This window comes from Streptomyces sp. NBC_00876 (assembly GCF_045207435.1).
In the GTDB taxonomy this organism is placed as follows: Bacteria; Actinomycetota; Actinomycetes; order Streptomycetales; family Streptomycetaceae; genus Streptomyces.
The window spans coordinates 6,309,286-6,424,628 of sequence record NZ_CP108800.1 but is presented as its reverse complement, the minus strand read 5'-3'; the positions used below and the strand labels follow the sequence as shown (position 1 = coordinate 6,424,628).

Annotated in this window: 81 protein-coding genes, 1 tRNA gene, 3 rRNA genes and 1 pseudogene (1 of these 86 running past the window's edge); 28 read left to right on the top strand and 58 right to left on the bottom strand. The window is 69.9% G+C overall.

Features of this window, described 5'->3' with window-relative positions; genetic code table 11:
* Positions 1–84: 84 nt before the first annotated feature.
* The 6 genes from OG782_RS28290 to OG782_RS28265 form a co-directional block, all read right to left on the bottom strand.
* Positions 85–915 carry a S1 family peptidase gene (locus OG782_RS28290; RefSeq protein WP_406455631.1) on the bottom strand — a complete coding sequence of 277 codons (831 nt, stop codon included), beginning with the start codon at positions 913–915 and terminating at the stop codon, positions 85–87.
* A 147-nt stretch (positions 916–1,062) separates the two neighbouring features.
* Complete coding sequence (locus tag OG782_RS28285; protein WP_406455630.1) at positions 1,063–2,604, bottom strand: RNA polymerase sigma factor; 1,542 nt, start codon at positions 2,602–2,604, stop codon at positions 1,063–1,065.
* 322 nt (positions 2,605–2,926) lie between these two features.
* Complete coding sequence (locus tag OG782_RS28280; protein ID WP_406455628.1) at positions 2,927–3,814, bottom strand: FadR/GntR family transcriptional regulator; 888 nt, start codon at positions 3,812–3,814, stop codon at positions 2,927–2,929.
* Positions 3,815–3,974: 160 nt separating this feature from the next.
* Positions 3,975–5,759 carry an ATP-binding cassette domain-containing protein gene (locus tag OG782_RS28275; protein WP_406455626.1) on the bottom strand — a complete coding sequence of 595 codons (1,785 nt, stop codon included), beginning with the start codon at positions 5,757–5,759 and terminating at the stop codon, positions 3,975–3,977.
* 351 nt (positions 5,760–6,110) lie between these two features.
* A complete protein-coding gene (locus OG782_RS28270) occupies positions 6,111–6,875 on the bottom strand; it encodes an NUDIX hydrolase (protein ID WP_406455624.1) in 765 nt (254 codons plus the stop codon).
* A gap of 348 nt (positions 6,876–7,223) precedes the next feature.
* Complete coding sequence (locus tag OG782_RS28265; protein WP_406455622.1) at positions 7,224–8,525, bottom strand: DUF4192 domain-containing protein; 1,302 nt, start codon at positions 8,523–8,525, stop codon at positions 7,224–7,226.
* Positions 8,526–8,636: 111 nt separating this feature from the next.
* Here OG782_RS28265 and OG782_RS28260 point away from each other — a divergent pair, with 111 nt between their 5' ends.
* Together OG782_RS28260 and OG782_RS28255 are read left to right on the top strand one after the other, a co-directional pair.
* Positions 8,637–10,808, top strand: a complete 2,172-nt coding sequence (locus tag OG782_RS28260; RefSeq protein WP_406455620.1) for a RecQ family ATP-dependent DNA helicase — start codon at positions 8,637–8,639, stop codon at positions 10,806–10,808.
* A 218-nt stretch (positions 10,809–11,026) separates the two neighbouring features.
* Positions 11,027–11,656, top strand: a complete 630-nt coding sequence (locus OG782_RS28255; protein ID WP_406455618.1) for a hypothetical protein — start codon at positions 11,027–11,029, stop codon at positions 11,654–11,656.
* 69 nt (positions 11,657–11,725) lie between these two features.
* Here the strand turns inward: OG782_RS28255 and OG782_RS28250 are convergent, their stop codons facing one another.
* The 3 genes from OG782_RS28250 to OG782_RS28240 all read right to left on the bottom strand — a co-directional run bounded on the left by OG782_RS28250 (position 11,726) and on the right by OG782_RS28240 (position 13,941).
* Positions 11,726–12,346, bottom strand: a complete 621-nt coding sequence (locus tag OG782_RS28250; protein WP_406455616.1) for a hypothetical protein — start codon at positions 12,344–12,346, stop codon at positions 11,726–11,728.
* 60 nt (positions 12,347–12,406) lie between these two features.
* Entirely contained in the window at positions 12,407–13,117 is a 711-nt protein-coding gene (locus OG782_RS28245; RefSeq protein WP_406455614.1) for a ribonuclease HII, read from the bottom strand.
* Positions 13,118–13,314: 197 nt separating this feature from the next.
* A complete protein-coding gene (locus tag OG782_RS28240; protein WP_406455612.1) occupies positions 13,315–13,941 on the bottom strand; it encodes a TetR/AcrR family transcriptional regulator in 627 nt (208 codons plus the stop codon).
* 246 nt (positions 13,942–14,187) lie between these two features.
* Here OG782_RS28240 and OG782_RS28235 point away from each other — a divergent pair, with 246 nt between their 5' ends.
* The gene (locus tag OG782_RS28235) at positions 14,188–15,741 is read left to right on the top strand and encodes an MFS transporter (RefSeq protein ID WP_406455610.1); all 1,554 of its coding nucleotides are present in this window, start codon (positions 14,188–14,190) and stop codon (positions 15,739–15,741) included.
* 120 nt (positions 15,742–15,861) lie between these two features.
* Here the strand turns inward: OG782_RS28235 and OG782_RS28230 are convergent, their stop codons facing one another.
* The 4 genes from OG782_RS28230 to OG782_RS28215 all read right to left on the bottom strand — a co-directional run bounded on the left by OG782_RS28230 (position 15,862) and on the right by OG782_RS28215 (position 20,173).
* Positions 15,862–17,376 carry a DUF4153 domain-containing protein gene (locus tag OG782_RS28230; protein ID WP_406459323.1) on the bottom strand — a complete coding sequence of 505 codons (1,515 nt, stop codon included), beginning with the start codon at positions 17,374–17,376 and terminating at the stop codon, positions 15,862–15,864.
* Between the two features lie 532 nt (positions 17,377–17,908).
* On the bottom strand, positions 17,909–18,805 hold the full coding sequence (locus OG782_RS28225; protein WP_406455608.1) for an ADP-ribosylglycohydrolase family protein: 897 nt from the start codon (positions 18,803–18,805) through the stop codon (positions 17,909–17,911).
* A 10-nt stretch (positions 18,806–18,815) separates the two neighbouring features.
* Positions 18,816–19,475 (bottom strand): histidine phosphatase family protein, encoded by a 660-nt coding sequence (locus OG782_RS28220; RefSeq protein WP_406455607.1) that lies wholly within the window; start codon positions 19,473–19,475, stop codon positions 18,816–18,818.
* 92 nt (positions 19,476–19,567) lie between these two features.
* Positions 19,568–20,173 (bottom strand): YdbC family protein, encoded by a 606-nt coding sequence (locus OG782_RS28215; RefSeq protein ID WP_406455605.1) that lies wholly within the window; start codon positions 20,171–20,173, stop codon positions 19,568–19,570.
* A gap of 230 nt (positions 20,174–20,403) precedes the next feature.
* Here OG782_RS28215 and OG782_RS28210 point away from each other — a divergent pair, with 230 nt between their 5' ends.
* Positions 20,404–20,940 (top strand): TerD family protein, encoded by a 537-nt coding sequence (locus OG782_RS28210; protein WP_406455603.1) that lies wholly within the window; start codon positions 20,404–20,406, stop codon positions 20,938–20,940.
* A 93-nt stretch (positions 20,941–21,033) separates the two neighbouring features.
* On the opposite strand, the gene OG782_RS28205 is transcribed toward OG782_RS28210, so the two are convergent.
* Positions 21,034–23,940: a vitamin B12-dependent ribonucleotide reductase gene (locus tag OG782_RS28205; RefSeq protein WP_406455601.1), complete on the bottom strand. Its 2,907-nt coding sequence runs from the start codon at positions 23,938–23,940 to the stop codon at positions 21,034–21,036.
* Between the two features lie 159 nt (positions 23,941–24,099).
* The gene (gene nrdR / locus OG782_RS28200) at positions 24,100–24,612 is read right to left on the bottom strand and encodes a transcriptional regulator NrdR (protein ID WP_406455599.1); all 513 of its coding nucleotides are present in this window, start codon (positions 24,610–24,612) and stop codon (positions 24,100–24,102) included.
* A gap of 554 nt (positions 24,613–25,166) precedes the next feature.
* On the opposite strand from nrdR, the gene lexA reads away from it, so the two are divergent.
* Positions 25,167–25,961 carry a transcriptional repressor LexA gene (lexA, locus tag OG782_RS28195; RefSeq protein WP_219573501.1) on the top strand — a complete coding sequence of 265 codons (795 nt, stop codon included), beginning with the start codon at positions 25,167–25,169 and terminating at the stop codon, positions 25,959–25,961.
* 80 nt (positions 25,962–26,041) lie between these two features.
* On the opposite strand, the gene OG782_RS28190 is transcribed toward lexA, so the two are convergent.
* From OG782_RS28190 to OG782_RS28170, 5 genes are read right to left on the bottom strand one after another with little or no spacing between them, the layout of a single operon-like run.
* Complete coding sequence (locus tag OG782_RS28190) at positions 26,042–28,012, bottom strand: ATP-dependent DNA helicase (protein WP_406455597.1); 1,971 nt, start codon at positions 28,010–28,012, stop codon at positions 26,042–26,044.
* 50 nt (positions 28,013–28,062) lie between these two features.
* The gene (locus tag OG782_RS28185) at positions 28,063–29,946 is read right to left on the bottom strand and encodes an IucA/IucC family protein (protein WP_406455595.1); all 1,884 of its coding nucleotides are present in this window, start codon (positions 29,944–29,946) and stop codon (positions 28,063–28,065) included.
* A gap of 60 nt (positions 29,947–30,006) precedes the next feature.
* Positions 30,007–30,732: a GNAT family N-acetyltransferase gene (locus OG782_RS28180; protein WP_406455593.1), complete on the bottom strand. Its 726-nt coding sequence runs from the start codon at positions 30,730–30,732 to the stop codon at positions 30,007–30,009.
* 44 nt (positions 30,733–30,776) lie between these two features.
* Positions 30,777–32,669 (bottom strand): IucA/IucC family protein, encoded by a 1,893-nt coding sequence (locus OG782_RS28175; RefSeq protein ID WP_406455591.1) that lies wholly within the window; start codon positions 32,667–32,669, stop codon positions 30,777–30,779.
* A gap of 28 nt (positions 32,670–32,697) precedes the next feature.
* Positions 32,698–34,077: a diaminobutyrate--2-oxoglutarate transaminase family protein gene (locus OG782_RS28170; RefSeq protein WP_406455589.1), complete on the bottom strand. Its 1,380-nt coding sequence runs from the start codon at positions 34,075–34,077 to the stop codon at positions 32,698–32,700.
* A gap of 327 nt (positions 34,078–34,404) precedes the next feature.
* On the opposite strand from OG782_RS28170, the gene OG782_RS28165 reads away from it, so the two are divergent.
* A complete protein-coding gene (locus OG782_RS28165; RefSeq protein ID WP_406455587.1) occupies positions 34,405–35,634 on the top strand; it encodes a trypsin-like serine peptidase in 1,230 nt (409 codons plus the stop codon).
* 277 nt (positions 35,635–35,911) lie between these two features.
* Entirely contained in the window at positions 35,912–37,081 is a 1,170-nt protein-coding gene (locus OG782_RS28160) for a trypsin-like serine peptidase (RefSeq protein WP_406455585.1), read from the top strand.
* Between the two features lie 87 nt (positions 37,082–37,168).
* Here the strand turns inward: OG782_RS28160 and hflX are convergent, their stop codons facing one another.
* The 7 genes from hflX to miaA form a co-directional block, all read right to left on the bottom strand.
* Positions 37,169–38,689, bottom strand: coding sequence for a GTPase HflX (gene hflX / locus OG782_RS28155; RefSeq protein WP_406455583.1), 1,521 nt, complete (start codon positions 38,687–38,689; stop codon positions 37,169–37,171).
* Between the two features lie 142 nt (positions 38,690–38,831).
* Positions 38,832–40,286 carry a M1 family metallopeptidase gene (locus OG782_RS28150; RefSeq protein WP_406455581.1) on the bottom strand — a complete coding sequence of 485 codons (1,455 nt, stop codon included), beginning with the start codon at positions 40,284–40,286 and terminating at the stop codon, positions 38,832–38,834.
* 112 nt (positions 40,287–40,398) lie between these two features.
* Positions 40,399–42,531 (bottom strand): RelA/SpoT family protein, encoded by a 2,133-nt coding sequence (locus OG782_RS28145; protein WP_406455579.1) that lies wholly within the window; start codon positions 42,529–42,531, stop codon positions 40,399–40,401.
* Positions 42,532–42,671: 140 nt separating this feature from the next.
* Entirely contained in the window at positions 42,672–43,544 is an 873-nt protein-coding gene (gene dapF, locus OG782_RS28140) for a diaminopimelate epimerase (RefSeq protein WP_406455577.1), read from the bottom strand.
* Positions 43,545–43,650: 106 nt separating this feature from the next.
* Entirely contained in the window at positions 43,651–44,091 is a 441-nt protein-coding gene (locus tag OG782_RS28135) for a hypothetical protein (RefSeq protein WP_406459321.1), read from the bottom strand.
* Positions 44,092–44,686: 595 nt separating this feature from the next.
* Positions 44,687–49,054, bottom strand: a complete 4,368-nt coding sequence (locus tag OG782_RS28130; protein WP_406455575.1) for a S8 family serine peptidase — start codon at positions 49,052–49,054, stop codon at positions 44,687–44,689.
* Positions 49,055–49,301: 247 nt separating this feature from the next.
* On the bottom strand, positions 49,302–50,240 hold the full coding sequence (gene miaA / locus OG782_RS28125) for a tRNA (adenosine(37)-N6)-dimethylallyltransferase MiaA (RefSeq protein WP_406455573.1): 939 nt from the start codon (positions 50,238–50,240) through the stop codon (positions 49,302–49,304).
* A 236-nt stretch (positions 50,241–50,476) separates the two neighbouring features.
* Here miaA and OG782_RS28120 point away from each other — a divergent pair, with 236 nt between their 5' ends.
* Positions 50,477–50,734 (top strand): antitoxin, encoded by a 258-nt coding sequence (locus OG782_RS28120; protein ID WP_406455571.1) that lies wholly within the window; start codon positions 50,477–50,479, stop codon positions 50,732–50,734.
* Between the two features lie 127 nt (positions 50,735–50,861).
* Here the strand turns inward: OG782_RS28120 and OG782_RS28115 are convergent, their stop codons facing one another.
* Both OG782_RS28115 and miaB read right to left on the bottom strand, forming a co-directional pair.
* Positions 50,862–51,575: a class III extradiol dioxygenase subunit B-like domain-containing protein gene (locus OG782_RS28115; protein ID WP_406455569.1), complete on the bottom strand. Its 714-nt coding sequence runs from the start codon at positions 51,573–51,575 to the stop codon at positions 50,862–50,864.
* Between the two features lie 94 nt (positions 51,576–51,669).
* Positions 51,670–53,190 carry a tRNA (N6-isopentenyl adenosine(37)-C2)-methylthiotransferase MiaB gene (gene miaB, locus OG782_RS28110; protein WP_406455567.1) on the bottom strand — a complete coding sequence of 507 codons (1,521 nt, stop codon included), beginning with the start codon at positions 53,188–53,190 and terminating at the stop codon, positions 51,670–51,672.
* Between the two features lie 135 nt (positions 53,191–53,325).
* Here miaB and OG782_RS28105 point away from each other — a divergent pair, with 135 nt between their 5' ends.
* Complete coding sequence (locus tag OG782_RS28105; RefSeq protein ID WP_406455565.1) at positions 53,326–54,327, top strand: TAXI family TRAP transporter solute-binding subunit; 1,002 nt, start codon at positions 53,326–53,328, stop codon at positions 54,325–54,327.
* Positions 54,328–54,453: 126 nt separating this feature from the next.
* On the opposite strand, the gene OG782_RS28100 is transcribed toward OG782_RS28105, so the two are convergent.
* The gene (locus tag OG782_RS28100) at positions 54,454–55,848 is read right to left on the bottom strand and encodes a sensor histidine kinase (protein WP_406455563.1); all 1,395 of its coding nucleotides are present in this window, start codon (positions 55,846–55,848) and stop codon (positions 54,454–54,456) included.
* Positions 55,849–55,863: 15 nt separating this feature from the next.
* The gene (locus OG782_RS28095) at positions 55,864–56,556 is read right to left on the bottom strand and encodes a response regulator transcription factor (protein WP_406455561.1); all 693 of its coding nucleotides are present in this window, start codon (positions 56,554–56,556) and stop codon (positions 55,864–55,866) included.
* Between the two features lie 317 nt (positions 56,557–56,873).
* Between OG782_RS28095 and OG782_RS28090 the strand changes: the two genes are divergently transcribed.
* The 8 genes from OG782_RS28090 (at position 56,874) to OG782_RS28055 (ending at position 63,238) form a co-directional block, all read left to right on the top strand.
* Positions 56,874–57,659 carry an amino acid ABC transporter ATP-binding protein gene (locus tag OG782_RS28090; protein ID WP_406455559.1) on the top strand — a complete coding sequence of 262 codons (786 nt, stop codon included), beginning with the start codon at positions 56,874–56,876 and terminating at the stop codon, positions 57,657–57,659.
* Between the two features lie 69 nt (positions 57,660–57,728).
* Positions 57,729–58,571, top strand: a complete 843-nt coding sequence (locus OG782_RS28085) for a glutamate ABC transporter substrate-binding protein (RefSeq protein WP_406455557.1) — start codon at positions 57,729–57,731, stop codon at positions 58,569–58,571.
* Between the two features lie 74 nt (positions 58,572–58,645).
* A complete protein-coding gene (locus OG782_RS28080) occupies positions 58,646–59,311 on the top strand; it encodes an amino acid ABC transporter permease (RefSeq protein ID WP_406455555.1) in 666 nt (221 codons plus the stop codon).
* Positions 59,308–60,219, top strand: coding sequence for an amino acid ABC transporter permease (locus tag OG782_RS28075; protein ID WP_406455553.1), 912 nt, complete (start codon positions 59,308–59,310; stop codon positions 60,217–60,219). Before OG782_RS28080 ends, OG782_RS28075 begins: the two co-directional genes overlap by 4 nt.
* A 239-nt stretch (positions 60,220–60,458) precedes the next feature.
* Entirely contained in the window at positions 60,459–62,072 is a 1,614-nt protein-coding gene (locus OG782_RS28070; protein ID WP_406455551.1) for an FAD-dependent monooxygenase, read from the top strand.
* Between the two features lie 32 nt (positions 62,073–62,104).
* Positions 62,105–62,191: a putative leader peptide gene (locus OG782_RS28065; protein ID WP_311307652.1), complete on the top strand. Its 87-nt coding sequence runs from the start codon at positions 62,105–62,107 to the stop codon at positions 62,189–62,191.
* A gap of 73 nt (positions 62,192–62,264) precedes the next feature.
* Complete coding sequence (locus OG782_RS28060) at positions 62,265–62,825, top strand: cysteine dioxygenase (protein ID WP_406455549.1); 561 nt, start codon at positions 62,265–62,267, stop codon at positions 62,823–62,825.
* On the top strand, positions 62,822–63,238 hold the full coding sequence (locus OG782_RS28055) for a rhodanese-like domain-containing protein (RefSeq protein ID WP_406455548.1): 417 nt from the start codon (positions 62,822–62,824) through the stop codon (positions 63,236–63,238). Before OG782_RS28060 ends, OG782_RS28055 begins: the two co-directional genes overlap by 4 nt.
* Positions 63,239–63,270: 32 nt before the next feature.
* Here OG782_RS28055 and OG782_RS28050 read toward each other — a convergent pair whose 3' ends face one another.
* Positions 63,271–65,826, bottom strand: a complete 2,556-nt coding sequence (locus OG782_RS28050; RefSeq protein WP_406455546.1) for an FtsX-like permease family protein — start codon at positions 65,824–65,826, stop codon at positions 63,271–63,273.
* On the bottom strand, positions 65,823–66,554 hold the full coding sequence (locus OG782_RS28045) for an ArsR/SmtB family transcription factor (protein ID WP_406455544.1): 732 nt from the start codon (positions 66,552–66,554) through the stop codon (positions 65,823–65,825). Before OG782_RS28045 ends, OG782_RS28050 begins: the two co-directional genes overlap by 4 nt.
* Positions 66,555–66,792: 238 nt before the next feature.
* Between OG782_RS28045 and OG782_RS28040 the strand changes: the two genes are divergently transcribed.
* The gene (locus tag OG782_RS28040) at positions 66,793–67,431 is read left to right on the top strand and encodes a hypothetical protein (protein ID WP_406455542.1); all 639 of its coding nucleotides are present in this window, start codon (positions 66,793–66,795) and stop codon (positions 67,429–67,431) included.
* A 101-nt stretch (positions 67,432–67,532) separates the two neighbouring features.
* Here the strand turns inward: OG782_RS28040 and recX are convergent, their stop codons facing one another.
* Both recX and recA read right to left on the bottom strand, forming a co-directional pair.
* Entirely contained in the window at positions 67,533–68,282 is a 750-nt protein-coding gene (gene recX, locus OG782_RS28035) for a recombination regulator RecX (protein WP_406455540.1), read from the bottom strand.
* 3 nt (positions 68,283–68,285) lie between these two features.
* Positions 68,286–69,413 (bottom strand): recombinase RecA, encoded by a 1,128-nt coding sequence (recA, locus tag OG782_RS28030; protein ID WP_406455538.1) that lies wholly within the window; start codon positions 69,411–69,413, stop codon positions 68,286–68,288.
* Positions 69,414–69,680: 267 nt separating this feature from the next.
* Between recA and OG782_RS28025 the strand changes: the two genes are divergently transcribed.
* Positions 69,681–70,589 (top strand): SDR family oxidoreductase, encoded by a 909-nt coding sequence (locus OG782_RS28025; RefSeq protein ID WP_406455536.1) that lies wholly within the window; start codon positions 69,681–69,683, stop codon positions 70,587–70,589.
* A gap of 54 nt (positions 70,590–70,643) precedes the next feature.
* Here the strand turns inward: OG782_RS28025 and OG782_RS28020 are convergent, their stop codons facing one another.
* Positions 70,644–71,813, bottom strand: coding sequence for an AI-2E family transporter (locus OG782_RS28020; RefSeq protein WP_406459319.1), 1,170 nt, complete (start codon positions 71,811–71,813; stop codon positions 70,644–70,646).
* Positions 71,814–72,222: 409 nt separating this feature from the next.
* The gene (locus tag OG782_RS28015; protein ID WP_406455534.1) at positions 72,223–72,417 is read right to left on the bottom strand and encodes a DUF3046 domain-containing protein; all 195 of its coding nucleotides are present in this window, start codon (positions 72,415–72,417) and stop codon (positions 72,223–72,225) included.
* 79 nt (positions 72,418–72,496) lie between these two features.
* Between OG782_RS28015 and OG782_RS28010 the strand changes: the two genes are divergently transcribed.
* Positions 72,497–73,411, top strand: coding sequence for a hypothetical protein (locus OG782_RS28010; RefSeq protein WP_406455532.1), 915 nt, complete (start codon positions 72,497–72,499; stop codon positions 73,409–73,411).
* 43 nt (positions 73,412–73,454) lie between these two features.
* Here the strand turns inward: OG782_RS28010 and OG782_RS28005 are convergent, their stop codons facing one another.
* Positions 73,455–74,675 carry a PucR family transcriptional regulator gene (locus OG782_RS28005; protein ID WP_406455530.1) on the bottom strand — a complete coding sequence of 407 codons (1,221 nt, stop codon included), beginning with the start codon at positions 74,673–74,675 and terminating at the stop codon, positions 73,455–73,457.
* A gap of 174 nt (positions 74,676–74,849) precedes the next feature.
* Here OG782_RS28005 and OG782_RS28000 point away from each other — a divergent pair, with 174 nt between their 5' ends.
* Both OG782_RS28000 and OG782_RS27995 read left to right on the top strand, forming a co-directional pair.
* A complete protein-coding gene (locus OG782_RS28000) occupies positions 74,850–76,250 on the top strand; it encodes an alkyl sulfatase dimerization domain-containing protein (protein ID WP_406455528.1) in 1,401 nt (466 codons plus the stop codon).
* Positions 76,247–77,617, top strand: coding sequence for an MFS transporter (locus tag OG782_RS27995; protein WP_406455526.1), 1,371 nt, complete (start codon positions 76,247–76,249; stop codon positions 77,615–77,617). The genes OG782_RS28000 and OG782_RS27995 overlap by 4 nt, the downstream gene beginning before the upstream one ends.
* 82 nt (positions 77,618–77,699) lie before the next feature.
* Here OG782_RS27995 and OG782_RS27990 read toward each other — a convergent pair whose 3' ends face one another.
* The 3 genes from OG782_RS27990 to OG782_RS27980 are packed head-to-tail and all read right to left on the bottom strand — an operon-like array spanning position 77,700 to position 79,703.
* A complete protein-coding gene (locus tag OG782_RS27990; RefSeq protein WP_406455524.1) occupies positions 77,700–78,005 on the bottom strand; it encodes an AzlD domain-containing protein in 306 nt (101 codons plus the stop codon).
* Complete coding sequence (locus OG782_RS27985) at positions 78,002–78,829, bottom strand: AzlC family ABC transporter permease (protein WP_406455522.1); 828 nt, start codon at positions 78,827–78,829, stop codon at positions 78,002–78,004. The genes OG782_RS27990 and OG782_RS27985 overlap by 4 nt, the downstream gene beginning before the upstream one ends.
* Positions 78,830–78,839: 10 nt before the next feature.
* Positions 78,840–79,703 (bottom strand): AraC family transcriptional regulator, encoded by an 864-nt coding sequence (locus OG782_RS27980; RefSeq protein WP_406455520.1) that lies wholly within the window; start codon positions 79,701–79,703, stop codon positions 78,840–78,842.
* Positions 79,704–79,814: 111 nt separating this feature from the next.
* On the opposite strand from OG782_RS27980, the gene OG782_RS27975 reads away from it, so the two are divergent.
* The 3 genes from OG782_RS27975 (at position 79,815) to OG782_RS27965 (ending at position 86,318) form a co-directional block, all read left to right on the top strand.
* On the top strand, positions 79,815–84,503 hold the full coding sequence (locus tag OG782_RS27975; protein ID WP_406455518.1) for a DEAD/DEAH box helicase: 4,689 nt from the start codon (positions 79,815–79,817) through the stop codon (positions 84,501–84,503).
* A gap of 186 nt (positions 84,504–84,689) precedes the next feature.
* Positions 84,690–85,517 carry a DNA-formamidopyrimidine glycosylase family protein gene (locus OG782_RS27970; RefSeq protein WP_406455516.1) on the top strand — a complete coding sequence of 276 codons (828 nt, stop codon included), beginning with the start codon at positions 84,690–84,692 and terminating at the stop codon, positions 85,515–85,517.
* A 36-nt stretch (positions 85,518–85,553) separates the two neighbouring features.
* Positions 85,554–86,318 (top strand): SDR family NAD(P)-dependent oxidoreductase, encoded by a 765-nt coding sequence (locus OG782_RS27965; protein ID WP_406455514.1) that lies wholly within the window; start codon positions 85,554–85,556, stop codon positions 86,316–86,318.
* Positions 86,319–86,475: 157 nt separating this feature from the next.
* Here OG782_RS27965 and OG782_RS27960 read toward each other — a convergent pair.
* From OG782_RS27960 to OG782_RS27920, 9 genes and pseudogenes are all read right to left on the bottom strand, one after another.
* Positions 86,476–86,730 (bottom strand): annotated as a pseudogene (locus tag OG782_RS27960) (hypothetical protein); the annotation flags it as partial.
* 420 nt (positions 86,731–87,150) lie between these two features.
* Positions 87,151–87,534, bottom strand: coding sequence for a helix-turn-helix domain-containing protein (locus tag OG782_RS27955; protein ID WP_069169097.1), 384 nt, complete (start codon positions 87,532–87,534; stop codon positions 87,151–87,153).
* A 109-nt stretch (positions 87,535–87,643) separates the two neighbouring features.
* Positions 87,644–88,153, bottom strand: a complete 510-nt coding sequence (locus tag OG782_RS27950; RefSeq protein ID WP_406455512.1) for a CinA family protein — start codon at positions 88,151–88,153, stop codon at positions 87,644–87,646.
* Complete coding sequence (gene pgsA / locus OG782_RS27945; RefSeq protein WP_406455510.1) at positions 88,150–88,971, bottom strand: CDP-diacylglycerol--glycerol-3-phosphate 3-phosphatidyltransferase; 822 nt, start codon at positions 88,969–88,971, stop codon at positions 88,150–88,152. The genes OG782_RS27950 and pgsA overlap by 4 nt, the downstream gene beginning before the upstream one ends.
* Complete coding sequence (gene rimO, locus OG782_RS27940; RefSeq protein WP_406455508.1) at positions 88,968–90,446, bottom strand: 30S ribosomal protein S12 methylthiotransferase RimO; 1,479 nt, start codon at positions 90,444–90,446, stop codon at positions 88,968–88,970. The genes pgsA and rimO overlap by 4 nt, the downstream gene beginning before the upstream one ends.
* 135 nt (positions 90,447–90,581) lie before the next feature.
* Positions 90,582–91,382, bottom strand: coding sequence for a helix-turn-helix domain-containing protein (locus tag OG782_RS27935; RefSeq protein ID WP_406455506.1), 801 nt, complete (start codon positions 91,380–91,382; stop codon positions 90,582–90,584).
* Between the two features lie 204 nt (positions 91,383–91,586).
* On the bottom strand, positions 91,587–94,358 hold the full coding sequence (locus OG782_RS27930) for a DNA translocase FtsK (RefSeq protein ID WP_406455504.1): 2,772 nt from the start codon (positions 94,356–94,358) through the stop codon (positions 91,587–91,589).
* A gap of 294 nt (positions 94,359–94,652) precedes the next feature.
* Positions 94,653–95,336 (bottom strand): two-component system response regulator, encoded by a 684-nt coding sequence (locus OG782_RS27925; RefSeq protein ID WP_406455502.1) that lies wholly within the window; start codon positions 95,334–95,336, stop codon positions 94,653–94,655.
* Between the two features lie 245 nt (positions 95,337–95,581).
* Positions 95,582–101,098: a HAMP domain-containing protein gene (locus OG782_RS27920; protein ID WP_406455500.1), complete on the bottom strand. Its 5,517-nt coding sequence runs from the start codon at positions 101,096–101,098 to the stop codon at positions 95,582–95,584.
* Positions 101,099–101,511: 413 nt separating this feature from the next.
* Here OG782_RS27920 and OG782_RS27915 point away from each other — a divergent pair, with 413 nt between their 5' ends.
* Positions 101,512–104,130 (top strand): SpoIIE family protein phosphatase, encoded by a 2,619-nt coding sequence (locus OG782_RS27915; RefSeq protein WP_406455498.1) that lies wholly within the window; start codon positions 101,512–101,514, stop codon positions 104,128–104,130.
* Between the two features lie 63 nt (positions 104,131–104,193).
* On the opposite strand, the gene OG782_RS27910 is transcribed toward OG782_RS27915, so the two are convergent.
* The 7 genes from OG782_RS27910 to thyX all read right to left on the bottom strand — a co-directional run bounded on the left by OG782_RS27910 (position 104,194) and on the right by thyX (position 113,881).
* A tRNA-Thr gene (locus OG782_RS27910) sits at positions 104,194–104,266 on the bottom strand.
* A gap of 236 nt (positions 104,267–104,502) precedes the next feature.
* Positions 104,503–104,619 (bottom strand): 5S ribosomal RNA (gene rrf / locus OG782_RS27905).
* 79 nt (positions 104,620–104,698) lie between these two features.
* Positions 104,699–107,823 (bottom strand): 23S ribosomal RNA (locus OG782_RS27900).
* Between the two features lie 298 nt (positions 107,824–108,121).
* Positions 108,122–109,647: ribosomal RNA gene (locus OG782_RS27895) — 16S ribosomal RNA — on the bottom strand.
* The 16S, 23S and 5S rRNA genes sit together here with 1 tRNA gene alongside, the layout of an rRNA operon.
* A gap of 627 nt (positions 109,648–110,274) precedes the next feature.
* Entirely contained in the window at positions 110,275–111,960 is a 1,686-nt protein-coding gene (locus OG782_RS27890) for a ribonuclease J (protein ID WP_406455496.1), read from the bottom strand.
* A 131-nt stretch (positions 111,961–112,091) separates the two neighbouring features.
* A complete protein-coding gene (gene dapA / locus OG782_RS27885; RefSeq protein WP_406455494.1) occupies positions 112,092–112,991 on the bottom strand; it encodes a 4-hydroxy-tetrahydrodipicolinate synthase in 900 nt (299 codons plus the stop codon).
* Positions 112,992–113,143: 152 nt separating this feature from the next.
* Complete coding sequence (thyX, locus tag OG782_RS27880; protein WP_406455492.1) at positions 113,144–113,881, bottom strand: FAD-dependent thymidylate synthase; 738 nt, start codon at positions 113,879–113,881, stop codon at positions 113,144–113,146.
* Positions 113,882–114,067: 186 nt separating this feature from the next.
* Here thyX and OG782_RS27875 point away from each other — a divergent pair, with 186 nt between their 5' ends.
* Entirely contained in the window at positions 114,068–114,307 is a 240-nt protein-coding gene (locus tag OG782_RS27875; protein ID WP_406455490.1) for a hypothetical protein, read from the top strand.
* Between the two features lie 94 nt (positions 114,308–114,401).
* Entirely contained in the window at positions 114,402–114,953 is a 552-nt protein-coding gene (locus OG782_RS27870; RefSeq protein WP_406455488.1) for a hypothetical protein, read from the top strand.
* 94 nt (positions 114,954–115,047) lie between these two features.
* On the opposite strand, the gene OG782_RS27865 is transcribed toward OG782_RS27870, so the two are convergent.
* Positions 115,048–115,343: the 3' portion of a hypothetical protein gene (locus OG782_RS27865; protein ID WP_406455487.1), read on the bottom strand. The gene runs 175 nt beyond the window's last position; only the last 296 of its 471 coding nucleotides appear in the window; the start codon falls outside the window, past its right edge; its stop codon occupies positions 115,048–115,050.

The following is a 115,343-nucleotide window of genomic DNA, read 5'->3' as shown; positions in this document are numbered from 1 at the left end:
CAGGGTCCGGTCCCGGACCGGCCGACGGGCGGCTCCCCGCGTAGGGGGAGCCGCCCGTTCTCGTACCTGCGGAGCCTGCGCCGGTCAGCCGGCGCCCTCCATCCACCCGATGGCGGCGGAGATCCGTGTGTAGACGCCGGGGCTCCCGGCCAGACCGCACCCACTCCCCCAGGACACCAGCCCGATAAGCCGCCCCTGGGCCACCAGCGGCCCTCCGCTGTCCCCCTGGCATGCGTCGTACCCGCCCTGGGGTTCGCCCGCACAGAGCATCGCTGAGGCCTCGTACGTGCCGTTCCTGCCGCCCGGGTAGGCCTGCTCGCACGAGCTGTCGGGCAGGACGCTCACGTTCGCGGAGCGGAGCGAGGACGCGTAGTCACTGTTGCCGGTCGTGTCGCCCCACCCGTAGACGACCGCAGCGGTACCCGAGCGGTACGCGGCGTCACCGGATTCGGCCATGGCGATCACACTCTGTTCCGGCAGCGCCTCGGAGAGAGTGAGCACCGCGACGTCACCACTGTTCGTGGCGGCATCGAACCCGGGATTGACCCACGTCCCGCTCACCGCGATCTCCTTGCCGCCCGAGCCGTTCAGCTCATCGCGACCCGAGATGATCAGCAGATCACGCACCTGGCCGACATCGACACCGAGCGCCTCCCGGCTCAGGCAGTGCGCGGCCGTCAGCACTTTCTTCGGCCCCACCACGACCCCGCCGCAGAACTGACCGGCCCGGGTTCCTCCGAACCGGTCACGGCTGGAGAGCGCCACCACCCAGGGACTGTCCTTGACGTGAGCGGGCTGACCACCGATGACGATGCTGTCCGGCACCGCCGAGGCGGGGGATGCGAGCGGTATCACGGCCGTTGCGGCAGCGAGGGCAAGCGCCCCGGTCATGGTGCGGACGACGGTACGGGACATACGTACTCCTGACTCTCTGAGGATCCATGCCTACCCAGAGTCATTCCGCCGACCCGAACCCGCACCCCGGACAGGCCGGCAGGACATGGATCGAGGGCCCGGCTCCCCCATGGGATCCGGGCCCTCGGTCCGCGTACCGCTGTCGGCCTAGTCGAGGTAGTCGCGCAGGACCTGCGAACGCGACGGGTGACGCAGCTTCGACATGGTCTTGGACTCGATCTGACGGATGCGCTCGCGCGTCACGCCGTAGACCTTGCCGATCTCGTCCAGCGTCTTCGGCTGTCCGTCGGTGAGACCGAAGCGCATGGAGACCACGCCGGCCTCACGCTCGGAAAGGGTGTCGAGCACCGAGTGCAGCTGCTCCTGGAGAAGCGTGAAGCTGACCGCGTCGGCCGGGACGACCGCCTCGGAGTCCTCGATCAGGTCACCGAACTCGCTGTCCCCGTCCTCACCCAGCGGGGTGTGGAGGGAGATCGGCTCACGGCCGTACTTCTGGACCTCGATGACCTTCTCGGGGGTCATGTCGAGTTCCTTGGCCAGCTCCTCCGGGGTGGGCTCGCGGCCCAGGTCCTGGAGCATCTGACGCTGCACGCGCGCGAGCTTGTTGATGACCTCGACCATGTGCACCGGGATACGGATGGTGCGGGCCTGGTCGGCCATGGCGCGGGTGATCGCCTGACGGATCCACCAGGTGGCGTACGTGGAGAACTTGTAGCCCTTGGTGTAGTCGAACTTCTCGACCGCGCGGATCAGACCGAGGTTGCCCTCCTGGATCAGGTCCAGGAAGAGCATGCCACGGCCGGTGTAGCGCTTGGCCAGCGAGACCACGAGACGGAGGTTGGCCTCCAGCAGGTGGTTCTTGGCCCGGCGGCCGTCCTCGGCGATGATCTCCAGCTCGCGCTTGAGCTTGGGGGCGAGCTTGTCGGAATTCGCCAGCTTGTCCTCGGCGAACAGACCCGCCTCGATGCGCTTGGCGAGTTCGACCTCCTGCTCGGCGTTGAGGAGCGGGACCTTGCCGATCTGCTTCAGGTAGTCCTTGACCGGGTCGGCCGTGGCGCCGGCGACGGCAACCTGCTGCGCAGGTGCGTCGTCCTCGTCGTCGTCGGAGAGGACGAAGCCCTTGTTCTCGCCCTCGCCCTCCTCTTCCTCACCCTTGCCGGCCTTGACTTCGTCGGCGGCGTCGTCGCCGTCGAGGATCTCGTCGTCCTGCTTGCCGGCCTTCTTCGATGCCGTCTTCTTGGCCGCCGTCTTCTTCACGGCGGTCTTCTTGGCAGCCGTCTTCTTGGCTGCGGCCTTCTTCGCAGGCGCGGCGGCGTCATCGGCCACCGCGTCCACGGACTCGGCCGACGGGGCGGCGGTGGCCGCGACGGTCCGCGTCACGGTCGTCTTGGCCGCGACAGTCTTGGTGGCGGTGCGCTTGACCGGGCTCTTCGCTGCGACGCTCTTGCGGGCGCGCTTCGACGGCTCCGCGGCACTGACCATCAGCGTCACACCCTCTTCCTCGAGGATCTGGTTGAGGCTGCGCAGAACGTTCTTCCACTGGGTTGGCGGAATCTGGTCAGCCTCGAAGGCCCGACGCACGTCGTCGCCGGCGATCTGCCCATCAGCCTTTCCCCGCTCGATGAGCGCCATGACAGATTCGGACTCGGCGATCTCCGGCGGGAGCGTACGGGATGTGCTGGCCGACACGAACAACCTCTCGGAACGATGGAAACGGCTTCCGGCCCGGCCCGAAGAGGGCTGGACCGACGACCGTCGGGCTGGGAATGTACCGACGGCGCGGGCTACACCTCAGAACTGCACAGCGCCCTGAATGGCTGCTGTATTCCTTCCGCGGCGGTCACCTCTTAAGTCATCGCGCTGTTTCGAGGAGTGTTACGCCCAATCCGCGTGGCCCGAGTCACACCTCATTTGCGACGAACATAGCCAAGGGCGACATCCCACCACAATTGTGCCGCCGGACCGCTGGGGTCCGGCGACACATGGCTCGTACACCCTGACCGTGCCGCGATCAGTGCTCGCGCGGCGCCGGCACCACCGGCTCCACCTCGTGGTGGACCACGAGAAGTTGGCGCATGGCCGCCTCGGCACCCGCGGAGTCACCGGACGCGAGGGCGTCGACGATGCGCGCGTGATGGCCGAGGGAGGCCTCATTGGGCCGGTCACACCCGGTGACCGGCCCTCCCGAAACCTGCAGGGCGGCGGAAACGATGCCGGAGAGGTGCTCCAGCATGCGGTTGCCCGCCGCCTGGATGAGCAGGGCGTGGAACTCCACGTCGGCCCGGGCGCACGTGATCGCGTCACCCTGCCCGAGGGCGTGGCCCATGATCTCGACCATGTCCCCGAGGCGCTGCTGCAGATCCTCACGGCCGTGCCCCGCGGCCAGACGGGCGGCGAGCGGCTCGATCGTCCACCGAAGGTCGCTCAGCTCGCGACGCTGATCGTCGCGCTGCGGGCCGAAGGCGCGCCATTCGATGATGTCGGGATCGAGCAGATTCCAGTCACAGACGGGCCGGACCCGGGTGCCCACATTGGGGCGGGCACTGACCAGCCCCTTGGCCTCGAGTACGCGCAGCGACTCCCGCACGACGGTACGGGAGACCTCGAATCGCTGACCGATCTCCTCCGGAACCAGAGGGCGGTCCGCACCCAGGTCACCGGAAACGATCATCTGGCCGAGCTGCTGAACGAGTTGGCCGTGCAGTCCGCGGCCACGGCTGGCCGAGCCCCGTCGGCCCACCCTGCCGAGCTCGGCATCGGGACCGTCCCAGGAACGGACAGCGGCACGCTCGCCGGCCGGCGCCTCCGCATAGGGGTAACGGTCGAGTTCGCCCGGGCCGGCGAGGCCGGAGTCGGCGGAGCGGGCGGCGGTCATCATGGTGTGCGCAAGGGTACTCACGCATCCTTTGTCGGCGCGTCTCAGCCACCTCTTGAGGTCTTTGGTGAAAAGCACACGAAAGGGTGATCGGCACCCGCCCCTCAATTGACGCCTTATTGGTATAAAACGGGCATTTCCAATGGAGTTGTAAGGCTTCTGAGGTTCTGGCCGCTCTCCGTGATCACCAACGAACCCTTCCGCGAAGGCTGGTGAACAGATACGCACAGATGAGGACCGACAACGACAGGGCCAAGGCCGCTCCTACGGGGTGTGCCACGACCCGCACGACGACCAGCAGCCACCGGTCCACCTCTTGCGGCCACTGAAGCCAGGCCAGTTCCCGCAGCCGGCCCGGAAGTCCCGTCACCGAACGGACGGTCGGCACCTTCGGCATCCTCTCGACGAGCGGAACCATCAGTACAGGAACGGCGAGTACGGCGGCGACCCCCGCCGCCGTCACCCTGAAGACCCCGGCGGCCAGCAACCCGGCCCAGGCGCAGCCGACGGTCAGCCCGGACCAACTCGCGGCCAGCGGCACCGCATTCGACGGGATCCGGACCAAGTCCCCGCCGTACACGAGGCGAAGGGATTCCGCCGAAACCAGCACGGCGAGCAGAGCCAGCAGCAGGGCAACGCCTGCGGACACGGCCAGCTTGGCAACGAGCAGCCCGAGCCGGCGGGGAACCGGGCCCCGGCCCGCGGCGAGCGCGGGATAGCGGAACTCGTCGCCGAAGGAGAGCGCGCCGAGCAGTCCCGCACCGAGCGCGACCGGCGGAAGGGGCAGCAGTGACGGCCAGCCGGCGATCACCTGCGGCAGCGGGGTACCACCGCCGCGGGCCAGCAGTACGGACAGCGCGACCGAGGCAACCAGGGCGATGACCATGATCAAGGTGGTGGTCCTCACCCCGAACAGGCGGCGCAGTTCGTACCGCACCGGGCGCAGGGGACCGCGGGCCGGACGCCGTCTGATCGGCGGCGGCAGCTCCGGCCCCGCGTGACTCGCGGCCGGACGCGGTACGGCTTCCGATCCGTCGACGGCCGCCGCGGGACCGGCCGCGGTGTCCGCAGGCGTACTGCGGGCGCCGACGGACCCGGTGTCACCGACCTCGTCCGCCAGATGATGAACGGGAAGGCCATGGCGAAATGCCGTGTCGCCGATCTCCGCGCAGCTGCTGCCGTACACGGAGAGACGGCTGCCGCTCGCCTCGGTGACCACTTCGACGGAGCGCCGTGCGGCCCGTGCCTCACGGCTGACGGCTGCGGCAAGGCGGGCGGCGTGCGGGGAACGGACCGCCACACGGGGGCGCAGACGCGTGCGGGAGAAGTCGGCGACGTCCTGATCGGCGACGAGACGTCCGCCGTCGATGGTCACCACATGACCGGCCGACCGGGCGGCCTCCCTGGGGTCGCCGGTGGCGTAGAGGACCGTGCCGCCACGGTCGGCGTGAGCCTGCAGCATCCCGTGCAGCCAGCCGGCTTCCCGCACCGTGAGCCCGTCGGCGGGTTCGTCGAGGATGAGCGTGTGCGGGTCCCCGAGCAGTGCGGAGGCGAGAGCCAGCCTGCGGTCCATGGCGAGGGAGAGCGTGCCCAGGCGCTGATCCGCCATCCCGGCGAGACCTACGGTGTCGAGCAGTTCTCCGGCCCGGGAGGCCGGTACTCCCGCCGCGGCGCAGAGCATGCGGAGGTGCCCGCGGACTGTTCTGGCCGGGTGTCCCGGTACGTCCCCGAGCAGCACTCCCACCTCGCCGGCGGGATGCGCGACGCGGTGCAGCGGCCTGCCCCGGAAGTAGGTCACCCCCCGGCCGGGCTCGAGTTCGAGCATCAGCCGGAGAGCGGCCGTCTTGCCGGAACCCGGCGCGCCCAGAAGTGCGGTGATACGGCCGGACTCCGCTTCGAACGAGAGGCCGTCCACGGCGGGCGGAAGTCCGCGGTGGCGGGCACTGGTGAGTCCGATGGCCTGGAGCATCGCTTCTCCCACAGAAGGTGAGACCGCTCGGCGGCGTGTGAGTACCGCAGTACGATAACCCCACATATCGGACTTTCCGCGTAGCGTGGCCCCCCTTGTCGCTCCGACCACCCCCGCGGGCGCTCCGGGACGATCACCCCATGTCGGCAGCCGGACTGCCGTGGCTGACGGGCTACCCGACCGCCAGAACGCCCGACCGCCCGACTACCGGGCTACCGGGCTACCGGGCTACCGGGCTACCGGGCTACCGGGCTACCGGGCTACCGGGCTACCGGGCTACCGGGCTACCGGGCTACCGGGCTACCGGGCTACCGGGCTACCGGGCTACCGGGCTACCGGGCTACCGAATGATCAGACCTCGGGCCGGAGCATCGGCGGGTTGAGTACCGTCGCCGCACCGGACCGGAAGAGCTGGGCGGGCCGGCCGCCCTGCCTGGTGGTCGTCCCGCCGGCGGGCACCAGGAAACCGGGGGTGCCCGTCACCTTGCGATGGAAGTTCCTCGGGTCGAGCACCACGCCCCACACCGCTTCGTACACCCGGCGCAGCTCGCCGACCGTGAACGCGGGCGGGCAGAAAGCGGTGGCCAGTGAGGAGTACTCGATCTTGGAGCGGGCCCGCTCCACACCGTCGGCGAGGATCTTCGCGTGATCGAAGGCCAGCGGCGCCTGGTGTTCGCCGTCGCGGCCGTAGCCCCCATCCGGACCGAGCAGGTCCTCGACCGGCGCCCAGCGCGCGCTGTTCGCGTCGCCGCCCGCCCTGGGAGCCGGCAGATCAGGGGCCAGCGCGAGGTGGGCGACGCTGACGACCCTCATCCGCGGATCGCGCTCCGGATCCCCGTACGTGGCGAGCTGTTCGAGGTGAGCCCCGTTGCCGATGGCGGGGGCAGCCGGGTCCTGCGCACACAGACCGGTCTCCTCGGCGAGCTCACGCGCCGCTGCGGCACCGAGGTCCTCATCGGCCTTGACGAAACCGCCGGGCAGCGCCCACCTGCCCTGGAACGGGGTCTCGCCTCGGCGCACCACCAGCGCACAGAGCGCGTGACGGCGCACAGTGAGCACGACCAGGTCGACGGTGACAGCGAAGGGCGGGAAGGTCGACGGGTCGTAGGGCGGCATGCCGTGATCATAGTCGTCTGCCTGACGATAAACACTCCCTTCGTAAGGCTCTTCGTTCCGTCGCGAGGCTCTTTCGTTCGATCGCTGCCTTCGCGCCCCGGGCCCCGGCACCGAACCGGACCGGCCCCGGGCCGGCCCCCGCACCGCCCCACCCAGCCCCGCCCCACTCGCGCACTCCGGCCCGTCTCCCGGGACCAGGCCGCCGCCGGCCCCGACCGGCGACCGGATGCCCTCCCCCGCAGCCGGGTGGGGCGGCTCCCGCGCCTCAGCCCGAGTCCACGCGGCACAGCCGGCTGCCGGGCCCCTCCCCATCGGGCGTGCGGCACCGCGGCCCGGCGTCGCATGGCCTCATCGGCCGGTCCTGGTCCCCCGGCGCCCCTGGGCCCCCGGCGTTCCGGCCCGGCGTCGGCCGGTCGTCGTTCCGGGCCGGCCGGAACCGGGCCGCGTCCGGCGACGGCCCGCCGGCTGCACCCGTGCGGAACGGGCCCCCGCGACCCGTTCCGCACGGCGGCCGCGGCGTGCCGTCCGCGTACTGCGTTCGCCGCGCAGGCAGCGTCGCAGTGTCTCGGGATCGAGGCCCTGATTGCAGGCCTCGTGCAGAAGCTGGGCAAAGGTGTATCCGGGATCCAGCCGCAGGGCGAGGCCCAGCGCGACACGGGCGGCCGGTTCGTCACCGGTCGACCAGGACACCCAGCCCGCCAGAGCGAGCGGGGCGGCCGCGTGCTCCTCGTACGGCGCGACGCAGCGGCGTGCCAGTGCCCGCCACAGCCTCAGCGCCGACTCGGCCTCGGGCCCCTCCATCCATTCCGCGGCCCGGTCACGGGTCTCCCTGTCCTGCAGCCCGAGAATCACCTCGGCGGCCTCCTCATGGCTGATCAGCCGGTCGTCGTTGAGGTCGGCCAGCGAGGGCGACGCCGCCGGTGCCTGCCCGAGGCGCTTCATGAGCCCCTGGGCAAGCTTCAGGGTTGTGCCACTGACCTCCTTGCGGCGCTCCTCGTCGAGCAGCATCGGCACCATCGCGCTCCCCGCCGAGTCCAGAGCGCGCCGCTGCTCCGCGCCTGTACCGCTCATGAGGGGTGCGAGCCTCGCCTCCATCTCGCGCAGCGAGCCCCGCACCTGGATACCCGCATAGGTCGCCGCCGCAGCCATCACCGAGGTGCCGGACATGGCCAGTGGATTCCCCTCGGCGGGGCAGCAGCGGGCATCCGGGCAGACATAGGACCAGAACCGGTCGGCGGAGATGCAGAGCGCCTCGAGCACGGGCACGTCCAGTGCCCCGCAGGCTGTGCGCAGCCGCTGGGCCAAGGGCCGCAGCCGCTCCATGGTCTGGTTTCCGGTCTCCCCTTCGGCCGGGTCCTGGCAGAGGAAGACGACGATGGCGTCGGGCCGCCCGCCGCGCCGCTCACTCCCCTTGATCAGGCACTCGGCAAGCTGCTCGGCAACCGATGGCCACTCCTGCGCGGACTGCGGAATGCCGAGCCTGAGCCGCCCGCCGAAACGGCCCCGGCCGCCGTGCAGGGCGACCATGACCACGCTGTCGTTGGGATGGAATCCCATGAGATACGGAAGGGCATCGGCCAGCTCGGCGGGTCCTCGCAGGGTGATCTGCTGCTCGTCGGACGGGCCGGTGGATTCATGGTGCTTGTTCATGGGATGACCGTCCCGCGGCCGGACAGATTCCGCGACCCCCTGTGGATAAGTTATCCACAGGGACCGCGCGGCCGTTCGCGGTTTGTCATACCCATCGGGTTGCATGGGGGCATGACCAACGCAGACCGTGCAGAGCTCAGGGCTTCGGCCGATTCCGTACTGGCCCGACTCGTCGGGGACGTCTCCGGCGCCGCCCGGCTGCGCGAGGACCAGTGGCGGGCCATCGAGGCGCTGGTCGCCGACAAGCGCAGAGCACTGGTCGTCCAGCGGACCGGCTGGGGCAAGTCCGCCGTGTACTTCGTCGCCACGTCACTCCTTCGCGCGCAGGGCAGCGGACCGACCGTGATCGTTTCGCCCCTGCTGGCGTTGATGCGCAACCAGGTTGCGGCCGCGGCCCGGGCCGGAATCAGCGCGCGCACGATCAATTCGTCCAACACCGAGGAGTGGGACACCGTCCAGGCCGAGGTGGCTGCCGGAGAGGTGGATGTGCTGCTGGTCAGCCCCGAGCGGCTCAACAACCCCGATTTCCGGGACCAGGTCCTGCCCAGACTCGCCGCCGCGACCGGCCTGCTCGTGGTCGACGAGGCGCACTGCATCTCCGACTGGGGCCACGACTTCCGGCCCGACTACCGACGCCTTCGGACCATGCTCGCCGATCTGCCGGCGGATGTACCGGTGCTCGCGACCACCGCCACCGCGAACGCGCGCGTGACCGCGGACGTCGCGGAGCAGCTGGGCACCGGGGCGGGGACGGACGCGCTCGTTCTCCGCGGTCCGCTGGACCGGGAGAGCCTCAGCCTCGGTGTGCTGCAACTGCCCAATGCCGCGCACCGGCTGGCCTGGCTCGGCGACCACCTCAAAGAGCTGCCCGGCTCGGGAATCATCTACACCCTGACGGTCGCGGCGGCCGAGGAGGTCACCGCCTATCTCCGCCAGTGCGGCCACACCGTCGCCTCGTACACCGGCCGTACCGAGAACGCAGACCGGCAGCAGGCGGAGGACGATCTGCTGGCCAACCGCGTCAAGGCCCTGGTGGCCACGTCCGCGCTCGGCATGGGATTCGACAAGCCCGACCTCGGCTTCGTCGTGCATCTTGGCTCGCCCTCCTCCCCCATCGCCTATTACCAGCAGGTGGGACGCGCGGGCCGCGGCGTCGAGCACGCCGAGGTGCTGCTGCTCCCGGGCAAGGAGGACGAGGCGATCTGGCAGTACTTCGCATCGGTCGCCTTCCCCCCGGAGGAGCAGGTCCGGCGCACCATCGACGCCCTCGCCCAGGCCGGCCGGCCCCTCTCGCTGCCTGCGCTGGAGCCTCTGGTCGACCTGCGCCGCACCCGTCTGGAGACCATGCTCAAGGTGCTCGATGTCGACGGCGCGGTCCGGCGGTTGAAGGGCGGCTGGACCGCTACCGGCGAGCCGTGGGTCTACGACTCCGAGCGCTACGCCTGGGTTGCCCGCCAACGGGCCGCCGAGCAGCAGGCGATGCGTGATTACGCCACGACGCGCGGCTGCCGGATGGAATTCCTGCGCCGCCAGCTGGACGATGAGGAAGCCACCGCCTGCGGGCGCTGCGACAACTGCGCCGGCGCTCGGTTCGACGAAGCAGTCTCCTCGGCTGCTCTGGACACCGCGCGGGGCGAGCTCGGCAGGCCCGGCGTGGAGGTGGAACCCCGCAAGATGTGGCCGACCGGTCTCGCGGCCGTCGGCGTCGATCTCAAGGGCCGGATTCCCGCCGGAGAGCTCTCCGGAACCGGCCGTGCGCTGGGCAGACTCTCCGACATCGGCTGGGGCAACAGGCTGCGTCCGATGCTGGCGGCCCAGACGCCCGACGGGCCGGTGCCGGACGATGTGGCCGACGCCGTGGTGACCGTGCTGGCCGACTGGGCGAAGGGGCCCGGGGGCTGGGCACCGAGCGCCGTCGATGCCGTGCCCCGGCCGGTCGGCGTCGTCACCGTGGCCTCGCACACCAGACCCCGGCTCATCGAGTCCCTCGGCAGCCGCATCGCCGAGGTCGGGCGGATGCCCCTGCTGGGCAGCGTCGGAATCGCGCCGGGAGCGGACGGGGTCCGGATGTCCCAGACCAACAGCGCCCAGCGGGTCCGGGCCCTGCACGAGCGGCTCGTCGTGGGACCCGAGCTGGCCGCAGCTCTGGCAGCGGCAGACGGACCCGTGCTGCTCGTCGACGATCTCTCGGACACCGGCTGGACCCTCGCCGTGGCAGCGCGGCTGCTGCGGAGGGCCGGAGCAGGGGCGGTGTTTCCGCTGGTCCTCGCTGTTCAGGCGTGACAAGTGGCGTCAGCCGGGGCCGGATTGGGCAGGGATATGCGTGTCATTCCGGCTGATTACCGTCAGCTGCTCCAATTGCTCGTTGCCGCCTGCCGATACGCCAGGAAGAATTGGACTCGCTCCCCGCACGGTCCTTTCGCGGGCCCGGAAGGGCTGTGCCGCGGTGCGCCCTCACCCGACCCTGCCCGCATCGTGGGCGCGTATGCGAAGGGAGGACCGTGACCTTCGGATTCGCTCCGTCCGCAGCCACTTCGATGTCGGCAGCCGCCGACTCCGCCAACCGCCTTGCCAGAATGCTCGAGCCGGCCGAGTGGGCCGCAGCGGGCATACCCCTGCTGCGCAGCCCGCGCGAGGTGGTCAGCGGCCTGCACACCAGGCACCACCCGACCCCGGCCACCGCCGTCGTCGCCGTGCTCGATCACGAGGAACGCCTCACTGCCAGCGCCTCGTTCACCCGTCGCTCGGTGACGGCGGACGGCTGGGAATTCCGTAACGCGCTGCTCGCACATCTGCGCCGCGTCATCCCGCACGATCTCCGGCGCCGCACACCCGTCCGCACCGCGGTACTGCTCTACTGCCGCGAGGGGGACGAGCGCTGGACGGAGGAGGACGGGGCGTGGATGTGGGGATTGCGGGACGCCTGCACCCTGCACGGCCTGCGCTGCGGCGCGTACATCACGCTGACCCGCGGCGGCTGGCAGGTGCTGGGCGAGGGCCGGGGCGGCCGTCGGCCCAACTCCACATCGCAGCCGTCGGCCCTCGCCGACACCGCGCTCGACCGTGATCCGGTGCCGCTGCGCACCGGCGGAGGTGCGGCTCAGGCTCTGCGCCGCACCGCGGCTCGCTGACCCGGTCCGTGGTGACCCGGCCGCCCCTGAGGGCGGGCCGGATCACCACGGACCGGTGTCCGCCAAGGTTCAGACGCCCGCGCCGAGCACGCCGTTGACCGTCTGCGGGTCGCCGCAGACGATCAGCAGGGTTCCGGCGCGTTCCTGCGCCGCCGTCAGCGCACGTGTGGCGATGTCGTCCACGGGGCCGTTGACCGCGACGATCACCACCGGCCGGGGCTTCACCCGGTCCACGGCTGCGGAACCGGCGAAGAACACGTCGTCGCCGGCCTCGTGCTGGGCCCAGTAGGCGGCCTCTCCGAAGGAGAGCTCGTGCGTGGCCCACGGGTGCTGCCCGACCGTGGTGAGCACCAGGATGTCGCCGGGTGCACGGCCGGAGTCGAGCAGCAGGTCCACCGCCTCGTCGGCGGCGTCGAGCGCGCCGTCGGCGGAGGCGGGGATCAGCTGGAGCTGCGGCGCGGAACGATTCTCCTGCCGGGCCGCTTGGGGCCGGCCGGAGGCTGAGTGCTGGCGCTGCGCCGGGGGCGCGGGCCTGGCGGGGCCGGGACCCGGGCGACCGGGGCGCGGCATGGCCGCTGAACGCGGACCGGGTACGGGACGAGGGGTCGACGCGGTGCGGCCGGTGGCCGGAGTGGCGCGGGGACCCTGGGCGCTCTCGTGAATCTGAGGCTCCTCGGGGATGAGAGGCATGAGTGGTTGTCTATCAAACGCCGGCGCATCAGGCGTCGGCGGGTGGGTACATGTGCGCGATCAGAAGTCGAAGCCGAGCTGGCCCCCGCTTTCCAGTGCGGCCGCCTCGGCGGAGAAGCGGACCTTCTTGAGGTGCTGCCACCTGGGCAGCGCGTCGAGGTAGGACCACGAGAGGCGGTGATGGGCCGTGGGCCCCCGCTCCTCGAGTGCGGCCCTGTGCACGGGGGACGGATATCCGGCGTTGGCGCCGAAGGCGAAGTCCGCGTACTCACCGGACTCCGCGCCGAGTCCGGCCATCACGGCGTCCCTGCGGACCTTCGCGATCACCGAGGCCGCCGCGACCGCGATGCAGGACTGGTCGCCCTTGATGACGGTGCGGACCTGCCAGGGACTGCCCAGGTAGTCGTGTTTGCCGTCCAGGATCACCGCGTCGGGACGTACCGGCAGCGCCTCCAGGGCGCGCACGGCGGCGAGCCGGAGCGCGGCGGTCATCCCGAGCTCGTCGATCTCCTGCGGCGACGCGTCACCGAGACCGTACGCCGTGACCCAGCGCTCGAGCAGCGGCGCGAGTTCCGCGCGGCGCTTCGGGCTGATCAGCTTGGAGTCGGTGAGTCCGGCGGGAGGCTTGCGGAGGCCGGTGACTGCGGCACACACGGTGACGGGTCCGGCCCAGGCACCGCGTCCGACCTCGTCGACACCTGCGACGGTCTTGGCACCGGTGGTGGCGCGCAGTGAGCGCTCGACGGTGTGCGTGGGTGGTTCATACGGCATGGCGCCTGCAAGCGTACGCCGATGGGGGCGTCAGGAACACCCCGGGGCGCAGGTCGGCTGCCATGCCCGGCCGCCGTGCCGGGCGACAGATATCGGCACGGCGGCCGGGCAGGCTCCCGCGGCGGCCGGGCAAGGGCTCAAAGGCCGGTCGGCCCGGACCCACGGCTGCGGGCCGTGAAGGCGCGCGGGCGACGGACTCAGCGGGGCGCGGAGCGGAAGAGCGGCACCGCGACCTGATCGATCAGAGCGGCAATCTCCTCGTCGCCCCATTCACTGCCGCACACCTTGGTCCGATACATCATCATCGCGGGGATGACGTCGAAGCCGAGCCCGTGCAGCGCATCGGAGCGGACCTCGCCGCGTTCGATTCCCCGGATCACCACCTGCTTGATGAGATCGGTCGTCGGCCGGACCACACCGCCGAGGATCACCGACTGGAACCGTTCCGCCGTGTCCGCATCGCATTCGTGAAGGACCGAACGCAGCGCGGATCCGGACTCGGAAAGCATGGCGTCACGGAGGGCGCGGCACAGCTGGTAGAGGTCGTCACGGATGTTCCCGAAGTCGGGGGCATCACCGATCGGCGGCAGTGCGCTGCGCAACGCGTCGGCGACCAGTTCCTCCTTGGAGGACCATCGCCGGTAGACCGCGGCCTTCCCGGTCCGGGCACCGGCGGCGATCCCCTCCATCGTCAGCCCGCTCCAGCCGACCGTGCTCAGCCGTTCCAGTGCGGCCTCCAGGATCGCCCGTTCCAGTACGGGCCCTCGGCGGCGAAGGGACACCACCGGCTGCCGGGCGGCGGCAGCCGATCGCGAAGTAACCATGAGCTTCTCTCCATCGGACTGATGCGTTTCACCGTGGTGGACCGGCCGGCGTCCGGGACGCGGAGGCGGAGCACGTCGGCGCGGTGGGCGGCGCGGGACCGAGCAGTTCCCGGCCGGGACGGCGGCTCCGGACGAATCCCGGCAACGTCGGATTCAGTGAACGCTTGCGTTCACTGAAGGGGACTCACTAACGTTGACGGGACAGTGAACGGAACCGTTCACTAATTCACTTGTGGGGGGACCCTAGTGACAACCTCTCAGTTAGACGCGAAGAGCGCACCGGGCGCGGCGCGACGGCAAGGCCGCCCGGGGATCGCCCTGACCGTCATCGCCGCCTGCCAGTTGATGGTTGTGCTCGACGCCACGATCGTCAACATCGCACTCCCGCACATCCAGGATGCACTCAGCTTCTCGACCACGGATCTCTCCTGGGTGCTCAGCGCCTACACACTCACCTTCGGCGGACTGCTGCTGCTCGGCGGCCGGGCCGGGGACATCCTGGGCCGCCGCCGCGTCTTCATGACCGGAATCCTGGTCTTCACCCTGGCCTCACTGCTGGGCGGATTCGCCCAGGAACCCTGGCAGTTGCTCACGGCCCGCGCGCTTCAGGGCATCGGCGGCGCCATCGCCTCACCGACCTCGCTCGCGCTGATCACCACGACCTTCCCCGAAGGCCCCGAGCGCAACCGCGCGTTCGGGGTGTTCGCCGCGGTGTCCGCGGGAGGCGGAGCCGTCGGTCTGCTGGCGGGTGGAATGCTCACCGAATGGCTCGACTGGCGCTGGGTCTTCTTCGTCAACGTGCCGATCGGCGTACTGATCGCCGTACTGGCACCGATGTTCATCAACGAGTCCGAGAAGCATCCGGGCCGCTTCGACATCTCCGGGGCCACCACCTCGACCCTCGGCATGGCCTCGCTCGTGTACGGGTTCATCCGGGCCTCCCAGGAGGGCTGGCGGGACTCTCTCACCCTGGCCTCGTTCGGCGCCGCGGTGATCCTGCTCGCTTCCTTCGTCCTCATCGAGATGCGCGCCAGGGAGCCGATCACTCCGCTGCGGATGTTCGCCGACCGCAACCGTTCCGGCACCTACGTGATCATGCTGAGTCTGGCCGCGGCCATGTTCGGCATGTTCTTCTTCATCGTCCTGTTCGTACAGAACGTGCTGGGCTACACCCCCATCGAATCGGGTCTGGCGTTCCTGCCGATCACCGTCGCGATCATCACCGGGGCGGGGCTCTCCCAGCGGTTCCTTCCGGTACTCGGGCCGAAGCCGTTCATGGTCACGGGGTCGACGCTCACCGGCATCGGCCTGTTCTGGCTCACGTTCATATCCTCCGGCAGCTCCTACGTGACCGGGGTCCTGGGGCCGATGCTCGTGTTCGGCTTCGGCATGGGGCTGAACTTCGTGACCCTCACGCTGACTGCGGTCTCCGGTGTCGCCCAGCACGAGGCGGGAGCGGCGTCCAGTCTGCTCAACGCAAGCCAGCAGGTGGGCGGTTCGCTGGGGCTCTCCATTCTGGTCACGGTCTTCGGCACCGCGAGCCGCAACGAGGCCGAGAAGCAGGTTCCGCTGTTCCTCGCGCACGCGACACCCGAGCAGAAGGCGGAGTTCGCCAGGACACGGGAACTGCCGGGCAGCTGGGGCCACGCGGTGCTCACCCAGGGCATCTCGACCGCGTTCGTCGCCGCGGTGGCGATGGCTGCCGTCGCCCTGCTGACAGCGACGCTGGTGATCCGGGTACGCAAGAGCGATCTGGACGCGCTGAGCGGCAAGGCATCGGCCGGTGGGCCGGCGGCGTAGGGCCTGTCCGGCGGATCAGGGCCGGACAGGCCCTGGTGCGGCCTTCGCGCAGGGGCGGAAAGACGGTTGCGGGCCGTCCCTGGGGGGAGGACGGCCCGCAACCGGTGGGGGAAGAGATGATCAGTACGGGTCGTAGGGGTCGTACGGGTCGTCCACCTCGCCGCCGCGCTCGCTCCCGTTGTCGCCCGACCCGAGACCCCGGCAGCCGATCTCACGGAAGCCCGGATCCCAGTCGCCGAGGATGTCCCGGGCCCGCTTCTCGCCCCAGCTCGTGGCGTACCAGGGTTCGTCCGAACTCCGCAGCGTCCGCTGGATCTCCTCCAGTGCGCAGGTGCGCAGGGGCTCGGGCAGGGTGTCGAGGGCGGGTACCGCGTCCGCCGAGAGACCGCGGAGGTACTCGACGTCGATCGAGTGATCGCTGCGATAGCGCTGGACGTTCTGTTCCGCGATCAGCCCGTCGGGTGAGACCAGCCCGAAGGCCAGTACGCCGACGGCCGCGCTCGCGGCGACCGCGCGCGGCAGCAGCCTGCGGCCGAACACACCGGCTGCCATGATCAGTACGAGAACCACGCCGAGCCAGAGCTCCACCGCCGCCACGGAGATGCGCAGCCGGGTCAGGCCGTACGCATCGACGTAGAGATCCATGCGTCGCAGCGCCGAGGCGACCACGACGAGCGTGAGCAGACAGAGCGTGCCGAGCACGCCCCGTACGAGCGTACGGTCGCGCGCACCGCCACGAGGTGCCCAGCGCAGGGCGAGCGCGATGACCAGGAGGGTGAGCAGCGTGGCCCAGAGCAGCTGCCAGAACCCCTGGCGCGCGTACTCGGAGTAGCTGAGGTCGGTCTCGGCCATCACCTTGTCGTACCCGCCGAGCAGCACCGTGAGCTGAATGGCGAGGAAGACGGCGAAGAGCAGATTCAGGACGATCAGGGGCAGCGCCCATTCCAGCCGCCCGCGGGCCCTGCCCGGGCGTACGGTCACTCCGTCCCAGCGGACCGGGGCGGCCGCGGTGTACGCGGCGGCGAGCGCGCCGGCCAGGCCGAGCGCGGCGAGGAAGATCCGCCACGGGCCTTCGCCGACCGAGACGTCGGGGATCAGATTGCCGAGTACGTCGGCGAAGGCGGCGTCGGCGCTCGCGAAGAGCGCCCCGAACACGATGAGCAGGACGGCGGCCACGGCTGTGGACCGGAAAGCGACACCCCATCCTCCCCGGGAGCCCGCCATGCGCTCGCGGACGCCGCGGGCGCCCCAGCCCAGGGACGGTGCGACGGACGTGAACAGCCCCACCGAGCCGAGGAAGACCCCGGGCCAGCTGCGGCTGCCGTGCAGAGCGAGCGAGCCGAGCGCCACGGCGGACACAACGGCCAGGAAGCTCGGCCAGCCGGCGTCGCGGAGGGCCGGAACAACCAGCAGGGCCAGTCCGCCGGCCCCCCACACAGCGGTCCACGGGCGCAGCCGGCGGCCGGCCGCCCGCGCGGCGAAGTAGGCCGCGAGCGACGCGGGGACCGCCACGACGAGCAGGTTCAGGCCGATTCCGTCGCCGAGCACCAGGGCGCTGAGCAGTGCGGTCGCCAGGACGGACCAGAGCGTGGCGCTGTGGATGGACCCCGGCTTCGCCGGCCGCAGCCGTGAGATGGCCGAAGGTTTCTGCTGGGCCGTTCCCCATGGGCCCTGCGGCTGCGGCGGCCGCCCCTGCTGCGCGTAGACCGGCACCCTGGGCGGCTCCGGCGCGGCGTAGTGGGCCGCCGGGCCGCCGGAGACCGGCCCGGCGGACGGTGCGGGAACCCGACCCTCCACCTGCACCGGCCCGTGCGGAGACTCCTTCTCGAGCGACGGCTCCGGCGTCGGGTTCGGCCCGCCGCCCGGCGACGCCCCGGATATACCCGACGGCTCGGCGGCCTCGGACGACCTGGCCCCTCCGGGTGTGTCCGGCACCTGCTCCGGCCGGGGTGATTCTGACGACTGATCTGACACGGGACCCCTCCCCACCGAGGTCCGCTCGCGCGAGCCCTGGGCAGCGCGGCCCCTCGGCGTCTCATTCGGTGCACACCCGTCGGGATGATCACCGAGGGCGGCGTGGCCGAAAGGGTAACCCCGTGTCACGGCCGGCAGCCGGGCGAGGCGGCGCTGTGGCAGTACCGTGACAGTCGGCCGGCGGGCCTCCCGGTCAGCTCGTCAGCCAGCCGGGGAGCTCTTCCGTCCGTGCCGTCCACTCCGCCGGCGGCGCGCCCGCCGTGCCCGCCGCGACCACTCCGCCGACGATCGCGCAGGTCGTGTCGACATCGCCGCCCGCCTGGGCGGTCACCCAGAAGGCCTGCTCGAAATCGCCGAGGCTGCGCGCCGCGGACCAGAGGGCGAACGGAACGGTGTCGTGCGCGCTGGTACGACGCCCGTTGCCGAGGACCGCGGCGACCGTGCCCGCGTCCTTGTAGTCCAGCATGTCGCGGGCCCGGCGCAGACCGGCGCCGACCGCGCTGCGCGGCACGAGCGCGATGACGCCGTCCAGGAGATCCGTCGGTGTCGGCGGGCCGGTGGGCGAGGCCGCGAGCGAGGCCGCCGCCGCCACGGCCATCGCACCCACGACGGCCTCCCGGTGCTGGTGCGTGGTGTACGAGGAGATCTCGGCCTGGTGCGTGGCCTGCTCGGGGTCGTCCGCGTACCAGGCGCCGAGCGGTGCGATGCGCATCGACGAGCCGTTGCCCCAGGAGCCCTGGCCGTTGAACAGGGAGGAGGCCAGCTCCCGCCAGTCCCCGCCCTCCCTCACCAGGCGCAGCAGCCGGTTCACGGCAGGGCCGTATCCCCGGTCGAAGTCGTGGTGCACCGCGAAGGAGCGGGCGAGCGCGTCCTGGTCGATGCGGCCGTGTTCCTGGAGGACGGCCAGGACGGAACAGGCCATTTCCGTGTCGTCGGTCCACTGCCAGGATCCCGGCGGCAGGACACGGTCCTTGAGGAGCGGATAGTTGGCGGGCACAAAGAACTGGGAGCCCAGGGCGTCTCCCACCGAGAGGCCGCGCAGGCTGGCAGCGGCGCGTTCGAAGCGCGGATCGGAAGCGGATTCGGTCATCGCTTCCACTCTATCCGGTGATGCCGTACGGCTCAGGGGTGCGCCAGCGCTCGAAGGGCCGGTCAAGGGTGTAGCGGCCGTTCCTGCCGAGCACCAGGGTCCGCGATTCCCCGTTGCCGGGATTGGAGAGCGATTCGAACTCGGCCACGGACCAGTGGAACCAGCGCATGCAGAACAGCCGCATGGTCAGGCCGTGTGTGACCAGCAGGACGTTCGGCGGGTGGTCGGGGGCTTCAAAGCTCCGGTGCAGGCTCTCCAGGAAGGCCCCGACCCGGTCGTAGACATCCGCTCCGGACTCGCCCTGCGCGAAGCGGTAGAAGAAGTGTCCGTAGGCGTCCCGGTAGGCCTTCTGCAGCCTGACGTCGTCGCGGTCCTGCCAGTTCCCCCAGTCCTGCTCACGCAGCCGCGGCTCCTCCCGCACCCGTACCCGCCCGCGGTCCAGCCCGAAGGACCCGAAGGTCTCGTGCGTCCGGCGGTAGGGCGAGACGTACACGCTGACCTGCTCCCCGCCGAAGAGCTCGCGCAGCCGCACGCCCGTCTCGCGGGCCTGCATCAGTCCGGTCTCGGTGAGTCTCAGTGCGTGGTCGGGCTCGCGCTCGTACACGGTGTCGTCGGCGTTGCCCTCGGACTCGCCGTGCCGGACGAGGACAATGCGTTGCGGTCTTGCCATGTACCGACCCTAAAACGAGTCGTCGCCGTTCGAGCAGTTGTCCGGAACTCGACGGTGCATGTCGTCGGTCGATTCCCGGTCTCCGGGTCCGGTCACACGGTCCACGAGGGTTCGAGCTGCACCACGTCACCGGCGAGCGCCGCCACGTCGTCCTCGGTCCCGGCCCGCTGCGAGAGCCGTTCGACGCTGCCCGTCCGGTACTTTCCGCGTTCGGCGCTGGACTGCCACATCGACAGGACCAGGAACTCATGTCCGGGTGCCTCCCCGAACACCCCCCGCAGCATCCCGGGCGATCCGGCCATCGCCGGATTCCACACCCTCTGCTGCATGAGTGCGAAGTGCTCGACCCGGTCCTCGTGCACCCTGCTGTGCGCCACCCTGAGCACGTCCGCGTCGGTGAAGCCGGGCTCGAAGCCGGTCTTCACGTCGAAGCGGTACTCGAAGAGCTTCACCTGGATGTCGTTGCAGGTACCGGCCTGCGCCGCCGCCAGGGCGTCGTGCCCGCGTGCCATGAACGAGTCGTAGAAGACCCGGTTCTCCCAGAACGCGAAGACATGGGCCACCTCCGGCCGCCCCCGGCTCCAGCCGCCGCCCTGCCCCCTGAATCCCGGCTCACCGAGCAGCCCCGCCCACTTCCGCTGCCCACGCTCGAAACCGCGACGGTCCACCACATTGCAGCGAATCCACTTGACCAGCACGGCGCCATCGTACGGGTGACGGACGTGGCGCGGGTCACGCTCCGACGGAGTGCATCAGAACCGGTCACGGGCGATCACACAATGATCACCGTGGCCTCGCTGCCCGGCGCCCCGCCAGTGGTGGCCCGAATCCGCCGTTCGTCCCCAAGCCGGTTGGTTCCACGGACAGTTGCGGACATGATCGGGTGATAGAACCGGAGCGACGCCCCCGTGCGAAGGAGGGAAGTCCGATGAGCACGCCCAACAAGGACATCGAGAAGGTCGAGGTCAGGCTCAAGTGGGATCCCAGTCCCCAGGGCGAGGCCCCCAATGACCTCGACATCATCGCGGCGACCTACCCGGCGGACGAGCCGTTCGGCAGTCCCGCGTATCTCGTGCACTTCGACAGCCGGGCACCCGACGGCACGATCACGCTCAACCGCGACAGCAGGACCGGTCAGGGCCTGGGGTACGACGAGGTCATGACGCTGGAACTGGACCGGCTCTCGGAGGCGTACTCCCGCGTGGTCGTCGGGGTCGCCATTCAGCAGCGCGACGGCCGCAAGACGTTCGGCGCGATAGGGAACACCGCGGTACAGATCCGCGAGGGATACACGAATCTGGCCGAGGACGACTTCTCCGCGGTCGCTGCCGCCACCGCGGCCGTCGTCGCCGAATTCGTGCGGGACGCCTCGGGGGTCTGGCAGTTCCACGGCACGGTACGGGGATTCGACGGGGCCCCCGACTCGTTCGCCGCGACGATGGGAAGCCGCCCGCCCGGAGCGTGAGGTTCCGGGTACGCGACGGGGCGGGAAGGTCTTCGAGAAGACCTTCCCGCCCCGTCGTGGTGTCTCAGGACACCCGGATCCGCCTGGGACCGGTCAGCTGCAACCGCTGGTCGAGCCGCAGCCCTCGCAGATGTAGCAGGATCCGGCGCGCTGCATCTTCGTACCGCAGGAGAAGCAGAGCGGGGCGTCGGCGCTGATACCGAGCTGCATCTCGACCAGTTCGGCCGAGGTGTGCGCCGTCTTCGGAGCCGGCGTGCCGGCCTCCTGCACCGGGGCCACGGCCTTCAGCGGCTCCGGCTGCCGCACCGGGGCGGACTGGGCCAGGTTCTCGGCCTCCAGCTGCTCCTCCTCGAACGTCGGCTCGTAGGAGCCGGTGTCGAGGTGGCGCTGGCGCTCCTCGGCCGAGTGGATGCCGAGTGCCGAGCGGGTCTCGAAGGGCAGGAAGTCCAGCGCCAGGCGGCGGAAGATGTAGTCGACGATCGACTGCGCCATCCGCACGTCCGGGTCGTCCGTCATGCCGGCCGGCTCGAAGCGCATGTTGGTGAACTTCGAGACGTACGTCTCCAGCGGAACGCCGTACTGCAGACCCACCGAGACGGCGATGGAGAAGGCGTCCATCATGCCCGCGAGAGTCGAACCCTGCTTGGACATCTTGAGGAAGACCTCGCCGAGACCGTCGTCCGGGTAGGAGTTGGCGGTCATGTAACCCTCGGCGCCGCCCACCGTGAAGGAGGTGGTGATGCCGGGACGGCCCTTGGGCAGACGCTTGCGGACCGGGCGGTACTCGACGACCTTCTCGACCGCGGTACGGATGGTGTCCTCGGCCTTGGCCGTGACCGCCGCCTTCTCCTTCTCCTTGGTCTTGGCGGAGAGGGGCTGGCCGACCTTGCAGTTGTCGCGGTAGATCGCGAGCGCCTTGACGCCCATCTTCCACGCCTCGAAGTAGACCTCTTCGACGTCCTCGACGGTGGCCGTCTCCGGCAGGTTCACCGTCTTGGAGAGCGCGCCGGAGATCCACGGCTGGATGGCCGCCATCATCCGGACGTGGCCCATCGCGGAGATGGAACGCTCGCCCATCGCGCAGTCGAAGACCTCGTAGTGCTCGGCCTTCAGGCCGGGTGCGTCGATCACATTGCCGTTCTCGGCGATGTGGGCGACGACCGCCTCGATCTGCTCCTCCTGGTAGCCCAGGCGGCGCAGGGCCTGCGGGACGGTGCCGTTGACGATCTGCATCGAGCCGCCGCCGACCAGCTTCTTGAACTTGACCAGGGCGAGGTCGGGCTCGAGGCCGGTGGTGTCGCAGGACATCGCGAGACCGATGGTGCCGGTGGGCGCGATGACCGAGGCCTGCGCGTTACGGAAACCGTTCTTCGCGCCGAGGCGGATGACGTCCTGCCATGCCTCGGTCGCGGCGGCCCAGATCGGGTTGTCCAGGTCGTCGGCGTGCACGGCCACCGCGTTGGCGTCGGCGTGCTGCTTCATGACGCGCTGGTGCGGCTCGGCGTTGCGGGCGTAGCCGTCGTACGGGCCGACGACGGCGGCCAGCTCGGCGGAGCGCTTGTACGACGTGCCGGTCATCAGCGAGGTGATGGCGCCGGCGAGCGCGCGGCCGCCGTCGCTGTCGTACGCGTGGCCGGTCGCCATCAGCAGGGCGCCGAGGTTGGCGTAACCGATGCCCAGCTGGCGGAAGGCGCGGGTGTTCTCACCGATCTTCTCGGTGGGGAAGTCCGCGAAGCAGATGGAGATGTCCATCGCGGTGATGACCAGCTCGACGACCTTGGCGAAGCGCTCGGACTCGAAGGACTGGTTGCCCAGGCCGTCGTCCTTGAGGAACTTCATCAGGTTCAGCGAGGCGAGGTTGCACGAGGTGTTGTCCAGGTGCATGTACTCGCTGCACGGGTTCGAGCCGTTGATCCGGCCGGACTCCGGGCAGGTGTGCCAGGCGTTGATGGTGTCGTCGTACTGGATGCCCGGGTCGGCGCAGGCCCAGGCCGCCTCGGCCATCTTGCGGAAGAGGGACTTGGCCTCGACCTCTTCGATGACGTCGCCGGTCATCCGGGCGCGCAGCCCGAACTTGCCGCCGGACTCGACGGCCTTCATGAACTCGTCGTTCACCCGGACCGAGTTGTTGGCGTTCTGGTACTGGACGGACGTGATGTCGTCGCCGCCCAGGTCCATGTCGAAGCCCGCGTCGCGCAGGGCGCGGATCTTCTCCTCCTCCTTCACCTTGGTCTCGATGAAGTTCTCGATGTCGGGGTGGTCGACATCGAGGATGACCATCTTGGCCGCACGGCGGGTGGCGCCGCCGGACTTGATCGTCCCGGCGGACGCGTCGGCGCCACGCATGAAGGAGACCGGGCCGGAGGCGTTGCCGCCGGAGGAGAGGAGCTCCTTGGAGGAGCGGATGCGGGAGAGGTTCAGGCCGGCGCCGGAACCGCCCTTGAAGATCATTCCCTCTTCCTTGTACCAGTCGAGGATCGACTCCATCGAGTCGTCGACGGCCAGGATGAAGCAGGCGGAGACCTGCTGCGGCTGGGGCGTGCCGACGTTGAACCACACCGGGGAGTTGAAGCTGAAGATCTGGTGCAGGAGGGCGTACGCCAGCTCGTGCTCGAAGATCTCCGCGTCCGCGGGAGAGGCGAAGTAGCTGTAGTCCTCGCCGGCCTTCCGGTACGTCTTCACGATCCGGTCGATCAGCTGTCGCAGACCGGTCTCGCGCTGGGGGGTGCCGACGGCCCCGCGGAAGTACTTGCTGGTGACGATGTTGACCGCGTTCACCGACCAGAAGTCGGGGAACTCGACGCCACGCTGCTCGAAGTTGATCGAGCCGTCGCGCCAGTTGGTCATGACGACGTCACGGCGCTCCCACGCCACCTCGTCGTACGGATGCACGCCGGGAGTGGTGTGGATGCGCTCGATACGCAGGCCCTGCTTGGTCGCAGTCGACTTGGCTCCCTTGGTGCGGGAACCTCGTGCCGGGCCGCTCGCCGTCTCTGTCATGCCGCCTCCCATATGTGGGCAAAAACGCCCTGAAGTGCCGAGAACTTCCCCGGGCACAGTGTGTGTCTGATACTTCGGACGCTGTGTTCGCCGTCCGGAGCAGGTCCTAGTGCCGTCCCGTCACCGATCCTTGGATCGGCTCCGGCCGGCCGGTGCCGCTCAGTCGGCGGCGACGGCGGGAACGGGGACCTCGATGGTCTCGCCGGTCCCGCATTCCTGCACGGGAGGCCGCCGCTCGCGGAGTTCCACGATGGCGGCCTCGAAGTCTTCGAGGCTGTTGAACGCCCGGTACACGGACGCGAACCGCAGGTACGCGACGAGGTCGAGTTCCTGGAGGGGGCCGAGGATGGCCAGGCCCACGTCGTGAGTGGTCAGCTCGGCGCTGCCGGTGGCACGCACCGCCTCCTCGACCCGCTGGCCGAGCTTGGCGAGGGCGTCCTCGGTGACGGGCCGCCCCTGGCACGCCTTGCGCACACCGGAGATCACCTTGGTGCGGCTGAAGGGTTCCGTCACGCCGCTGCGCTTGACCACCATCAGCGAGCAGGTCTCCACCGTCGTGAAACGGCGGGAGCAGTCGGGGCACTGGCGGCGCCGGCGGATCGAGGTCCCGTCGTCGGTGGTGCGACTGTCGACGACCCGGCTGTCGGGGTGCCTGCAGAAGGGGCAGTGCATGGCTCCCAACCCTCCTTCACAGCACGACTGAATGGCCTCTTCAGGCCCGGCGAGGGGCCCTCGAAGCAGTCTCAAGCATAGGCGATGACCGCACCCCCGATGGACGGGGACCACAACTTCTGGGCGGCTGGAACAATCCAACCACTAGATCTTGGGTTTGGCCGCGCATTTGGCCCTAGCGCGTGTCGCGCCTCGCAGGCGGCCGGAAGGCAGCGTACGACCGACCATGAGGGTACGGGAAGCGCGCGGCTCCACGGATTGCGGGGCGGCTGCCGGGAGACTGCCCGGGCGGCCGGGCCACCGACCCCCAAGGGTCGCGGAAACGGCCGGACGAGCCACCCCGCACGACGGCGACGCAGGCGCGAACGCTAGCGTAATAGTCCGAATTGCCGGTCGCCCCGCAACGGGCGGCACCGCCCCCGGCTTCGCTCATACACCTGGCAATGAACACCCGACAGACTTTTATTTGTTTTTCACTCGAACGTGTGTTTGGCGCAACCTTTCGAAAGCTACTACCGTTGTCCAGCTAGGGAGACCATTCGAGAGGGGCCGACGTGACCACCACCGCAGACAGTGCCATCATCACTGCCCAGGACCGCTCCCAGAGCCGACTCGAGCCGGTGCATGCCATGAATGACTCAGTCACGAACACGGAGGGTCCGGAGCCCGCGCGCCCAGCGCGCTCGCTGCCCGGACGACCTCCTGGAATCCGGGCGGACAGCTCGGGGCTCACGGACCGGCAGCGGCGAGTGATCGAGGTCATCCGGGACTCCGTACAGCGGCGCGGATACCCGCCGTCCATGCGGGAGATCGGTCAGGCGGTGGGCCTTTCCAGTACGTCCTCCGTCGCACACCAGCTGATGGCCCTGGAACGCAAGGGTTTTCTGCGCCGCGACCCCCACCGCCCCCGGGCGTACGAGGTGCGCGGTTCGGACCAGCCCAGCACACAGCCGACGGACACCACGGGCAAGCCCGCGGCGTCGTACGTGCCGCTGGTCGGCCGGATCGCGGCCGGTGGCCCGATCCTCGCCGAGGAATCGGTCGAGGACGTCTTCCCGCTCCCCCGCCAGCTGGTCGGTGACGGAGAGCTCTTCGTGCTGAAGGTCGTCGGTGACTCGATGATCGAAGCAGCGATCTGCGACGGGGACTGGGTCACCGTACGACGCCAGCCCGTGGCGGAGAACGGCGACATCGTGGCCGCGATGCTGGACGGCGAGGCCACCGTCAAGCGCTTCAAGCGGGAGGACGGTCATGTGTGGCTGCTCCCCCACAACTCCGCGTACCAGCCGATCCCCGGCGACGAGGCGACCATCCTCGGCAAGGTCGTGGCGGTGTTGCGCCGGGTGTGAACCCGCATTCCGAAGGGCCCCGTAACCGGCTGTACCGGTTACGGGGCCCTTCGCGTCCCGCCTGGTCCAGGAAGAAGGCGTTACGCCTGCTCGGCCTTGGCCGCGGCGTCGATCGCGGCGAGTGAGCGGCGCGCCTGGTTGGGGTCGGTCGTGTACCAGAAGTCCGGCAGCGAGGCCCGCAGATAGCTGCCGTACCTGGCATTGGCGAGACGCGGGTCGAGCACCGCAACGACGCCCTTGTCGCCCATGGCCCGCACGAGACGGCCGGCGCCCTGGGCCATCAGCAGTGCGGCGTGGGTGGCCGCCACCGCCATGAAGCCGTTGCCCCCCGCCTCCTCGACCGCCTTCTGGCGCGCGCTCATCAGCGGGTCGTCGGGCCGGGGGAACGGGATCCGGTCCATGACCACCAGCTGACAGCTCGCTCCGGGGACGTCGACCCCCTGCCAGAGGGAGAGCGTGCCGAAGAGACAGGTCTCCGGGTCGGCGGCGAAGTTCTTGATCAGCTCTCCCAGGGTCTCCTCGCCCTGGAGCAGGATCGGCTTGTCCAGGCGGCCCCGCAGCTCCTCGGCGGCGGCCTGAGCCGCCCGCATGGAGGAGAACAGCCCCAGGGTGCGCCCTCCGGCCGCCTCCACCAGCTCGGCGAGCTCGTCCAGCATGTCCGTGCGGGAACCCTCCCGGCCGGGGGTCGCCAGATGCCGGGCGACGTACAGGATCCCCTGCTTCGGATAGTCGAAGGGCGACCCGACGTCGAGCCCCTTCCACTGCGGAACGTCGTCGCCTGCGGTGCCCTCCGGGGAGAGTCCGAGGGATGCTCCCACCCCGTTGAAGTCACCGCCCAGCTTGAGCGTGGCCGAGGTGAGGACCACGGAGCGGTCGGCGAAGAGCTTCTCGCGCAGCAGCCCGGATACGGAGAGCGGGGCGACCCGCACCGAGGCCCCGAAGCGGTCGTGGCGCTCGTACCAGACGACGTCGTACTCGGAGCCCTGAGTGATCCGTTCGGCCACGCCGTGGATCGTCTCGACCGCGGCCAGGGCCTGCTTGCGTACGGCGTCCTCGTCCTGGACGGACTTGTCGCGGGTGGCGCCGATCGCGGAGATCACCGTGCGCGCGGCGTCGCGCAGCGCCAGCAGCGCATATCCGAGGTCCTCCGGCACCTCCTCCAGACGGCCGGGGAGCGCCAGCTCCATCACCCGCTCGAACCCCTCCGACGCGGTCTGCAGGGCGTCGGCCGCCTTCTCGTTGACCAGCTTCGCCGCGCGGCGCACCGCGCGGTTGACCTGCCCGGGGGTGAGCTCGCCGGTGGCCACCCCGGTGACCCGGGAGACCAGCTCGTGGGCCTCGTCGACGATCAGCACCTCGTGCTGCGGGAGCACCGGGGCGCCCTCGATGGCGTCGATGGCCAGCAGCGCGTGGTTGGTGACCACCACGTCCGCCAGCTTCGCCCGCTCGCGGGCCTGCTCCGCGAAGCACTCCGCCCCGTACGCGCACTTGCTCGCGCCCAGGCATTCGCGCGAGGAGACCGAGATCTGGGCCCAGGCCTTGTCGGATACGCCGGGGGTGAGGTCGTCCCGGTCGCCCGTCTCCGTCTCGTCCGCCCAGTCCCGCATGCGCAGCAGGTCCTGGCCGAGCTTGCTCGACGGGGCCGCTGCCTCGAACTGGTCGAAGAGCCCTTCCTCCTCCTCCTGCGGCACGCCTTCGTGGAGGCGGTGCAGACACAGGTAGTTCGACCGGCCCTTGAGCATGGCGAACTGTGGGCGGCGGCGCAGCAGCGGATGCAGGGCGTCGACCGTACGCGGAAGATCGCGTTCCACGAGCTGGCGCTGTAGGGCGAGGGTCGCCGTGGCCACCACGACGCGCTCGCCGTGCGCCAGGGCGGGCACCAGATAGCCGAGCGATTTGCCCGTACCGGTGCCGGCCTGGACGAGCAGGTGGGATTGGTCGTCTACAGCCTCGGCGACGGCGTCGGCCATGGCGGCCTGGCCTGGCCGCTCCGTACCGCCGACGGCGGTCACGGCGGCATGCAGGAGCTCGGGGAGGGTTGGCTTCGTCATAGCCCGACCAGCCTACGGGGCGCCACTGACAACGGTGGTCACTCCCGGGCTCACGCGGCGTGGAGCGGGTTGGGCACCGTGCCGTGGACCGCCGCATGCGGCCGCTCGGGCCGGTCGCGGTACCCGTCCACGTGCAGGCGGTTCCGGTTCAGACAGAGGCGTTCGATGCGGGGCGTCAGCATGTCGAACATCTCGAACCGCTCCTTCAGCTCGGGAAAGCGCGCGTGATGGCGCAGGATCTCCGCCCGGACGAGTGACCAGAAGGTGCTCTCCGGGACGCCCAGCTGCTCCTCGCAGAGCGGGGACAGAAAGCGGAAGACTCCGGTGAAGAGGCCGGAGTGGATGAACTGGGTGAGGAAGCCGGGCTCCTCGGTGAGCAGGATGCGGCGCACGTCCGGCGGCATCGTGTCGTGCTCGGGCAGCGGCCGGGCGCTGACGTTCACGTCGTCGACGAAGTCCTTGATCGCCAGGCGCACCGGTACGTCGTGGTCGTCGAAGACGACGATGGCGTTCTCGCCGTGCGGGGAGAAGACGGTGCCGTAGCGGTAGAGGAAGTGCAGCAGCGGCGGCAGGAGTGCGGCGAAGAGCCGGGTCAGCCAGACCGTGGGCGTCAGCCCCGAACGGGCGACCAGCTCGGCGGTGAACGCGCGGCCCCGCGGATCGGTGTGCAGCAGGGAGGCGAGCGTACGGGCCCGCTCACCGGGGGCGAGGCGCGGAAGGAGGGGTTCGCGCCAGATCGCTCCGAGGATCTCCTTGAACTGGTACGGCGTCTCGGGGAGGTGGTCGTACAGCGGGTGCTCGACCGTGACCGAGGCCACCTCGCCGAGCAGGATGACGCCGCAGTCCTCGCGCAGGAACGGATCGCTGTCCCGCAGTCCCTGGACCCAGGCCGTGACGGCGGGGGCGGCGAGCGTGCGCTCGGTCGGGAGCCCGCGCCAGACCAGGGTGTTGAGGATCGACAGCGGGAGCTTGACCGTGTGGCGGTCGGGCCGCTCCAGGTTGGCGAAGGTGCGGATGGACTGCTGCGGCAGCCGCAGGTCCGGGTCCGCGTGCAGGGGAACGATGTCGCCGGCCGCGATGGCCGGGGCGAACAGGGGGACGATCCACTCGTCCCACTGCCAGGGGTGGACGGGAAGGAAGAGGTAGCGGGCCGGGTCGAGGCCGCGGGCGTGCAGGACTGCGGCGAAGGAGGCGCGGACCTCGGGGCCGAGCTCAGTCGCGTACAGCTGCTCGGGGGCGGCGAGGGAGGTCACGCCGCGGTAGGCGGCGATCTCGGAGGAGACGGCGATCCACGGCAGCCTGACCGGCCTGCGGGCCTCGGGGGTGAAGCGGGACGCGTCGGTGGCGGAGAACCCGAGCCGCCCCTTGTTGGCGACGATCCAGGGATGGCCGGTCTGGTGTCCTTCGAGCGCCGCGTAGTCGAGGTCGGCCAGCTCGGAGGCGGTGAGCGCACCGTGGTCGAGGCGGGCGTCGGCGGTGAGCGTGGTGGTGAGCTCGCGCACGAGATGGCCGAGGGTGGCGCCGTCGAGCCCGAGGAGGAGGCGGGCCCGGGCGAGAAACACCAGCGGATCGCGGAAGGGGACGCTTCCGGCGAGTTCGTCCTCGGCAGGCCCGGCGGCCTCCGTCGCGGGGCTGTCCCCCGCCACCGCAGGCCCGTGCGTCTCCCGGACCGAGTCGGGAGCGACGCGCCAGCTTCCGTACACCCCACGCGCGGCGGTGAAGAGCAGGCGTGCGCCGTCGTCCAGCACGAGGGTGTACGAGCCGTCCTCGGCGGTGCCCGGTTCGGGCCGGATGACCTCCTCGTAGGCGAATTCGCCCAGCATCTTGGCGAGCAGCCGGGCGGCGGCCCGGTCCCAGACCGCCCGGTTCAGTTCAGGGGTGCTGAGCAGCGCGGGCGACTCCGCTTCGTCATGGCTCGCGGGATATTTCGGCACGGGGACTCCTCGGGTGGGAACCGATGGGGTTCGAGCGGTCTGGGCGGGTCTGCGGATCGTTCACAGCTGGGTGCGGTGGGCTCGGTCGCGGACCATCAGCGCGGCCCGCTTCCCCGGGAGTTCGACCTCCGCGGAGTAGCGGAATCCCGCGCTCAGGAACGCGGCGACGGACGGGGTGTTGCGGAGGTCGGGTTCGGCCACGACCCGTGCGCACAGCGGGCGGTTGTCGAGCACGAGGTCGGCAACGGCCCGGATCAGCGTGGTGCCGACCCCGTGCCCCCGGTCGTCCACCTCGCCGATGAGGAGGTGGATCCCGGTGTCGTGCGGCCGGGCGGGATAGTGACGGGCCAGCGGGTCGAGGTCGGCGCGGTAGATCTCCCAGTAGCTCATGGGGACGCCCGAAAGCACCCCCATGCAGGGCACACTGCGTCCGTCACCGTCGAGTTGGGACGCCAGGTGCCCGGCGGTGACGGTCTCGGCTCCGGCGAGTTCCCAGAACGCCGCGACGGCGGGATCGTTCATCCAGCGGCTGATCACCGCCAGATCGCGTTCCGGTCGCACGGGGACGAGCTGGAACACTCCGGCCGGTGTGGTGACGGGCCTCCACCGCACCGGCCGGTCGAGCAGGTCGGAACCGGCGGGCCCGTACCGTGGCGCGGGCGTGTCCTCCCCCAGGAGCACGAGGAGTTCAGCGGTGAGTCGCAGATCCACGGTTTCCTCGGCGCCCGTGCCGGCCCGCGGGGCTGGGCCGGTTCCGGGGTCGGTGTGCGCATCGGCGGGAGGCACGGGTGACACTCTCCTCTCTCAGCCGTGCGGACGGAGGAATTCCATCAGCCGCACAGGGGGTTGGTGATCGTGACGTAGACGGACTGGGTGTCGACCGGTCCGACGAGTTCGTCGAGTCCGTGCAGCCGGGTCAGCATGTTGGCCTTGCAGCGCAGGCGGGGAGTTTCCAGCAACTGCGCGGGGAGCGGCGATCCCAGCCCGGTGGCCGAGGCCAGGAACCGCCGGAGGGCGGCGAGGAGCACCTGTTCGTCGGCGAGCCGCTGGGAACCGAACGCCCCGATCAGTCCGAAGACGTTGTTGATGCCGAGGTAGTAGGCGAAGCGTTCGTCGGTGACGGCGTCGGACACGAAGGTGTCGCTGACCGCCCCGATCCCCGGGAGCCTGCGCTCGAGCGCCGTGCGGTGGGATTCGCGGAAGTAGTAGCCCTGGTTGTCGCGGTAGCGGCCGCCGGCCGGCCAGCCGTCGGCGTCGAGCAGGACCAGGGTGTTCTGCTGGTGGGCTTCGAGGGCGACACCGGCGTGGCCGTCGAGCCAGAGAACCGGCTGCACGACACGGTCGAGATAGCGCAGGAACCATTCGGCGGCCACGGCGGTCGTGGTGCGCCCGGTGGTGGCGGCGAGCCGGCGGACGACGTCGGCGAGCCGGGAGTGCAGAGCCGCCCGGTCCGGCCAGGGGCGCGGCGCGGTGAGTCCGGCGATACAGACCGCGTCGTCGTACCGGTCGAACGGGTTGTGGCGGAGCATGACGTCCAGGCCGTGCACGGGATCGCCGTCCGGGGTGTCGACCGCGAGCCATGCGGGGTCCCGGACGATGTCGAACCCGGGGTGGACCGCGTGCCACTGCCGGGCGAGTCCGCTGCGGAGCAGCCGGTGGACCTCCACTCCCCGGTGGAGTTCCTTGCGCAGGTTCTCACGGCGGGAGTTGGTGATGCGTACACCGAGGGAGAGCTTCAGCATCAGGTCCGCGCCCGGGCGTTGCACGGTGCGCACCGACGAGGTGGGGTGCCAGCGCGCTCCGTACGGGCCCAGGTCGTGCAGGAGTCCGGCGGCGATCAGGGCGGCGACCTCGGGCCGGCCCACCAGCTCGCGGGCCTGCCAGGGATGGAGCGGGATCGGCGTGCTGTGCCCGGGCACCCGCAGGCCCTCTGCGTGGCGGGATACGAGCTCCGCGGCCGGCACGGGTCGGCCCTGGTCGGTCCATGCCGAGTCGGTGGCCAGTACGGACCGGTCGGCGGCCATCCAGTGCAGCGGGAACGAGCCGTGCAACTCCGGCGAGTAGAGGCGGGATTCGGCGTCGGAGAGGCCTTCCCGGCTCTTGGGAGAGGGGTGGAGCGGGTGTCCCAGCAGGAGTGACTGCTCCGCGGTGAGGAAGAGGTCGGTCTCGGCGGGAGCGGCGGGCCGGCGGCGTTGTCCCTCGATGAACACGGCGGTGCGCCGTACCGAGTCAGCCACCCTGGCGATCATGTCGGCGCCCTCGCTGTGGTCGGCCTCGCGGCCCAGGAGTGCGGCCACGGTGACCGCGTCGGCGGTGGGTGCGCCGGCGGGCGCCTGTTCCAGCACGGGCGGGCCGAAGCGGTGCCAGCCCGTGGCGGACCAGTGGCGGACGGGGACGAGCAGTGCGGTGCCGCTCGCGGGGAGGGGGATGCGGAGGGTCTCCCCCTCCGGCCGGGGCAGGTCGCATTCGCGGACCCAGCAGCGCAGCAGGTTCTCGACGCCGGCCGCATCGGCGGCACGGAGCGGATCCGGGTGGTCCAGGGGGTCGGCGGCCGGTGCCGGGCCGGCGTGCGCCGTCCTGGGGGCTGCGTGCCAGAGTGCGTGCGGCACCTCCTTCTGGCGCGGCACGGTCGTCGCCTCGACGGCGAGGTGGCCGGGGGTCGCGGCCTCTCGGTGGTGGATGGAGGGAGGGCCGTCGGCCTCGGGCGCGGGGGTGGGGTTCACGGCGGTCTTCCTGTGGTGGTGTCCGGGGTCAGCGGATCGACCCGGTCGTGGTCCGTCGGTGCGGTGAGCGCTCCGCGGCTGCCATGGCATCGGCGAGGCGGTCGATGACCGCTGTTGCCTGTTCGTCGGTGAGCGTGAGGGGCGGGAGAAGGCGGACGACGGTGGAGTGGCGGCCGCCGAGCTCGACGATCAGGCCCCGGCGCAGGCACTCCTGCTGGACTGCGGCGGCGAGGACCGGGTCGGGCGGTGGGCCGGTGCCGCCGCCGGCCGGGGCCGCTTCGGGGTCGACGATTTCCACCCCGATCATCAGGCCCCGGCCCCGGACGTCGCCGATGCACGGGTGGCCGGCGGCGAGCGCCCGGAGGCTCGCCAGCATCCGGGCGCCGAGCGTCCCGGCCCGCTCGGCGAGCCGGTTCTCCCGGACATACGCGAGGGTGGCCGTGCCCGCCGCCATCGCCAGCTGGTTGCCGCGGAATGTACCGGCGTGGGCGCCCGGCTGCCAGGTGTCGAGTTCGGAGCGGTAGACGATCACGGCGAGCGGGAGCGAGCCGCCGATGGCCTTGGACAGCACCATCACATCGGGCACGATCCCGCTGTGCTCGACGGCCCAGAAGGCGCCGGTCCGGCCGACGCCCGTCTGTACCTCGTCGGCGATCAGGGGGATGGACCGGGACTCGGTGATCTCGCGCATCCTGCGCATCCAGCTGTCGGGCGCGGGGTTGACCCCGCCCTCTCCCTGTACGGGTTCGAGGATCATTCCGGCCGGAGCGGGTGTTCCGCTCTTGGGGTCGTCCAGCACGCTCTCGGTCCAGCGCGCGGCGGTCCGCGCACCGGGCTCCCCGCCGATGCCGAAGGGACAGCGGTAGTCCTGCGGGAACGGCAGCCTGGTCACGCTCACGTCCTCGGCGCCGCCCGACGCGGCGAGGGCGCCCGCCGTCATCCCGTGGTAGGCGCCGGTGAAGGCGAGGAGGCCGCTGCGGCCGGTGGCGGCCCGGACCAGTTTGAAGGCCGCTTCTACCGCGTCCGTACCGGCCGGTCCGCAGAACTGGATCCGGGCGTTGTCGGCGAACTTCCGTGGCAGCGTGGCGAACAGCTCCGTGGTGAAGGCGTCCTTCACCGGGGTGGCCAGGTCGAGTACGTGCAGGGGTGCGCCCGAGTCGATGACCTTCTTGATCGCCTCCAGGACGACCGGGTGGTTGTGCCCGAGAGCCAGAGTCCCGGCTCCTGACAGGCAGTCGAGATAGCGCCGCCCGTCCGCACCCTCGATCGTCAGGCCCCGGGCCCGTACCGGCACGATCGGCAGCGACCGGGCATAGGTACGGGCAGCCGATTCACGCAACGACTGCCGGCGCAGGATGCCTTCGTGCGCCGTGAGTGGTGGTGCCGGAGCTGGTTCGGTCACGGCCACGGCTCTTGATCCTCCCGCTGTAACAGTTGCGTTGCACGTCCGTACGATTTCGCACGGACGGACCGCGGGGGTGAACGCTGTCTCCGTGTCCCCCGTACGTACCAACGACGCGGGGGACGGAGGATCACGGGTAAATCCGAAGATCCTTGCGGAGCGGAACCAGGCCCCTGCCTCACACCATCGACAGCGGCACCGGCATAGTGGGGGACCGCGCCGAGGCTCCGGGACACCCTCCCGGCCATCGCGGCACTCCCCGCTCCGCCCGGGGTGCCGTGCCGAAGTGCAGTACAGAAGCGTTGAGTTACGAAGTCCCAGGGGGATCAGCAGATGCGTCTCGTTCGACCAGGATTCACCGCACGCCGTAAGGGGAGTGCCCGCCGCGCCTCCTCCCCCGTGCTCGCCACCGCGGCGGTCGCCGCTGTCCTCGCACTCACCGCCACGGCGTGCGGGCCGGGCGAGGACGATGCGAGCACCCAGCCGAGCAGCGGTTCCACGGGCCAGACGTCGGACAACAAGGTCGCCATACCGGACGACCTGAAGGACCGGCTCAAGGAACACGGCATCGACCTCGACCAGTGGAAGAACGGCGAGTGGAAGAACTGGGACAAGGACAAGTGGCTGCGCGAGGCCAAGGACTACATCAACCCGATCATCGAGGGCCTCTGGGACCCGGACCGGATGCGTGACGCCGACAAGGCGCCCGAGAAGCCGGTCGACAACGACATCTCGGGCGACAAGGGCGTGACGGACCCGACGCCCGCACCGGTCCGGGCCACCGGCGTGCAGACCGCGTACCACGACAACGCGGCGGAGTCCGGGAAGCTGTTCTTCGACGGACCCGAGGGCTCGATGGTCTGCTCGGCGACCGTGGTGAAGGACCCGGCGCACCCCGGCAAGTCCAACATGGTGTGGACCGCCGGACACTGTGTCCACGCGGGCAAGAAGGGCGGCTGGTACCGCAACATCGCCTTCGTCCCGTCGTACAACAACAGCGGTCTGTCGACCGATGAGCTGCGCAACAACCCGCCCAAGGAGAAGGTCGCCCCGTACGGCGTGTGGTGGGGCACCTGGGCGCAGACCTCCGCCCAGTGGATCGACCAGGGCGCCTCGGTCGGCGGGCTCGGCGCACCGTTCGACTTCGCGGTGCTGCACGTCACGCCGGAGAAGGGCTCGACGGGCAAGTCCCTGGAGGAGACGGTCGGTTCGGCACTTCCGGTCGAGTTCAACGCCCCGGCCGTGCCCAAGATCTCCGCGATGACGGCGACCGGCTTCCCGGCCGCTCCGCCGTACGACGGCCAGAAGCTCTTCCAGTGCAAGGACAAGCCGGGCCGGCTCTCGCTCACCGAGAGCGACCCGACGATGTACCGCATCGGCTGCTCGATGACCGGTGGTTCCTCCGGCGGCGGCTGGGTCGCGGCCGGGCAGGACGGCAAGCCCGCACTGGTCTCGAACACCTCCATCGGCCCGGTGACGGCCGGCTGGCTGGCCGGTCCGCGCCTCGGCAAGGAAGCCAAGGGCGTCTACGACTCGGTCAGCAAGAAGTACGCGGACAAGTAACGGCGGACAGGCGACCACCCGGACGCCGGTGACGACGGGTCGGGGGTTCTCGTGTGCGGGTTGCGCCGCGAAATCCCCCGACCCACCCGGGCGTTGACATCCTGCCGCCCATCGCCCCGTCCCGGGCCGGCGGCCCGCCGCTTCCCGGGGGCCGGTGGCAACAAGCCTGCTCCCGGCCGTCATAGGGTGGCTCCGCACCATCGTCGGCAGCTCGGGCACACTGGCTGCCGCATGACACGTTCATGCCATTTTTGAGTTTCCAGGGGGAATCTTTTCCATGCGATCCATACGTCCACTGCTTGCCGCGAGCGGCCTCGTGGCCGCGCTCGCACTCACTGCCACGGCCTGTGGTCCGACCGAGGACACGGGGTCCGACAAGCCCGCCGCCACCGAGTCCGCGAGCGCCGGCGACTCCGGAGGCATACCCGCCGATCTGGCCGACACCCTGAAGAAGCACGGGGTCGACCCGGAGAAGTGGAAGAACGGCGAGTGGAAGAACTGGGACAAGGACAAGTGGCTGCGTGAGGCCAAGGACTTCGTCAACCCGGTCATCGACGGGCTGTGGAAGACCGACCGGATGAAGTCGGCGAAGGACCCGGCCAAGACCATGTCCGCCGGGGACCTCTCCGGTGACCAGGGTGTCAGCGACCCGGAGCCGAAGCCGGTCACGGCCGAGCGCGAGAAGACGCCGTACCACAACTACGCGGCCCCGGTCGGCAAGGTGTTCTTCGACTCCCCCGAGGGCCACATGGTCTGCTCGGGCACGGTCGTCAAGGACCCGAAGAACCCGGGCAGGTCCAACCTCGTGTGGACCGCCGGTCACTGTGTCCACGCCGGCGCCAAGGGCGGCTGGTACCGCAACATCGTCTTCGTGCCCGCCTACAACGACAAGGGCAAGAGCGCCGCGGCGCTCGAGAACGCACAGCCGCAGGAAGTCGCCCCGTACGGTGCCTACTGGGCCGACTGGGCCTCCACCTCCGGCGAGTGGCTGGCCGACGGCGGCCCCACCGGCGGTGAGGGCGCTCCGTACGACTACGCGGTCCTGCATGTGAAGCCGGAGAACGGCACCAAGTCCCTCGAGGAGACCGTGGGCAACGCCCTGCCGGTGAACTTCGACGCCCCCGAGGTCGCGCAGATCAGCGCGATGGGCGCCTGGGGCTACCCTGCCGCCCCGCCGTACGACGGTCTGATCATGCACAAATGCGTCGACCGCCCCGGCCGGCTCTCCATCAGCCCCGCCACTCCCACGATGTACCGCATCGGCTGCACGATGACCGGCGGTTCCTCGGGTGGCGGCTGGTTCAGTGAGGGCAGCGACGGCAAGCTGGCGCTGGTCTCGAACACCTCCATCGGCCCGGTGACCTCGGGCTGGCTGGCCGGACCCCAGCTGGGCAAGGGCGCCGAGCAGATCTTCACGATGATGAGCGACAAGTTCGGCGACAAGTAGCGGACGCCGGACGGACACAACGGCCGACGGCCCGCTCCCCGAGGGGGAGCGGGCCGTCGGTCCGTTCTGTGCCGTGCCGTACCGCGGTCAGTGCGCCGCGGGTACGAAGGCCGCGAGGTCCGAGGCCAGTTCCTCGTGCACCCGCGCCTTGAGCAGCGTGCCCTCCGACGTGTGCTCCTCGGAGATCACCTCGCCCTCGGCGTGCACCCGGGAGACGAGTCCGCCCTGGGTGTAGGGCACGAGCGCCTCGATCTCGACCGAGGGCCGCGGCAGTTCGCTGTCGATGAGCGCGAGCAGCTCGTCGATACCGGCGCCGGTGCGTGCCGACACCGCGATCGCGTGCTTCTCGTTGCGCAGCAGCCGCTGGAGCACCAGCGGATCAGCGGCGTCCGCCTTGTTGATCACCACGATCTCGGGTACGTCCAGCGCACCCACCTCGCGGATCACCTGGCGCACGGCTGCGAGCTGCTCCTCCGGCACCGGGTGCGCGCCGTCCACCACATGCAGGATGAGGTCGGATTCGGCGACCTCCTCCATCGTGGAGCGGAACGCCTCGACGAGGTGGTGCGGCAGATGCCGTACGAACCCGACGGTGTCGGCCAGCGTGTAGATCCGTCCGCTCGGTGTCTCGGCCCGGCGCACGGTCGGGTCGAGGGTGGCGAACAGCGCGTTCTCCACCAGCACACCCGCACCGGTCAGCCGGTTGAGCAGGGAGGACTTGCCCGCGTTGGTGTATCCCGCGATCGCGACCGAAGGAACCTTGTGGCGCTTGCGCTCCTGGCGCTTGAGCTCGCGGCCGGTCTTCATCTCCGCGATCTCCCGGCGCATCTTCGCCATCTTCTCGCGGATCCGGCGCCGGTCCGTCTCGATCTTGGTCTCACCGGGACCACGGGTCGCCATGCCGCCACCGCCGCTGGAACCGCCGCCGCCCATCTGACGGGACAGCGACTGACCCCAGCCGCGCAGCCGCGGCAGCATGTACTGCATCTGTGCCAGCGAGACCTGCGCCTTGCCCTCCCGGGACTTGGCGTGCTGGGCGAAGATGTCGAGGATCAGGGCGGTCCTGTCGACCACCTTGACCTTGACGACGTCCTCCAGGTGGATCAGCTGGCCGGGGCTGAGCTCACCGTCGCAGACGACGGTGTCCGCCCCTGATTCGAGAACGATGTCGCGCAGCTCAAGCGCCTTGCCGGATCCGATGTACGTGGCCGGGTCGGGCTTGTCGCGCCGCTGGAAGACTGCGTCGAGCACCTGGGCTCCCGCCGTCTCGGCGAGTGCCGCCAGCTCGGCCAGGGACACTTCCGCGTCGTGCACCGTGCCCGAGGTCCAGACGCCGACGAGTACCACGCGCTCCAGGCGCAGCTGCCGGTACTCGACCTCGGTGACGTCCTCGAGCTCGGTGGAGAGTCCGGCCACACGCCGCAGCGCGGCGCGCTCCGAGCGCTCCAGCTGCTCGCCGTCGCGCTCTCCGTCGATCTCGTGGCTCCAGGCGACGTCCTCTTCCATCAGGGCGTCGGCCCGAAGGCCATCGGTGAGGCTCTCGGTGACATTCTCCGTGGCACTCTGCGCGTCCTGCGCGTCCTGGGGAAGGGAAGAAGAGGAGGTCATTGGATCCTTACGTCGATAGAAGTCCGTTACATCAGTCACAACGTGTGACCTCCCGGGATGATTCCCTCGGGGGAATTCTCCGGTCCGGCAGCCGTTGCGACTCGTCGATAGTGGCACGGCGGGCCCTGCCCGTCACGCGGGTTTACCCCTGCGCCGCGGGTGTCGCGCTGTGCCAGTCCGGGTGCCCGGGCATGGGCGGAGTCCTCGTCCCGTACAGCCATCCTCCGAAGAACGCGGTCAGGTCGCGTCCGGCCACCCGCGACGCCAGGGCGGTGAAGTCGGCCGTGGCCGCGTTGGAGTCCCGGTGCTTCCTCACCCAGAGCCGCTCCAGCCGGCCGAAGGCACTGTCGCCGATCTCCTGGCGGAGCGCGTACAGGACCAGAGCGCTGCCGTCGTAGACCACCGGCCGGAAGAGGCTGATCTTCTCGCCCGGTGCGGGCGCGGCGGGACGGGCGGGCGGTCCTCCCCCGGCGCGCCAGCCGTCCGACCGGGTGTAGGCGTCGCGCATGCGGCGCTCCAGCGGCTTGCCGGCGTGGTCCTCGGCGTAGCGCGCCTCGTACCAGCTGGCGTGTCCCTCGTTCAGCCAGAGGTCGGACCAGGTCTGCGGGGTGACGCTGTCGCCGAACCACTGGTGGGCCAGCTCGTGGACCATGACCGAGTCGACGTACCACTCGGGGAAGCCGCCGTCGGTGAACAGGCGCCGTTCGAAGAGGGACAGTGTCTGGGTCTCCAGCTCGAACCCGGTCTCGGTGTCGGCGACCAGCACCCCGTAGTTCTCGAAGGGATAGCGGCCGACCTGCTGTTCCATCCACTCCAGCTGGCCGGGGGTCTTCTTCAGCCAGGGCTCCAGCTTCTCCCGGTCCGCGGCCGGCACGACATCGCGCACCGGCAGCCCGTGCGGACCGGTGCGCTCGACGACGGTGGACCGCCCGATGCTGACCTGGGCCAGTTCGGTGGCCATGGGGTGGTCCGTGCGGTAGGTCCAGGTGGTGCGGTCGCCGTGCCTGCTCCGCCCGGTGCGCAGCCCGTTGGCCACCACCGTCAGATCCTGGGGGGCGGTGATCCGGAAGGTGAAGTACGCCTTGTCCGCGGGGTGGTCGTTGCCGGGGAAGACCCGGTGGCCGGCGTCGGCCTGATTGGCCATGGCGAGCCCGTCCGCGGTGCGCACCCAGCCGCCGCTGTCCGCGTCGCCCGACGGGTCGCTGGTGTGCCGGACGGTGATGCGCAGCGGCACTCCGGCCGGGAGGACGGCCGGCGGTTCGATGATCAGGTCCTCGTCCTCGACCGCGAAGCCGGCGCGCAGCCCGTTGACGTCGACGGAGCGCACGGTGCCGCGGGTGAAGTCGAGGTTGATCCGCTCCAGCGGCTCGGTCGTCCGTGCGTCGATCGTCGTGACGGCGTCCAGCGGTTCGCTGTTGCGGCCTTCGTAGCTGAGGCCGATGTCATAGGCGAGTACGTCGTATCCGGGGTTGCCGAGATGCGGGAAGAGCGGGTCACCGATGCCGAGCGGCACCGGCGAGGGCAGGGTGGCGGCGACGAGGGTGGCCGATGCGGTGGCCAGCAGGGCGGCCCGCAGACGGCGGGAGAGGAACGGCATGGACTACGGCTACCAGCGCCGCCCCGCGCTGCCCGGGCGACGCGCGACGCGCCACCCGAACGAGGTCGGCCGCGGACGGTGGTGCTGACCGCGGCCGATGGTGCGGACCGGGTCAGAGAGCGGCGACCGGGTGCTGGGCGCGGCTCACGTCGTACACCCCCGGTACGTCGCGCATCGCGCGCATCAGCGCGGGCAGTCCGGCGGCGTCGGGGAGTTGCAGCGTGTACGTGTGCCGTACGCGCTGCTCGCTCGGGGGTTCGACGGTAGCGGAGATGACCGCCGCGTCCGCCCCGGCGATCGCCTCGGTGAGGTCGGCGAGCAGCCGGGGCCTTCCGAAGGACTCGGCCACCAGCGTCACCCGGCACTCGGCGGCGTCGCCCCAGCTCACCACGACCGGGACCCGGCCCACGGCCTCCATGCGGGCGACCGCGGGACACTCCAGCCGGTGCACGGTGACGGCTCCCCCGCGCACCGTGAATCCGGTGACGTCGTCGGGGGGTACGGGGGTGCAGCAGCCCGCGAGCCGCGCGGTGGCGTCCGGCCCCTCGACCACGACGCTCGCGGCGCGGCCTGCCGCCCCCGGGGATCCGGTGCGCGCGGGCTGGGCCGGCTGTGGTCCGGGCACCCGGCCGGCCGACGGGCCTCCGGCGGTGGTCTCCGCGTGCTGCGGATGGGCGTCGAGCCAGCCGGTGATGGCGATGCGGGCGGCGGGCGTCCTCGCGTGGTCGAGCCAGTCGGGCGAGGGTCCGGACGTGGCGTCCTCGGTGAGGAGCGGCTGTACGGTGTCGCCGTCGACGAGCACGGTGCTGAGCGTGGCCAGCCGGCCGTTCACCCGGGCTCCGATACAGCTGTGTGCCGCGTCCCCGTACTGCGCGTAGGCGGCGTCGACGCAGCTGGCACCCGCGGGCAGGCCCAGCGTGCCGCCGTCGGTGCGGAAGACGGTGATCTCACGGTCCTGGGCGAGATCGGCGCGCAGGGTGGTCCAGAAGGTGTCGGGGTCGGGTGCGGACTGCTGCCACTGCAGGAGCCGGGAGAGCCAGCCGGGCCGGGTCGGGTCGGCGCGTTCTCCGTCGGCGGGCTCGGTGGGCTCGGCGGCCGGTGCGCCGCTGTCCGCCGTGTACGGATTGCCGAGCGCGATGACGCCGGCCTCGGCGACCTTGTGCATTCGGTGGGTACGGATGAGGACTTCGGCGACCTCGCCCTCCGGGCCGACCACCGCGGTGTGCAGCGACTGGTACAGGTTGAACTTGGGGGCGGCGATGAAGTCCTTGAACTCGGAGATCACCGGGGTGAAGCAGGTGTGGAGCTCGCCGAGGACGGCATAGCAGTCGGCGTCCTCGCCGACGAGCACGAGCAGCCGCCCGAAGTCGCTGCCGCGCAGTTCGCCGCGTTTGATCCGGACCCGGTGTACCGAGAGGTAGTGGCGGGGTCTGACGAGGACCTCGGCGGCGATGTCGGCCTCCCGCAGCACCGAGGCGACGTTCCCCGCGATGGCGGTGAGCGGGTCCGAGGCGGCCGTGGCGGCGGAGATCACGGAGCGGGTGTGCGTGTACTCCTCGGGGTGGAGGATGGCGAAGACCAGATCCTCCAGCTCTGTCTTGAGCGCCTGGACGCCGAGCCGTTCGGCCAGGGGGATCAGCACGTCGCGGGTGACCTTGGCGATCCTGGCCTGTTTCTCGGGGCGCATCACGCCGAGCGTGCGCATGTTGTGCAGCCGGTCGGCGAGCTTGATCGACATCACCCGGACGTCGTCCCCGGTGGCGACGAGCATCTTGCGGAAGGTCTCGGGTTCGGCCGCGGCCCCGTAGTCGACCTTCTCCAGCTTGGTCACCCCGTCGACGAGATAGCAGACCTCCTCGCCGAACTGCTCCCGTACCTGCTCGAGGGTCACCTCGGTGTCCTCGACCGTGTCGTGGAGCAGGGACGCGGTCAGCGTGGTGGTCTCGGCGCCGAGTTCGGCGAGGATGAGGGTGACCGCGAGCGGGTGGGTGATGTAGGGCTCACCGCTCTTGCGCATCTGTCCGCGGTGCGAGCTCTCCGCCAGGACGTAGGCCCGGCGCAGGACGGACAGGTCGGCGTCGGGATGGTGCGCCCGGTGTGCCTCGGCGACATGGCCGATGGCGTCGGGCAGCCGGTCCCGGGAGACCGGGCCGAGCAGTGCGACCCGGCCGAGCCTGCGGAGATCGATCCGGGGACGGCCCCGCCTGCGGATGGGAGCACCTGGGTTGGTGGCCTCTGCGCTCATGGGGCACCTCCGGCAACGTCGACCGGCGGTGGAAAGGCGCGGTCGCGCCTCCGGGCCGGTGCTTGATGCTACCGACCCCACCACGTGGCGGAGTCCCGCTCTCGCCCAGCGTGAAACGGATCACCCATTCGAGCGAAGCGCTATCCGTTCAGCGTTTCGAGCCAGGCCGGATCGATCATGCCCTCGGCGACGATCACAGCCGCTCCGGTCATCTCGATCCCGCCGTCCGGGTGCTCGGTGATCACGAGGGTGCCGCCCGGCAGATCGACGGTGTACGTGACCGGCGCGCCGGTCACCGCCGGGTCCGCCGCGTCCCGGCGGGCCGCGGCGACGGCCACGGCGCACGCGCCGGTGCCGCAGGACCGGGTCTCGCCCGAGCCTCGCTCATGGACCCTCATCGCGACGTGGCGGGGCCCGCGGTCCACGACGAATTCGATGTTGACGCCGTCGGGGTAGACGGCGGCCGGGCCGAACGACGGCTCGGACAACAGATCACCGGCGTGCGCCAGGTCGTCGACGAACGCGACCGCGTGCGGGTTTCCCATGTTCACGTTGCGGGCGTCCCAGCTGCGCCCGTCGACGGTGACGGTGACGCTCTCGGCCGGGAGCACGGCGCGGCCCATGGAGACGGTGATGTCGCCGTTCTTGGCGAGGTGCACCTTCTTCACGCCGCCGCGGGTGGCGACCGCGAGGTCGCCCTGCTCCACGAGGCCCGCGCGCTGGAGATAGTGGGCGAAGACCCGCACTCCGTTGCCGCACATCTCGGCGACCGAGCCGTCCGCGTTGCGGTAGTCCATGAACCACTCGGCCTCGTCCGCCATGGCCCGCGCCTCGGGGTGCGCGGCGGACCGGACCACGTGCAGCAGCCCGTCACCGCCGATACCCGCCCTGCGGTCGCACAGCCGGGCGACGGCGGACGCGGGCAGGCCGACGGCGTTGTCCGGGTCGGGAACGATCACGAAGTCGTTCTCGGTGCCGTGGCCCTTGAGGAAGGCGATCTGCGAGATGGTCACGGGACAACTGTACGAGGCCGCACCGACAGCGCGGAGAACCGGCCCGCCGGACGGGCGGGCCGCGGGGACCACCGGCCGGTCCTGATCCGGCCCGGGTCCCGGTCCGTCAGCCGCGCAGCCGGGCCACGCGCCAGACGGCCAGTGCGACGAGCGCGGCGCACACCGCGACGTACAGGGCGATCACGCGCCAGTCGGGGCGTTCTCCGGAGCCCCTGGACGGCAGTCCCGGCCAGGTGTATCCGACGCGGCGGGCGGCCATCATGCCCCAGCCCGCGGCGCAGCAGCTGATCAGCAGTCCCAGCATGGCGACGACGGCACCGCCGTCGCCGAACTCGAAGGCGAGCGGGAAGGCGAACATCAGCGATCCCACTGCCGCGAGCATGACGATCGGCGCGAGCTGCCAGATCCGCAGTCTGCGGGCGGGACGCAGTTCGACCTCGACCTCGGGGGTCACCTCGAGCTCATCGGGCCCGTCGGGGCTCAAGCGTCCTGCCTCGTGCTGCGTGTCCGGTGCGTCTTGTTCCGTGTCGCGAGGGCCGGCCTCCATCGCCACGCGCCCTCCCAACTCGGACTCCACTGGTCGATCGATGCTCGATGATGGCACGCCCCAGGTCGCCGAATTGACGGGCCGAGCTTCCCGATGCCATCACGTGATCAGGCTGTTATAGCCCCGCTTTGGGGTTTATGCAGGTCAGACGCGTGCTGCTGGTCGGCGAGTCAGCAAGAGGTCAGCAATAGCCCCAGGTCAGCGCCCGATTGACCGGTCGCGACCGGCCCGGAGAAGGACCATCTCCCATCATGTCGAACAAGCTTGCACGGGGTGTGGGGAGCTTCTTCGAGCCCTGCGCGTGCCCCAGGGCGTCGAGCCGCCCGCACCTCTACGCGATCCGCTTCCGCAACACCCCGGGGCGGGCAGACCGGGGAGTCCGGCTTCCCCAGCCAGGACGCCGCCGTCGAGCGCGCCCGACCGAGCTCCGCGCGGCGGTCGAGGCCCGCCTGCGGCGGACCGGAGTGACCGAACGCTCCCACAACGACTCGAACAGCGTCGTCAGGTTACGCACACGGCCGTGGCCGGCTCCGAGTCGCCTCGGGCCGCCCACGGCCGCGGTCTGTGCGGAAGAGCTGTGCGGATCTATTCGGATCTATTCGGCGATCAGATCCGGAATGTGCAGCAGCGCGGTGCTCGACGACGATTCGTCGGGTCCGCCCTCGCCGTAGATCATCAGATCGTGCCGGTCGTTGATGCCAAAGGCGTAGGTCGGCAGGAACCAGTCATTGCCGGGAATCATCGACGACAGATCCCATAGCCGGCCCTGCGGATCCCACAGTGCCGAGACCTCGAAATCGGGCTGCAGTTCCACCGTGCCGAGGATCCAGCCGTCGGTGGTGATCTTCTCCGCCGTAGCGTTGAATCCGTAGTCCGGCAGGCGTTTCATGCCGCCCGACGGCGTCCAGACGAACGCGTCGTCCCCGCTGGCGCCGACCACCGAGCCGGCCGCGTTGACCCCGAGGGCCACCGAATTGGACTGCCCCGAAAGGGTGCCGAGATTCGTGATCCTGCCGGTCGAGGCATTCCAGCTGACGGCCCGTCGCGCGCCTTCGGTGGTGAGCGACGACCCGACCGCGGTTCCTTGGGCGCTGATAGCCCTCGGCTGGGTTTCCGCGGTGTTGGCCGACAGCTGAGCCAGCTTGGTGAATCCGCCGGTCCTGGTCCAGCTGAACGGGTCGGCGTAGGCGTGTCCCTGGCTGTTCTCATCCCGATACTCAAGGCTCGCGAACCCGACGACGGTGCCTCCGTCACTGATGCCGGTGGCATATCCGCTGGTGTAGGCCCTCTCCCGCCACTCCGGCAGCCCGAGATCGGTCACACTGCCGTCGGCTGCCCACGTTGCCGGACGGTCGCTCCCCTCCGGGTGGTGGAGCATCCCGGCCGCTTCCCGCCGCTCGTTCATGTCCAGCGCCGAGCCGTACGTCCCCGTGCCGAGGTTCAGGTCGGTGAAACCCGCGTCCTTGGTCCAGGTGGTCGGCGTCATCTTCGAGTTGACCTGCCGATCGCCTGCGACCACACCGTCATGGGTGAGTTTCGCTCCGACGAAGGGCCTTTCCCACTTCACCACCTCCATCTTCGGCGCGACAACGCTGTTGATCCGGACCTTCGCAGCACCCACGATCGTGCCGTCGGAGTTCGCGACCCGGACCCGGCCGATGACGGGCTCGGACGTCTGGGTGACCGCGCTCAGGTCGATGCCGGCGGCCACCGGCATCGACTGCCCCGGCCTCAGCAGGGACGCCTCGTCGGACTTGGCGGTTATGGTGCCGATACCGCGGGAGAACATCTCCTCGTGATAGTCGAAGGTCGCCGGCCCTGACGGGATATCGGCGCCGGTCACCACCACGAAGTAGGTGCCGGGCGCAGGATCGTCCAGGACGATCCGCTCGGCACCGGGCCCGATGTTCATGCTGGTGCCAGCGATGCCACGGGCACCGACGATGTACATGTCGAGATCGGCATCGTCGGCGCGGGACGTCAGCGCCACGTCCAGTCGCGTCGACTGCCGCGGCACGTCGACACGATTCGCCGTGAGCTGTCCGTTGGCGACGGTGGAGAACAGGTTCCTGACGAACCCGAGCTCACCGTCGGTGGCGTGGAGCTTCGCCGTGCCCCAGGTGTTCGTCCCGGTGAACTTGACCGACTCCTTCTGGTGCACGGTGGCCGACTGCAGGGTCGTCACGTCCGGCGCGAACGACATTCCCTGCAGGGCGACCGTTGCCGTGAAGGGATTGTGAGCAACGCTCGAGGTCCGTCGCGCTTCGACCACGAACTCCCAGATGCCCGCCTTCGGCCGCGGCACGGCCCTGGACTTCGGATCGCATCCGGCCGGGTCGGGGTAGCCGGTGTAGCAGTGATCGCTGGCGTTGGAGTCGGCCGGGATCCCGTCGGGATCGATGGGCAGGACTCGCATCTGGCTGCCCTTGGCCTGTCCAGCCAGGTTCAGTTGCAGGGCCTCGACGCCTTCCGGCACCGCGACCAGGAACGAGTTCGTCCCGCTGCGGCCCAGGGTGCCGGCCCTGCTGACCTGATACGCCGGGCCGCTCGGCGGTTCCGCCGCCAGCACGGTCACCGCTACGAACCGGTCGATGCCGGCCGTGGCCGGATCATCGATGGTCATGATCGCGCTGTGCACACCGGCCGTCTTCGGATGGGCGGTCACCGTCACCGTGCTCGAGGCGCCGAGAGCCGACGACAGGGTCTTCGGCGCCCGGAACGTGCCGTCGTTGCCGACCCAGCCGATCCGGCTCGTGGTGTGCCCTGTCTTCCCGTTGGTCCTCGTCGCCGTCACCCGGTACGACTTGTCGGTCCCCACCGGCTGGCCACCCGACCCGGGCAGGCACCGGTTGTAGATCCCGGCACCCCTGTCCGGCGTGGCCAGATTGCCTGACAGCGCCGTGCACACCGGGGCGGAGACGTCGAAGTTGTTGGTCCGCACGCCCTTCGAAAGCGTCTTCCAGGCTGCCGGAATGTTGACCAGTCCGGCCCCCTGGGCGGTGGTCGGCACACCGTCGATCGGTGTCGCCGTTCCGGTGAGCACGGAGCGGAGCGCCGTCGGACCGGCTTCGACGTTCCGGGACTTCGCCGCCGACAGCAGCAGGGCCGCGGCCCCCGTCACCTGAGGTGCCGCCATCGAGGTGCCGTTCATCATGCCGTAGCCGACCGGCAGGGAGTAGCCCGCCTCCGGCACGGCCTGTCCTTCCAGCCAGCCGGGGATCGAGGAGACCGCCGCTCCCGGGGCGCTGACCGCGGGTGCGAGCGCGCCGTCCTCGGACGGGCCGTGCGAGGAGAACCCGAAGAGACCTTGCGGTGCATCGACCGCGGAACCGTAGTCGGCCCACCAGGTCTCCTTGCTCACCGACGCCGCAACAGCCAGCACCGAGGAGGAGACGGACGGGGAGCCGACGGTATTGGTGCCCGCACCCTCGTTACCGGCCGCCACCACGATCTGCACGCCGAAGCGGCTGGTCAGCTTGGTGTACAGCTGGGATATCACGTCGGATCCGTCGTTGAGCGCCGGCAATCCGCCGATCGAGAGGTTGACCACGTCGACGCCGCGATTGACGACCAGGTCGATCATCCCCTCGGTGAGGGCCGCCTCGGTGCAGCCGCCGCCCCAGGTGCAGGCCCGGGACGAGACGATCTGCGCACCGGGAGCCACACCGTGCATCGCGCCGCCGAGCAGAGACGTACCGGCGATGATCCCGGCGACGTGCGAGCCGTGCGAGCCGGACGGCAGCCCGATGTTCACGTAGTTCATCACCTTGCCGACGTTGCTGCCGCCCAGTGGCGACAGGTCGACGTTGTCGCGGTAGTCCACGACGAACGGAATCCGTTCGGTGACAGCGGTCTGCGGATCCTCGGTGCCGAAATGGCCGATCTGCCGTTGCCGGCCGTAGGGCGACATCGCCGGCGCATCGGTGAAGTCGTGGTCGCCGTCGGAGTCCACCCACATCCGGTGGGTCTGCGGGTCGTACAGCACGCCGAACCGGTCGTCGGTGCTGCGGTTGTTGTTGAGGTCGCCACCGAAATCGCTCTGGGTGGTGCTCATCTCGTAGAACAGGCCGAGTTGGAAGTTTCCTTCCGGCGCCGTCCAGGTGGCCCCGGCGTAGTCGAACCGGGGGCCCGTCACCGCCTTGCTCATCTTCACCCAGGTTCCGTCGCCATCCGTCACCGGATCGGTGGCCGTCACCCAGTCGACCACCTTCGGCCGACCGTCGCTGGTCTTCTGAAGGGCTGCGTGATCGAGGTCGACGCCGGTGTCGAGCACCCCGACGGTGATGCCGCGCCCATCCCACTTGTGGTTCGCCGCGACGAAATCGGTGGCCCCGATGTCGTTGACCGGCAGGTACGGATTGTCGGCAGGGGTGGCCGCGTTCGGCGCCGCCGGGTGAGCGGCGCCGGCCTTGGCATCGGCCGGGCTCACGGCGTTGCCCGACTGCGGGTTCGGAACGCGGTAGGTCTTGTCGAGGTCGATGGCCTTCACCGCCGGGAGCGCAGCCAGACTCTGTACCTTGCCGGTCGGAACGGTGGCCCGGACGTAGCCGATCTCCGGCTGGACTCTGCCGACCGTTCCACCGGCTCCGGCGACGGCTGCGGACACCTCCTTGGTGTTACCGGAGTTCGCGAGCAGCATCACCGTCACGGTCTTGGCCTTGGTGGCCTGCGCCTGCTGGAGCACCTGGGTGTCGTGGGCGCCGAGCTTCTCCGAACTCCGGCCGGCGGGTGCCGTGGCATCCAGCGGCTTGAATCCCTTGTCGTCCGTGGGCGGCTGATACGGATCGCTGTCAGCGGGCGACGTCGCGGAGAAGGGCACCCGAGGGCCGCCGGCCGCCGGGCCGTCGGTACCTGGACCGTCCGGTGCCGCGGCGGCGATGGTCGGCTGCCCGATGCCCAGGGCCGCAGCGGCCATCACCGCGGTGCCGATGACGATTAATGAGCGGGGTCGCCGTCGTCTCATATCGCTCCTTCGGGTTCCGTTGCCGGGCTCGGTCGCGGGCCCGTCCTGGAAACCTCGCAGTTGGAACAGGAACGCAGCAATGACCAGTGCGCGGCGGACGTGTGACATGGCGGCATTCCGCCACGGCCCGGGGAGGCAGGACGAACAGGAGGGCGGCGAAGACGGACCGGGACACGAGGAACGCGAACGACCGGCTCGAGAAGAGCCCGCCGATGACGTCGGGAATCAGGCCGAAGAGGCTGCGGATCTACGCTGTAGCCGCTCGTTCGACCAACGTCAGCGCCTGGCCCGGGAGTTCCCCGCGGTGATCCGCGCCACCGTCCAGCCAGTGGACGCGCGGGTCGCGGCGGAACCAGGAGTCCTGGCGGCGCGCGAAGCGCTTGGTGGCGCGCACGGTCTCGGTGCGCGCCTCGTCGTCCGTGCACTCCCCCGACAGTGCGGCGAGCACCTGCTGATAGCCCAGCGCCCGGGAGGCGGTGCGCCCGTCCCGCAGCCCCTGCGCCTCCAGGGCGCGCACCTCGTCCACGAGGCCGGCCTCCCACATGCGGTCGACGCGCAGGGCGATGCGCTCGTCGAGCTCGGGGCGGGCCACGTCGACGCCGATCTGGACGGCGTCGTAGACCGCATCGTTACCGGGGAGGTTGGCGGTGAAGGGCTTGCCGGTGATCTCGATGACCTCGAGGGCCCTGACGATGCGCCGGCCGTTGCTCGGCAGGATGGCGCGGCCCGCCTCCGGGTCGGCGGCGGCAAGCCGCTCGTGCAGCGCTCCGGAGCCGTGCTCGGCCAGCTCCGCCTCCAGCGCGGCCCGGACGCCGGGGTCCGTACCGGGGAACTCCAGGGCGTCGATCGCGCCCTTCACGTAGAGGCCGGAGCCTCCCACCAGTACGGGGGTACGGCCCTCGGCGAGCAGCCGGTCGATCTCGGCCCGGGCCAGGCGCTGGTACTCCGCGACGCTCGCGGTCTCGGTGACGTCCCAGATGTCCAGCAGGCGGTGCGGTACGGATGCGCGCTCGGCGAGCGTCAGTTTCGCGGTGCCGATGTCCATCCCCCGGTAGAGCTGCATGGAGTCGGCGTTGATCACTTCGCCCCCGAGCTGCTGAGCGAGGAACACCCCCAGATCCGACTTTCCTGCTGCGGTGGGACCGACGACGGCGATGACCCGCGGTGCGGGAGCTGGACTTCTCACTGAGACAGTCTCGCAAACCCCGGGCCCGTTCCCGAACGGGCGAAGGCGGCCGCGGGGTGGGCACCACGTCGCGCGCCGCCGAGTAAAATGGCGGACGTATATGGGTGTTTCCTCATGGTTCTGCCGTTTTGCCACCTCGGTCGCCGATACCGCGCCCGGGAGCGTGGACGGCAGCGCGGCGGGTACCCGGACCTGAGAGAGCACGCGCACGCAGCCCCCAGCAGAGAAGGTGTCCGATGGGCTTCATGGACAATTTGAAGGCGAAGCTGAGCCCGGCGAAGGACAAGGTGAGCGACCTCGCGCAGCAGCACGGGGACAAGATCGACCAGGGGCTCGACAAGGCCGCGCGGACGGTGGACGCGAAGACCAAGGGCAAGTACAGCGACAAGATCGTGTCCGGCACGCAGAAGGCCAAGGACGCCGTGGACCGGCTGTCCCAGAAGGACGGGGGCGGTACGCCGCCCGCACCGGGCAGCACTCCGCCGGCTTCCTGACACCGGGCCGGCAGGACAGCACGACGGCCGTGGAGCGGCATCGCTCCACGGCCGTCGTGCGTGTTACGTGCGTGTTAGGGGGTGCGGCAGTCGTGCGGGTACGGGTCGTGCGGGTACGGGGAGTCGCTCAGGACCAGGCCGCGACCAGGTAGCCCACGCCGTACGGGGCGTCGTCGTACAGCAGCCTGCCGTCCAGGCCGGCCCCCTCGGCCGCCCCCGCGAGCACCTGCCAGGGCGCGCGGCCCGCGGCCTTGAGTTCGTACGCCAGCTCCTCGTCGAGCGCGATCAGCGCATCCGTGTCCGCCGTGCCCAGGGCGTGCGAGGCCGCCGCGTCGAACCCCGCGGCGCGCTCGTCGAGGTATCCCGGGGCCTTCAGGGTGCGGCAGGCGCTGCCGTCGCCCATCACCAGCAGCGCCACCCGGTCAGCCCGGCCGGCCAGCGCCCGCCCGTTCTCCGTGCAGCGCGCCGCCTCCAGCGGCTCCCCCACGCCCAGCGCCTCGACCGGGGTGTCCGCCCAGCCGGTGCGGGCCAGCAGCCACGCGCCGACCGCGAGCGACGGCGGAAGCGGGCGGCCTGCGGTCTCGCCCAGGTCCCGCCCGAGCCGTACGTCCAGAGCGACGCCGAACTCCTCGAAGGTGCCGGTGGCGCCCTCGTGGTGGACGCCGCGGCCGGCCTGATCCGCCGGGCCGACCACGATCAGCAGATCGGGCCGGGAGGCGGCCAGCACGCCCAGGGCGTCGGTGCACGCGGTCCTCGCGGCATCGAGCTCGGGCGCGGCACCGGCGGCGACGTCGGGGACCAGCAGCGGCGGGCAGGGGCAGACAGCGGCGGCGACAAGCATGGTGGGCAGCGTACTGGCTGGGACAGCCCACACCCGTCGGCGCTGCGGCGTCAGGGACGCCGCAGCCGCCTCGGGACCTGAACCGGCCCGGCCGTCAGTCGCAGCCGCAGCCCGGGGTCGAGGCGGCGGGCTGCGGCGCCGGGGCGCCGATCCCGGGCAGCCCCAGCATGACTCCGGCGGGCTTGGGGGCCGCGGCGGCGGTGCGCTTGGCCCAGGCGTCCCCCGAGCGGGTCCGCCGCACCCCGAGGGGTGCGCCCTCGGCGAGCAGGTGGTGCGGGGCGGCGTAGCTGATCTCGACGGTCACCACGTCGCCCGGCCGTACGTCCTGGTCCGGCTTGGTGAAGTGGACCAGGCGGTTGTCGGGCGCGCGGCCGGAGAGCCGGTGGGTCGCGCCGTCCTTGCGGCCCTCGCCCTCCGCGACCATGACGTCGAGCGTCCGGCCGACCTGCTTCTTGTTCTCCGACCAGGAGATCTCCTCCTGGAGGACGGACAGGCGCATGTAGCGCTCCTGGACGACCTCCTTGGGGATCTGCCCGTCCATGTCGGCGGCGGGGGTTCCGGGGCGCTTGGAGTACTGGAAGGTGAAGGCGTTGGCGAAGCGCGCCTCGCGGACCGCGTGCATGGTCTGCTCGAAGTCCTCCTCCGTCTCGCCGGGGAAGCCGACGATGATGTCGGTGGAGATCGCGGCGTCCGGCATCGCGGCCCGCACCTTGTCGATGATGCCGAGGAAGCGTTCCTGCCGGTACGAGCGCCGCATGGCCTTCAGGATCGTGTCGGAACCGGACTGCATCGGCATGTGGAGCTGCGGCATCACGTTCGGCGTCTCGGCCATGGCCGCGATCACGTCGTCGGTGAAGTCGCGCGGGTGCGGCGAGGTGAAGCGGACCCGCTCCAGGCCCTCGATCCGCCCGCAGGCGCGCAGCAGCTTGGAGAACGCCTCCCGGTCGCCGATGTCGGAGCCGTACGCGTTCACGTTCTGGCCGAGCAGGGTGATCTCGGATACGCCCTCGGCGACCAGGGCCTCGATCTCGGCCAGGATGTCGCCGGTCCGGCGGTCCTTCTCCTTGCCGCGCAGGGCCGGGACGATGCAGAAGGTGCAGGTGTTGTTGCAGCCGACGGAGATCGAGACCCAGGCGGCGTACGCGGACTCGCGGCGGGTGGGGAGCGTCGAGGGGAACGCCTCCAGGGATTCGGCGATCTCGATCTGCGCCTCCTCCTGGATCCGGGCACGCTCCAGCAGCACGGGCAGCTTGCCGATGTTGTGCGTACCGAAGACGACGTCGACCCAGGGGGCCCGCTCGACGATGGTGTCGCGGTCCTTCTGCGCGAGGCAGCCGCCGACCGCGATCTGCATCCCGGGGCGCTTCGTCTTCATCGGGGCGAGCCGGCCGAGGTTGCCGTAGAGCTTGTTGTCGGCGTTCTCCCGCACCGCGCAGGTGTTGAAGACGACAACATCGGCGTCTCCGTCACTGCCTTCGGGCGCCCGTACGTATCCGGCGTCCTCCAGCAGTCCCGACAGCCGCTCGGAGTCGTGGACGTTCATCTGGCACCCGTAGGTGCGCACCTCATAGCTTTTTCTGACGTCCACTGCTTCGCTCCGGTTGCCGCTGCTCATGCGACAAGGGTAGGCGCTGCCGGGGCGCCTCCCGCCGCGGGCGGCCCGCGGACCCCTCCGCCGGACCCCGCGGCGGCCGGGAGATCCGACGGCACCCCTGGTCATCGCCCGCAGCGACCTGGCAGGATCGCCGCCATGCTCCCGCCGGCACTGTCCCGAATCGGCCGGCGTCGCTCCCTGCGGGCGGGCGCCGCCCTCGTCGTCGTGCTCGGGCTGCTCCTGTGGTGGCTGCTCCCCCTCGGGGACCCCGCGCCGAGCGGCACGCTGACCTTCAGCACCGGTGTCCGCAGCGGTGTCTACCAGCGCTACGGCGACCGGCTGAAGGACGCACTCGCCAAGGACCTGCCCGATGTGTCGATAAACCTGCAGACCAGCGAGGGCTCGCAGCAGAACATCGCCAGGGTGGCGACGGGCAAGGCCGACTTCACCATCGCCACCACCGACGCCGTCGCCACCTATCTGCGGGACAGGAAGCCGGGCGCCGACCGGCTGCGCGGCTGCGTCCGGCTGTACGACGACTACGTCCAGCTGGTCGTGGACCGGAGCTCGGACATCCGCAAGGTCGCGGACCTGCGGGGCAAGAAGGTCGCGGTGGGACAGCCGGGGTCGGGGGTGCGGCTGGTCGCCGACCGGCTGATGACGGCCGCCGGGCTGGATCCCGTCAACGACGTCACGGCGATTCCGGCCGGGATCGACACCATGCCCAAGCTCCTGGAGAGCGGCCGGCTCGACGCGTTCTTCTGGTCCGGCGGGCTGCCGACCACCGCCGTGGCCGATCTCTCGGACCGCTTCGCGATCCGGCTGGTCCCGCTGGAGGACCCGCTGATCAAGGAACTCCAGGCGGCGGGCGGCTCCACCCGCTACTACCGCTCGGCCGTGATGCCCGCCGACGCCTACCGGAACGCTCAGCAGGGGCAGGCCGTGCCCACCGTGGCAGTGGCCAATGTGCTGGTCACCACGGACCGTACGGACGCCGCGATGACCGAGGCGTTCACCCGGACCGTGATCGACAGCCGTGACCGCATCGGGCGCGAGGTGCACGCCGCACAGCTGGTGGACCTGCGGACCGCGATCTACACGGATCCGCTGCCGCTGCACGAAGGGGCCAAGCGCTACTACCGCTCGGTCAAACCCTGATCCGTCCGTCGGGCGGGCTCCGGCCGGCCCGCAGGACCGCTCGGCCGTACCCCGCCCCTGACCGGATCAGCCGTGCGGGCCCCGGACGGCCCGCAGGATCCGCTCAGCCGTACCGCTCCGGCAGGCTCAGCCGTGCGGGCCGTTGCGGGGTACCGACACCGTCACCCGCAGACCGTGCGGCTCGTGCCGCGCGTAGGTGAGCGCGCCGCCGCTCGTGGCGAGGAGCGCGTGGGAGATGGAGAGGCCGAGTCCGGACCCCCGTACGTTCTGGTGCTGGGCGCTGCGCCAGAACCGGTCCCCGACGCGCTCCATCTCCGGCTCGCTGAGACCCGGTCCGCGGTCCGCCACGACGACGGTGACGCACTCGCTGCCGGAGGCGACCGTGACCCTGACCTCCTCGCCCGCGGGGGTGAACTTGAGGGCGTTGTCGATCACCGCGTCGAGCGCGCTGGAGAGCGCGATCGGATCCGCCCAGGCCGTGACGGCCGGGCTGCCGTCCGCCCGGAGCCGTACGCCCTTCTCCTCGGCCACCGGCCGCCAGGAGGCGATGCGCTCGGCGGTGAGCGCGCCGATGTCCGTGAGCTGCAGATCGGCGTCCGCGTGCTCGGCCAGCGCCAGGTCGAGCAGGTCGTCGAGTACCTGGCCGAGGCGCTTTCCCTCCGTACGCACGGAGGCGATCTCCTCGTTGCCCTCAGGGAGTTCGAGGGCGAGCAGCTCGATCCGCAGCAGCAGGGCGGCCAGTGGGTTGCGCAACTGGTGGGAGGCGTCCGCGACGAAGGCCCGCTGCTGCTCCAGCACGTCCTCGACGTTGTCGGCCATCTCGTTGAACGAGCGTGCCAGGCGCCTGAGTTCCGGAGGGCCGCCGGAGGCCACCACCCGGGAGCGCATCCGCCCGCTGGCGATGTCGTGGGCGGCCGTGTCCAGCGTCTGCACCGGCAGCAGGACCCAGCCGGTGAGCCGGTTCGCGGCGCCGACGGCCACCAGCATCGCGATCACCTCACCGGCCACGATCACCAGCCAGCCGCGGAGCGTGTCGGCGCGCATCTGGTCGGTGGGCGAGTCGATGACGACGACGGCGATCACGTCGCCGTCCCGCACGACGGGCGACGCGACGACCACCCGGCCGTGCTGCCAGGGCCACACCTGCGGCGGATCGTGGCTGCGCCGGCCGAGCAGGGCCTCCTTGAACGCCTCACGCCCCTCGCCCTCGACCGGCAGCCGCCAGGCCGCGGGGGCCTTGGCCATGGCGGAGTCGTCGCGGTAGAAGACGCCGGCCCGGATGCCGTACACGGAGTCGTACGCCTTCAGCTCCGTCCGGAGCGTGCGGCGCCGTTCGTCGTAGCCGCTGTTGCGTTCGGTCATGTACTGGGCGAGCGCGGCGAAGCGCGTCGTGTCGTCGATCCGGTCGATCACGAGCCGCTGCTGCTGCGCCGCGGCCACGCTGACGGCGAGCGGGAAGCCGAGCGCGAGCAGGACGCTCGCCATGAGGACGATGAGGAGCGGAAGCAGCCGGGTGCGCAACGGGAACGTACGCCTCTACGCGGAAGGTGCGACGAGGCGGTAGCCGACCCCGCGCACCGTCTCGATGAGGGCGGGCAGCCGGAGCTTGGAGCGCAGGGAGGCGACGTGCACCTCCAGCGTGCGCCCCGTCCCCTCCCAGCTCGTACGCCACACCTCGCTGATGATCTGCTCGCGGCGGAACACCACACCGGGCCGCTGGGCGAGCAGCGCGAGGAGGTCGAACTCCTTGCGGGTGAGCTGGACTTCGCTTCCGTCAACGCTGACCCGGCGGGTCGGCAGCTCGATGTGCACATGTCCCAGGCGCAGCGCGGCGACGGGCGTGGGCGCGGTGTCCTCACCGGTCGTCTTGCGCCGGCTGACGGCGTGGATACGGGCGAGGAGCTCGCCGGTGTCGTACGGCTTGGTCACGTAGTCGTCCGCGCCGAGGTTCAGTCCGTGGATCCGCGAGCGGACGTCGGCGCGGGCGGTCACCATGATCACCGGTACGGAGCTGCGCTTGCGGATCTTCCCGCACACCTCGTAGCCGTCCTGGTCCGGCAGCCCGAGGTCGAGGAGTACGACACCGAAGGGTTCCGTGTCCGCGGGCAGGAGTGCCTGAAGCGCCTCGTCGCCGCTGCGGGCGTGCACCACCTTGAAGCCGTGCCGGGCGAGGATCGCGGACAGGGCGGCGGCGACGTGGTTGTCGTCCTCGACGAGCAGCAGTCTCATGGGCCCCCCTCTCCGAGGTGCGGTGTCGGTACGGTCGCGTACACCTCCGGTCACTTCCCCGTACCGGGGCGTTTTACGTCAGGGTGTACCAGAGCATCCACTCCGATGACCGGTGGGCCAGTCAAGGCCCCTTCCGTTGCATCCAGGTTTCCGTTATGCACCCGGTACGCCCGGACCCGCTCCCGGAGCGTCCCGTTCACGCGGTGTGTCCGGTTGCCGCCGGATCGTTATGCTCAATTTCCGCTCAGATGTAATGACGCTGGTAGCACTGCGTCACTAGGGTCCTTCCCAACCGAGGAGGACGGAGCAAGAAGCCGATGAGCGGAGTTTCAGTAACCAAGGGCGCCCAGGACGCTGCACCCGCGGCCGGCGACCTGGTTGTGCTGAGCAACGTCAACAAGCACTTCGGCGCGCTGCATGTGCTCCAGGACATCGACCTGACGATCGCCCGTGGCGAGGTCGTGGTCGTCATCGGGCCCTCCGGGTCCGGGAAGTCCACGCTGTGCCGCACGATCAACCGCTTGGAGACGATCGACTCGGGCGCGATCTCGATCGACGGAAAGCCCCTGCCCCAGGAGGGCAAGGAGCTGGCGAGGCTGCGTGCCGATGTCGGCATGGTCTTCCAGTCGTTCAATCTCTTCGCCCACAAGACGGTGCTCGAGAACGTGATGCTCGGTCAGCTCAAGGTCCGCAAGACGGACAAGAAGGCTGCCGAGGACAAGGCGCGTTCGCTGCTCGACCGGGTGGGCGTCGCGACCCAGGCCGACAAGTACCCCTCCCAGCTCTCCGGCGGCCAGCAGCAACGTGTGGCGATCGCACGGGCGTTGGCCATGGACCCCAAGGTCATGCTCTTCGACGAGCCGACCTCCGCGCTCGACCCGGAGATGATCAACGAGGTGCTGGAGGTCATGCAGCAGCTCGCCCGCGAAGGCATGACCATGGTCGTCGTCACCCATGAGATGGGTTTCGCGCGCTCCGCGGCAAACCGGGTTGTTTTCATGGCCGACGGGAAGATCGTCGAAGAAGCCACGCCCGACCAGTTCTTCAGCAACCCGCGCAGTGACCGTGCCAAGGACTTCCTTTCGAAGATCCTTCACCACTGATGGAGCTTTCAGCGCCGGTCCCCGGACCGGCTGATCACTCACATCGCGTCAACTCTAGGGAATTTCACCATGCAGCTTCGTAAGGTCACCGCCGCCTCGGCCGCCGTGCTCGCTCTCGCCCTGACCGCCACCGCCTGTGGTTCCGACGACAAGGACGACGCGTCCGGTTCGGGCGGCGGCAAGGGGATCACGATCGGCATCAAGATCGACCAGCCGGGTATCGGCCTGAAGACCCCGGACGGCAAGTACACCGGTTTCGACGTCGATGTCGCCACGTACGTGGCCAAGGAACTGGGCTACGCCGCCAAGGACATCACCTTCAAGGAGACCAAGAGCGCCGACCGCGAGACGTCGATCGAGCGCGGTGACGTGAAGTTCATCGCCGCCTCCTACTCGATCAACGACGAGCGTCTGGCGAAGGTCGACTTCGCGGGCCCGTACCTCCTCGCCCACCAGGACATCCTGGTCCGCGCCGACGACAACTCGATCAAGTCCCCGGCGGACCTGAACAACAAGAAGCTCTGCTCGGTCACCGGCTCGACCTCGGCGCAGAACGTCAAGGCCAAGCTGGCCCCCAAGGCGCAGCTCCAGGAGTACGGCGGCTACTCGGAGTGCCTGACCGGCCTGGAGAACAAGGTCATTGACGCGCTGACCACGGACGACAGCATCCTGGCCGGCTACGCCTCGCAGGACGCCAACAAGGGCAAGTTCAAGCTGGCCGGCTTCAAGATGACCAACGAGAACTACGGCATCGGCCTGAAGAAGGGCGACGCCGACCTCAAGAAGAAGATCAACGACGCGCTGACCAAGATGGTCTCGGACGGTTCGTGGGACAAGGCCGTGAAGGCCAACTTCGGCCCGGCGGGCTACAAGAACGAGCCCGCCCCGAAGATCGGCAACGTCGTCAAGTGAAGCAGGGCTGACCGGGCGCGCCGCCACTGACGGCGGCGCGCCGTGCCCTCCTACACGCGGAAGCGCGGGAGATCGTGTTCGACTTTCTTGAAGGTTACGACCTGCTGGGGGCCTTCTGGGTGACGGTGCAACTCACCGTCGCCTCCGCCCTCGGCTCCCTCATATGGGGAACGCTGCTGGCCGGCATGAAGGTCAGCCCGGTCCCCCTGATGCGCGGTTTCGCGACCGGCTACGTCAACGTGGTCAGGAACATCCCCCTGACCGTGATCATCATGTTCTCCTCGCTGGGTCTGTTCTCGACGCTCGGCGTCAAGCTCGGCGGCAGTGACTTCACGACCATCAACTTCCGCCTCGCCGTGCTGTCGTTGAGCGCCTACACCGCCGCGTTCGTGTGCGAGGCGCTGCGGTCCGGCATCAACACGGTGCCGGTCGGCCAGGCCGAGGCGGCACGCGCCCTCGGACTGAGCTTCACCCAGGTACTGCGGCTGATCATTCTTCCGCAGGCCTTCCGCGCGGTCGTCAATCCGCTCTCCAACGTGCTGATCGCGCTGACGAAGAACACCACCGTCGCTTCCGCGATCGGGGTGGCGGAGGCCTCGTACCTGATGAAGGAGATGTTCGAGAACGAAGCGCAACTGCTTCTGATCGCGTCCGTCTTCGCGTTCGGGTTCATCGTCCTGACCCTCCCGACCGGCCTCATCCTCGGCTGGGTGAGCAAGAAGGTGGCGGTGAAGCGATGACCTCGGTCCTCTACGACGCCCAGGGGCCGCGCGCCAAGCGCCGGAACATCCTCTACACCGTCCTGTTCGTGCTGGGCGCAGCAGCCGTGGTGTGGTGGGTGTACGACGGTCTCGCCTCCAAGCACCAGCTCGACTGGATCAAGTGGAAGCCCTTCTTCACCAGCTCCCAGCCGTGGGAGACGTACATCTGGCCGGGGCTCCAGAACACGCTCAAGGCAGCGTTCTTCGCGCTGATCATCGCGCTGCCGCTGGGCGCACTGTTCGGAATCGGCCGGCTCTCGGATCACCGGTGGATGCGAGCGCCCGCCGGCGTGGTCGTCGAGTTCTTCCGGGCCATTCCGGTCCTGGTCCTGATGCTCATCGCGAACCAGGTGTACTTCGAGTACACCAGCCTCGACCCGGACACCCGTCTGCTGTACGCCGTGATCACGGGGCTGGTGCTCTACAACGCCTCGGTGCTAGCCGAGATCGTGCGGGCCGGCATCCTGACGCTCCCCTCGGGGCAGACGGACGCGGCCAAGGCGATCGGCATGCGCAAGGGCCAGACCATGATCTTCGTGCTGCTGCCGCAGGCGGTCACCGCCATGCTGCCCGCGATCGTCAGCCAGCTCGTGGTCATCGTGAAGGACACCGCCCTCGGTGGCGCCGTGCTCAGCTTCCCCGAGCTGCTGGCGTCCGTCCGCCCGATGGCAGCGAACTACGGGGCGAACACCATCGCCTGCTTCACCATCGTCGCGGTGATCTACCTCGCGGTGAACTTCGCCCTCACCTCGTTCGCGAGCTGGCTGGAGCGGTGGCTCCGGCGCGGGAAGAAGACCACGGGCGCAGTCGTCACCACCGGCCCGGGGGGCGAGCTGGAGACGATCGGTGCGCCGTCGCTCAACATTGATGACGGGCGCGGTGTCTGACGGCTCGTCGACGGACGTCCGCGAGGGGCGGTGGCGCATCTGCCACCGCCCCTCGCCGCGTTCCGGTGTCACTTGACGCAAGCACCGGCAGTAGGTTGCATACGTTCTGTGATCGCGCACCGAGCCCCCGCCGCCGCATCTCCTTCGACGCCGCCCTCCGTCTCCCGGGCCGTCCCGGCCTCCTCGCTCCTCCCGTGCGCCTCCTCGCGTCCGACCGCAGGTGATCTGGGGGCCGTGCCGTGGACCCGGTGATCATCGTCGGTGCCGGGCCCGTGGGCCTGGTGCTGTCGCTCGCCCTCGCGGCACAGGGGGTCCCCTCCGTGCTGCTCGACGAAGACCCGGTCAAGGACGAGACGCGCCCGGCCCGCACGGTCGTGCTGCGCGAGGACACCGCCGCGCTGGTGGAGCGGCTCGGCTGCAAGACGCTCCGGGACGAGGGACTTCGCTGGTCCGGATGGCGGTCCGTGCGGCGCAAGCAGCTGGTACGCGAACTGCCGCTCGCCGAAGGTGCGCCCGACGGCGGTGCGCCGGCCGCCCCCGTCCACGTACCGCAGCACGCACTGGTACGCGGACTGCGGGACGCGGTGGCCGCGCAGGAACTGGTGCAGACGGCCCGGATCAGCCGGGTCGACAAGCTGGAGCAGGACCCGGCCGGGGTCACGGTGCACACCCGGGAGCCCGGTTCGACCTGGTGGCGCGGGAGTTACCTGGTCGGCTGCGACGGGGCACGGTCCACCGTGCGCAAGCTCCTCGACATCCGCTTCCCCGGCCGTACGGCGGTGGAGCGGCACGCCGTCGCCGCGCTGCGCACCGAGCTGCCCTGGCCCGGCGAAGCCGTGCTGCACCGGCTGCCGCCGTGGCGCACCGGTGGCGCCGAGGTGACCGCGCGGCCACTGCCGGACGATGTGTGGCGGCTCGACTGGCTACTGCCGCCACGCGGTGAGCTCGTCACCCCCGACGCCCTGGTCACCCGGGTCCGGGACACCTTGGCGGGCTGGTGCGGCGAGACACCCCCGTACGAGCTGCTGGACACCGGCGTCTACACGCTCCACCACCGGCTTGCCCTGCGGTGGCGGGTGAAGCGGGCTTTCCTGGCCGGGGACGCCGCCCATCTGCTGGGCGCGCTGGGCACCCAGGGGCTCGACGAGGGGCTGCGGGACGCCGAGAACCTGGCCTGGAAACTGGCGCTCGCCTGGCATCACGGCGCGAGTGACGTACTGCTGGACAGCTATCAGGCCGAACGCCGGGCAGCCGTCGCTTCGCGGCTGCGCGCCGCCGACCAGTCGCTGCCGATACTGCGGGGCGGCGGCGGGCTGCGGACGCTGGTCCCGGGGAGCGCACGGGGGCACGATTCGCTGCTCACCGACGGACATCTGGGTTGCGGCCCCCTCGGTGCGCCCCCTTCCTACTCCCACTCTCCTCTTGCGCCCCCACGCGCCGAGGCGCACACCGCTGTGGGTACGCCCCCCGGTGCGCCGGTCGCCGATGTGCGGGTCACGGCGCCGGACGGTACCCCCGTACGACTCCGGGAGCGGCTGGGGCAGGGGCATCTGCTGGTGGTGCTCGTGGCACCGGGTACGGGGGTGTGGGACCGGCGGCACTGGATGCGGGCGGGGGTCATGCCCCGGCTGGTCGAGGCGGTCGACGCCCTGCCGGTGAAGGCCGAGCTGCTGGTGACCGAGAGCTATCCGGGGGCGTCCGCGCACACCGTTCTGCTGGTCAGGCCGGACGGGCACCTCGTGGCGTCGTTCGCAGGGGTACGGCCCGCGGAACTCCTCGCGGCAGCGGACGCGGCGCGCGGTGGCGCGGCCCGCACCTCCGTACGCTCCGACCGGACCGCAGACATCAATTGACCCCCACAGGCGCACATGGTCTACTCCGGAACATGACCGACACCGATGTGCGCCTGTGGCGGAGGGTCCATATGGACCTGCTCCGCTATGCGGGCTGCGTGTGTCGCCCGTCCTGCTGAATCGCCTCCCTCTGCTCCGCCGCGCGCGACGACGTGCGTCCGGGCATCCACGCGAACTCTCAGGACGGTTCCGGTGTCTGCCTCACCCTCCCCTGCGTCTGCTTCCCCCTCCCCTGTTTCCGTAGTACGTCCGTCCGGCTCCGGGCCGGCCGCTGCGGAACTGCTCGACTTCGTCCGCCGCACCGCCGCGGACAACGAGCTCATCGCCTCGCTCCCCCTCGATCCCGAGGGCCGTACCTGGGTCCGGCTCGACGGGCCCGGTGGCAGTGAGGCCTGGCTGATCGGCTGGCCGCCCGGCACCGGAACCGGCTGGCACGATCACGCCGACTCGATCGGCGCCTTCCTGACCGCGTCCGGCACCCTGAAGGAGCACTCGCTCGCAGCGCGGTTGCCCACCGACGGCTGGAAGACCCTGGAGCTGGCCGAGGACATCGACCGCTCAAGGGAGTTGACGGCCGGCCAGGGCAGGGCGTTCGGCCGGCACCATGTCCACGAGGTGCTGAACGAGTCCGCCACGGAGCACGCCGTCTCCGTCCACGCGTACTATCCGCCGCTGCCGCAGATCCGGCGCTACAGCCGCACCGGCGCGGTACTGCGCCTCGAGCAGACCGAACGCCCGGAGGACTGGCAGTGAGCGACGACGTGCGGCACGACGGCGCCGGGGACGACCGGGGCGGGATCGACGAACTGCTGGAGCGGGTCCGGGCGGGATACGAGCGGCTCGGCCCGCAGGAGGCAAGGGCGGCGGCCGCAAAGGGCGCCCTGCTCGTGGACATCCGTTACGCGGAGCTGCGGACGCGGGACGGGCTGATTCCGGGGGCCCTGGTCGTCGAGCGCAACGAGCTGGAGTGGCGGCTGGACCCCCGGGGCAGCCATCGAGCCGCGGAGGCGGTGAGCCACGGCCTCCAGGTGGTGGTGATCTGCAACGAGGGGTACGCGTCGAGCCTCGCCGCCGAATCGCTGCACCGGCTCGGGCTGTACCGGGCGACGGACCTGATCGGCGGCTTCCAGGCCTGGCGCGCGGCGGGGCTCCCGGTCGCTGTGTGACCGGGAGCCCCGTAGGCCCGGGCGGGTGCCGCTCACCGGCTCGTAACGGCCTCCACCGGGCGGGCCTTCAGGGCCAGCCTGCCGGGCAGTGCCGTCGCGATGAGGGCGAGCAGGGCGGCGGCGCCCACCACGATCGCGTACGCGAGCGGCACGACGGTGGGCGCCGCGCTGCCTGTCATGCCGATGCTGAAGGCGGTCAGTACGGCGAGCGCGATTCCGGTGCCGAGGACGGCGGCGATGAGCAGCACCACCAGCGTCTCGATGCGGAGCATCCGCAGCACCTGACGGCGGGTTGCCCCGGCCAGCCGGAGGAGGGCGAACTCCTTGATCCGCTCGGAGACCGACATGGCGAGCGTGTTGACGACGGCAATGGCGGTGAAGGCCAGGACCAGGCCCATGGCCAGGAGGTTGACCTCGGCGTTCTCCTGCTGACGGTCCGCCTGGAGCCGGTCGGCGGTCTCGGTGGCGACGACCGCGACACCCGGGAACTTCGCGAGCGCGGCCTTCAGTTCGCCGCGGCTCGCGTCCCCTGCGACCAGGACGGTCGCGGCGAGGGGGTTGTCCATGTGCCGGGCGAGCAGGGCGTGCGGCAGCGTCAGATCGCCGAAGCCGAGACCGCGGCGGTAGACGGCCGCGACCGTGAGTGTGGCGGGGGTGCCGTCGCCCAGGTGCAGCTTCAGTTCGCTGCCGGGGCGCAGCCCGAGCCGGTCGGCGGCCAGTTCACTGATGGCGGCGGTACGGGAGCCCGAAGTGAACGCTTCGAGCGACCCGTGCGTCACATCGGGGTCCCAGGTGCGGGCGAGTCCGGCCGCGGTGACTCCCTGGGCCTGGTACTTGTCGAGCCCGACCCGGACGGTGGTGCGGACCACCTCCGTGGCGGCGGTGACTCCGGGCGTCGCGCGGACGGCCCGGGCGGCTTCCGACGGCACACCGGGGCCCTGCGCACCCAGCACCCAGGTGGCGCGGGTGCCCTCACGGGCCTGGGCCAGGGCGGCGTCGCCGAGGGTCGGCTGGACGAAGAGAACGGTGCAGGTCATGCCGATGAGCAGGGTGAGCGGGGTGACGACGGAGGCCATCCGGGTGGAGTTCCCGCGGATGTTCGCGGTGGCCAGGACGCCGATGTGTCCGGTCGCCCGGAGGGTCCCGCCCAGCAGGACGGCGGCCGCCCGGACGAGGAACGGGCCGAGCAGGGACACCGCCGTGGCCAGTACCACCACGGCGAGGAAGGTCACCGGTGTCGAGGCGGCCTCGGTGTGCAGGATGCCCAGTACGGCGACGAGCACCCCGCCGCCGATGAGCAGGGCCAGGCCGGCGGCGGTGCGGCCCCGGGCGGGGCGGCGGCGCTCGATCGCGGACTCGGCCATGGCCTCGGCCGGGCGGAGGCGGGCGATGCGGCGGCCGGAGATACGGGCGGCGGCCCAGGCGCCGAGGAGGGTGACGGCCAGGGCCGCGCAGGCGGGAAGGATTCCGGCCGTCCGCTCCAGCGTCGCCGGGATCACGCCCATGTCGATGAATCGACTGTGCAGCCATTGGGCGAGCGGCAGTCCGGCCAGGGCGCCCAGCACTCCGGCTACGGCACCGACGATCAGCGCCTCGCGTCCGAGCAGGCGGCGGATCTGCCCCGAGGTGGCGGCGATGGTGCGCAGCAGGGCCAGTTCGCGATGGCGTTGCTGGATGGAGAGCGCGAAGGTCCCGACGACCACGAGGACCGCTACCAGTAGCGAGGTGCCGCCCATGGCGCCGCCCATGGAGACCAGCTTGATCCGGGCTCCGGCGGCGTCCAGGAACTCGACCGGCCCGCGCTCGTCTCCCGTCGAGATCTGGGCGGTGGTGCCCTTGAGCGCGTGCGCGACCTGCTCCTTCAGCCGGCCGGTGTGCGTACCGGGAGCGGGCAGCACCCCCAGGGCGGAGACCTGGCCGGGACGGGCGGCGAGGCGCTCGGCCTCCGGCGTGGAGAAGAACAGGGCTGTCTGCCGGCGGAGTTCACGGTGTCCGCCGGGGGCCGCGATGCCGCTGACGCGGTACGTGCGAGGGGCCCGGGTCGACTGAACGGTGAGCCGGTCCCCGGTCGTCAGGCCCGCCCGTGCGGCGAGACCCCGGTCGATCACCACCTCACCGGCCGAGGCCGGGGCGCGGCCGGCGGTGAGGGCGAACGGGGTGAGCGGGGCGGAGTCCCAGGCGTGTCCGTACGAGGGCAGGTCCCCGCCTCCCGCGTCGGCGGGCAGTCCCATCGGCTCGGCCAGGAAGGTCAGTTCGGGAACGACGGCCCGCACACCCTCCAGGCCGCGGATCCGGTCGGCGGTGCCGGCGGGCAGCCAGGCGCGTTCGGCGACGGGCTTCGCCTTGTGCTTGGTCTTCGTCTTCCCGTTGCCCTTGTGCTTCACGGTGGTCCGGTGGACGTTCTGGTCGGCCGAGACGACGAGCGGGGTGGCGGCGTAGCGCTCGGTGGCGATCCGTCCGCGCAGGCCGGTCTCCAGAAGGGTGCCGCAGGCGGTGACGAGAGCGGCGGCGCACATGAGGGCCAGCAGCGCTCCGAGGAAACCCCCTTTGCGGTCGCGGATCGTCCGTAGGGCGTAGCGCAGCATCATGATGCGTCCGTCTCTCTTCCGTTGTCGTCCGTGGAGGCTTCGCCAAGGCCCGGAGCCGATGCGCCCGGAGCCGATGCGCCCGGGGCCGATGCGCCCGGAGTGGGGGTGTACGGAGTGGGGGCGCACGGGATGGGCGTGTCCGGGTCCGGAAAGGCGAGCAGGCGGGTGTGGACCGTGCGGGCGCCCGGCGGGGTCTCCGCCTCCGGACGCTTGTAGCGGTTCATGAGGGCGATGTACTCCTCGAAGAACGCGTGGAGCTCGGGAAGGGTGAGCCGCAGTGAGCCACGGGAGTACGCGTGCCCATCGGCCCACTCACCGGCGCCCCGGCCATCCGCCGCCGCCACGCCGCTCTCGCGCTGGAGCCGCTCGAAGAGGACGAGGTCGGCGGCGTACGCGTGGCGGTTCAGCTCGTCCATGACGAGCCGCGTCTCGGGTGTCCGGCGCGACGGCGGCGGGAACCGGCGGTCACCGGGAACGGCCCGCCACCACCTCGCCCGGCGCGCGCCGCCCTCGGGCGGCTCGGTGTCGGCCACAAAGCCGTACCTGGCCAGTTCACGCAGGTGGTAGCTGGTGGCACCGGTGTTCAGGCCCAGCGCTCGGGCGAGGATCGCGGATGTCGCGGGGCCGCGCAGATTCAGGTGCTGAAGGATCTGCTGGCGTCGGGGCTGGGCGAGGGCCTTCAGGGCCGCCGCCTCCGTGATCTCGGTGCCACCGGGCTTCTCTGGCATGCGTCACACAGTGCTCTGTGCACACGTACCTGTGCACTGGAGCATTCCGGCGTCTTCGTACGGGTGCTGTCCCCCGTACCCCGGGTGCTTCCCGGCCTCGAATCCGTCGCGACACACCCATTCGGCCTCGCTCCGGTGGAGGGAACCGCGGGCCGGACGGACATTCGCCTCAGCGGCAAGGAGTGCCGACACCGCTGAGAGACCGGTAAGACACCGCTACGACGGGGAGCCCGCACCCATGCCGACCACCGCCCTCACCCCCGACGAGCTCGACGTGCAGGCTGCTCGTCTCCATGACACGGAGGCCTGGCAGCAGATCGTCACGGGCTGGGACGTCACCGTCCCCGAACCCCTGCGCCCCGTCCTGCCCGGTGACGCCCAGGAGCGGCGGCCGGCCCCCACGGACGACTGGCGCGCTCTGCTGTCCGTCCCGGTGGAACAGCTCATCGCCGATACGGTGCGCGCACTGCCCGCCGCCGGACCGCGTGAGCGCCCGCTTCCGGGGCGCCTCGGTGCGGTGCTGCCCGACCGGCTCCACTCCTGGCGGCGCATCGGGCAGCCGGAGGTACGCCCCTCCGTCCATCTCGCCCATGCGCGGCAGATCCTGACCGAGTGGGGGTGGCAGAACACCCCGTACCGGCTGCGCAATGCCCGGGGCGCCCGCTGCATCTGCGGCGCCATGCTCACCGCGCACCGCCTGGGCTACGGCTCGGCGCACACCGTCGACCGGGCCGGCGCCTGGCTGATCGCCGAACTCCGCTCCCAGGGCTGGAGCGGACTGATCGGGCCGTGGAACCGGTACCCGGGGCGCACCGCCACGGACGCCCTCGCCCTGATCGACGCCACCATCGGCCGTGCGGCCCGTGCCGGCCAGTGACAACCGGACGCAGCGGTGCGGGCCATGTGTGAATCAGACGGGCGCGCCCCGCTGAGGAACGCAAGGGGCCCCGCCCTGGCGATCAAGCGGGCGCGTGAGGATCAGAAGGGCTCGTCCAGCCCCTCGGTGTCCTCGCCCTCCTCCTCGAGTGCCCGGCGCACCACGCGCAGGGCCATCCCCTCCCCGTACCCCTTGCGGGCGAGCATTCCCGCGAGGCGGCGCAGGCGCTTGTCGCGGTCCAGCCCTCGGGTGGACCGGAGTTTGCGCGCCACGAGCTCGCGCGCCGTCTCCTCCTCCTGTTCGGAGTCGAGCTGTCCGACGGCTTCGTCGATCACGGCCGCGTCGACCCCCTTGGTCCGCAGCTCACGGACGAGTGCGCGGCGGGCGAGCCCGCGGCCGTGGTGCCGGGATTCCACCCAGGCACCGGCGAACGCGGCGTCGTCGATCAATCCGACGTCCTCGAAGCGCGAGAGCACTTCCTCGGCCGCCTCGTCCGGGATCTCCCGCTTGCGCAGGGCGTCCGCGAGCTGCTTGCGGGTGCGCGGAGTCCCGGTGAGCAGGCGCAGGCAGATATTGCGCGCCTGCTCGACCGGGTCTCGCGGTTCCTCCTTCCCGGCCCTCGACGAGGAGGAGGAACCGCTGTCCCTGGACCGGGAGCGGGAACGACGCCCCGCCCCCTCGCCGAATCCGGATCCCGAGCCCGCACCTCTGCCGCGGCCGGACCTGCCGGCCGGCTCATGGGAGAGGTCGGACCCGTCGTCGGATCCGGTCAGGTGTCCGGCGGCGAATTCGGGGCCGGGGTCCGCGCCGGGATCGGCGGCGCTGCCCGGCCACTCCGTACGACGCGTCACGGTCTAGCTCTTGGCCGCCGCCGCCTTGGCCGGCTTGGCCTTGCCGACCGGAGCGGGCACCGACTTCGCCGCACCGTCGGCCGCGGCCGACGCGCCTGCCGCGTCCGCACCGGGCTCGGCGGGCTGCGCCTCGGGCCGGACTCCGACGCCCAGCTTCTCCAGGATCTTCTTCTCGATCTCGTTGGCGAGATCGGGGTTGTCCTTGAGGAAGTTACGGGCGTTCTCCTTGCCCTGACCGAGCTGGTCGCCCTCGTAGGTGTACCAGGCACCGGCCTTGCGGACGAAGCCGTGCTCCACACCCATGTCGATCAGACCGCCCTCGCGGCTGATGCCCTGGCCGTAGAGGATGTCGAACTCCGCCTGCTTGAAGGGCGGTGCGACCTTGTTCTTGACGACCTTGACGCGGGTGCGGTTGCCGACCGCGTCGGTGCCGTCCTTGAGCGTCTCGATCCGGCGGATGTCGAGGCGCACGGAGGCGTAGAACTTGAGCGCGCGGCCACCGGTGGTGGTCTCCGGCGAGCCGAACATCACACCGATCTTCTCGCGGAGTTGGTTGATGAAGATCGCGGTGGTCTTGGACTGGTTGAGCGCGCTGGTGATCTTACGGAGCGCCTGGCTCATCAGACGGGCCTGCAGACCCACGTGCGAGTCACCCATCTCGCCCTCGATCTCCGCGCGCGGCACGAGCGCCGCGACGGAGTCGATGACGATCAGGTCGAGAGCGCCGGAGCGGATCAGCATGTCGACGATCTCGAGAGCCTGCTCGCCGTTGTCCGGCTGCGACAGGATGAGGTTGTCGATGTCGACGCCGAGCTTCCTCGCGTACTCGGGGTCGAGCGCGTGCTCCGCGTCGATGAAGGCCACCTGGCCGCCGAGCTTCTGTGCGTTCGCCACCGCGTGCAGCGTCAGCGTCGTCTTGCCGGAGGACTCCGGCCCGTACACCTCCACCACACGGCCGCGCGGCAGACCGCCGACGCCGAGCGCGACGTCGAGTGCGGTGGACCCGGTGGGAATCACCTCGATGGGCTCGTTCGGCCGCTCGCCGAGGCGCATCACCGCACCCTTGCCGAATTGCCGTTCAATCTGTGCGAGTGCGGCGTCCAGCGCCTTCTCGCGGTCGGTTCCTGCCATGGGTTCCACCCGATTTGCTTGAGTCGATCGCTTCACGTCAAAGACGCTAACCCCTGCCACTGACAATGGGCCTCGACGTCCTCCCGGCCTGTGGACAACTCCACGGTCGAGCCCGGGAAAACCCGGCCGGAATCCCATGAGAATGGATGTTCGATTTTGGTGTCAAGCGCACCACGCCGCACCGACTCGCCCCCAGGATAGCGCCCTAGCATCAGTGATCATGCGAGTCAATAATATGTGTCCGACCTCATGCTAGATTCCGGCCGTATGGGGACAACACCAGCTGGAAGAGTCGCCCTGGTGGCCGGAGGCACCCGTGGGGCGGGCCGAGGAATCGCCGTTCAGCTCGGTGCGACCGGCGCGACCGTCTACGTCACCGGGCGCACGAGCGGGTCCGAGCGCTCGGAAATGGACCGCCCCGAGACCATCGAGGAGACCGCGGCACTCGTCGACGAGGCGGGCGGTCATGGCATCCCGGTGCGGGTGGACCACCTCGTGCCGGCGGAGGTCGAGGCGCTCGTGGCCCGCATCCGCAGGGAGCAGGGCCGGCTGCACGTACTCGTGAACGACATCTGGGGTGCCACGATCGAGTGGGACAGGCCGGTCTGGGAGTCCTCCCTGGACACCGGCCTGCGCACCCTTCGGCTGGCCGTGGACACGCACGCCATCACCAGCCACTTCGCCCTCCCGCTCGTCATCGCCGAGCCCGGGGGTCTGGTGGTCGAGGTGACCGACGGGACGGACGAGTACAACGCCGCCAACTACCGGGTGTCGTTCTTCTACGACCTGGCCAAGGCCGCGGTGAACCGGATGGCGTTCGCCCTGGCGCACGAACTGGAGCCGCACGGCTCCACCGCCGTCTCACTCACACCGGGCTGGCTGCGCTCGGAAGCCATGCTGGAGGCCCACGGCGTCACCGAGGCGAACTGGCGCGACGCCATCGCCCACGCGCCCCACTTCGCCATCTCCGAGAGTCCCGCCTTCGTCGGCCGTGCCGTCGCCGCGCTGGCCCAGGACCCCGCGGTGTCACGCTGGAACGGCCGGTCGCTGTCCAGCGGACAGCTGGCGAAGGAGTACGGCTTCACCGATCTGGACGGCAGCAGGCCCGACGCCTGGAGGTACGTCAGGGAGGTCCAGGACCCGGGCCTGCCCGCCGACGTCACCGGATACCGCTGACCCCGGCAGCCCCCGGACCGGACGCGGCCGTCCTGCACCCCCGGGCGCGCGCTCTCAGGGGCGCGGCTGCGGGTCGTCCGGTTCCCGGTCCGCCCCCTGGCCGCCGTCGTCCTCGGGGGCGTGCCAGAGCCGGCGCACCCGCGCGGACAGCGGTTCGCCGCGCCGCCACTGGTGACGGCCGTGCACCCTCGGGTCGTCCGTGACGTCGTACCGCTTCACATAGGCGCCGAGGAAGGCCTGCAATGTGGCCACGGCCGGGATGGCGATCAGCGCGCCGACGGCGCCCATCAGCGCCGTACCCGCGATCACCGAGCCGAAGGCGACCGCCGGGTGGATGTCGACGGTCCGCGAGGTCAGTTTGGGCTGCAGCACATAGTTCTCGAACTGCTGGTACACCACGACGAATCCCAGGACCCAGAGCGCGTACCAGGGGTCGACGGTGAACGCGATCAGCATGGGCAGGGCGCCCGCCAGATACGTTCCGATCGTGGGGATGAACTGCGAGACGAGACCGACCCAGACCGCGAGCGCCGGCGCGTACGGCACTCCGAGGGCCAGCAGCAGGACGTAGTGCGCGATTCCTGAGATGAGCGCCATCAGACCGCGCGAGTAGAGATATCCGCCGGTCTTGGCGACCGCGATCTCCCAGGCCCGCAGCACCTCGGCCTGACGGGCGGGCGGCAGCACCGAGCACAGCGCGCGGCGCAGCCTGGGGCCGTCGGCCGCGAAGTAGAACGAGAACAGGAAGATCGTCAGCAGCCGGAACAGACCGCCCAGGACCGTGGTGGACACGTCGAGCACACCGGTCGCGCTGTTCTGGACGTACTTCTGCAGCCAGTCGGAGTGCAGCAGGCTGTCCTGGACCTCGACCCGGGAGAGCTCCGTGTGGAAGGTCTGATTGACCCAGTTGATCACCGAGTCGAGGTACTGCGGGAAGTCCTCCACCATGTCGACGATCTGGCCCGCGAGCATCGAGCCGAGCAGCACGACGAAACCGGCACCGCCGATCAGCACGGCGAGGAAGACCAGGAAGGTGGCGAAGCCCCGGCGCATGCCCCGGGCCGCCATCCGGCTCACCGCGGGCTCTATGGCGAGCGCCACGAAGAAGGCGATCAGCACATTGATCAGCAGGTTGATGAGCTGGTCGAACGCCCAGCTGCCGAGCCGGAAGCAGGCATAGAGCGCCAGGGCCAGCACCATGGCACGCGGCAGCCAGGCGGGCATGCGGGCGGGCCCGGCGCCCGATGACCGGGCGGGTGGCGCGGCCGGCGGGACGGGCGGGGTGGAGGGCGGCTGGGTCTGAGCGGTCTCGTCTGTCGGTGCCACGGAACCAGTCTCGCTTACGGCTGTGACAGCCGGTCGCGCACCCCGGACGACTGTTCGCCCTCACCCCGCCGGACCCCGCTCGGCGCTTGCCCCCGGGAACGTCGACCGCCGTGCAGGAACCGCTCATGCCCGCGCGCCAGCGCTTGCCCTCGGAAACGACGACCGCCGTACACACACCCCGCCGGGACCTCGCTCAGCGCTTGCCCTCGGAAACGACGACCGCCGTACACACACCCCGCCGGGACCTCGCTCAGCGCTTGCCCTCGGAAACGACGACCGCCGTACACACACCCCGCCGGGACCTCGCTCAGCGCTTGCCCTCGGGCACGTCGACCGCCGTGCAGACACCTCGCCAGACGTCCTTGGCATCCCAGCCCTCGGCCAGCGCCTGCTGCACGGTACGTCCACCGAGCTCCGCCATCACGTGGTCGCGCGCGAAGGAATCCGCGTACCCCGCACCGAAGTGGTCTGCCATCCGTTCCCAGAAAATCGTCAACCGCATGCCACCAGTATCCCGCTCCTGAGAGTGCAGCCGGGCCGCCCGGCCTTGCCGAGAGCGCTTACCGTCCTACGGTCGGTCCATGGCTGGAACCGGAACAAGTCCCCTCAATCGAGCCGAGCAGTTCATCTGGCTCACGGCCCGTGTCCTCGAACAGCGGCGGTTCGCGCATCACTTCCTCCATGGAAGCGCGGATGCCGTCGAGACGGCGCTCGCCGCCTATCTCAACGAGGACGGCGGGTACGGTCACGCGCTCGAACCCGACCTTCGCGGCCCCGTCAGTCAGCCGCTGCACACGGCCCACGCGCTGAGCGTCCTCGACTCCATCGACCGCTGCAACGGTCTCCGGGTGGAGCGGATCTGCCGATTCCTGACCGATGTGTCCACCAAGGAGGGTGCGCTGCCCGCTCTGCTTCCCTCGCAACGCGGCTATCCGGCCGCGCCCTTCATCCCGATCGTCGACGACCCGCCGGCCGAACTGCTCGCCACCGGACCCGTCGTCGGGCTGCTGCACCGCAACGCGGTGTGGCATGCCTGGCTCTTCCGGGCCACCGACTTCTGCTGGACGGCCGTCGACGCCCTGGCGGTGTCGCATCCGTACGAGATCGAGGCCGCCGTCGCCTTTCTCGACGGTGCGCCGGACCGGCAGCGGGCCGAGGCCACGGCCGACCGGCTCGGGCGTCTGGTGCGTGACCAGCGGCTGGCCGTGCTGGACCCGGAGAGGCGCGCGGAGTACCCGGTGGCGGCCGGGTACGCGCCGGGCGAGCAGCACTTCCCGTACGACTACGCCCGCGCCCCCGAATCGCTCGCCCGCAGGTGGTTCACCGACGCGGAGATGGATCGCGCGCTGGACCATCTCGCGGCCGGGCAGGAGGCGGACGGCGGCTGGCCGGTGACCTGGCGGCAGTGGGCGCCGGGGACCGCTCTGGAGGGGCGGCCCCTGGTCACGCTCAGGGCCCTGCAGACGCTGCGGGCGCACGGGCGCAGCGTGGACTGACCACGGGCTCCGGCGGTTCACGGCCGTCGCCGGCCCGAGGCTCTCACCCGCTGCCGTGGCCCCCGTCACCCTGCCCGGTGTCGTGCAGGAGCAGGGCCGCGATGGCGAGCGCGGTGCCGCGCGGGGACCCCAGGTCGAGCCCGGTCAGTTCCGCGAGCCGGGCGAGCCGGTTGTCGACGGTGTTGGGATGCAGCCCGAGAAGTGCGGCGGTCAGACGCCGGTCCTGCTGCTGCGCAAGATGCGTCCGCAGGGTGCGCAGCAGCTCGGGGCGGGCGGCGACCGGGTCGAGCAGCGCGGCGATGCGGCGGCCGCTGGGACCGGGGCGCGACAGATGGAACTCGAGGAGTACGTCGTCGAGACCGTGCACCCCCGGGGGCAGTCCGCACACCCCCGCGATCCGCAGGACCTCCGCCGCGGTGCGGGATGCCTCGGGCACCGCCGCGGGTGTGGCCGCCCGGACCGCGGCGATCCGCACCCCGGCCCCGCAGGCGCGGGTCAGCCGCCTGGCGAGATCTCCAGGCGGCTCGCAGTCCCGCGGGACGACGGCCCGGCCGGCTCCCGCGTCGGACAGGAAGAGCAGTTCCGTACCGAAGGTCTGGTCGAGCACCGTCTGGATCCGCCGCATCCTGCGCCGCACCGTCACCGGGCTGAGAGGGTCGGGCCCACCGCCCGGCCCGTCCGCCGGTTCCAGGGCCACGGCGAGCACCAGCGCCGCCCCCTCCAGACCGAGCTCCTCCAGCAGCGCCGGCCCCGGTTCCAGCGTCCCGTCCAGGAAGCCGCGCACCAGGGAGCGGCGGCGCTCCCGCTGCTCCGCCTCCAGTGCGGACCGCTCGTCCATGTAGGTCTCGGCCACGGCGCCGACGAGCGAGTGGTGCGACTGGAGCAGCAGGTCGACGAGCTCGATGAGCGCACCCTCCTCGCCCGGCGCCGCGGCCTCCCGGAGCGCCTGCCACAGGACGTACAGGCCCAGCGCGTGGCTGCGCAGCAGCAGGTGCAGGGGCATGCCCTCCTCGGCGCGCTGCGCGGCCCGCTCGCGGAACAGCCGCAGCCCGCCGGGGCCGGGCTGCGGATCGCTGACCCGGCGCAGGAAGAGACGCACCCCGTGCCGGGCGGTGGCGGCGATCTCCAGGTCCTTCACGTCCCCGGGGAGGTCCGCGTACCCCGGAAGCTGCTCGAAGGACTCCCGGGCCATGCGCCGGGCCAGCTCGTTGACTCGGGGCTCGCAGCGCAGAGCGAGGGCCCTGGCCTCGTCGGACAGTGGCACGGCTGGTCTCCCCGCGTTCCGGTGGTCCCTGTGACGCATCTTCCGGTGATCCCTGTGACGCATCACAGTACGCAGCTCGCGGCGGTGTGACGTGAACGGGTGTCGGAGGTCACCGCGGAGGCCGAGACTCGGGGTCCCGGCGATCCGCCGTACCGCACCGAAGGAGCCGCAGGTATGACCGAGCACAAGCCGACGGACTATCTCAGCTATGTCGACCGGGTGTGGCAGGGCACGGACACCCTGCTGGCCCACCTCTCGGGGGTGTACTCGGGCGCTGAGCTGGTGACCGTGCGCGACCGGGTCGGCTTCCTGCCCGCCTTCGCCAATGTGGCGGTCTTCGACACGGGTGACGGGCTGGTCCTGGTGGACTCCGGCGACATACGTACCGCCGGGCCGCTGCACACGGCGGTCCGGGCGTTCAGCGAGCAGCCGGTCGCAACGGTCGTCTACACGCACGGCCATGTCGACCACGTCTTCGGGGTGGCACCGTTCGACGCGCAGGCGGACAGCGAGGGCCGGGAGCGGCCCGAGGTGATCGCGCACGAGGCCGTCACCGCCCGCTTCGACCGGTACATCAGCACGGCCGGCTACAACACCTGGATCAACCGGCGGCAGTTCGGCGTACCGTCGCTGAACTGGCCGTCCACCTACCGCTATCCCGACACCACCTACCGGGACCGGATGACCGTGCGGCGCGGCGACCTGACCTTCGAGCTGGTGCACGCCAAGGGCGAGACCGACGACAGCACCTATGTGTGGGTTCCCGAGCTCAAGACGCTGTGCACCGGTGACCTGTTCATCTGGAACACACCGAACGCCGGCAATCCCCAGAAGGTGCAGCGGTATCCGGAGGAATGGGCGCGCGCGCTGCGCGCCATGCAGGAACTGGGCGCCGAACTGCTGCTTCCGGGGCACGGCGTGCCGATCGTGGGCAGGGACCGTGTGCACCGGGCGCTCGATGACACCGCGCGTCTGCTGGAGTCGCTCTGCGAGCAGACCAGGGCCCTGATGAACGCGGGCCACCGCCTGGACGCGGTGGTGCACGGCGTGCGGGTGCCCCAGGAGCTGCTGGAGAAGCCCTATCTGCATCCCGCCTACGACGAGCCGGAGTTCGTCGTACGGAACCTGTGGCGGCTGTGGGGCGGCTGGTACGACCAGAACCCGGCACACCTCAAGCCGGCGCCGGACGCGGCGGTCGCCGCCGAGTTCGCCGCCGCGGCGGGCGGTGCGTCCGTGCTGGCGGCGCGCGCGGCCGGGCTGCTGGAGAAGGGCGAGCTGCGGCTGGCCTCGCATCTTGCGGAGAGCGCCGCGCTGGCGGCACCGGCCGATGCGGACGTGGCGCGGATACGGGCCCGGGTGTACGCGGAGCGTGCGTCGGCCGAGACGTCGACAATGGCCCGCGGAGTGTTCAACTGGGCGGCAGCGGAGTCGGCGGCGGTGGCCGAGGGCACCGATCTGGAGACGGAACTGACGCGCTCGCCCCAGGGCCGCAGGCGCGCGGCCGGAATGATCAGCGTCGGCGTCGCGGACGACGACGCGTGCGGCTGCGGCGGGGGCCCCGGGGAGGACGGATGAGCGCCCGGACCGGAGAAGCCACGGCGGCGCCGGCCGAAACGGACGGAGCACGGCAGCTGCGGCGGCGGGCCTGGGGCACCACCTGGCTGCTGCTCACCTTCATGCTGGTGAACTTCGCCGACAAGACCGTGATGGGGCTGGCCGCCGATCCGATCCGCGAGGAACTGGGACTGACCCGGGGCGATTTCGGTACCGCGCAGTCGGCGTTCTTCGCCCTGTTCAGCCTGGCCGCTCTCGGGGGGTCGTTCCTGACCCGCCGCGTCCGGACGACGGTGCTGCTGCTCGGTATGGCTCTGCTGTGGTCGGCGGCGCAGCTGCCGATGCTGCTGGGGGCCGCGGGCTTCGGAACGCTGCTGGCGACCCGGGTACTGCTCGGGGCGGCGGAGGGTCCCGCCGCGCCGGTGGCGGTGCACCATCTGCACGGCTGGTTCGCGCAACGGGAGCGGACGCTGCCGACGGCGGTGCTGATGGTCGGTGCGGCGGGTGGGGTGGCCGTGTCCGCTCCGCTGCTCACGGTGGTGATCGACGTCTGGGGATGGCGCTGGGCGTTCGGCTCCGTGGGGCTCGCCGGTCTCGTGTGGGCGCTGTGCTGGTACGCACGGGGCGCGGACGGCCCCCTCGCCCCGCCGCTCGGCCGCCGGGCCGCCTCGGCCGCGGCCGGTGATTCCGCAGGCGGTGATTCCGCGGGCGGTGCGTTCGTTCCCTACCGGCGGCTGCTGCTCTCCGGCACCTGGCTGACGGCCGCCTTCGGGGCGTTCGCCTCCTACTGGCTGCTCTCGGCGGGACTGACCTGGGCGCCGGACTATCTCCATGAGGTGTCGGGGCTGAGCCTGAAGCAGTCGGGTGCCGTGGTGACGGCGACCGCGGTGGGCAACGCGGTGGTGCTGCTGGCTCATGGGCTGCTCGCACGGCGGGCCTCGTCGAAGGGAACGGTGCCCAGGTGGCCGGCGGGGCTCGGCGGTGGTCTGGTGATGTGTGTGGCCGCCGTGTCGATCGCCGCGTTCGCCGAAGTGGACGCGGTGGGCGTGAAGATCGCGCTGATGGTCGGCCCCATGGCTCTGACGAACGTGATTCTCACGGTGTCGCAGACGGCCGTCGCCCGGATCGCCCCGGCCGGTCAGCGCGGGGTGGTCCTGGGTGCCCTGGCGTTCGTCTATGCGCTGGCGGGCGTTCTGTCGCCGCTGGTCACCGGCCGGATGGTGGACGCGGCCGCATCGGTGCCTGAGGGCTACCACCACGCATATCTGCTGATGGCTGCACTGGTCGCGGCCGCAGGCGTGCTCGCCGTCTGCTTCCTGCGGCCGGAGAGGGACGCGGTGCGGCTGGACGTACCGGAGACACCGGCGGTTCCTCTGCCCGCGGGGTGAGGGTGCGCGTCCCGAGGTCGTGCGGGGTAAGGGGCTCGCTCCATGGGGCGAGCCCCTTACGTGTTCCCCTCTGTGCGTACGCCTAGCCGAGCGCACGCACTCCGGCGGTGACGGCCACGGCCACGCCCACGACGACGAGGAAGGGCGCGCGCAGGACGAGGGCGAGTGCCGCCGCGACGAGACCCGCGCCCCTGGCGTCGAGCACCAGCTGCTGCCCGTCGCCGAAGGTCTGCTGCGCGGTCAGGGCGGCCAGCAGGGCCACGGGCAGGAGGGCGGCAAGGCGTTGCACGAGGGGACGTTCCAAGGCGCCTGCGGGCACCAGGAGACCGAGGAGCTTGGCGAGATAGCAGCCTGCTGCGGTCAGTGCGATGGCGATCCAGACGTTCATCGGCCGTCCTCCGGCGTGTTCGTGCTCGACGCGTTCGCTGCCTTCGTCCCCGTCCCTTCGCCGCGCCCCATCAGGAAGAGGACGACGGGCGCCGCGAGAGCGGAGAGCAGTACGGGTACCCCTGCGGGCAGTACGGGGAGCAGCCCGAGCGCGAGCAGGACGGCGAGGGCCGCCGTGACACGCTCCGTCGTGGACTTCAGCATCGGCGCGAGCAGCGCGAGGAAGACCGCGGGACTGGCCGCGTCCAGCCCCCAGGCGTCGGTGTCGCCGAGCGCCTCGGCTCCCAGGGCGCCGGCCAGCGTGGTCAGGTTCCACAGCACGTACAGCGTGAGCCCGGTGACGGTGAAGCCGATCCGAGCGGCCCGCCGGGTGGGCTGGGGCAGCGTCACGGCGGTCGTCTCGTCGATGACCCACTGGGCGGCGAGGGGACGCAGCGCGCGGGGCAGGGCCAGCAGCTGCGACAGCCGCAAGCCGTAGAAGGAGTTGCGTACGCCCAGGAAGAAGGCGCCGGCAGCCGCGGTGTACGGGTTGCCCCCGGCGGCCAGAGCGCCCACCAGGGCGAACTGGGAGGCGCCGGTGAAGACGAGCAGGCTGAGCGCGCAGGTCTGCAGCAGGCTCAGTCCGGAGCCGGCCGAGGTGACGCCGAAGGCGAAGCCGGAGAGGCCGACGGCTATGCCGACGCCGAGTGCGTCACGTACGACGGCCGCGTCCGGCTTGGCCTCGGGGATGATCGCACCGCCGTCGGCCGGCTCGGCCCCGGCGGTGTGCGCACCGTCGCCTGCGGGGCCGGCGATGCTCTGAGGGGGTGTTGTCTGTTCTGCCACGCCCGGAACGCTACCCGGGCAGGTCAGGACCGGTCTTGTACGTTCTTGCGCGTTCGCGCTGGTACGCGCCGGGCGGCACCCCCACGATCCGGGTGAAGTGACGGTTGAGATGCGGCTGGTCGGTGAAGCCGACCTCGGCGGCCGCGACGGCGGGGGCCGTGCCCGCGTCGAGCATCCGGCGCGCACGCCGGACCCGGGCGTCGGTGAGCCAGGTGTGCGGCGGCATTCCGTACTGCTTCTTGAACGCGCGCAGCAGGGCGAACGGACTCGTCCCGAGCTCGGTGGCCAGCGCCTCCAGGGTGGGCGGCTCGGTCATCCTGCTCTCCAGTACGGCACGGGCACGCGCCGCGTCCCGCGCGCCCGCCGCCCTGGCCGTGCGGGCGGGCAGCGCACTGCCGTACCGGGTGAGCAGGCGCGTGACCATGACCCGCAGCACGCTGTCGGCGGCCAGCGCGTTGCCCTCCTCCGCCGCCCGGTGGACCTCGCCGATGAGCCGGGCCGCGTACGCATCGGCCACGCCGGTCTCCGTGAAGCCGACCGTGCCGCGCAGGGTCGTCGCTTCGGCCGCGATGTCGTTGATCACCTGCGCGGACGGGTAGAGCGTGGCGTACACCCAGCCCTCGGGGACGCCGGCCCGGGCGGTGTGCGGCACCTCCGGATTGATCATGACGACGGTGCCGGGACCGGCGTGGACGGTTCCTCCGGGCAGACCGACCTCCTCGACCCCCTGGGTGATGGTCCCGAAGACATAGCCCTCGTGGCTGTGGCGCGGGAAGGTGTGGCGGATGTAGCGGGCCCGCAGCAGATCGAGGTCGGGCAGTTCCGCGCACTGCCAGTACCTCGCCCATTCCGCCGGCCCCGGTGCTCCTGCCATGCTCGAATTCTCGCAGCTCGCGGACTCTGCCGCCGTCGGCACAGTCGCCGGCTCAGCGGTCGCCCGGTTGTTGTCCGGCCGTTGTCAGTGCCGGGGTGCACGATGGGGAACATGACCGGCTCCGCACTCGATTCGTTCTCCCCCGCGACCCGCAGCTGGTTCACGGGGGCCTTCAGCGCGCCGACGGCCGCACAGGAAGGCGCCTGGCGGGCGATCGGCGAAGGGTCGGACGTGCTGGTCGTCGCGCCGACCGGATCCGGCAAGACCCTGGCCGCCTTCCTCGCCGCCCTCGACCAGCTGACGGCGGTGCCGCCACCCGCCGAGGCGAAGAAGCGCTGCCGTGTGCTGTACGTGTCGCCGCTCAAGGCACTCGCCGTCGACGTGGAGCGCAACCTCCGCTCACCGCTGACCGGCATCCGCCAGGAGTCGGTGCGCCTGGGACTGCCCGAGCCCGAGGTGCGGGTGGGGATCCGCTCGGGCGACACCCCGCCCGCCGAGCGCCGGTCGATGGCGACCCGCCCGCCGGACATCCTGATCACGACCCCGGAGTCCCTGTTCCTGATGCTGACGTCCTCGGCGCGGGAGGCCCTGGCAGGGATCGAGACGGTGATCCTGGACGAGGTGCACGCGGTCGCGGGGACCAAGCGGGGCGCCCATCTCGCCCTCTCTCTGGAGCGGCTCGACGAGCTGCTGCCGCGGCCGGCCCGGCGGATCGGCCTGTCGGCCACGGTCCGTCCGGTCGACGAGGTGGCGCGCTTCCTCTCGCCGCAGCGGAAGGTGGAGATCGTCCAGCCGCCGTCCACCAAGCAGTTCGACCTGTCGGTGGTCGTGCCGGTCGAGGATCTGGGCGAGCTCGGCGGCTCCCCCGCCGCCGACCCGGAATCCGCGGGCCAGGCGGACAAACCGTCGATCTGGCCGCATGTGGAGGAGCGGATCGCCGACCTCGTCCAGGCGCACCGCTCCACCATCGTGTTCGCCAACTCCCGCCGGCTCGCCGAGCGGCTCTGCAACCGGCTCAACGAGATCGCCTACGAGCGGGCCACCGGCGAGACCATGCCCGAGGCCCACTCCCCCGCCGAGGTCATGGCCGAGTCGGGTGCGGCGAAGGGCGCGCCCCCGCTGCTCGCCCGGGCCCATCACGGATCGGTCTCCAAGGAGCAGCGCGCCCAGGTCGAGGAGGACCTCAAGGCGGGCCGGCTGCCCGCGGTGGTCGCCACCTCCAGCCTGGAGCTGGGCATCGACATGGGGGCGGTCGACCTGGTGGTCCAGGTCGAGTCGCCGCCGTCCGTCGCTTCCGGACTGCAGCGGGTCGGCCGGGCCGGGCACCAGGTGGGCGCGGTCTCCACCGGCGTCGTCTTCCCGAAGTACCGCGGTGATCTGGTGCAGGCGGCCGTGGTCACGGAGCGGATGCGCGAAGGATCCATCGAGGCTCTGCGGGTCCCGTCCAATCCGCTGGACGTGCTGGCCCAGCAGCTCGTGGCGATGGTGGCTCTGGACAGCTGGCAGGTGGACGACCTGCTGGCGCTGACCCGCCGGGCGGCTCCCTTCGCCTCGCTCCCGGAATCGGCCTTCACCGCCGTGCTCGACATGCTCGCCGGCCGCTACCCGTCCGACGCGTTCGCCGAGCTGCGCCCGCGCGTGGTCTGGGACCGCGTCGCCGGTACGGTCACGGGCCGCCCCGGCGCCCAGCGGCTCGCCGTCACCTCCGGCGGCACCATCCCCGACCGCGGACTCTTCGGGGTCTTCCTCGTGGGCACCGACCCCAAGAAGGGCGGCGGGCGCGTCGGCGAGCTGGACGAGGAGATGGTCTACGAGTCCCGCGTCGGCGATGTCTTCACGCTGGGCACCACGTCCTGGCGGATCGAGGACATCACCCGCGACCGGGTCCTCGTCTCGCCCGCGCCGGGCGTCCCCGGACGGCTGCCGTTCTGGAAGGGCGACCAGCTGGGCCGTCCGCTGGAGCTGGGGCGTGCCCTCGGCGCCTTTCTGCGCGAGCTCGGCGGGCTGTCCCCGCAGGACGCGCGGGAGCGGCTGGCGTCCGCGGGCCTGGACATCTGGGCCGTGGACAACGTGCTCTCGTACATCGACGAGCAGCGCCGCGCCTGCGGGCACGTGCCGGACGACCGGACGATCCTCGTCGAGCGTTTCCGCGACGAACTGGGTGACTGGCGCGTCGTCGTGCACTCCCCGTTCGGCGCCCAGGTCCATGCCCCGTGGGCGCTCGCCCTCAGTGCGCGTCTCGCCGAGCGGTACGGCATGGACGCCCAGGTCATGCATGCCGACGACGGCATCGTGCTGCGGCTGCCGGACGCCGACATGATGGGCCTGGACCTGCTCGACTTCGACCCGGTACGGGACTCCGGCGAGGGCTCGGGCGAGGACCCAGGTGCTGGAGGGCGGGCGCCTGCCCCTCCGGCTAACAGGGCCCTCGACAGCGATCAGCCACCGGTCGGCGCCTCCGACGTGGCCTTCGACAAGGGCGAGATCGAGCAGATCGTCACCGATCAGGTCGGTGGTTCCGCCCTGTTCGCGTCCAGGTTCCGCGAGTGCGCGGCCCGCGCGCTGCTGCTGCCGCGCCGCAGTCCCGGAAAGCGCACACCGCTGTGGCAGCAGCGCCAGCGGGCCGCCCAGCTCCTCCAGGTCGCCTCGGAGTTCGGCTCGTTCCCCATCGTTCTCGAGGCCGTCCGCGAATGCCTCCAGGACGTCTTCGACGTCCCCGGGCTCACGGAACTGATGGGCGACCTCGAAGCACGCCGGATCCGCCTGGTCGAGGTGACGACCCAGGAGCCCTCCCCGTTCGCGCGCTCGCTCCTGTTCGGCTATGTCGCCCAGTTCCTGTACGAGGGTGACTCCCCCCTGGCCGAGCGGCGTGCCGCCGCGCTCTCCCTGGACTCGCATCTGCTGGCCGAGCTGCTGGGCCGGGCGGAGCTGCGCGAGCTGCTCGACGCCGAGGTCCTGACCGAGCTGGAGCAGGAGCTCCAGTGGCTGGCCGAGGACCGCCGGATCAAGGACGTCGAGGGCGTCGCCGACCTGCTGCGGGTCCTCGGCCCGCTCACCGCGACGGAGCTGGCCGAGCGCGGGGCCGAGCCGCAGTGGGCGCAGGACCTGGCATCGTCCCGCCGCGCCATCCGGGTCAGGATCGGCGGTGACGAGCACTGGGCGGCGATCGAGGACGCGGGCCGGCTCCGCGACGCCCTGGGCACGGCGCTCCCCGTCGGCGTCCCCGAGGCGTTCACCGAACCGGTCAAGGACCCGCTCGGCGACCTCCTCGCGCGGTACGCCCGTACGCACGGCCCCTTCACCTCCACCGCGGCGGCCGCGCGCTTCGGTCTGGGCACGGCTGTCACCGACGGGGCCCTGCAACGGCTCGCGGCCTCCGGCCGGATCGTCCAGGGCGAGTTCCATCCCGCCGGCATCGGCCAGGAGTGGTGCGACGCCACGGTGCTGCGAAGGCTGCGGCGCCGTTCGCTCGCCGCGCTCCGCCATGAGCTGGAGCCGGTCCCGCCCGCGGCCCTGGCCGGGTTCCTCCCTCAGTGGCAGCACCTCGGCAGCAACAGCCTGCGCGGAATCGACGGGCTGGCCCGTGCCATCGAGCAGTTGCAGGGCGCGCCCGTCCCCGCGTCCGCCCTGGAGAAGCTGATCCTCCCCGGCCGGGTCACCGGCTACTCCCCCGCGCTCCTCGACGAGCTCACCGCCACCGGCGAGGTCGTGTGGGCCGGTGCGGGCGCCCTCCCGGGCAAGGACGGCTGGCTCTCCCTCTACCCGGCGGACAGCGCCCCTCTGCTCCTGCCTCCCCCGCGTCCGCTCGAACTCAGCGCGCTGCACGAGTCCGTACTCACCGCTCTGGCCGGCGGATACGGGCTGTTCTTCCGCCAGATCGCCGATCAGGTCCGGGCCACCACGCACCCCGACTGCACCGATCCCCAGCTGGCGGACGCCCTCTGGGACCTCGCCTGGTCGGGCCGGCTCACCAACGACACGCTCGCGCCGCTGCGTTCACTCCTGGGCTCGGGGCGCACGGCGGGATCGACCGCTCACCGCGCCAAGCGGAGTGTTCCGCGCGGCCGTTACGGCTCGCTGTCAGCCGCGGCGCGCCCCGCGTCCCGCACCGGCCCGCCCACGGTCTCGGGCCGCTGGTCCCTGCTGCCGGCCGCCGAACCGGATCCCACGCACCGGGCCCACGCGCTGGCCCGCACCCTCCTGGACCGGCACGGCGTGGTGACCCGCGGCGCGGTCCAGGCGGAAGGGGTCGAGGGCGGCTTCTCCGCCGCGTACCGGGTGCTCTCCGCCTTCGAGGACAACGGACAGGCGCGGCGCGGCTATGTCGTGGAGGGGCTGGGCGCGGCACAGTTCGCCATGGACGGCGCGGTCGACCGGCTCCGCGCCGCCTCCACCGCCCGCGACCGTACGGAACCGGGTGCGGACCCCCGCGCCCTGGTCCTCGCCGCGGCCGACCCGGCCAATGCCTACGGCGCGGCCCTGCCGTGGCCCGAGCCGCCGGCCGGGGCCGGGCACAAGCCGGGCCGCAAGGCCGGCGCCCTCGTGGTCCTGGTCGACGGCGAACTGACGCTGTACATGGAGCGCGGCGGCAAGACGCTGCTGGCCTGGCCGGCCGACCCGGATGCCCCCTCGCTCCGGGCGGCCGCCGAAGCGCTGGCCGCCGCCGCCCGCGCCGGGGCCCTGGGGACGGTGACTGTCGAGCGCACCAACGGCGCCTCGTCCCTGACCTCACCCCTGGGCCGCACGCTGGAGTCGGCCGGCTTCCTCGCCACCCCGAGAGGCCTCCGTCTCCGCGCGTGAGCGAACCCGTCACGCACCGGAGCCCGGCCTCCCCGGCCCTGCCCTCCGGCTCCGCGCCCGGAGCGAACCCGCGGTGCCCGCCCGACAGCCGGGCAGGCGGGCAGGCGGGCAGCCGGACAGCACAGCAAGCCGCCCACGCCCACGCCCAGAAACCACGGCACCGTGTATCCCGCGCATGATGGAGGCATGCCCGAAGGAGACACCGTCCTGCAGACCGCCGAGCGTCTGCACAGCGCGCTCGCCGGCCAGGTCCTCACCCGGTCCGACCTGCGCGTCCCCCGGTTCGCCACCGCCGACCTCACCGGCCGGACCGTTCTCGGCGTCCGGGCCCGTGGCAAGCATCTGCTGGCCCGTATCGAGGGCGGCCTCACCCTCCACAGCCATCTACGGATGGACGGCGCCTGGCGCGTCTACGCCCCGGACGAACGCTGGCGCGGCGGGCCCAGCCACCAGATCCGCGCGGTCCTGGGCAACACCGCTGCCACCGCCGTCGGTTACCGCCTCCCCGTCCTGGAACTCCTGCGCACCCGGGACGAGGAGAAGGCGGTCGGCCACCTCGGCCCGGATCTGCTGGGCCCGGACTGGGACGCCGGCACGGCCCTGCGCAATCTGCTCGCCGACCCTGCCCGCCCCCTCGGCGAGGCCCTGCTGGATCAGCGCAACCTGGCCGGCATCGGCAACATCTACAAGACCGAACTCTGCTTCCTGGCCCGCGCCACCCCCTGGCTCCCCATCGGCGAGCTGCCCGCGCCCACGGCCGCGCTCCTGGTCACCACGGCCAGGCAGCTCCTCGACGCCAACCGCGACCGTCCGGTCCGCACGACCACCGCCGGCGCCCGGCCCCGCGGCTCCACCGGCCCCGCGCCCCTCGCCCGCCGCGCGAGCGAGAACCTCTGGGTGTACGGCAGGGCCCACCGCCCCTGCCTGCGCTGCGGGACACCGATCCGCGCGGCGGAACAGGACGGCCGCCCCGCCTACTGGTGTCCTCGCTGCCAATCAGGACCCACCCCATAGTTGACTGGCCGTCAGATTCGGTCGTACGGTCCGGTCATGCCTCTCGTCGCGTACGACCTCACCGGCCGATCCGCGTTCGTCACCGGCGCCGCCGGCGGTATCGGCCGCGCCTCGGCCGTCCTGCTGGCCGAGGCGGGCGCCACGGTCCACTGCGCGGATCTCGACGAGAAGGGTCTCCTGGAGACCCGGGAAATGATCACCGTCGCAGGTGGCGAAGCCCACACACACCCGCTCGATGTCACCGACCGCAACCAGATGCGGGCCGCCGTCGCGGCAGCCGGTGACCTGGACATCCTGGCCGCCGTCGCCGGGATCATGCATACGAGCAGCGTGCTGGAGACCACGGACGAGGACCTCGACCGCGTGCTCTCGGTGAACTTCAAGGGCGTGCTCCACGCCTGCCAGGAAGTGGCCCGCACCCTGGTCGCGCGCGGCGCCCCCGGCTCGCTGATCACGATGGCCTCGGGTGCGGTCGACTCCGCCAGTCCGGGCCTGCTCTGCTACAGCGCGGCGAAGGCAGCCGTGGTCCAGCTCACCAAGACGCTGGCGACCGAACTGGGACCGCACGGCATCCGGGTCAACGCGGTCGCTCCGGGCTGGATCCGTACCCCCATGACCGCCCGCCACGATGCCGAGCAGCAGCACCGGGCCGAGGCCACGATGGCACGCATATCGCCGCTGGGCAGGGTCGGCGAACCCGATGACGTGGCACACACGGTGCTGCATCTGGCATCGGACGCATCGGCCTTCATGACCGGCCAGATCCTCCGCCCGAACGGCGGCGTCGCCATGCCCTGGTAGCCCGCCAAGCCCTGGTCGTACGCCAGACGCCGGCAGCACACCAAGCGCAGGCAGCACGCCAGGCGCCGGCAGCGGACCAGGAACGGCCGGCTGCGCGCCCGGTCAAGCGGTCAGCTGTGCGCCCGGCAAGGAGTCCCGTACGGCCGGACGGGCCGGACTCGCGCCAGGACCGGCCCGCCGCACGCATACCCTCGGCGCAACGCCGCAGCAGGCCCGTGCCCGCGTCGAATATCCCGGTGGGCCGGGCGGTCGCGGCCACATGCACAGGCAGGAGACTGAGCCCCCAGCCGCCCGCAGCCACCGCCCCCTCGACCGGCCCCGCACTCGCCGGCTCCAGCAGCAGCCGCAGCACGGCCCACCACCACACACCGCCGAGCACGAGCGCGAGCGCCGGCACCCATCGCCGCACCATGGCCGCCTCCTTCGCCGAACGTGGTCCGGGCCGATCGCCCTGCGGGGAAGCGCACCGGCGCAACGCACGGCACGCGTGACTCAGCCACGCGCCCTGGCACTCCCACGCGCTCCCGCACACCGGCGCAGGGCACCCTGGAGGGCATCACCCATGGACTTGCGGCCGGCCTCGGACAGCGGGCCCTTCACCACAGACATGCACGTCTCCGATCCGGGGTCCGTTCCGTCCAGCACCAACCACGATGGCATAAACGAAGCAAAACGGTCATCCGGGAAAGTGTTCGAAGAGATAGCTCCTCACGCCGCATCCCCACCCCACACGCCCGCCCCGCGCCCCCGCACAGCCACTGGACACACAGAAGCCCCGGCCCATCCCCTGAGGGAAGGACCGGGGCTCCGGCTTCACACCGAACCGAGCGGGTCAGGCGGCGACGACATCCACCGCTTCCGCAGGCGCCTTGATGGTCACCCGTCCCGTCGGTACACCCGCCACCGACGAAACGGAGACGGAATTGAGCATGGGGCGCACCGGTACAGGTACCGGATCGCTGGCTGCTGCCGACTCGGCCAGTTCGGCCAGGGACAGCTCATCGCTCACTTCACGCATGAGCTCGGACATCCGTACGTCAAGCGCGTCGCAAATGGCGGAGAGCAGTTCGGAGGATGCCTCCTTCTGCCCCCGCTCCACCTCGGAGAGATAGCCGAGCGAAACTCGGGCGGACGAGGAGACTTCGCGCAGAGTACGGCCTTGGCGCTGGCGCTGCCGACGCAGCACGTCACCAAGCAGGCGACGGAGCAGAATCATCGGTGGCTCCCTCCTCGGACCGCGTAGCCGCATCCTTCACGCCCCACCGTACCGCCTAGCGCTGCGGCCGTGCGGGGAGCGATGTCGTGTTCACTCAGGGCTGCAAACATCAATTCCCCCCGTTCTGTTCCGTATCCTGTGCACTCGCATTCTCGCCGAGTTCGCCGGAGAGCAGGTCGAGTACGCACCGCACGCTCTCCTTACGGATGTCCGCACGGCTGCCGTTCAACCGCAGCGCGGCCACTTTCCCGGCGCCCCGCGGCCCGCAGACTGCGACGAAGACGGTTCCCACGGGCTGCCCGTCCTGCGGCTCGGGACCCGCGACGCCGGTGGTCGCCACCGCCCAGTCCGCGCCGAGAACCCGGCGTACGCCTGCCGCCATCTGACGCGCGACCCCGGCATCCACCGCGCCGTGCTCCGCCAGACGAGACGCGTCCACGCCCAGGACTTCACTCTTGAGTGGAGTCGCATAGGCCGTCACAGAGCCCCGGAAGGCCTGCGAGGCACCGGGGACGGACGTCAATTCGGCCGCGACCAGGCCGCCGGTCAGCGACTCGGCGACGGCGAGGGTCTCCCCGCGCTCGACGAGCAGCCGCAGCACCCGGGCCGCGGCTGTCACCGCTCGGCCTCCGAAGAGCCGCGCGGCCCGGACGTCCCGGTGACACGCTCCGCGTCCCGGGAGCCCTCGACATTCCCGGAGGCCCGCTCAGCGCCCCCGGCGCTCCCGGAAGGCGTCGCGGCACCCCCCGCGCTCCCCGGAGCCGCCGCGGCGGCCTCCTGCGCCCTGTCGGCCCGATCCGCCGCGAGCCCCTGGCGTCGCAGCACGACGGCCTGACGGACGTAGTCGAGGCCGGTGAGGACCGTCAGCACGACGGCCACCGCCATCACCCAGAACCGCAGCGTGGCCAGCGGTCCGGTCAGCGCCAGGACGTACATCCCGACGGCCGTCCCCTGCGCCAGCGTCTTCATCTTGCCGCCGCGGCTGGCCGGAATCACCCCGTGCCGGATCACCCAGAACCGCATCAGCGTGATGCCGAGTTCCCGGAAGAGGATCACACCCGTGACCCACCAGGGCAGATCACCGAGATACGACAGGCAGATCAGCGCCGCACCCATGATCGCCTTGTCGGCGATCGGGTCGGCGATCTTGCCGAAATCGGTGACCAGGTTGTACTTACGCGCCAGATGCCCGTCGAACACGTCGGTGATCATCGCGATGGCGAACGCGGCCCAGGCGATGGAGCGCCAGGCCGGGTCGTATCCGCCGTCGTGAAGCAGCAGCACGACGAACCCCGGGACCAGCACCAGCCGCGCCATGGTGAGGATATTGGCGATGTTCCACAGGCTGGCCTGGTTGACGGCCGCAGCACCCAGTTTTCCGCCGCGGACCGGCGTCGTGCCGGAACCGCCTGCCGCGGATGCCGGGACTCCGGTCATCTGGCTACCTCCGCAAGCTCACTGCACTCCGCCACCAGGTCCACGCCTTCGGTGCCCACTACCTTTGCCTCGACCATACGGCCCGGGACAAGGCCTTCGCGTGCGGTGAAGAGCACCTGGCCGTCCGTTTCGGGCGCCTGGTGCGCGGCGCGGCCGATGGCCCGCGACTCGTCCTCGGTGGCGTCGACCGACTCGACCAGCACCTGGAGCGACTCCCCGATCCGCTCCTCGGCCCGCTGCGAGGTCAGCTCCTCGGCCAGCTGCGAGATGTGCGCGAGGCGCTCCGCGATCGTGTCGGCGTCCAGCTTGTTCTCGTATCCGACCGCCTCGGTGCCGTCCTCGTCGGAGTAGCCGAAGACGCCGATGGCGTCGAGGCGCGCTCCGGTGAGGAACCGTTCCAGCTCCGCCAGGTCGGCCTCGGTCTCGCCGGGGAAGCCCACGATGAAGTTGGAGCGGGCACCGGCCTGCGGCGCCTTGCTCCGGATGGTGTGCAGGAGCTCCAGGAAACTGTCGGTGTCACCGAAGCGGCGCATCGCGCGCAGGACGCCGGCGGCCGAGTGCTGGAAGGACAGGTCGAAGTAGGGCGCGACCTTCGGCGTCGAGGTCAGTACGTCGATCAGACCGGGCCGCATCTCGGCGGGCTGCAGATAGCTGACCCGGATGCGCTCGATCCCCTCGACGTCCGCCAGCTCCGGGAGCAGCGTCTCCAGGAGGCGGATGTCGCCGAGGTCCTTGCCGTACGAGGTGTTGTTCTCGGAGACCAGCATGACCTCCTTCACACCCTGCTCGGCCAGCCAGCGGGTCTCGCCCAGGACGTCAGAGGGCCGCCGGGAGATGAAGGACCCGCGGAAGGACGGGATGGCGCAGAAGGAGCAGCGGCGGTCGCAGCCGGAGGCCAGCTTCACGGAGGCGACGGGGCTGGTGCCCAGCCGGCGGCGCAGGGGGGCCCGCGGACCGGAGACCGGCGCCACCCCCTCCGGGAGATCGGCGGGGGCCGGAGCGGCCTCCTGTGCGTGGCCGGGCAGCGCCACGGCGGCGTCCTGCCGCTCGGCCGGGCTGATCGGCAGGAGCTTGCGGCGGTCGCGCGGGGTGTGGGAGGCGTGGATGCCGCCGTTGAGGATGGTCTGGAGGCGGTCGGAGATGTCTGCGTAGTCGTCGAATCCGAGGACTCCGTCCGCCTCCGGCAGGGCCTCGGCGAGGTCCTTTCCGTAGCGCTCGGCCATGCAGCCGACGGCGACGACGGCCTGCGTGCGGCCGTGGTCCTTCAGATCATTGGCTTCGAGCAGGGCATCGACGGAGTCCTTCTTGGCGGCCTCGACGAATCCACAGGTGTTGACGACGGCGACATCGGCATCGGAGGCATCCTCGACGAGCTCCCAGCCGTCCGCTGCCAAGCGGCCTGCGAGCTCCTCCGAGTCCACCTCGTTACGGGCGCAGCCAAGAGTGACAAGGGCGACGGTACGGCGTTCGGGCATGGGCTCAAGACTACTTTGTCCCGGCACTGGCCCCGCCGTGCAGGGTTCCCCCCTTACAGGGAGTAACAAACGCGGCGAGCGCCCGGCCGGATGGCCGGGCGCTCGCCGCGCTGGGTGAACTGTGCGGTCCCGCGGTCAGCCGACCTCGGGGTCGCCCTTGGTGTACGAGAGCCGCTCGACCTGTCCGGGCTGGAACTGGTCCTCGACCTTCTTGCCGTTGACGAAGAGCTCGATCGATCCGGCGTTGCCGAGAACGAGGTCGACCCGCTCCTTGTCCTGGAAGGTCTTCGACTGGCCCTGTTCGAGCAGTCCGTCGAAGAGCAGCCGGCCGTTGTGGTCCTTGGCCGAGATCCAGCTCTTGCCCTGGCTCGCGCTGAGCCTGACCGTCACCTTGTCCTGGGGCGCCGCGGCAATGGCGCTCTCGGAGGGAGCCGGCTTGGGATCGACGGGCTTGCTGGACGCCGGCTTGGGGGTGATCTTGTCGGATGTCGGGCCTTCGGCCACCTGGCCGGCGGTCGAGGGCTCGTCACCGCCCTTGAAGAAGGTGAAACCGACGAATCCGATCACGGCGACGATGGCCGCGACCATGGCCGCGGTCCAGTTGGGCCGCCGGGGTTCTGAACGGATCCGCTCGGCTTCGAACAGCGGTGCCGCCGGCGTGGGTGCGGGACGGCCGCCGTGCTCGGCGTCGTACTGCGAAACCAGCGGTTCCGGATCGGTGCCTACGGCACGTGCCAGCGTTCGGATATGGCCGCGGGCGTACACGTCGCCGCCGCAGCGGGAGAAGTCGTCGTCCTCGATCGCGTGCACGATGGGGATGCGCACCCGGGTGGACGTGCTGATCTCTTCGACCGTGAGACCTGCGGCGATACGAGCCTGCTGGAGCACTCGACCGATCGAAGGCCGGTCGTCTTCGGGGGAGTTGCCGATGGACACGGGGGCGCCTTTCGAGCGTGAGCCACCTGCTGGGTGTTCAGTCTAGGGGGGGTACGAAAGGGTGGGGCAACCGGGAGGGAGGACTTTGTACGCCATCAGATTCGAACAGAGTCGGATTCGCCGGACCGCCCCGGGGAGGAACATCGTGCTGTCCCTCCCTTCAACTTGACGTACGGCCCGGCGAAACGGTTGCCCGCAAAACCCTTACGAACCGGTTTCCCCACGGATCAGCGCCAACACCCCGTCCAGCTCGTCCGGTTTCACCATGACATCGCGTGCCTTCGAGCCCTCGCTGGGTCCGACGATGCTCCGCGACTCCATGAGGTCCATCAGCCGGCCGGCCTTGGCGAAGCCCACCCGCAGCTTGCGCTGGAGCATCGATGTGGACCCGAACTGAGTGGAAACGACCAGCTCAGCGGCCTGGCAGAGCAGATCCAGGTCGTCGCCGATGTCCTCGTCGATCTCCTTCTTCTGCTTCGTCCCGACCACCACGTCGTCGCGGAAGACCGGCGCCATCTGGTCCTTGCAGTGCTGGACGACCGCCGCGACCTCGTCCTCCGTGACGAAGGCGCCCTGCATACGGGTCGGCTTGTTCGCCCCCATGGGGAGGAACAGTCCGTCACCCTTTCCGATGAGCTTTTCGGCTCCGGGCTGGTCGAGGATGACCCGGCTGTCGGCGAGCGACGAGGTGGCGAAGGCGAGCCTGGAGGGCACGTTCGCCTTGATCAGGCCGGTCACGACATCGACCGAGGGGCGCTGGGTGGCGAGCACCAGATGGATGCCGGCCGCGCGGGCCAATTGGGTGATGCGGACGATCGAGTCCTCGACGTCGCGCGGGGCGACCATCATGAGGTCGGCCAGCTCGTCGACGATCACCAGCAGATACGGGTAGGGCGACAGCTCCCGTTCGCTGCCCTCCGGCGTCTTGAGCTTGCCGGTCCGCACCGCGTGGTTGAAGTCGTCGATGTGCCGGTAGCCGAACGCAGCAAGGTCGTCGTAGCGAAGGTCCATCTCGCGTACGACCCACTGAAGGGCCTCGGCGGCCTTCTTGGGGTTGGTGATGATCGGCGTGATGAGGTGCGGAATGCCCTCGTACGCGGTCAGCTCGACGCGCTTGGGGTCGACCAGCACCATACGGACGTCGTCCGGCGTCGCCCGCACCATCACCGACGTGATCAGGCAGTTGATGCAGGAGGACTTTCCGGAGCCGGTGGCGCCGGCCACCAGGACGTGCGGCATCTTCGCGAGGTTGGCCATCTCGTAGCCGCCCTCGACGTTCTTGCCGAGCGCGACCAGCATGGGGTGGTCGTCCTCCGCCGCGTCCGCGAGCCGCAGTACGTCGCCGAGGTTGACCATCTCCCGGTCGGAGTTGGGGATCTCGATGCCGACCGCGGACTTCCCCGGGATCGGCGAGATGATCCGGACGTCGGGGCTGGCGACCGCGTACGCGATGTTCTTGGCGAGCGCCGTGATCCGCTCGACCTTCACGGCCGGGCCGAGCTCCACCTCGTACCGCGTCACCGTGGGACCACGGGTGAAGCCGGTGACCGCGGCGTCGACCTTGAACTCGGTGAAGACGTTGGTCAGGGACGCGACGATCGCGTCATTGGCGGCGCTGCGGGTCTTGCCGGGTCCGCCGCGCTCCAGCAGATCGAGCGAGGGCAGCGAGTAGGTGATGTCGCCGGAGAGCTGGAGCTGCTCGGCGCGGGCCGGCAGCCCCTGCGACTCCGAGCGGTCGGGAACCGGCTTGGTCAGGTCGGGTACGCCCCCGGCGGGCGGGGAGACCCTCTGCCCCGGCCTCCGGGCCGGCTCCGCCTCCCTGGCGCCCGGCACCGGAGTGCCCGCGCGCTCGCGGTCCACCGAGACGCCCTGGGTGAGGTCGGCGACCAGCGGCGAGGGCGGCATGCCGTTGAGTACGGCTCCGTCGAGCGCGGCGGCGGCCGCGGCGGCGACGTCCACCGCGTCCATGGTGCGGTTCAGCGCGGGCTGCACCGAGGGCCTGCGCGGCCTGCGCCGCTTGGAGAGCGCGTCGGCCTCCGACCGCTCGGGGTCGTACTCGTCGGGCGCCTCGGAACGGCGGGCGGAGGAACGTCGGCCACGGCTGGGCAGCTCTTCGCGCCACTGCTCGTCGTAGCGCTCGTCGTCGTTCTCGTCCTGCGCCTCGGGGTCGTACACCGGGTCGATGATCCCCAGCTTGGAACCGAGCAACCGCAGCCGCTGCGGAATGGCGTTCACCGGGGTCGCCGTGACGACCAGCAGACCGAAGACGGTGAGCAGCAGGAGCAGCGGTACGGCGAGCACCTCGCCCATGGTGAAGATCAGCGGCTTGGACGCGGCCCAGCCGATGAGTCCGCCCGCGTCCTGCATGGCCTCGGTGCCGTCCTCGCGCCCCGGTGCCCCGCAGGCGATGTGGACCTGGCCGAGCACTCCGATGACCAGGGCCGACAGTCCGATGACGATCCGGCCGTTGGCCTCGGGCTTCTCGGGATAGAGAATCAGCCGGACGGCGATGGCGCCCAGCAGTATCGGCACGAGGAGGTCGAGCCGGCCGAAGGCGCCGGTGACGAGCATCTCCACGAGGTCGCCGACCGGGCCGCGCAGATTCGACCAGGTGCCCGCTGCGACGATCAGCGCGAGGCCGAGCAGCAGCAGTGCGACGCCGTCCTTGCGGTGTGCGGGGTCGAGTCCCTTGGCGCCGCGCCCTATGCCGCGGAACATCGCGCCGACCCCGTGGGCCGTGCCGAGCCAGACGGCACGCGCCAGCCGGTACACGCCGCCGGTGGGCGACGGCGCCGGTTTGGGCGCGGCCTTCTTGGCCACTGCCTTCTTGGCGGGCGCCTTCTTCGCGGGCACCATCTTCTTCGCTGCGGTCTTCTTGGCGGGCGCGGTTTTCCTCGCCGGACCCGGGCCACCGCCGACGCGCTTCGCGGTGCCCGCAGTGCCCTGGGAACCCTTGCCGGACGTACGTGAGGCCATGGCGCCGAGGTTACCGGTGTCTGCGGCAGTGAACACGTGCGCGTGCCGGTTCACCCGACCGTGTCGCCGTGCGGCGGCCGGAAACTGACGCGTGCTCACCCGGCCCGAAGCCGGACACGACCGGCACGCGACCGCTGAACGGCCGCGCCCACCGGCCAGTTACCGCTCCCGCCGCCCGAAACGGCCTGACGGGAAGGGCCGGTGCGCTCCGAGGCCGCTCCGCAAAGCAGCGAGACGGAGCGGCGCCACGAAGCCGCGATACCGGCCTGCACTACTGAGCTGCGTCGAACGGCGTTACGAGGGAAGCGCGGCCGGTGCGCCGCCGGTGCCGGGCTCCAGGGCGTCCAGCGCCCGGCGCAACCCGGTCAGCTTCCGTTCGAGGTGCGCGGCGGTGGCCACGGCCGCGGCATCCGCCGACTCGTCGTCGAGCTGCTTGGAGAGCGCTTCGGCCTGCTCCTCGACGGCCGCGAGCCGTGCGGAGAGCTCGGCCAGCAGACCGGCGGGCTCCTTCTCGTGGTTCGCGCCCGCATGCGCATGGCCGCCGCCCTCGAGCTGGAGCCGCAGCAGTGCCGCCTGCTCCCGGAGCTGACAGTTCTTCATGTACAGCTCGACGAAGACCGAGACCTTGGCCCGCAGCACCCACGGGTCGAACGGCTTCGAGATGTAGTCCACCGCGCCGGCCGCATAACCCCGGAAGGTGTGGTGCGGACCGTGGTTGATCGCGGTGAGGAAGATGATCGGGATGTCCCGGGTCCGTTCCCGCCGCTTGATGTGCGCGGCGGTTTCGAAACCGTCCATGCCCGGCATCTGGACGTCCAGCAGAATGACCGCGAAGTCATCCGTGAGCAGCGCTTTGAGCGCTTCCTCCCCTGACGATGCCCGGACCAGTGTCTGATCGAGCGCAGAGAGGATGGCCTCCAGCGCCAGCAGATTCTCCGGCCGGTCATCGACCAGGAGGATCTTGGCCTTCTGCACCATGGCCCGTCCTCCTCGCCCCGGAATTGCACCGGGCGCCGCCCCAGGGGACGACTCCCTTACGCCGTCCGACCTTGTGCCGGTCATGGTAGCCGCACCCCGCCCGTCACCACACCCTGTCACCGCGATGTCACTGTGCACGTACCGCAAACGCGGTGGAAGACCAGAAGGTTCCCCGGAATCGGCGGTCCCACACTCCTTCAGACAGAGTCGATCAGCAAATCATCATCGATTCGCTCAATTGGCGATCACTCTCCGCGCATCCACTGCTCCATAACGGAAAGAAGATGATCGGGATCGACAGGCTTGGTGACATAGTCGGATGCGCCGGAATCGATCGCCTTCTCCCGGTCGCCCTTCATCGCCTTCGCGGTCAGCGCGACGATCGGCAGCCCGGCGAACTGCGGCATCCGGCGGATCGCCGAGGTCGTCGCATAGCCGTCCATCTCCGGCATCATGATGTCCATCAGCACCACCGTCACATCGTCGTGCTGCTCCAGGACTTCGATGCCTTCGCGCCCGTTCTCCGCGTACAGAACCGCCAGTCCGTGCTGCTCCAGCACGCTGGTGAGCGCGAAGACGTTACGGATGTCGTCGTCGACGATCAGCACCTTCTCGCCACTGAACCGGAACGTCCTGCGCACTTCGGGCTCCTCCTGGCCACCGAGTGCCCACGGCTCCGGCGGGGAGGCCTGGGCCGGCGAGGAGGCCGTCCGCGGCGGCAGCGCGGGCTGCTGCTGCGCACCGCCCAGTGCCTTGCGACGGCGCCGGAACAGTCCTGCCGCGCCGCTCTGGTCATGCCCGGACCCCGGCCCGCCCGTGCCCGGGTAGCCCGGGTAGCCCGGGTAGCCCGGGTAGCCCGGGTAGCCCTGGAAGCCCGGTCCCGTCGTCTGTCCCATCCCCTGGCCGGCCTCGGGGATACGTCCGCTCTCGACGGCCGCACCGTGCATCTCGATGGGGCCGGGACCGATCTGCGGGTAGCCCTGCGGCGGGAGTTCGCTCGGGTGCAACGGCAGGTACAGCGTGAACGTCGAGCCCCGGCCGGGCTCGCTGGCCGCATGGATCTCACCGCCCAGCAGGCGTGCGATCTCCCGGCTGATGGACAGGCCCAGGCCCGTACCGCCGTACTTGCGGCTGGTCGTCCCGTCCGCCTGCTTGAACGCCTCGAAGATCACCAGCATCTTGCTGGACGCGATCCCGATACCGGTGTCGGTCACCGAGAACGCGATCAGATCGGCATCGGCGTCACGCAGCGAACCGGCTTCCAGCAGCTGTTCGCGAATGGCGTGCGGCACCTCGGGCCCCGCGTGCCTGATCACCAGCTCGACGGCGCCGCTGTCGGTGAACTTCACCGCGTTGGAGAGCAGATTGCGCAGCACCTGGAGCAGCCGCTGTTCGTCGGTGTGCAGCGTCGCGGGAAGCTCCGGCGACACCCGTACGGAGAAATCCAGCCCCTTTTCCGCGGTGAGCGGCCGGAAGGTCGCCTCCACGTAGTCGACCAGCTGGACCAGTGCGATCCGGGTCGGGCTCACATCCATCTTGCCCGCCTCGACCTTCGACAGATCGAGGATGTCATTGATCAGCTGCAGCAGATCGGAACCGGCCCCATGGATCGTCTCGGCGAATTCCACCTGCTTCGGCGAGAGATTCCCCTCTGCGTTGTCCGCCAGCAGTTTGGCCAGAATGAGCAGTGAGTTGAGCGGCGTCCGCAGCTCGTGCGACATGTTGGCCAGGAACTCGGACTTGTAGCGCATCGAGACGGCGAGCTGCTCGGCACGCTCCTCCAGGACCTGGCGCGCCTCCTCGATCTCGGTGTTCTTGACCTCGATGTCACGGTTCTGCTGGGCCAGCAGCTCGGCCTTCTCCTCCAGTTCGGCGTTGGACGCCTGAAGGGCCTTCTGCCGGTTCTCCAACTCCTGCGACCGGTCGCGCAATTGCTCGGTGAGCTCCTGCGACTGCTCCAGCAGCTTCTCGGTCGTCGTGTTGACGCTGATGGTGTTGACGCTCGTGGCGATCATCTCGGCGAGCTGGTTGAGGAAGTCCCGCTGGATATGGGTGAACGGCTGGAACGAGGCCAGTTCGATCACCCCGAGGACCTTCCCCTCGAAGAGCACCGGCAGCACGATCACATGCGCGGGCGGCGCCTCGCCCAGCCCCGAGGAGATCTTCAGATAGCCCGGCGGAACGTTGTCCACCTGGATCGTCCGCTTCTCCTCGGCAGCCGTGCCGATCAGCGTCTCACCCGGCCGGAAGGAGGTCGGCATGGAGCCGGCGGAGTAGCCGTAGCTGCCCCGCATCCGGAGCTCGTACGCGCCCTCCCGGTCGCCCTCCGCGCCCAGCGCATCGGTGTCGCCGGTCGCCATGGCCAGGAAGAACGCGCCGTGCTGCGCTGAGACGACCGGGGTCAGCTCGCTCATGATCAGCGAGGCGACGTCGTCGAGATCGCGCCGCCCCTGCATCAGACCGGAGATCCGGGCGAGGTTGCCCTTGAGCCAGTCCTGCTCCTTGTTGGTGGCGGTGGTGTCGCGCAGGTTGGCGATCATCGTGTTGATGTTGTCCTGCAAGGCCTGGATCTCGCCGGCCGCGTCCACATCGATCTTGAGATTGAGATCGCCGCGGGTCACCGCGGTGGCGACGGCCGCGATGGCGCGCACCTGACGGGTCAGGTTCCCGGCCATCTCGTTCACCGACTCGGTGAGGTCGCGCCAGGTCCCGTCCACGTCCCGCACCCGCGCCTGGCCGCCCAGCTGCCCCTCCGTGCCCACCTCGCGGGCCACCCTGGTCACCTGATCGGCGAACGACGAGAGCTGATCGACCATCGTGTTGATGGTGTTCTTCAGCTCCAGGATCTCGCCCCGGGCATCGATGTCGATCTTCTTGGTGAGATCGCCCTTGGCGATGGCGGTGGTGACGGTCGCGATCTGGCGCACCTGACCGGTCAGGTTGGACGCCATCGAGTTCACCGACTCGGTCAGGTCCTTCCAGGTACCCGAGACCCCCGGAACGCGCGCCTGACCTCCCAGCTCGCCCTCCGTACCCACCTCGCGGGCCACTCGCGTCACCTCGTCGGCGAACGAGGACAGGGTCGTCACCATCGTGTTGACGGTGTCGGCCAGTTCGGCGACCTCGCCACGCGCCTCGACGGTGACCTTCTTCGTCAGATCGCCGTTGGCCACCGCGGACGAGACCCGGGAGATGTTGCGCACCTGGCTGGTCAGGTTGTTGGCCATCAGGTTGACGTTCTCGCTGAGGTCCTTCCAGATGCCCGTGGCCCCGCGGACCCGGGCCTGGCCGCCGAGGATGCCCTCGGTGCCCACCTCGCGGGCCACCCGCGTCACCTCGTCGCCGAAGTTCATCAGCTGGTCGACCATCGTGTTGACGGTGGTGACCAGTTCGAGGATCTCGCCCTTGGCGTCGACGGTGATCTTCTTGGAGAGATCACCGTTGGCGACCGCGGTGGTGACCTCGGCGATGTTGCGGACCTGAAGGGTCAGGTTGTTCGCCATGCCGTTGACGGACTGGGTGAGGTCCTTCCAGGTACCGGACACACCCTGCACCTCGGCCTGGCCACCGAGGATGCCCTCGGTACCCACCTCGCGGGCCACCCGGGTCACCTGCTCCGCGAAGTTCGAGAGCTGGTCCACCATCGTGTTGAGGGTGTTCTTGAGCTCCAGGATCTCGCCGCGCGCGTCCACGTCGATCTTCTGCGACAGGTCGCCCCGCGCCACCGCCGTGGCGACCTGCGCGATGTTACGGACCTGAGCGGTGAGGTTCCCGGCCATGCCGTTCACCGAATCGGTCAGATCACGCCACACACCGGCCACGCCGGGCACCTGTGCCTGGCCGCCCAGGCGCCCGTCCGTGCCCACTTCACGGGCCACCCGGGTCACCTGCTCGGCGAAGGCGGAGAGCTGGTCGACCATCGTGTTGATGGTGTTCTTCAGCTCCAGGATCTCGCCGCGCGCGTCCACGTCGATCTTCTGCGACAGGTCGCCCCGCGCCACCGCCGTGGTCACCTGGGCGATCTGGCGCACCTGGGAGGTCAGGTTCCCCGCCATGAAGTTGACGGAGTCGGTGAGCTCCTTCCACGTCCCGGAGACGCCGTCGACCCGCGCCTGACCGCCGAGGCGGCCCTCCGTACCCACGTCACGCGCCATCCGCGTCACCTGGTCGGCGAAGGAGGACAGCTGCGCCACCATCGTGTTGACGGTGTTCTTCAGCTCCAGCATCTCGCCCGCGACATCGACGGTGACCTTCTGCGACAGATCACCGTTGGCGACCGCAGTCGTCACCTGGGCGATGTCGCGCACCTGGCCGGTCAGGTTCCGGAACGCCGTGTTCACGGAGTCCGTCAGGTCCTTCCACGTACCCGCAGCGCCGGGCACCTCGGCCTGGCCGCCGAGGCGGCCCTCGACGCCGACCTCCCGGGCCACCCGGGTCACTTCCGAACCGAAGGACTGGAGCTGGTCGACCATCGTGTTGACGGTGTTCTTCAGCTCCAGCATCTCGCCGGCCACATCGACGGTGACCTTCTGCGTCATGTCACCGCTGGCCACGGCCGTCGTCACCTGGGCGATGTCGCGCACCTGGGTCGTCAGGTTGCGGAAGACGGTGTTCACCGAGTCGGTGAGGTCCTTCCACGTGCCCGCGGCGCCCGGCACCTGTGCCTGGCCGCCGAGCACGCCCTCGCCGCCGACCTCGCTGGCCACCCGGGTGACCTCGTCCGCGAAGGTGCGCAGCGTCTCGGTCATCTGGTTGATGGTCTCGGCGAGCTGGGCGACCTCGCCGCGCGCGCTCACCCGGACCTTCTGCGACAGGTCACCGTTGGCGACCGCCGTCGTGACCTCCGCGATGCCGCGCACCTGGGAGGTGAGGTTCCCCGCCATCGTGTTGACGGAGTCGGTGAGGTCCTTCCACACTCCGGCCACACCCGGCACCATCGCCTGCCCGCCGAGCTCACCCTCGGTGCCCACCTCACGGGCCACCCGGGTCACCTCGGAGGAGAACGAGGACAGCTGGTCGACCATCGTGTTCACGGTGTTCTTCAGCTGGGCCATCTCACCGGCCACATGGACGGTGACCTTCCGCGACAGATCCCCCTTGGCGACCGCCGTCGTCACCAGGGCGATGTCGCGCACCTGCGCCGTCAGCCGGAACGCCATGGTGTTCACGGAGTCCGTGAGGTCCTTCCACGACCCGGACATCCCGCGCACCTGGGCCTGACCGCCCAGCTTGCCCTCGGTCCCCACCTCGACCGCGACCCGCGTCACCTGCTCGGTGAACGCCGACAGCTGGTCGACGAGGTTGTTGACCGTACGGGCGACCTTCAGGAACTCACCGCGCAGCGGCCGTACCGTCTCGTCCGCCGTGTGCGAACGGAGCTCCATCCGCTGCTCGAGATCACCGTCGGCCACCGCCGACAGCACCCGCCCGACCTCCGAGACCGGACGCGCGAGATCGTCGACGAGTTCGTTGGAGGCATCGATCGCGGCGGCCCAGGAGCCCTCGCAGGCACCCGTCTCCAGCCGCTCGGTGAGCTTGCCCTCCCGGCCGACCACACGACGCACGCGCGCGAGCTCACCCGTGAGGTGCACATTGCGATCGGCGACCTCGTTGAAGACCGCCGAGAGCTCCGCCATCACGCCGTCGCCGGAGACGGTCACGCGCCTGCGGAAATTCCCGTCCCGCATGGCGACCAGAGCGGCCAGCAGTCTGTTGAGCGCCGCGGCGTCGACTTCTACGGTCCCATTGCGCTGCTTCTTCACGGGCTGTCCGCCTTTAGTGCGCGTACCTGATCCCCGCGCCGCCACGTCAGACTCCACCGTGTCCCTCCCGCAGGGGTTGACCGAATCGCTCGGGCCTTGTCCGAGACCTTGCCCAGAACCTCTATGGCTCACCGCCACAGCCCACCGTCGACGGGTGACCATGCGGACGTCAAATCGTTGAAACGTACCAGGCCGGAACCGGTCGGGGTGGAACCTCCCCCGGTTGTCCCACATCCCTCCATGGGGAAGACCACACTTGTCCGTTCATCAGCCTGTTCCTACCGCTCCTTGCCCGAAGTCGGCCCTCGTGTACCCGGCACACAGAGGGAGCGTCTAGCCTGGCAGGCGAATCGAAGCGGCGAGAAACGGGCACAGGACTCGGGGAAGCGACGAGACACCAAATGGGGAGTGCTGTGATCACGGCGCGCGCGGCTGCCACTTTCGACCCGGTGGGGCGCTCCGTCGCGACGGCCCGCGCCTTTGTCCGGGACACCCTCCAGGGATGGGGATACACCGACGTCGTCGACGACGCCGTCGTCCTCACCAGCGAACTCGTGACCAACGCGGTGGTCCACGCCGGCACCGCCGCCGATGTGCTGTGCCTGCGCACGGAGGACGGCGTCCGGGTCGAGGTCTCCGACCACTATCCGGAACGCGAGATCCCGCTCCAGTCCACCGGTCCCGACTTCGCAGGCCCCGACCGCGAGAGCGGCCGCGGCCTGCTGCTGTGCGCGGCGCTCGCCGCCCGCTGGGGCGTCGAGTACTCCCCCGCGCACAAACACGTCTGGTTCCAGCTCGATCTCCCCGACCGCCCGGTGGGCATCCGCTCCGCCGGCCCGCTGCTCCCCGTCGACCTGCTCCCCGTCACCGACGAGCGGGTCCGGGTCGCCGTCGTCCAGACCGACACCGCGGGCGCCGTCGCGGCATGGAACGACGACGCCGCGTTCCTGTTCGGGCACACGGCGGATCAGGTCACCGGCAAGCAGTTCACCGACTTCACCGCCTGGCCGCAGACCCCCGGCACCAACACGGGCATCGCCGACGCACTTCGCCTCTCCCGCTGGGAGGGCAGCTACGGCATCCGCGGCGCCGACGGCCGCACGATCCCCGTCTACGGCTCGCACCTGCGGGTCCGCGACACACAGGGCGAGCCTTCGACGGTCTGCCTGCTGGTCCGCGACTACGAACGCGCGGTACTCCAGTCACCGGTACGCACCCCGGTCACCGATGCGACCGCCGAGAGCCGCACGACGGACCCCTTCGAGGTCTTCATCGGCTCCCCCGCCCCCGACGACCTCGACGGCCTGCTCCAGCGCACCGTCGAGCGGGCCCGCGACATGCTCGACGCCGACGCGGCGTTCCTGCTGCTGGCGACGGACGACGAGACCGAGCTCGAGGTACGGGCCACGACCGGGCTCCCGTCCGCCCGCCAGCGCTTCGCCCGCGTCCCCGTCGAGGCCGGCACCGGCCGGTACGGCTCCGCGCGCATGCCCGCCGTCCACGAGGACCTGGACGCCGTCCCGGGTGCGGTCCCGCTGCTGGGCAACACCGGTATGCGTTCGGTGGTCACGGTCCCGCTGAAGGTCGAGGGCCGCCTCACGGGCTCCCTGGGCGTCGCGGCCGAGGCCGTCGGCCGGTACTCCAACGAGGAGGCGCTGCGCCTCCAGTTCGCCGCGGACCGCATCGCCCTCGCTGTCGAGTCCGCCCGCCTGGGCGAGCTGGAACGTCTGCGCCGCGGCTCGCTCTCCTTCCTCGTCGAGGCGTCGGACCTGCTGGCCGGCACGCTCGACCGGGACCAGACACTGGCGCTGATGGCCCAGATGACGGTCCCCACCCTGGCGACCTGGTGCGCCGTCTACACGATCGCGGACCAGTCCTCGGACCCGTACCTCTCGTACGTGCTGCACGAGGACGAGGAACGCATCGACGGTCTCAAGGCCCTCCTCTCCAAGATCGCCCCGCCCGAGCCGGTGCCGACACCCGGCGCCCGCGTCTGGTCCGCGCCGTCCGAGGCCGCCCATGAGGCGGCCCTGCGCACTTCGATGCGCAGCATCGGTCTCGGCGACCCCGGGGGCCTCGGCGCCGGCATCCGTACGACGCTCGCCACCGCGGCCGCCGTGGGCGGGGAGACCGTGGTCCTCCCGCTCGTCGCCCGCAACCGGGTCATCGGCATGCTCACGCTCGGCAAACCGTCCGACGACCACTTCCGCCAGGAGATCCTGGAACTGGCCGAGGACCTCTCCCGCCGGGCCGCCCTGGCCCTGGACAACGCCCGCCTGTACTCGGAGCGCATGGCGATCAGCCAGTCCCTCCAGCGCAGCCTGCTGCCGCCCGGTCTGCCGGACGTCCCCAATGTCGAGATCGACGTCATCTACCGGGCGGCCGGTGAGGGCAACGAGGTCGGCGGCGACTTCTACGACGTCTTCCCGATCCGCGACGGCGCCTACGGATTCGCCATCGGCGACGTCTGCGGTACGGGCCCGGAGGCCGCGGCCGTGACCGGCCTGGCCCGGCACGCCCTGCGCCTGCTGGCCCGTGAGGGCTTCTCCGGCCCCGCCGTCCTGGAGCGGCTCAACGCCGCCATCCTCGACGAGGGCGCACGCAGCCGCTTCCTCACCCTCCTCTACGGGGAGTTGTGGCCCCAGGAGGACGGCAGCGCCCTGTTGAAGGTGGTGTGTGCCGGTCACCCGTTGCCGCTGCGCCTGCGGCAGGACGGATCGGTCGAGGCAGCTGCTGAACCGCAGCCGCTGCTGGGTGTCATCGAGGACCTGGATCTGTACGAGCAGACGGTGACCCTGGAGCCGGGCGATGTCCTGCTGTGCGTGACCGACGGTGTCACCGAACGCCGGGAGGGAACCCGCATGCTCGGCGACGACGGCCTGGCGGATGTACTGGCCAACTGCACGGGTCTCACAGCCGGCGCGGTGGCGGGACGGATCCTGCGGGCCGTGGAACGGTTCGCCGCCGAACCCGCCTCGGACGACATGGCCATCCTCGCGATGCGTGTCCCGGAGCCGCAGGCCGCCCCGTAGGGGTTCCCGGACCCGGATACACGAAAGGCCCCCGCCTAGTGGCGGGGGCCTTTCGTCTGTCTGAGCCCCAATGCGGAATCGAACCGCAGACCTTCTCCTTACCATGGAGACGCTCTACCGACTGAGCTATTGGGGCCTTGCTGCCCTGCGGCAACGAGCTAAAGCATACCCTGAACCAGGGGGTGTGCAAAACCGCCTGTCACACCGTCACCGGCCCACCCACCAGGGGCGTTCCGCCGACGCAACGCCCTCCCGGAGCGGCAGCGAACCGCTGCGGCAGCACTCCCGCACGGCGGGCCGGCCGGCAGCTTCGGGCCCGTGAACGCAGAAAAGCCCCGTGCCACAAGGGCACGGGGCTTTTCCACAATGATTGTTCGGCGGCGTCCTACTCTCCCACAGGGTCCCCCCTGCAGTACCATCGGCGCTGAAAGGCTTAGCTTCCGGGTTCGGAATGTAACCGGGCGTTTCCCTAACGCAATGACCACCGAAACACTATGAAATTAACCAACACCGGATAAAAACACGGCCGTTCGTTATTTCAGAACTAACACAGTGGACGCGAGCAACTGAGGACAAGCCCTCGGCCTATTAGTACCAGTCAGCTCCACCCGTTACCGGGCTTCCACATCTGGCCTATCAACCCAGTCGTCTACTGGGAGCCTTAACCCCTCAAGAGGGTGGGAATACTCATCTCGAAGCAGGCTTCCCGCTTAGATGCTTTCAGCGGTTATCCTTTCCGAACGTAGCCAACCAGCCATGCCCTTGGCAGGACAACTGGCACACCAGAGGTTCGTCCGTCCCGGTCCTCTCGTACTAGGGACAGCCCTTCTCAATATTCCTACGCGCACAGCGGATAGGGACCGAACTGTCTCACGACGTTCTAAACCCAGCTCGCGTACCGCTTTAATGGGCGAACAGCCCAACCCTTGGGACCGACTCCAGCCCCAGGATGCGACGAGCCGACATCGAGGTGCCAAACCATCCCGTCGATATGGACTCTTGGGGAAGATCAGCCTGTTATCCCCGGGGTACCTTTTATCCGTTGAGCGACAGCGCTTCCACAAGCCACTGCCGGATCACTAGTCCCGACTTTCGTCCCTGCTCGACCCGTCGGTCTCACAGTCAAGCTCCCTTGTGCACTTACACTCAACACCTGATTGCCAACCAGGCTGAGGGAACCTTTGGGCGCCTCCGTTACTCTTTAGGAGGCAACCGCCCCAGTTAAACTACCCATCAGACACTGTCCCTGATCCGGATCACGGACCCAGGTTAGACATCCAGCACGACCAGAGTGGTATTTCAACGACGACTCCACAACCACTGGCGTGGCCGCTTCAAAGTCTCCCACCTATCCTACACAAGCCGAACCGAACACCAATATCAAACTATAGTAAAGGTCCCGGGGTCTTTCCGTCCTGCTGCGCGAAACGAGCATCTTTACTCGTAGTGCAATTTCACCGGGCCTATGGTTGAGACAGTCGAGAAGTCGTTACGCCATTCGTGCAGGTCGGAACTTACCCGACAAGGAATTTCGCTACCTTAGGATGGTTATAGTTACCACCGCCGTTTACTGGCGCTTAAGTTCTCAGCTTCGCCGACCCGAAAGTCAGCTAACCGGTCCCCTTAACGTTCCAGCACCGGGCAGGCGTCAGTCCGTATACATCGCCTTACGGCTTCGCACGGACCTGTGTTTTTAGTAAACAGTCGCTTCTCGCTGGTCTCTGCGGCCACCCCCAGCTCACCGAGTAAATCGGATCACCAGTGATGGCCCCCCTTCTCCCGAAGTTACGGGGGCATTTTGCCGAGTTCCTTAACCATAGTTCACCCGAACGCCTCGGTATTCTCTACCTGACCACCTGAGTCGGTTTAGGGTACGGGCCGCCATGAAACTCGCTAGAGGCTTTTCTCGACAGCATAGGATCATCCACTTCACCACAATCGGCTCGGCATCAGGTCTCAGCCTTAATGTGTGACGGATTTACCTACCACACGGCCTACACCCTTACCCCGGGACTACCACCGCCCGGGCTGGACTACCTTCCTGCGTCACCCCATCGCTTACCTACTACAAGTCTGGTTCATCGGCTCCACCACTACCCTCAACTCCGAAGAGATCGGGCCGGCTTCACGGACTTAGCATCGCCTGATTCAGTACTGGGCGTTTCAAAGCGGGTACCGGAATATCAACCGGTTGTCCATCGACTACGCCTGTCGGCCTCGCCTTAGGTCCCGACTTACCCTGGGCAGATCAGCTTGACCCAGGAACCCTTAGTCAATCGGCGCACACGTTTCTCACGTGTGTATCGCTACTCATGCCTGCATTCTCACTCGTGAACCGTCCACAACTCGCTTCCGCGGCTGCTTCACCCGGCACACGACGCTCCCCTACCCATCCCAGCCCCCGTTGGGGGTACATGCTGGAATGACACGACTTCGGCGGTACGCTTGAGCCCCGCTACATTGTCGGCGCGGAATCACTTGACCAGTGAGCTATTACGCACTCTTTCAAGGGTGGCTGCTTCTAAGCCAACCTCCTGGTTGTCTCTGCGACTCCACATCCTTTCCCACTTAGCGTACGCTTAGGGGCCTTAGTCGATGCTCTGGGCTGTTTCCCTCTCGACCATGGAGCTTATCCCCCACAGTCTCACTGCCGTGCTCTCACTTACCGGCATTCGGAGTTTGGCTAAGGTCAGTAACCCGGTAGGGCCCATCGCCTATCCAGTGCTCTACCTCCGGCAAGAAACACACGACGCTGCACCTAAATGCATTTCGGGGAGAACCAGCTATCACGGAGTTTGATTGGCCTTTCACCCCTAACCACAGGTCATCCCCCAGGTTTTCAACCCTGGTGGGTTCGGTCCTCCACGAAGTCTTACCTCCGCTTCAACCTGCCCATGGCTAGATCACTCCGCTTCGGGTCTTGAGCGCGCTACTAAATCGCCCTATTCGGACTCGCTTTCGCTACGGCTTCCCCACACGGGTTAACCTCGCAACACACCGCAAACTCGCAGGCTCATTCTTCAAAAGGCACGCAGTCACGACGCACCGAGTAAACTCGATGCGCGACGCTCCCACGGCTTGTAGGCACACGGTTTCAGGTACTATTTCACTCCGCTCCCGCGGTACTTTTCACCATTCCCTCACGGTACTATCCGCTATCGGTCACTAGGGAATATTTAGGCTTAACGGGTGGTCCCGCCAGATTCACACGGGATTTCTCGGGCCCCGTGCTACTTGGGTGTCTCTTAAACGAGCCGTTGATGTTTCAGCTACGGGGGTCTTACCCTCTACGCCGGACCTTTCGCATGTCCTTCGCCTACATCAACGGTTTCTGACTCGTCTCATGGCCGGCAGACCATGAAAAAGAGATCCCACAACCCCGCATGCGCAACCCCTGCCGGGTATCACACGCATACGGTTTGGCCTGATCCAGTTTCGCTCGCCACTACTCCCGGAATCACGGTTGTTTTCTCTTCCTGAGGGTACTGAGATGTTTCACTTCCCCTCGTTCCCTCCACACTGCCTATGTGTTCAGCAGCGGGTGACAGCCCATGACGACTGCCGGGTTTCCCCATTCGGAAACCCCCGGATCAAAGCTTGGTTGACAGCTCCCCGGGGACTATCGTGGCCTCCCACGTCCTTCATCGGTTCCTAGTGCCAAGGCATCCACCGTGCGCCCTTAAAAACTTGGCCACAGATGCTCGCGTCCACTGTGCAGTTCTCAAACAACGACCAGCCACCCGTCACACACCACTTACGCGGTGCTTCACCGGGGCCGGTAACCGAAGGACGACCTTTACGGCCGTACCTTCAGATACCCAACAGCGTGCCCGACCCGACCGATCACTTCCCACATTCCACGCCGAAGCAGTACTAGTGAAAAACAACCTGTCGTGCCGAATAGTCAACGTTCCACCCATGAGCTAACCACCGCCGAACATTTGCCGGCGTAGTGGCTCTGGATTCCTTGCGGAATCTAGATGCTCCTTAGAAAGGAGGTGATCCAGCCGCACCTTCCGGTACGGCTACCTTGTTACGACTTCGTCCCAATCGCCAGTCCCACCTTCGACAGCTCCCTCCCACAAGGGGTTGGGCCACCGGCTTCGGGTGTTACCGACTTTCGTGACGTGACGGGCGGTGTGTACAAGGCCCGGGAACGTATTCACCGCAGCAATGCTGATCTGCGATTACTAGCAACTCCGACTTCATGGGGTCGAGTTGCAGACCCCAATCCGAACTGAGACCGGCTTTTTGAGATTCGCTCCGCCTCGCGGCATCGCAGCTCATTGTACCGGCCATTGTAGCACGTGTGCAGCCCAAGACATAAGGGGCATGATGACTTGACGTCGTCCCCACCTTCCTCCGAGTTGACCCCGGCAGTCTCCTGTGAGTCCCCATCACCCCGAAGGGCATGCTGGCAACACAGAACAAGGGTTGCGCTCGTTGCGGGACTTAACCCAACATCTCACGACACGAGCTGACGACAGCCATGCACCACCTGTATACCGACCACAAGGGGGGCACCATCTCTGATGCTTTCCGGTATATGTCAAGCCTTGGTAAGGTTCTTCGCGTTGCGTCGAATTAAGCCACATGCTCCGCTGCTTGTGCGGGCCCCCGTCAATTCCTTTGAGTTTTAGCCTTGCGGCCGTACTCCCCAGGCGGGGAACTTAATGCGTTAGCTGCGGCACCGACGACGTGGAATGTCGCCAACACCTAGTTCCCAACGTTTACGGCGTGGACTACCAGGGTATCTAATCCTGTTCGCTCCCCACGCTTTCGCTCCTCAGCGTCAGTAATGGCCCAGAGATCCGCCTTCGCCACCGGTGTTCCTCCTGATATCTGCGCATTTCACCGCTACACCAGGAATTCCGATCTCCCCTACCACACTCTAGCCTGCCCGTATCGACTGCAGACCCGGGGTTAAGCCCCGGGCTTTCACAACCGACGCAACAAGCCGCCTACGAGCTCTTTACGCCCAATAATTCCGGACAACGCTTGCGCCCTACGTATTACCGCGGCTGCTGGCACGTAGTTAGCCGGCGCTTCTTCTGCAGGTACCGTCACTTTCGCTTCTTCCCTGCTGAAAGAGGTTTACAACCCGAAGGCCGTCATCCCTCACGCGGCGTCGCTGCATCAGGCTTTCGCCCATTGTGCAATATTCCCCACTGCTGCCTCCCGTAGGAGTCTGGGCCGTGTCTCAGTCCCAGTGTGGCCGGTCGCCCTCTCAGGCCGGCTACCCGTCGTCGCCTTGGTAGGCCATTACCCCACCAACTAGCTGATAGGCCGCGGGCTCATCCTTCACCGCCGGAGCTTTTAACCATCCCCCATGAGAGGGAAAGTGTTATCCGGTATTAGACCCCGTTTCCAGGGCTTGTCCCAGAGTGAAGGGCAGATTGCCCACGTGTTACTCACCCGTTCGCCACTAATCCACCCCGAAGGGCTTCATCGTTCGACTTGCATGTGTTAAGCACGCCGCCAGCGTTCGTCCTGAGCCAGGATCAAACTCTCCGTGAATGTTTTCCCGTAATCGGGTAGACACCACGAGAGCGGAACGACCATGTCGGAATATGACCGGTCGTCCACTGAATCCTCGCTGTGTGCATTGCCTACCAGGCCAGTGGCCTCGTAGGACTTTCAAAGGAACCTCGAACCTGCCGAAGCAGGTCGGGGTATCAACGTATCTGGCGTTGACTTTTGGCACGCTGTTGAGTTCTCAAGGAACGGACGCTTCCTTTGTACTCACCCTCAGAACATTCTCTGGGGCTTTCCTCCGGGCGCTTCCCTTCGGTCTTGCGTTTCCGACTCTATCAGACTCTTTCGTGTCCGATTCCCGGTCGAAGCGGGTTTCGCTTTCCAGTTCTTCGCTTTCGCGTTTCCCTTTCCGGCGGTTCCAACCTTACCAGACTCATTTCGTTCCGTTTCCGGTTCGAATTTGAATTCCGGTGGCCGTTGAAGTGGCCTTGCCTTTCGGCTGCACCGACTTTATCAGAAGTTCTGAGTCGGAATTTCCAGCCCCTCTGGGAGGTACGCGGCGCACGAGTGTGCGCGGTGCTTCCCGGTGAGGCGGAGACGTAAACGTACTGGAGCGGGGCTCCCCGATGCAAATCGGGGGCCCCGCTCCGGAGTTCGCGCCTGTCGGGGTCAGACCTCGACGACGACGGGAAGGATCATCGGGCGCCGGCGGTAGGTGTCGGAGACCCACTTGCCCACCGTGCGGCGGACCAGCTGCTGGAGCTGGTGCGGCTCCATCACGCCGTCCTGGGCCGACTTGTTGAGAGCCTCCTCGACCTTCGGCACGACCGCGCTGAATGCCGAGTCGTCGATGCCGGAGCCCCGGGCCTGGATGTGGGGGCCTCCCACGATCTTGCCGGAGGAGCTGTCGACCACGATGAAGACGGAGATGATGCCCTCGTCGCCGAGAATACGGCGGTCCTTGAGGGAGGTCTCGGTGACGTCGCCGACCGAGAGGCCGTCCACGTACACATAGCCCGCCTGGACCTTGCCGACGATCTTGGCCTTGCCGTCGATCAGGTCGACGACCACGCCGTCCTCGGCGATGACGATGTGGTCCTTCGGGACGCCGGTCAGGGCGCCGAGTTCGGCGTTGGCCCTGAGGTGGCGCCATTCACCGTGGACCGGCATCAGGTTCTTCGGCTTGCAGATGTTGTAGAAGTACAGCAGCTCGCCGGCCGAGGCGTGGCCCGAGACATGGACCTTGGCGTTGCCCTTGTGGACGACGTTGGCGCCCCAGCGGGTCAGGCCGTTGATCACGCGGTAGACCGCGTTCTCGTTGCCGGGGATCAGCGACGACGCCAGGATGACCGTGTCGCCCTGGACGATGCGGATCTGGTGGTCACGGTTGGCCATCCGGGACAGGGCCGCCATCGGCTCGCCCTGCGATCCCGTACAGACCAGCACGACCTCGTCGTCCGGCAGGTCGTCGAGGGTCTTGACGTCGACGACCAGTCCCGCGGGAACCTTCAGATATCCCAGATCGCGGGCGATGCCCATGTTCCGGACCATCGAACGTCCGACGAAGGCGACCCTGCGGCCGTACTCGTGGGCTGTGTCGAGGATCTGCTGGATGCGGTGCACGTGGCTGGCGAAGCTCGCCACGATGATGCGCTTCTGGGCATTGGCGAAGACCGTGCGCAGAACGTTCTGGATGTCCCGCTCGGGCGGTACGAAGCCGGGGACCTCGGCGTTCGTCGAGTCGGAGAGCAGAAGGTCGATGCCCTCCTCGCTCAGCCGGGCGAACGCGTGCAGGTCGGTGAGGCGGCCGTCCAGCGGCAGCTGGTCCATCTTGAAGTCGCCGGTGGCGACGGCCATGCCCGCAGGCGTGCGGATCGCGACCGCGAGAGCGTCCGGGATGGAGTGGTTGACCGCGATGAACTCGCAGTCGAAGACTCCGATGCGCTCGCGCTGCCCCTCCTTGACCTCGAGGGTGTACGGCCGGATGCGGTGCTCCTGGAGCTTGGCCTCGATGAGCGCGAGGGTCAGCTTGGAGCCGATCAGCGGGATGTCCGGCTTCAGACGCAGCAGATACGGGACACCACCGATGTGGTCCTCGTGTCCGTGCGTCAGGACGATGCCCTCGACGTCGTCGAGGCGGTCCCGGATGGTGGTGAAGTCCGGGAGGATCAGGTCGATACCGGGCTGTTCCTCCTCGGGGAAGAGGACGCCGCAGTCGACGATGAGCAGGCGGCCGCCGTACTCGAAGACCGTCATGTTGCGGCCGATTTCGCCGAGGCCGCCGAGGGGGGTGACCCGCAGGCCGCCCTTCGGGAGCTTCGGCGGGGTGCCGAGTTCAGGATGCGGATGACTCAAAAGACTCTCCTTACCACACGCGCCACGTACCGCTTGGGCACGTGGCGCGCATGTCATTCGTGCACTTGCTGTTGTCTTTGGTGTTGCTCTGTTGCGAGTGTTCTTCGCGTATTCAGTTGTGAAGTCTGTGGTTAGAGCTGTACCCCACCGGCGGCAAGATCGATCTTGAGCTGAGCCGTTTCCTGTGCGGTGAGTTCCACCAGGGGGAGACGGAGCGGGCCCGCCGGGAGGCCCTGAAGGGTGAGCGCGGCCTTGGTCGTGATCACGCCCTGGGTACGGAACATGCCGGTGAACACCGGCAGCAGCTTCTGGTGGATCTCCGTGGCCTTCTGCACGTCTCCCCCGAGGTGGGCCTCGATGAGGGCCCGCAGGTCCGGGGTGACGACATGGCCGACGACGGAGACGACACCGACCGCGCCGACCGAGAGGAGCGGGAGGTTCAGCATGTCGTCGCCGGAGTACCAGGCGAGGCCGGACTGCGCGATGGCCCAGCTGGCGCGGCCGAGGTCGCCCTTGGCGTCCTTGTTGGCCACGATGCGCGGGTGCTCGGCGAGCCGTACCAGCGTCTCTGTGTCGATCGGCACACCGCTGCGGCCCGGAATGTCGTAGAGCATCACCGGCAGACCGGTGGCGTCCGCGATCGCCGTGAAGTGACGGAGGAGGCCCTCCTGCGGCGGCTTGTTGTAGTACGGAGTGACCGCGAGGAGGCCGTGGGCGCCGGTGCGCTCGGCGGTCCGGGCGAGCTCGATGCTGTGGCGCGTGTCGTTCGTCCCGATGCCGGCGACGATGTGCGCCCGGTCTCCCACTGCTTCGAGCACAGCCCTCACGAGCTGGTCTTTCTCCGCGTCGCTGGTGGTCGGGGACTCGCCGGTGGTGCCGTTGATGATCAGGCCGTCATTGCCTGCGTCCACCAGGTGGGTGGCGAGCCGCTGGGCGCCGTCGAGGTCGAGTGCGCCGTCCGCCGTGAAGGGCGTGACCATAGCGGTGAGGACCCGCCCGAAGGGGGTCTGCGGAGTGGAGATCGGAGCCATGGGTAACACGCTACTCGTTGCTCGGCACACCCTGCCCCCTCGGGGGGACAAGCAAGAGGAGCCCGGCACTGCCTGCTCGGGGGTTCAAGCAGTGCCGGGTCCGTTTGATCAGCCTAGATGAACTTCACGAAACGCCGCAATACGGACACCGCCTATGGGGCGACGCGTCCATTTTTGTTGAAGGCTGCATGGGTGAGCGGCATGAGCTGCGCCCAGTGCGCTTCCATCTGCTCTCCGACCATCTCGATCTCGCGCTGCGGGAAGGACGGAACCTTCGCCAGCTCGTGCTGCGTGCGCAGTCCGAGGAAGTGCATCAGCGAGCGGGCGTTGCAGGTGGCGTACATCGAGGAGAACAGGCCGACCGGCAGGACCGCACGGGCGACCTCGCGGGCCACACCCGCGGCCAGCATCTCCTGGTAGGCCTCGTACGCCTGGCGGTAGGAGTCCTCCATGACGCGGCCGGTGAGCTCCGCCTGCGCCTCGGTGCCCTCGACGAACTCGTACTTTCCGGGGCGGCCCTGCTGGACCAGCTTGCGGGTCTCCCCCGGGACGTAGAAGACCGGCTCCAGCTCCCTGTAGCGGCCCGATTCCTCGTTGTACGACCAGCCGACGCGGTGCCGCATGAACTCGCGGAACACGAAGATCGGGGCGCTGATGAAGAAGGTCATCGAGTTGTGCTCGAACGGACTTCCGTGCCGGTCCCGCATCAGGTAGTTGATGAGACCCTTGGAGCGCTCAGGATCCTTGGTGACCTCCTCCAGAGACTGCTCCCCGGCCGTGGAAACACGGGCGGCGAACAGCACGTCGGAGTCGCCTGCGGCGTGTTTCACCAGGTCAACGGTGACATCGCTGCGGAATCTGGGCTTTGCGGGCTCGGGGGTGTCGGTCACCGGCGGGGTCCTTCCAATGGCGTCGCTCGGGCGGCGTCCACTCTACGGGCCACCACCGACAACGCGGTCGCCACCACCCTTCCGGGGATTTCTTCGGTCAATCCGGCGATTCGGGGCACCGATCGGGCTCGCCGCGCGTCTGACTCATCAGCACCACCCGAAACAGAGTTCAAGGAGAGTTACCTCATGTTCCGCCGGCGTGAATCCGTCCCGTTCTCGTTCGTAGCCGAGGCCGACCGATTCCGCAGTAACGTCACACCGCCGCCGCGGCCGCGCAGCAGCGTTTCCGAGAAGGCGGGCCGCACGCTGGTCGGTCTCGCCGTGGTCGCCGGACTCGCCGGATCGCTGCTGCTGGGCCTGCCGGCCCTGGCACCGGACCAGTCACCGTCGCACGGTCAGCAGACCGAGGCGGCACACGGGCGATGACTCGTACGGGCCCCCTGGGGTGGTCCGGCCGGTAGCCTCCTCGGTAGCCTCACCGGGCACAGCAATCGAGCGTGCTTGTGAGTGAGGATCAGTCGTGCCCCTGCCCTTTCTGACGGCCGACCGCGCATTTGACGCGAGCGCTGAGGACATCGCGCTGCCGTTCGACGACCACGACAGCTGGCGCCGTCCCTACCGGCCCGGTCCGTGGCGTGTCGCGGCCGCGGCCGGCCTGCTGCTGCTCGCCTCGTTCGTCCTGTTCGCCGGGATGATCACCGCGTTCGCCGGGGCGCTGCCCGGGGCCGGTGCCTGTCTCGCGCTCGCCCTCGCCGTGATCATCTGTGCCCTGCGGATGCTGCGCATCGGTGCCTGGGTGAGCCGGCACGGCGTGCGCCGGGTGGGTTTCTTCCGTACGACGACCGTGCCGTGGAACCGGGCCGCCGCGGTCCGTACGGTGCAGCAGCCGGTGAGGTGGCTCGGGCTCCCGCGCACGGTCCAGGGACAGGCCCTCATCGTCGTACGCAAGGGCGGGGACGCGGTGCCGCCGCTGCTCACGGACTCCAGCGCGGACTTCCTGGCACGCGGTGAGGCGTTCGACCGGGCTGCCGACACGATCGAGGCGTGGGGGGACGAGTACCGGCAGCACTGAGTGGTGACCGGCCCGGCCCGGCAGCACAAGACCGTCCGGCGTTCGAGTCGAACGCCGGACGGTCTTGTGCTGTCGTGGTGCGGGCGGGCCCTGGCTACGTGCCGGACGCGGCCGGCGAGGCCGGGGTGCGCCTGCCGTGGAGGGCGATGGCCCGCTGCATGGCCTTGCGGGCCCTGGGGGTGTCCCGGGCGTCCTGATAGGCGACAGCGAGGCGGAACCAGCTGCGCCAGTCGTCCGGGGCGTCCTCCGTCTCCTCCCGGCGGCGGGCGAACACCGCGTCGGCGGAGTCCCGGTCGATACGGCCGCTGGGGGTACGGATCAGCTCGTCGACCGGCAGTCCGCCCTCGGCGTCGAGTTCGGCGGCCAGGGCGTTGGCCCTGCGGACGAACT

Coding starts and splice junctions, on each gene's coding strand:
- nrdR (WP_406455599.1), bottom strand. CDS start 24,612: ATGCACTGCCCCTTCTGCAGGCACCCCGACAGCCGGGTCGTCGACAGT.
- OG782_RS28270 (WP_406455624.1), bottom strand. CDS start 6,875: ATGCCGCCCTACGACCCGTCGACCTTCCCGCCCTTCGCTGTCACCGTC.
- OG782_RS28220 (WP_406455607.1), bottom strand. CDS start 19,475: ATGGCAAGACCGCAACGCATTGTCCTCGTCCGGCACGGCGAGTCCGAG.
- OG782_RS28250 (WP_406455616.1), bottom strand. CDS start 12,346: ATGCCTCTCATCCCCGAGGAGCCTCAGATTCACGAGAGCGCCCAGGGT.
- pgsA (WP_406455510.1), bottom strand. CDS start 88,971: ATGACCGGAGTCCCGGCATCCGCGGCAGGCGGTTCCGGCACGACGCCG.
- OG782_RS27970 (WP_406455516.1), top strand. CDS start 84,690: ATGCCCGAAGGAGACACCGTCCTGCAGACCGCCGAGCGTCTGCACAGC.
- rimO (WP_406455508.1), bottom strand. CDS start 90,446: ATGCCCGAACGCCGTACCGTCGCCCTTGTCACTCTTGGCTGCGCCCGT.
- OG782_RS28225 (WP_406455608.1), bottom strand. CDS start 18,805: ATGACCGAATCCGCTTCCGATCCGCGCTTCGAACGCGCCGCTGCCAGC.
- OG782_RS28010 (WP_406455532.1), top strand. CDS start 72,497: ATGGCTGGAACCGGAACAAGTCCCCTCAATCGAGCCGAGCAGTTCATC.
- OG782_RS28240 (WP_406455612.1), bottom strand. CDS start 13,941: ATGGTTACTTCGCGATCGGCTGCCGCCGCCCGGCAGCCGGTGGTGTCC.
- OG782_RS28245 (WP_406455614.1), bottom strand. CDS start 13,117: ATGCCGTATGAACCACCCACGCACACCGTCGAGCGCTCACTGCGCGCC.
- OG782_RS28165 (WP_406455587.1), top strand. CDS start 34,405: ATGCGTCTCGTTCGACCAGGATTCACCGCACGCCGTAAGGGGAGTGCC.
- OG782_RS28050 (WP_406455546.1), bottom strand. CDS start 65,826: ATGATGCTGCGCTACGCCCTACGGACGATCCGCGACCGCAAAGGGGGT.
- OG782_RS27875 (WP_406455490.1), top strand. CDS start 114,068: ATGTTCCGCCGGCGTGAATCCGTCCCGTTCTCGTTCGTAGCCGAGGCC.
- OG782_RS28045 (WP_406455544.1), bottom strand. CDS start 66,554: ATGCCAGAGAAGCCCGGTGGCACCGAGATCACGGAGGCGGCGGCCCTG.
- OG782_RS28065 (WP_311307652.1), top strand. CDS start 62,105: ATGACCGACACCGATGTGCGCCTGTGGCGGAGGGTCCATATGGACCTG.
- OG782_RS28090 (WP_406455559.1), top strand. CDS start 56,874: ATGAGCGGAGTTTCAGTAACCAAGGGCGCCCAGGACGCTGCACCCGCG.
- OG782_RS28075 (WP_406455553.1), top strand. CDS start 59,308: ATGACCTCGGTCCTCTACGACGCCCAGGGGCCGCGCGCCAAGCGCCGG.
- OG782_RS28020 (WP_406459319.1), bottom strand. CDS start 71,813: ATGCCCGCCTGGCTGCCGCGTGCCATGGTGCTGGCCCTGGCGCTCTAT.
- OG782_RS28115 (WP_406455569.1), bottom strand. CDS start 51,575: ATGCTTGTCGCCGCCGCTGTCTGCCCCTGCCCGCCGCTGCTGGTCCCC.
- hflX (WP_406455583.1), bottom strand. CDS start 38,689: ATGACCTCCTCTTCTTCCCTTCCCCAGGACGCGCAGGACGCGCAGAGT.
- OG782_RS27925 (WP_406455502.1), bottom strand. CDS start 95,336: ATGGTGCAGAAGGCCAAGATCCTCCTGGTCGATGACCGGCCGGAGAAT.
- OG782_RS28130 (WP_406455575.1), bottom strand. CDS start 49,054: ATGAGACGACGGCGACCCCGCTCATTAATCGTCATCGGCACCGCGGTG.
- OG782_RS28160 (WP_406455585.1), top strand. CDS start 35,912: ATGCGATCCATACGTCCACTGCTTGCCGCGAGCGGCCTCGTGGCCGCG.
- OG782_RS28025 (WP_406455536.1), top strand. CDS start 69,681: ATGGGGACAACACCAGCTGGAAGAGTCGCCCTGGTGGCCGGAGGCACC.
- OG782_RS28135 (WP_406459321.1), bottom strand. CDS start 44,091: ATGGAGGCCGGCCCTCGCGACACGGAACAAGACGCACCGGACACGCAG.
- OG782_RS27930 (WP_406455504.1), bottom strand. CDS start 94,358: ATGGCCTCACGTACGTCCGGCAAGGGTTCCCAGGGCACTGCGGGCACC.
- OG782_RS28205 (WP_406455601.1), bottom strand. CDS start 23,940: ATGACAGAGACGGCGAGCGGCCCGGCACGAGGTTCCCGCACCAAGGGA.
- recA (WP_406455538.1), bottom strand. CDS start 69,413: ATGGCAGGAACCGACCGCGAGAAGGCGCTGGACGCCGCACTCGCACAG.
- OG782_RS28265 (WP_406455622.1), bottom strand. CDS start 8,525: ATGAACAAGCACCATGAATCCACCGGCCCGTCCGACGAGCAGCAGATC.
- OG782_RS28015 (WP_406455534.1), bottom strand. CDS start 72,417: ATGCGGTTGACGATTTTCTGGGAACGGATGGCAGACCACTTCGGTGCG.
- OG782_RS28190 (WP_406455597.1), bottom strand. CDS start 28,012: ATGACGAAGCCAACCCTCCCCGAGCTCCTGCATGCCGCCGTGACCGCC.
- OG782_RS27980 (WP_406455520.1), bottom strand. CDS start 79,703: ATGGCAGGAGCACCGGGGCCGGCGGAATGGGCGAGGTACTGGCAGTGC.
- OG782_RS28085 (WP_406455557.1), top strand. CDS start 57,729: ATGCAGCTTCGTAAGGTCACCGCCGCCTCGGCCGCCGTGCTCGCTCTC.
- dapA (WP_406455494.1), bottom strand. CDS start 112,991: ATGGCTCCGATCTCCACTCCGCAGACCCCCTTCGGGCGGGTCCTCACC.
- OG782_RS27995 (WP_406455526.1), top strand. CDS start 76,247: ATGAGCGCCCGGACCGGAGAAGCCACGGCGGCGCCGGCCGAAACGGAC.
- miaB (WP_406455567.1), bottom strand. CDS start 53,190: ATGAGCAGCGGCAACCGGAGCGAAGCAGTGGACGTCAGAAAAAGCTAT.
- OG782_RS28095 (WP_406455561.1), bottom strand. CDS start 56,556: ATGAGACTGCTGCTCGTCGAGGACGACAACCACGTCGCCGCCGCCCTG.
- OG782_RS28290 (WP_406455631.1), bottom strand. CDS start 915: ATGTCCCGTACCGTCGTCCGCACCATGACCGGGGCGCTTGCCCTCGCT.
- OG782_RS27965 (WP_406455514.1), top strand. CDS start 85,554: ATGCCTCTCGTCGCGTACGACCTCACCGGCCGATCCGCGTTCGTCACC.
- OG782_RS28120 (WP_406455571.1), top strand. CDS start 50,477: ATGGGCTTCATGGACAATTTGAAGGCGAAGCTGAGCCCGGCGAAGGAC.
- OG782_RS28145 (WP_406455579.1), bottom strand. CDS start 42,531: ATGAGCGCAGAGGCCACCAACCCAGGTGCTCCCATCCGCAGGCGGGGC.
- OG782_RS27975 (WP_406455518.1), top strand. CDS start 79,815: ATGACCGGCTCCGCACTCGATTCGTTCTCCCCCGCGACCCGCAGCTGG.
- OG782_RS28150 (WP_406455581.1), bottom strand. CDS start 40,286: ATGCCGTTCCTCTCCCGCCGTCTGCGGGCCGCCCTGCTGGCCACCGCA.
- OG782_RS28040 (WP_406455542.1), top strand. CDS start 66,793: ATGCCGACCACCGCCCTCACCCCCGACGAGCTCGACGTGCAGGCTGCT.
- OG782_RS27990 (WP_406455524.1), bottom strand. CDS start 78,005: ATGAACGTCTGGATCGCCATCGCACTGACCGCAGCAGGCTGCTATCTC.
- OG782_RS28210 (WP_406455603.1), top strand. CDS start 20,404: ATGAGCACGCCCAACAAGGACATCGAGAAGGTCGAGGTCAGGCTCAAG.
- OG782_RS28275 (WP_406455626.1), bottom strand. CDS start 5,759: ATGCTCCAGGCCATCGGACTCACCAGTGCCCGCCACCGCGGACTTCCG.
- OG782_RS27955 (WP_069169097.1), bottom strand. CDS start 87,534: ATGATTCTGCTCCGTCGCCTGCTTGGTGACGTGCTGCGTCGGCAGCGC.
- OG782_RS28105 (WP_406455565.1), top strand. CDS start 53,326: ATGCTCCCGCCGGCACTGTCCCGAATCGGCCGGCGTCGCTCCCTGCGG.
- OG782_RS28000 (WP_406455528.1), top strand. CDS start 74,850: ATGACCGAGCACAAGCCGACGGACTATCTCAGCTATGTCGACCGGGTG.
- OG782_RS28260 (WP_406455620.1), top strand. CDS start 8,637: ATGACCAACGCAGACCGTGCAGAGCTCAGGGCTTCGGCCGATTCCGTA.